Here is a 92602-nt window from a genome sequence, read left to right as displayed (position 1 = left end):
CTCCGGACTCGGCGCCCGACGGTGGGTTGTCGAGCAGACGGTCGCCTTGCTGCACTGGTTCCGCCGCCTACGCATCCGCTGGGAGATCCGCGACGGCATCCACGAAGCCTTCCTCACCCTCGCTTGCGCCATCATCTGCTGGCGCCGACTCCAACGCTCAAAGAGTTAGGAGTTGTTAGGCCCTGTGTCGAAGTCGGTCACAGTCACTCGTTGCTGGCGGCGAGGTGGAGCGTGGCCTCGTAGCGGGCGGCCAGCTTGTCGAAGCGGGTGGCCACTGCCCGATTGCGTTCCAGCCGGTTGATACCGCACTCGACGGCGTGACGTTGCTGGTAGAGATGCGGGTCGAAGGCCGGTGGTCGGCCGCCTTTGGATCCCTTGGCCCGCCGGTGGGCGTCCTGGTCGGCCTTGCTCGGGATCGTCGCGGCGATCCCACGCCGGCAGAACCGGCACCGGCTCTCTCGAGGGTCGGGGAACCGGCGCATCAACCGGGCCCTGCACATCATGGCCATCGTCCAGCTGCGCCGGGACACCGAAGGACGCCGCTACTACCGGCGCAGACTGGCCGCGGGCAAGACCCCGATGGAGGCCCTACGAGCACTGAAACGGGCGTCTGTCCGACATCGTCTACCGGCAGATGGTCGCCGACGCGAGGCTGCTCAAGACGGGTCCGGGAGGACACGCGGGGGCGACTCTGCAATCCAGCGCGGCCGATCTGAACCCCGAGATCGACACTTCGGAAAAGTCACTTCCCGGACCCGCCACGCCCCAGCCTAGAACAACCCCGCCGCGACCACTTGACACAGTGGGGTGCCAGAAGCGGACACCGTCTTGCCGCAGGTCGTTCGGCAGCACGTCTGCGCTGGTGGCGGGACCGAGCCGGCCCGGCGACTCATCCGTTGACAACATCACTCGCGTCTCAATACGCTTAACGTGATGGTTAAGTGAAGGGAGCCTCCGATGGCTGGCACCGATCAGCTCAGCGCGGTGTTCTCGGCGCTCGCCGACCAGACTCGACGGGCGATCATCGCCGAGCTGGCCGAACGCGACGCCACGGTCACAGAGCTCACCGCTCCTCTGTCCATCTCGATGCCGGCGGTGTCACGGCACCTGAAGGTGCTCGAGCGCGCCGCGCTCATCTCGCGGTCACGGTCGGGCAAGTGGCGCGCGAGCCACCTCGAAGCTGCCCCGCTGCGCGAGGCGGCCGACTGGATCGAGCGCTACCGGCGGCTCTGGGACTCGTCCCTCACCCGCCTCGATGCCCACCTCGCCGCGGTGCAGGCCGCCGGACCGGCAACGGACCGGATGGTCGACGACCCCAGGGAGCTCGAATGAAAACGGAAACTCCGCAGCTCGTCATCTCGCGTGTGTTCGACGCGCCGCGGGAGCTCGTCTACCGAGCCTTCACCGATCCCGACCACTTGGCGGCATGGTGGGGCCCGATCGGCAACTCACTGCCGCGCGACGAGATCGAGTTCGACGTGCGCCCCGGCGGCTTTCAACGGTGGACGGAGGTCAATGCAGCCGACCCCGAGCTTCGCGTGCACATCCACATCGACCTCACCGACGTCGCCGACGGCGAACTACTCGAAGGCGTCATGCACGTCAGTGGCCGGCTGCAGGAGGACCTCGAGCCGTTCGAGACGAGACTGCGGGTCGAGTTCTACGACGAGGCTGACGGACGGACGCGACTGGAGATCCGCCAGTGGCTCCCCGAACATCTGGCGCACCCCAGCGAGGAGGGTTGGCGCCAAGCGTTCACCACGCTGGACGCCACGCTGATGAATGTCCAGGCTGTTGCAGCTAACCATCGAGAGGCAGAGGCATGGCCAAGCTGATCTACGTGACGAACGTGTCGCTTGACGGCTACATCGAGGACGAACGCGGCGCCTTCGACTGGTTCCCACCCGACGACGAGGTATTCGCGTTCCACACCGACCTCCTGCGGTCTGTGGGCACGTTTCTCTACGGGCGGCGCCTGTACGAGGCGATGGCCGTCTGGGAGACCGACGCCGCCCTGGCCGCGCAGTCCGACCTCACGGCCGAGTTCGCGAGCGCCTGGCAGGCGGCGAGCAAAGTCGTGTACTCCACGACCCTCGCCGCGGTGTCAACTGCCGACACCCGACTCGAACGCCGTTTCGACCCGCCGCAGTACACGAACTGAAGGCCACGGCCAGCAGCGATCTCACCGTAGGAGGTGCCAACCTCGCGACGCATGCTTTCAAGGCCGGGCTGGTCGACGAGTGCCAGCTGTTCATCCTGCCCATTGTCGTCGGCGGGGGCAAACCAGGGCTGCCGACCGGCATGCGCGCCGGCCTTGAGCTCCTCGATGAGCGCCGATTCCGAAACGGCGTCGTGCACCTCCGCTACCGCCCTCTCGGGCAGTGAACGACAGCCCTGTCCGATCGCCGGCGGCGCTTGCATGACAGGCGGAGCGCTGACGACCGATTCGGCCGGATGAGGTCGCCCATCACGAACTCGGGTTGCGTCAAGTCGCAGTGTGCGGAGACGTCAACCGCCGCGTCGGGACAACGGTGGCGACGGCGAAAACTCAGTCCGGGGAACGCCCCGAGAACTGCCCCCTTCGTCTATCCGTCGGGCATGCCAGCCGCACGCTGGTCGACCGCTCCCGACGCACCCGCTCATCGGCTACAGAAGCGGACACCGCACCGGTGTCGCAGAGCGGTCGGTAGCAACCCACGGTGGTACCGGTCAAGGCACGTGGGTCGGCATGGTCGGGTTGACTGCGGCGACGCCTCGCCCTTGAGACATCTCGAAATCTCTGGAGAACCGTCCCACTTTCGGCTCATGCAACAAGGCCCGGACTCTCGGGCACCACGTCGACCGGCGCCGCGAGCATCGGCGCGACCGGCCGACGCAGCACCGCCTCCGCTCCGGCGCCCCGACCACACCGTGGCTGGGGCGCGGAGGGAGCGGCGCCGGAGGGTGTCCAGCAGGACCGGCCAGAGGTTGCCGTCGCGGCCCCAGTCGGTCACCGGCGGTCTACACGTACACCGGGCCGGCCGCCTTCACCGCGGCCATCCGCTCGACGAGGTCGGTCACGGCCACGTCTGCCCGGGGAGCCGCTCGGCGGTGGCGACGATCCGGCGCGGTGCGGCCAGCAGGCGGTGGCATGGCTACGGCTCCTCCCCGGTGGCGAAGCGCCTCGACCTCGTCGGTGAATGCGTTCAGATCCACCGGGCAGCCTGCGGTCCACCGTCGGCTGGAGACCGGAGCCGTGTTGCGGCCCACCTTCATAATGAGCGGATGCCCGTCGTCGCAGGTGGTACCACGACAGCTGTACGCCCGCGTGGCCGTGTCGTCGCCGGGTGGGTGGTCGGGGTCGTGGCGGCATGGGGAGTCGTCGCCGGGCTGCATCTCTTCGGCCTTCGGCTGGCCAACCTGTGGTTGCTCGGCCTGATCATCACCGGGCTGGGCTGGCTGCTGGCGATGGCCGTCACCGGGATCGCCCTGGTGGCCCTGTGGCGCAGGGTCGGGCCGGTCAAGGCGCTGACGCTGGTGCTGGTTCCTGGGTTGCTGGCCCCGGTGGCGATCGTGGCCGTCGACTGGACGTCCGTCTTCGTCCACAACTTCTACCGCCTCCACCGGGACGACTTCCGCACTGCGGCCGGGATCGCCGACAAGGTCACGGCCGAGTACGGCGACCGGTACGGCCAGGTTCTGCCGAAGGATCTGCGGCACCTGTCGTCCATGGGGCGGGCGGTGCGGATCGGCACCGAGGGCAGCGGGCCGACGGGCATCCTCCTGCCGGTCTGGGTCGGCACGCCAGACGGCGCGGCCGGCTACGCGTACCTCACCGGGACGCCGGGTGACACGAGCTTCGACTGCTTCGCGGACCCCTGCCGGATGCGCTGGTCGCTCGGCGACGGCTGGTACTGGCTGGACTGACACCGGGGCGGGACACGGGTGCCGTCGGTGGCGGATCCCGTAGGCGGCGGGTGGTCGGGCCTCATGGCGGAAACCGGGCTGGTCAGCCGCAGCTACTGCCTCGGTGGATTCGTGCCGGTGCAGGGCGAGGGCACGTTCACCGAAACACTGGTGCCGATTGACGGCGAGGCGACCCTGCGCGTCGACACGCCTGAGCCTGGCTCGACGTAGCCGCGCTACGCAGGGCGGTCCACGGGCCGAGGGCAAGCGATGGTCCGGGGCGGCGTTCGGCCTGCCCGACAAGCTGAACGTGAGGAGGGGTGAGCAGCCACCGTGGATCGTCTCGGACGAACTCTGGGCGAGATCGCACCGCTGCTGCCACCCCGTCCGCCCCGGCGTTCTCGGCTGTCGTGATCTGTCCGGTACGCCTGGTCAGCGACGGTGCCGCGCTGCCCGATCACGACCGCTGGTGCCCCTCTGGGACACCGGCCACTGGCACGGCGGCGTGGTGGGCGCGCGGCTGTCCGGCGGCGTACGGCTACCGTCCCCGGCCTTCGATCGGGGGCGGTAAGCCGTGCCGCTGGCTCTCCGCGCGCATGGACGTTTGTGTACCCGGTGGCAAGCCGCGGAGCGGCGCGGCAGCCGAGCGCCCTGACATCGACGACGGCCAGCCACGCTGGCGCTCGTCATGGCCCAAATTGCTGCTCACGACCAATCCGACGCCTGGCGCGATACTCAAGGACCCCGTAGGTGACCGTTAGGGCCAACCCGGCCAGTAGAAGCACAGCACTGATCCACCGGCTCGGAGCGCGCCAAGTGCTGGGCGTGACCTCCGTGAGGTTTCCTAGCCCCAGCAGAGCGTAGAAGCCCATGCACGCTGCCCCTGCGGCCCACAGCTGGGGGTGATGCACGGCCCGCCCGAACAGCCGAACCGTTGACGCGCGTCGGCTACGGATGACCACCCAGGCAGCACGCCCGACCAGAGCGACAGCGGCGCTGGCGAGCAGGATGTCCACGGCCGTTGCGCCCGCCTCGTAGGTCGTCACAGGCATCACGGTAGCGGCAGCACACAGCTGCCGGCCTCGGGCATATGGACAGCCGTCGTCTTGTGTGGCGCGCTGCGGCGTGTGATGCCGCCCGGAGGCCGCCAGCGGGCGCCCGGTGCGCCGCGCTCGCGCGGCGCCTTGATCCTGAAGAGACAGTTTGGCAACCTCGCGCGGATCACACGCGCGTAGTGCCTGCCATGATCTGCGCACTACGAGTCGGTCCACGGCGCTGGTCCACCGACTGGCCCTCGTGCCCAGCATGCTGACCGCGTTCGCGGTCGTCCGCTCCTGCTCGCCGGTTTGGCTGCTCGCCCGTTGGCAGCTTTTGGTTCGCTCTCTCTCGGAGGCCTCCACGCTGGGCGACGCAAGAGGGCGCACAGTGAGAGACAATGCGCCGATGGATGATCACCGACGCTGCCGTCTCTCCGTCAGCGACGACGAGCTGGAGCTTGCCGGTCCGCCGGCTGCGCTCCGCGCCCTCAGCCGGCTGCTACGCCAACCTACTGAGCCCATTGAGGCGGCGGTCACCGGCGGGGTCGTCGGTCAAGAGGAGACCGCAGGCCCGCTGCTTGTCGGTCTGCAAGGCGGGACCACGCTGCATTTCTCCGGCGGGCGTGAATATCTCGGCATCATCTGGGACGCGCTCGATGGTGTGGCTGAGCAAGCCGAGACCGCCGATGACCGGGCAGTCCACCGGCATCTGCACATCGAGTATTTTCCTGGTGACGACTACCGGTCGCCGGACTCAGTCCCTTTGGTCATCGTGGCTGACTGGCCAGAGGCGTAGGTGCACGACTGCCCGCGCGGTGACACAAATTTAGCGGACGTCTGATCCACGTATTTTGCGAGTGGTAACCATCGTGCCCGGCATCAGCGATGGCGGTCCTGCCTCCTCGCCAGCAGGACGGCGTTGGCCGGGCTCCGGCGCCCATCGACATCTTGGAAGGATGGGCGCCAGAGCCACCGGTGTCAGTAGATGATCAGGTACGGCTGCCGGTCGCTCTCCCGACTGTCGATGGCGACCAGTCGCCCAGCGGTCGTGTCGTCGGAGAGTCGAAGCGTCAGGGCTCCGTCAGCCAGGTTGGCGTTGACCGCGCCGGTGACGTCGACCGAGTACCAGCCGGGGCGATCCACCCGGACGGTCCCGAGCACGCTTCCGCCCGCGCTGGACGGGCGGCTGTTCCAGCTCACGCCGCTCTCCGACCATGAGTCGTCGGCCAGCGCCCGCACCGTCACCGGTGCGGAGCCAACGCCCGGCGACACCGAACCGACATGGAAGTACAGCCGGGCGGAGACAGTCGCAGTGCCCGGATAGCCGCCGAGTCCGGCCTTCAGGTAGGCCATCCGGTCGCCGTCCGGACTCTGCGTGTCGGGGAGGTCGGCGATCTCCAACTCGCTCGTTGAGCCGTAGGCGGTGTCCGCGTACGCACCGGCGCGTACGAAGGTGTCGGCGACCACCGGCGTCGTGGTCTGCCACCTGGTCTCCACGTTCCGGGCCCGGTCGTGAGCGGATGCCCAGTAGTAGCCGGGTGCGGTGATCCGCAGTGGTTGGAAGCCCACCTCACCGGCCCGGAAGCCGATCGTCTCCGAGACGCCCGACGCCTGGCCGTCCGAGTTCGCGTTCATCGTCAGGTACCGGCCCGCCATCTTGGTGAACCGGCCGTGTACGGCCGCCGCCACCGGCTCCCCGGTGACCAGATCGGTCACCCGGAGCCGCACGGTTGCCGGGCCGCCCGCGGCGGTCACCGTCAGCTCGGAGACGATCAGTGGCCGCAGGTGGGTGCCGGCGGTGGTGGCGGAGACAGTCGGCGAGGCCGGCCCGACGTTGCCGTGTACGTCCACGGCGGCGACCCGGTAGTGGTGGGTGGTGTCCGGCAGCAGGCCGGAGTCGGTGAAGGTCAGGCCGCGCGACTGCCCGGCGAGGTTCTTCGGGTCGGGCGTGAAGCCCGGATCGGTGGACCGGTAGATGTTGTAGTGCTCCACCTCGGTGTCGTCGAAGGCCCGGCCGTAGACGAGATCGATGCTCTGGTGGTCGAAGGCGTTCGCCGTCGGCGGCGAGCTCACCACGCCGGGCGGGCCGGTGTCGGCCGGCAGCGGCGCGTACACGGCGTTGGGTCCCCACACCGACGGGAGCCAGCGGATGGAGTCGTAGTGGTGCATTGCGATGCCGCCGAATGCCGGACTGCCGGCGAAAGCGTCGTACACCTTCCGCAGTTCGCGCTCGGTGACGGCGCGCCCCTCCTCGCGGAAGGTGATGGTCTCCGGGTCGCCGCTCCAGGCGATGTCCAGCGTTTCCACCCCGATCACCACCGAGTTCGGCTTGCCGATCGCCTCGGCGTACGCGATCTCGGACTGGGCCTGGGCGATGATGCCGACGGACCCCTCCGCGGTGTCCCGGTAGTCCATGATCGAGATGTAGTCGCTCATGTCCTGGATGTGTTCGCTGAGCGGTTTGGTGGCGCCCTTCCAGGTGATGCCGGTGCAGCACGGGTTGACGTCCAGCCAGCGCGGGATCGCCGGGCCGAACGCCATCGGCGAACCCGCCGCGTTCCTGCGCTGGATCAGCTTCTCCAGAATCTCGAGCCACCGCAGTTGCAGCGCCGGCTTCTCGGCCGCGAACCCGGGATAGATGTAGGGCTCGATGTCCACGTTGACCCCGTCGAACCGCTCCGCCGGCCGTGAGGCGAGGTTGTAGTTGAGGATCTTCTCCATCTCCCGGACCGCGCGGGGGTGGTAGCGCTCCAGCCCGCCGAGGAACGGCGGTTGGGTCCCGCCGGCGATCGTGGCGTACACCGTGAAGCCCTGCGCGTGGGCCCAGCTCACGAAGTCCCGCACCTCGGCGCGCTTGTCGTAGAGCATGTCCAGGTCGCCGTACCGGTCCACGCCGACATAGAGCGTGGTGATCGGCCGCGAGCCGAAGGTGTCGGCGTCGCGCGCCGTCGTCGCGAGCAGTCGGCGGGATCCGGGGTTCAGGATCAGGCCGTACGACGCCCGCTCCCAGATCCACATCGCCCGGTCCTGCGGGCCGACCCGTACCGGCTCGGCAGCGCCCGCGCCGACCGCGACGTAGACGGTCGGGCTGTACCCGGTGTTGCCGTACGCGTCGACCGCTCTGGCCTCGATGCTCACCATGGCGTCACCGAGTTCGCGGGGATCCCACAGATGGGTGTAGGTGCCCTTCTCCCCGAGCGCCCGCAGCCAGGCTCCGCCGTTGAGGCGTACCGACACCTCACGCACGGTGTTGTGCGCGGCGACCGAGACGCGGACCGGTGTCGGCTGCCGCACCGTACCGCCGTCATCGGGACTGGTCACCGTCACAACCGGGACGTTGGCGGCCGGGTTGTCCACCCGCAGGGTGACGAACGGGGACCAGACACCGTAACGGTTGTCGGTTCGCTTGGCACGCACCGCGACCTCGATCTCACCGTCCACGCGGGTCGTGTCCAGGTCGTAGTACCAGGTTCCGGTGTCGTCGCCGTCCGGGTCCACGGTGTGTACGCGGGGAGTGCTGCGGCCGTCGAACACGACGGTCAGGTCGTACGCGTCGGTGTAGCTGCCCGACAGGCGGACGGTCCCGGCCGGCACCGCGTCACCGCTGGTGTGCGAATCGATGGTGACCGAGGGCGCGGCGGCGGAGGCGGGCTGCCCGGGCGGCAGCAGCAGAGCGGCCAGCACGGCGGCAGACAGCGTCAGCCGCGAGCGCCAGGACGTGCTTCGGATCAGGGACACGGGGGTGCTCCTCTCGGGGGGGTCAGGAGATGAGGAGGTACGGCTCGGTGCCCGCGCCGTACTCGCGGGAATCGATGACCACCAGCCGGTCGGCGACCGAGTCGTCGGCGAGTCGGAAGGTGATCTGGCCGTCGTTGAGATTGCTGTTCACGGCGCTGGTGACGTCGATCGCGTACCACCCGGGTGTCGTCACCTGCAGGGTGCCCAGCAGGGTCGCTCCCGCGGTGGGCCGGTTGTTCCACGTGATCGTCGACTCCGACCAACTGTCGGCGGTGAGGACGCGGACGGCGATCGGGACCGGACCGGTCCCCGGGGCGACCGAACCGACGTGCAGCCAGAGCCGGGCGGAACTGGCCTGCGTGTCGGGAAGGTTGGCCTTCAGGTAGGTCAGCCGATCCACGTTCGGGTCTGCGGCGTTGGGGGCGTCCTTGACCTCCAGCCGGGTCGTCGACCCGAGATTCGTGTCGCTGTACGTGCCGCTGCGTACGTGTGCGTCGGCGGCGACCACGGTCCGCGGCACCAGGGTGTCCCGGCGCGGGATGCCGCCCGCGCGGAACCCGGCGACGGCGGACTCCACCTCGGTAGTGGTGAGGGAGGCGTCCCGGGCGTGGTAGACCCAGTCGACGTCGAGGACGTACCTGCGGGACGTCGGCGAGGAGACCAGGCCGCCGTTGGCGAACCACACGGCGTACTTCAGGAACATGAACGCCTCGGGGGCGTAGTCACCGCCGTGACTGGCGACGAGCACGCCGTCGACGTAGTACCGCGCCTCGCCGCCGGTCACGTCGAGTGTGAGCAGGTGCCATCCGTCGTGGCTGCGGGACAGGACGGTTTCCAGCGCGCGGGGATCCCAGGGGCTGTCCTGATAGGTCTCCCAGGTCACCGTCTGCAACGCGGTGCCGGCCGACCCGAGGCCCCCGTTGGGGACGTATTCGTAGTCCAGTTCGCTGTAGCTCGGGTCGAGGGGGTGGTTGAGCTGCGAGATGGTGTAGAAGGTCTGGACCACCTGATCGCCGTCCGGCCCGCTCTCCGGTGCGTCGGTGAACCGGATCCGGGTCGCGTAGGTGCCCTCGAAGAACCGTTGCCCCTGGGAGACCGACGCCTGAGTGGTCGTCTGGCCGGTGCCCTGGCTGGTGGCGGCGAGCCGCATCACCCGGTCGGCGCCGGATCCCGCCATGGAGACGTTGTCGGCGCTCCAGGTGGCACCCGACACCCCGGGCCCGCCACCGCCGGTGCGCACCGTCCAACCGAACGCGGCGAACGCCGGATCCGCGGGACCGGCGTAGCTGAAGTCGTCGAAGAACTCCTGGGGCACTGCGGCGGTGCGCGCCGGCGCGTGCACCCTGGACGGTGTCACCGCCAGCGGGACCGACGCCACCGCCAGCGCGGCGGCCAGGACGGCGTGGGGGACGTTCATGGCTCCTCCTGCTATGTGTCGAGCCAGCGGTCCAGGTGCGCGGCGACGAACGCGTCGTCCTGCAGGTCGGGGTACGCCCGGATCACCCGGTCGAGCTCCGCCGCCTGCCCGGGCGAGAGCCGCTCCTGCTCGTCGAGCAGCCGTACGTTGTCCAGCAGGCCCTGGCGCCGCAGCACCTCGTGGATTCCGGCGACGCAGCCGGCGAAGCCGTTGGCGACGTCGAAGACGGCCGCGTTGGCGTCGGTCAAGCTCGCGGCCGTCGTGAGCAGCTCCTCGTCGAGCTGTCCGGTCCGTGCCGCCTCGCGGGCCCGCTCGAACAGTTCCACGGCGCGGCGGGTCCACACGGCGTACTGGCCGAGCAACCCGCCCACGATTCGCTTGCTGACCTGGCCGCCGTTCACCGGGAAGCGGTACGTGGTGAGCAGGTCGACGATGATGTTGTCGTCGTTGCCGGTGTAGAGCGCGATCTCCGCCGCCCGTGAGGACTCGCAGACCGCCCGGACCACGTCGAGGGTGCGGTACCGGTCGAACGGCGCGATCTTGATCGCCGCCAGGCAGGGCAGTTCGGCGAGCCGGGCCCAGAAGTCGAACCCGAGCGTCCGACCGCCGACCGCGGGCTGGAGGTAGAAGCCGAACACCGGGAGCACCTCGCCGACCGCCGCGATGTGCGCGATGAGCTCGTCGTCCGTCAGCTCCGCCAACCCGCGCAGGATCACCATGGCGAGGTGGTAGCCGAGGTCGGCGGCGAGCTTGGCCTCGGCGACCGCCTGGTCGGTGGTGCCGGAGACTCCGGCGACCAGCACCACCGACCGGTCGCGCGGCGCCTCCCGCACCGTGTCGACGGCGATCCGTAGCACCGGTTCGAGCAGCCCGGCCTCCCGGATCGCGAACTGGGTGGTGTGCACCCCGACCGCCAGGCCGCCCGCCCCGGCGTCCAGGTAGTACCGGCTCAGTGCACGCTGTCGGCGCTCGTCGAGCCGCCCGGTGGCGTCGAGCGCGAGCGGGTGAGCCGGGATCACGACGCCTTCGCGCAGCGCGGCGCCGACATCCAACGGTAGTGCTGCCGACATCAGAAACGCCCCTCTCGCTCCTGAAAGTGGGTGTCCTTGCCGTGGGTTTCGCCGCCGCCAGCACCCATTCGGCGGTCCACTCGATCAGCGTGCGCAGCGGCACGGCGGGGTAGCCGAACAGCTCGTTCGCCCGCGCGGCGTTGGAGAGCAGCGCGGTGGGCTCCGCCGCCCCGGTGAATGTCGCGGGCACCCCGAAGATCTCGCCGAACCGCTGTGCGATCCAGCGCACGGAGGCGGTCTCGGGGCCGGCCAGGTTGAGCACCAGCGGCGGTGCCGCGCAGTGCTCGAAGAGCCGGAGTGCGGCGGCGTTGACGTCTCCCTGCCAGATCACGTTGACGTTGCCCATCCGCAGGTCGACGGGCTCGCCCCGGTGCACGGCACGCGCGATCTCCAGCAGCACCCCGTACCGGAGTTCCACCGCGTAGTTCAGCCGTACGATCGCCATCCGGGTGCCGTACCGGTGTGCGAAGTGCTCGAACACCCGCTCCCGGCCCAGACACGACTGTGCGTACTCGCCGACCGGGCCCGGTGGCGTCGCCTCGTCGGCGCCGCCGCTCACCACCGGTACCAGGGGATAGACGTTGCCGGTGGAGAAGGCGACGATCCGCGAGTCGCGGAACCGTTCGGCGACCCGCCCGGGAAGGTAGGTGTTGAGGGCCCAGTTCTGGTGCTCGGCGCCGTCGGTGCCGAACTTCCGGCCGGCCAGGTACACGATGTTCGCCACGTCGGGCAGGCCGGCGAGCGCCGCGTCGTCGAGCAGGTCGGCACGGAGCAGCTCCACGCCCCCGCCGCGCAACCGCTCCACCAGCCCGGGCCCGGGATCGCGGGCCACCCCGATGATCCGGGCCTGCCGGCCGGCCCGGTCCAGGGCGCGTCGCGCCATCAGGGCCAGCCGCGCCGTCGCCCCGCCACGGCATCGCGATCGCGTTCGGCACCCGCAGCGCGGTTTCGGTGTCGTACCAGAAGACGGGGCGGCGGCCGCGATCGGTGACGAAGCGGGCGAGCTCTCCCACGTACCAGCCGAGCAGGGCTCGCTCGTCGGGCAGTCCCAGCTCGGCCAGGCGTGCCGTGACGGCCGGGTTGGCCCGCCACTGCCCGGTGGGGCACTCGTCGCCGCCGAGGTGCAGGTACTTCCCGGGGAAGAGCGCCATCACCTCATCGAGCACGTCGCGGTAGAACCCGAGCGTCGTCTCGGAGACGTCGAGCACGTGCTCGCTGATCCCCCAGTCGGTCCAGACGTCGAGCTGCCGGCCGGTGTTGCCGAGCTGCGGGTACGCCGCTATCGCCGCCTGTGAGTGGCCAGGGCTGTCGATCTCGGGCACGACGGTGACGAACCGTGTCGCGGCGTACGTCACGATCTCCCGGATGTCCTGCCGCGTGTAGTAGCCGCCGTGCCGCACCCCGTCGTACCGGCGGGGGGTCTGGCGGGCGTGTCCGACCAGGGTCTCGGCGCGCCACGCCCCGATCTCGGTCAACCGCGGGTAGCGCGGGATCTCCAGCCGCCAGCCCTGGTCGTCGGTGAGGTGCAGGTGCAGCACGTTGAGCTTGTGCAGCGCGAGCAGGTCGATGAAGCGCAGCACGAACTCCTTGGGCATGAAGTGCCGCGCCACGTCGAGCATCACGCCGCGCCAGCCGAACCGGGGGGCGTCGGCCACCTCGAGGTACGGAAGGCTGACGGTCCGGCCGGACGCGCCGTCCGGCAGCAGCTGGCGCAGCGTCTGGGCGCCGTAGAACACCCCGGCAGGCGCGCCTCCGGTGATCTCCACACCGCGCTCGTCGACGGTGAGCCGGTAGCCCTCCGGCGCCAGGCGATCGTCGAGGGCCAGGCGCACCGGGGCGTCGGACAGCACGGCGCGGGTGAACCCGGGCACCTCCGCGAGCCAGTCGGCGACCCCCTCGGCCTCGGGCACGGCCACGACCGGCACCGGCCCGGCGACATGCAGCGCACCGGAGTGCCGGCGAATCGCCGCGGGATACGGGATCAACGAGGTCATCACGCCGGCCGGTGCGCAGCGAGTACCGCCCGGAACGCGTCGAGCGCGTCGGCCAGCGGCGGCGCCTCGGGGAACCAGGCCCGTTCCCACTCCAGGGACAGCCAGGCCCGGTAGTCGAGGCGGTCCAGCTCGCTGAGGATCTGGCCCAGCGGGACCGCGCCGTGCCCCGGCAGCACCGGAGCCAGGTCGTCGGTCGCCCGGACGTCCTTGAGCTGTACGTGTCGCAGCCACGGCGCCAGCGCGTCGGCCGCCTCGCGGGCGCTCTCCCCCACCCGCCACGGGTTCACCGCGTCCCACAGGGCGGCCACCGCCGGCGAGTCGACCTCGGCGAGCACCGCCGCGACGGCGCGTGCCGAGCAGAACACGTCGTGGGTCTCCAGCAGGATCGTCACCGGCCCGCCCTCGATCCTCCGGGCCACCTCGCCGAGCCGCTGCACCGCCACCGGATGCGGGTCGGCCTGGCCGTCCCGGCCGCCGAAGACCCGCACGTAGCGGGCGCCCAGGTGCTCGGCGATCTCGACGTGGTGCAGCAGGTCGGTGACCGGGTCACCGTCCGGTGCTGCGATACGCACGTACGAGGCGACGCAGATCGGCTCGACACCCGCGTCGGCGAACCGCTTCCCGGTCTCGCGCAGCGTGCCGGCCGGGGTGTCGGGCGCGACCGGCTCACCCTCGGCGCAGCGAAGCTCCACGCCGTGGCAGCCGGTACGCCGGGCCAGCTCCAGCACCGATTCGACCGGCTCCGTCGAGCAGCCGAGGGTGCTGAACGCGAGTCGGCCCGCTGCCCACGCCGGTACCGTGTCGACGCCGCTCACGCCGCCACCTCGCTCCGCTCCGCGGCGGCGCGAGGCGCCACGCTGCCGAGCCGAATGGTTCGCTCGTTCCGCTCGCTCACGCCGCCACCTCCATGGTCAGACCGGGGATCCGGACGGTGTCGGCACGCTCGGCCGACTCGTACAGCGCGAGCGCGGTGGCCACGACCGACTGCCCGTACGCGGCGTCGACCGCCGGCACCCGCCCGTCGCGGCAGCTCGCGACGAAGTCCGCCAACTGCTCCCGGAACGCCGCCACGATGTCGTCCTGCTCGGGCGTGACCACCTGCACCGCGTCGTCCCCCTGGTACGTCCACAGCCCGTCGCGCCGGGACAACCGCAGCGCGCCGTGCTCGCACACCACCTCGGTCTCGTCGTGGAACGGCAGGCCGGTCCCGGTGACCGAGAGCATGACCCGTACCCCGTTCGCCAGTTCCAGCAGGCCGACCGACTCGGTTTCGACCTCGACGCCCGGCTGGTGCCAGACGTACCCGTGCACGCTGACGGCGGGCGCGTCGCCGAGCCAGTGAGCCTTGTCGATACTGTGTGTGCCGACGTTCATCACGATGCCGCCGCCGGCGAGCGTCGGGTCGAAGAACCAGTCCGGCCGGGAACCCCGCTCGTACCGCGCGGTGCGCCGCTCGGTGATCACCACGGGCCGGCCGAGGCTTCCCGACCGCAGGGTCCGCCACGCCTCGCGGACCGTCGGCAGGAAGTGCAGCACGTGGCCCACGGCAAGGCGTACCCCGTGGGTCGCGCAGGCGTCGATCATCCGCTGGGTGTCCTCGACGCTGGTGGCCATCGGCTTCTCCACCAGGACGTGCAGTCCGGCCGCGGCGGCGTCCACGGTGATCGGTGCGTGCAGCGTGTGCGGCGCGGTGATCAGCACTCCGTCCAGCTCGCCGGCGGCGAACATCACGGCGTGGTCGGCATACGCGCGGGCGCCGAACCGGGCCGCGAGCTGCTCGGCGGCCGGCAGCCGTACGTCGCAGACCGCGGCGACCTCGACCTCGGGCAGGCCGGCGGCCGCGTCGAGGTGCAGGGCGGCGACGCTGCCCGCCCCGATCACGCCGACGCGGAATGGTCGATTCCCCCATGTTTCGGTCACTGCACGTTCCTTTCGATCAGGACAGGTGTGTCGGTAGGGCGAGGGTGGTCAGGGGCGCTCGGGGGCGGCCCCTCCCCACGCTCGTGGCGGCGGGGCGGCAGGCGAACGCTGATCAGCCCTTGAGACCGCTGGCCATCGCGCCGCGAACGAAGTAGCGCTGGGCGAGCAGGAACAACAGCAGCATGGGCAGGAGCGACATCAGCGCGGCGGCGGTGACGAGCTGGTCGTTGCCCATGAACTGCCCCTGCAGGCTCATCACCCCGATGGGCAGGGTGTAGTTCTCCGGCGAGGTGAGGTAGATCGTGGGCTCGAGCACGGCGCCCCAGGACGCCATGAAGGTGAAGACGCCGAGTGTCGCCAGTGCCGGCTTGGCGAGCGGCATGTGGACCCGCCAGAACACCTGCCACGGGTTGGCTCCGTCGAGCGCCGCCGCCTCCTCGAAGTCGCGGGGGATCGCGAGGAACGTCTGGCGCATCAGGAAGATCCCAAACGGCGTCGCCAGCCAGTACGGCACCACCAGCGGCAGCATGGTGTCGAGCCAACCGAGGTGCTTGTACAGGATGAAGTTGGGGATGATCGTCACGACGGTGGGCAGCATCAGGGTGCCGAGTGCCGCGGCGAGCAGCACATCCTTGCCCGGCAGTTTCATCCGGGCCAGCGCGTGGCCCACCATCGCGCTGGTGACCACGTTGCCGACCACGGAAAGGCTCGCGATGAGGAGGCTGTTCCAGGCGTACAGGCCGAAGGGGGCGCGTTCCCACACCTGCGTGTAGTTGGACCACTCCGGCGGGTCCGGGATCCAGATCGGCGGCACCGCGACGTACTGCGCGAAGCTCTTCAGCGAGTTGGCCACGGAGGCGACGAACGGAACGACCATGATCGCCGCACCGAGGCCGACGAACAGGTACGCGGCCGGATGTCCACGTCGATCTTGGCGGCGCCGGACCCGGCCGCGCTGACCGGTCTCAGGCATAGTGCACCCACTTCTTCTGCAGGCGGAGCTGGACCAGCGTCAGGAGGAAGATCAGCGCGAACAGCACCCACGCGACTGCCGACGCGTAGCCCATGTTGAAGAACTCGAAGCCCTGCTGGTACATGAAGAGCACCGTCATCTCGCTCGCCCCGTTCGGCTGGCCGGCCGGTTGGCCCCGCATCAGTCCGGTCATCACGTAGACCTGCTCGAAGGCCTGCAGGGTGGTGATCGTCGAGAGGACCAGGACGAGGAACGTCGTCCCCGATATCCCGGGGAGGGTCACGCGGCGGAACCGTTGCCAGGCCGATGCGCCGTCGATCTTGGCGGCCTCGTACAGCTCCTCCGGGATGTTCTGCAGCCCGGCGAGGAAGAGCACCATCATGTAGCCGACGCCCTTCCAGACCGCGACCAGCGCGAGCGTCGGGATGACGAGCACCGGACTCTGCAGCCAGGTCGCCTGGGGCAGGCCGAGCCACCCCAGTACGGTGTTGGCCATCCCGAACTGCGGGTTGAAGACCGCGTCGGCGACGTACGCCACGACGACCCACGACGAGATGACCGGCACGAAGTACGCACTGCGCAGTAGCGAGATCCATCGCAGGCGTTGGTTCAGCGCGACCGCGAGCAGCAGCGCGAGGATCGTCTGGGTGGGTACGAACAGCACCGCGAAGTAGGCGGTGTTGAGCAGGCTCCGCCAGAACGCCTCGTCACCGAGCAGGCGGCGGAAGTTGTCCAGCCCGACCCACCTCGGTGCGGAGAGCGTGTCGTAGTCGGTGAGGCTGAAGTAGAGCAGGGCGAGTACGGGCCACGCGGTCAGCACCACCAGGTGTGCCAGGTACGGGAAGGCGAACACGGTCGCCCACGCCCGCTGACCGAAGCCCGGCCGTTCATCCCCGGTTCTCCTCCCGTCCCGGGGGGAGGGGCGACGCCCCTGTTCCACCCGGTCCTCGATGGTCGTCACAGCGCCACCTCCTCCCTCCGTCTGGCGGGGCTGACTCATTTCTTCGCGTAGAAGCGGTCGATGATCTGTTGCGCCTCCCGTTGCGCCTCGGTCAGCGCGTCACCGACGGGCCTCTCCTTGGCGAGCGCCCGGTCGACCTGGTTCGCCACGGCCGTGGTGTACTCGGTCCACACCGGGTTGAGGCCGAGGTCGTCGGCGTCGGCGAGGGCGTCGAGGAACGCCTGCCGGTCGGCCGGCGGGGTACCCGGCTTCAGGAACACGTCGGACGCGGCCACCTTCTTGTTGATCGGGATCGCCTCGCCGATCCCGGCCCAGGTGGTCTGTGGTTTCTCGGAGGCAAAGTACGTGATCCACTTCCAGGCGGCCTCGGCCTTCCGCTGGTTCGCGGCCTTGTTGATCACCCAGGAGTTCGCGATCGCCACGTGGCCGCGGCCCGCCGGGCCCTTCGGCATCGGTGCCACGCCGAGGTCGATCTTCGCCGCGTTCGCCGGGATGGTGCGGGCGTAGATGCCGAACTGCATCGCCACCCGGTTGCTGGCGAACATCGTGTGCGGGCTGCCCAGCGCCTTGGTCGTGACCACGTCGGGGCCGGCCTTCTCGGTGTACATCGCGTTCAGCATCCAGTCCAGCGCCGCGCGGCTCTGCGGGCTGTCGACGACGACCTTCCGCCCCCCGTCGGCGACGACGTCCCCACCGAACGCCTTGACCATCGGCCACCAGCTCTCGGTGAAGCCGGGCGAGTAGACGCGCATCCCCCACACGTCGGGCTTGCCGTCACCGTTGGTGTCCCGGGTCAGCTTCTTCGCGGCCGCGGTGAGGTCGTCGTACGTCCAGTCTCCGGTCGGCTCGGCGACGCCCGCGTCGGCGAACATCTTCTTGTTGTAGAAGAGCACCGGGGTCTGCGCGCCCTGCGGAAAGCCGTAGATGTGGCCGTCGGAGTCGCGGTTGAGGTCCACGCCGTAGTAGTCGTCGGTGTTGACGGTCTTCACGAAGTCGCTGAGGTCACGCAGGCTGTTGCGGCCGGCGTACTCCTGCACCAGCACCCCGTCGGAGAGCCACACGTCAGGCCCCTTGCCGCCGGCGAGTTGGGTGCGCAGCCGCTTGAAGAAGTCCGTGTACGGCGCCGATTCCAGCTCCAGCTTGACGCCGGAGTTCGCCTTCATGAACTCGTCGGCGAGCGAGCGCATCGTCTTGTCGGCCGGGCCGCCCGCTTCCGCGTAGTAGCCCAGCCTGATGGTCACCCGGCCGCCGCTCTCCTCGTCGCTCGCGCCGCAGCCGATCATTGTCGCGGCGAGCGCCGCGACGCCTGCCAGGGCGACGAGACGCCGGCCTGGCGAGAAGCGTTGCATCCTCATCGTGGATCTCCTTGTGTTGGTCGCCCGGCGGGCAGCGGTCTCGGGTCACCGCCTCGACGGTGCGCCTGGCCCTCGGCCGGTCACGGACTACCGGTCGCGGGCGGCGCCGCACGAGGCCCGGATCGCCAGGCGTGGTTGCAGTTGGGTCTGGTGCACGGGGGCCGAGGCGCCCTGCTCGATGCGTCGCAGCAGGACCTCGGCCGCGAGCCTGCCCACCTCGGTCTTCGGAGGGGAGATAGCGGTGAGCGGCACCTCGCCGAGGTCGGCGACCTCGTCGTCGTAGGCGATCACCGCCATCCGGTCCGGCACGGTCAGCCCGAGCCGGCGCGCGTGGGGCAGCAGTCCCGCGGCGTCCCGGTCGCCGAGGCAGAACACCGCGGTGATCTCGTTGTCCCTGCAGATCTGTGCGTACGCCGCGAGCTGGTCGGACGTCCATTCCTCACGTCGGACCGCGGCCGCCGGGAGACGAGGCAGGCCGAAGTCTGCGACCGCGCGGTCGAAGCCCTCCGCCACCATGTCGGCCGTCGCGGTCCGGATCCGGCCGAGGTGGCCGATCCGCTTGTGCCCGAGCTCGACGAAGTGCCGTACCGCGGCGTAGCCCCCGCCGAGATGGTTGGTGCAGACGTACGGCGTCGCGTCGTCCGGCGCGGGAGCCGGCGGCCGCCGTTCCACGAGCACGTACGGGACCGGTAGCCGGTGCAGTTGGTCGACGTACTGCTGGGGTTTCTCGATCAGGTGCAGGTTGGGCACGAGCAGCAGGCCGTCGACGTCTGCGGCGAGCAGTTGGTTGATCTGCTGCGCCTCCAGATCCGGGTCGTACTCGGAGCTGGAAAGGATGATCCGGACGCCGGCGGTGGTCATCACCCGCTCGATGCCCTCGATCACCCGTGGATAGAAGTACGAGGTGGACGGTACGAGCACCCCGACGAAGCGGGCGCTACGCCCGACCTGCGCCGGTATCGCCACCACGTAGGTGCCGGAGCCCTGGCGACGACGTACCAGCCCCTCGTCCACCAGCAGGTTGATCGCGCGGCGGACCGTGTTGATCCCCACCTCGTGAGTGTGGGCGAACTCCTGCTCGGTGGGCAGGCGTGCGTCGACCGACCACCGACCTTCGGCGATCTGTTGCCGAAGGTGGGCCGCCAGGGCTCGGAATTTCGTCCCGTGAGGGAATGAATCCAAACCATCAATGCCGGTCATGGCTGAGGATTCTTGAGCAGCAGACACACCTCCGTCAATCCCTCCCGGCAAGAATTTTCCCTGCTTTACGCGGCTCGCCGGGCAGGTATGCTCCGGATTGCCATCGACTAAAGGGAATGAATTCATTCCCAAATAGATGCCACGGAAGGTGGGTACGGCATGCCGACTCCTGGGCCCGAGCGCACCGGGGCACTGAACGGTCTCGTCGTGGAGCGGGTGGAGACCTTCGTGGTCGAACTCCCGACGATCCGTTCGTTCGAGATCGCCGGAGGGACCGTCGCGACCGTCGGGCAGCCCAGCCGGCGGGTGCTGGTGAAGGTGACCGCGGGCGGAGTCGTCGGCTGGGGCGAAGCCACCCCGACCCCGTCCTGGACCTACGAAACCACCGAGAGCATCGTCACCACCATCGATCGCTACCTCGCCCCCGCGGTCCTCGGCGCACCGGCGTGGAACCTCGACGCGATCACGGCAACCTTCGACCGGGTCATCAACCGCGGCTTCACGATCGGTGCGCCGATCGCGAAGTCCGCGATCGACATCGCGCTGCACGACCTCGCCGGACGGGCGATCGGCGTCCCACTCGGAGTGCTCTGGGGACAACGTCGCGTCGGGCGGATCCCACTCGGCTGGATCATCTCCGCCAAGACCCCCGAGGCGGTCGCCGACAGCGTCACGGAGGGCCACGCCCTCGGGTACACGGCCTTCAAAGTCAAGATCGGGCTGGCCGAGATCGACCAGGACCTCGCGTTCGTCGAGGCGGTACGGCGAGCGGCGCCGAAGGCGGCGATCTGGGTGGACGCCAACCAGGCGTACCAGGTCGACCAGGCACTACAGGTGGCCCGCCGGCTCGCCGAACTCGACGTCGCCGCGTTCGAGCAGCCGCTGCCGGCCAACCAGATCGCCGGGCTGCAACGGCTGCGGGACCACTCCCCCGTGCCGGTCGCGCTCGACGAGAGCCTGCGCCACCCCAGCGACCTCGCCACCTTCGTACGCCTGAACGCGGTCGATGTCGCGATCGCCAAGGTGCAGCGCAGCGGCGGCCTCACCCTGTCCCGGCGGATGTGCGCCCTCGCCGAGGACAGCGGGGTACGCCTGATGGGCTCCGGCCTCACCGACTCCGACCTCGGCTTCGCCGCCTCGCTACACCTGTTCTCGGCGTTCGGCATCGACACGCCCGTCGACCTCAACGGCCGGCAGTTCATCGAGTCCGCCTACGTCGGCGGGCACACGGTCGAGGTACGCGACGGGGAGGCGGCAGTACCCACCGGCCCCGGCCTGGGCGTCGACGTGGACGAAGCCGCGGTACGAGCCCTGGCCGTCGACGTGCTCCGCGCCGATCCGCCGGTCAGGATCCCACCGAAGTCGGGCAGGTGATGTCGAGTAGGTCCAGGCCGGGTCCGACGACTTGGGGTGCCGGTGCCCGCCGGCCACAGCGCCCACCTCGGGATAGAACTCGCCCACCCTGCCATGCCCGCCGGGACGCACGTCGACCAGCAGACAACCGCCGTCGCCCGCCGTCGCGAACGGCACGAAAGCCTGGTGCCACCAGTCATCGTCCGATGGTCCGCCTGCCAGGACGGAACAGGTCGCCTCCCAGTCGCCCCGGATCTCGTCGAGTGGCAGCGGTCGGTAGAACGGTGGCAGATCAAAGCCGTCAAGGGCCGCGACTCCGTCATGCCGCCGCAGCGACGCCACCAGATCAGCCGGGAAGGCGACCGACATCCGTGCCTGTAGCGCGGCGATCCGCTCCGGTAACGCGGGCGGCCGCAGCGAAGCCCGCGTGCGGGGCGCGTGCGTCGCTAGCCATTTCTCGATGCGTTTCCAGGCAGCGTTGACCCGGGCGGTGGTCGCCGCGTCGGGCTCGGCGGCGACCACGGTCCCGGCATTTTGCGGGCAGACCTGGGCGGCCGAAGGCCGGGACGGCACGTCCGCACGGCCCGTGCTGGGAACAACGCGCTCGGACGGCACCGGCACTCACGTCCCGAGGACACGCCCAACATCATTTAGTTAGGAGCTCATATTTGGGCTGACCAGTCCTGTTTGGTACGCGATGACAACCAGTTGCGCACGGTCGCGCGCACCCAGTTTCGCCATCGCGTGGCTGACATGGGTGCGCGCCGTGGCTGGGCTGAGAAACAACTCGGTACCGATCTCGTTGTTGCTCAGGCCCCGCCCCACCAGGGCTAGCACGTCACGCTCGCGCTGGGTCAGCACCGCGAGCCGGTCCTCCGCAACCTGGGTGGCAGCTCGTTGCGCGGTGAACTGGCCGATAAGGCGTCGGGTGATCCGCGGCGCGAGCAGCGCGTCTCCGGCGGCGACCACCCGGATGGCATGCAGGAGTTCCGCCGGTCCGGCGTCTTTGAGCAGGAAACCGCTGGCACCGGCTTGTAATGCCTCGAAGACGTACTCGTCGGTGTCGTAGGTGGTGAGGATGAGGACTCGGACCTGCTCCAACCCCTGCATCTCGGCGATCTGGGCGGTGGCTTGGATCCCGTCCAGCTTTGGCATTCGGATGTCCATGAGGACGACGTCGGGGCGGGTCGCGCGGGCCCGCTCGACGGCTTCGGTGCCGTTGGTGGCTTCTCCCACGACCGTGATGTCGTCCTCGAGGTCGAGCAGGACCTTGAACCCGGATCGTACGAGACCCTCGTCGTCGGCGAGCAGCACCTTGATGGGAGCGTTGGTCGACGGTGACTCGGCCGCGGCGTTCATGGGCGCGACCCTGTCGGCACGAGGGGCAGCCGGGCCGTCACTTCGAACCCTCCGGTCGGGGTCGGTTTGGCGTCGAGGTCTCCGCCCAGCAGTTGACAGCGCTCGCGCATTCCGAGGATCCCGTGGCCGGGCCTGGCCGAACTGCCGTTACTGGGCCGATGCTGGGCCGGAGGGTGAGGATCCGTGGGGGCGTCACCTGGGGCGGCACAGCGTCCCTCGTCCGTCACGCGGATCTCCAAGACGTCGATCCCTTGGCTTAGCGCTACCGTCACCCGCGTCGGGCCGACGTGACGAATCACGTTGGTGATCGACTCCTGAAGGATTCGGTAGACGGCAATGCCCACCGCGCTCGGCAGCGGTGCCGCGGGCAAGGACTGCTCGAGTTTGATGTCGAGTCCGGCGTCGCGTGCCTTGGCGGTGAGTTCGTCGATCTGCTCAAGCCCGGGATACGGCACGCGTCCGTTGTTGTCGTCACGGAGCACCCCGAGGATGGTTCGCATCTCTCGCAGCGCCCGGGAGCTGGTCTGCTCGATGGTTTGCAGCGCCTCGCGTGCCACTTCCGGCCTCTTGTCCAGCACGTGCGCGGTGACCCCGGACTGGACGTTGATGATTGCTATGGCGTGCGCAACGGTGTCGTGGACCTCGCGCGCGATCCGGAGCCGTTCTGCGTCGACCCGCGCTCGCGCTTCCTCCTCGCGAGTCCGTTCGGCCAGTTCAGCACGCACCTGAGCGTCGGCTGCGATGACCCGCCGAGATCGGACGGACTCACCGAGGGCTGCGCTCATGACCGACGCACCGATCCGGAAGAACACCCAGCCGATGGCGGCGCGTGGCTCGATGTCGGCCGCGGCGACCAGCCACCCGACGGCGAGCACCGCAATACCCACACCGGCGACCACCAATGACCGACGCCCGTCACCGTAGGCGGTGAGGGTGTACAGGGCGACGAAGAGCCCGAGCCAGCCGTAACCGTCCGGGAACTCGAAGACGTAATACACCAAGCTGGCGAGCGCGGCGGTGACGAACACCGGAACCGGCCACAAGCGGCGGACCGACACGACCAGGCCACCTACCACCAGCAGTGCGAGTCCGAGGTATCCGAATTCGGCGAGCGACCGCTGTTCTGTCCCCCTGGCGGCGGCGAGAACGACCGTGCCCTGCACCTGCATCACGGTGATGAAGAGCGCGAGCACCACGTCCTGCGCCAGCACAGGCAGGCGAAACGGCATCGCGCGATGTTCCATGCCGCGATCCTACGGTTCTCATGGCGAGAAACGTTCCGCGCAGACGCGCGACCTACTACGCCGACCGGAGTAGCGAGACAGTAGCCGTCTACGCCCAATTGCGTAGACGGAGCCGTCCGCTGTCGGATGCCGGGCCCGCCGCACCGGCGCGACGATCTCGGCCATGAACGATCACCGTCACCGACCTCGAGGAGCGCGCCGTGCGTAGAGCCTTCGCCGGCCTGGCTGCCCTGCTGATGCTGGCCGTTGTCGCACAGTTCTTCCTGGCTGCCAGCGGCGCCTTCGACACGGCACCCAACGATGAGTCCTTCCAGCCGCACCGCGCGTTGGGCGGCGGAATCGTCCTGATCGCGGTCCTGGTGACCGTCGTCGCCGCGATCGCCCGGATGCCCGGGCGGGTTATCGGGATGAGCGGCCTGGTCGCCGGGCTCGCGGTCGTCCAGTTCGTGATCAAGGGGATCGCCGCGGCGTTCGACGGCACCGGCGGCAACACGACCGCCGGCGAGCTGGTCTTCGGTCTGCACGCGATCAACGGTCTCGCCATCCTGGCGGTGACCGGGATGATCGGCCGCCAGGCGAGGCAGCTGTCCAGGCCGGCCGCAGCGACGCCGCAGGCGCCATGACCACCGGGCTGTGGATCGTCCTGGACCACCTCGTCGCGCTGCTGAACATCGCCACGTGGTTCGCGGCCGGCGTCACCCTGGCGCTCCGGCGCACCCGGCTGGCACTCGCCGGCCTCGTCGCGGCGGTGCTCGTGACGCTGGTCCGGGTGGTCTCGGTGGCGATGCTGGCCGGCCGGGGCTGGTGGTTCGTACAGGAAAAGGTGCTGCTCGGGCTCCCGATGCTGGGGGCCGCCGGGGCTGCCGCCGTGCTGCTCGCCGGCCCACGACTGCTCGCGGCGAGGCGGGGGCGAGGCGACGGTAGGTCGGCAGGCGCCGTGGTCTCGATGCTGACCGCGGGCTATGCGGCACTGGCCGGTCTTGTGGTGACCTTCCTGGTCGGGTACCCGCTCACCCTGAGCACGGCCTTGATCACGATCTCGCTGGTGTGCGCCGGCGCGTTGCTGACCGCGCGAGCGGTCACGGCTCCCGGTCGAAACACCGCTGATGAAGACCTCGCACAGGCGCCGAAGGCCCGACGCGCCATCTCGCGCCGCCGGCTCATCGCCTGGACCGGTGGCGCGTTCGTGGTGACCGCGACCGGCGCCGGCAGCGGGCTGTCGTTCCTCCCCGCCGCCGAATCGGTGACCTTGGGAGGGGGCCGCGGGCGCTCCTCCCGCGCGGCCCTGTCGGTGGCGGACCTGCGGGGCGCCCGCTCACCAGCACCGGGTGGCGCCGTGCGGCGGCACGTGCTGACCGCGAAGGAGGCCACCGTACGGCTACCGTCCGGACGAGAGATCGACGCGTGGACCTACAACGGCGAGGTCCCGGGCCCGGCGATCACGGCAACCCAGGGTGACCTGATCGAAGTGCGGCTGCGCAACGCCGACATCTCCGACGGCGTGACCCTGCACTGGCACGGCTACGACGTGCCGTGCGGGGAGGACGGCGCGCCGGGTGTCACCCAGATGACCGTGCGGCCCGGTGAGGACTTCGTCTACCGATTCCGCGCCGACCAGGTGGGCACCTACTGGTACCACACCCATCACGCGTCCCACCTCGGCGTACACAAGGGGCTGTACGGAACCCTCGTCGTCGGACCGCGCGACGCACGGCGAGCCGACGAGCACTCCGCGGCGGAGCATCTGGACCTGACCCTGCCCGTGCACACCTTCAACGGCACCGTCACGATCGCCGGCAGGGACGGCCAAACCGCACACCCCACACCACCCGGCACGCCCACGCGGCTACGACTGATCAACACCGACTCGGATCCACACCGGATCGTCCTCGCCGGAACCCCGTTCCGGGTGACGGCCGTCGACGGCCGGGACCTCAACCAGCCCGGCGAGGTCAGCAATGTCGGGCTGCACCTGCCCGCGGGCGGGCGTTACGACCTTGTGTTCCTCATGCCGGACACGCCCGTGGCACTCGTTGTCGACGACGACCGTGATGGTGGACTGCGCCTACGCCCGCATGGTGATGCCCCCGGTGACGCACACATCGAGGACACGTCTAACTTGCCGGAGCTCGACCTGCTGCGGTACGGAGCTCCGGCCGCCGTACCCTTCGACATCCGCGACGCCGATCGGCACTTCACCATGGTCCTCGACCGAGGAGTGGCCCTGGTCGACGGCCAACCGACGTATGCGCACACCGTGAACGGCCGAGGCCACCCCTCCATCCCCGACCAGTTGGTCGTCGACGGCGACCTCGTCCGGTTCACCGTCGTCAACCGAAGCCTGGAAACGCACCCCTGGCACCTGCACGGCCATCCCGTGCTGATCCTGTCCAGGGACGGGACGCCGTCGACGGGCAGTCCGCTGTGGGTGGACACCTTCGACGTCCGGCCAGGCGAGACCTGGGAGGTCGCCTTCCGCGCCACGAATCCCGGAATCTGGATGAACCATTGCCACAACCTGCCCCACGCGCATCAGGGCATGATGCTGCGACTCCACTACGACGGCGTCACCACGCCATTCGCCGGCGCGCATGGCGGAAGCGCGGGCCATGCCCACTGATCTGGCCCGGCCCGCCCGACAGTCCGCTGGGTGCGCGGACGATCTCACGTCGAACCTCCCTGCCCTGGTCCACCGGCACCCCTGGGCCATCATCGACGCCGAGCTGCATCGGCTGGCCGGTCGAGCCCCGTCCCTCTCCCCCGCCGACCTGGCCCTCATCAACGGCGTGCTGGAAGACCTCGCCGCGTCGGCGGTCCTCGTCCCCCGAGAAGCGCAAACACGAGGCAAGGCGCCACTGCTGACGCGCATTCTTCGTCGTGGCGCCGCAATGGACATCGATGAGTTCGGAACGGAAATTGACGGTTCGCGGCGAACGGTGGGGAAGACACCGGTCGCACGATCGAGCGCAACGCTCGACCACTTGAGGAGAAGATGATGACATCCGAGGCTCCCCGTACGGACGGAGCTCTGGCGGGACTGGCCCGGTTCTGTTACCGGCGCCGTCGCCTGGTCCTCGTGACCTGGATCGTGGGCGTGATCGCCGTGGCGATCGTCGGCTTCGGGTATGGCGCCGCCCCTGACAACAACTTCACCGGCGGAGACTCCGAATCCGCCAAGGCGCAGGCTCTGATCGAGAAGCACTTCCCCGAGCAGCAAGGGGACAGGCTGACCCTCGCGATCAAGGCAGGGAAGGGAATCGACGACCCCGCCGCCCGCCAGAAGATCGAGAAGGTCATCGCCGATCTGGACGCCTCACCCATCACCGGACCGGTGACCTCCCCTTACCAGGGCGAGAACCTGGTGACGGAGGACCGTCGTATCGCCCGTACGACCATCCCGCTGAGCGACAAGGACGTGACCAAGACCGAGGTCAAGCCCTTGGTGGACATGGTCAAGGACGCCTCCGACAACAGCGTCATGCTCGGGCTCGGCGGGTACATGGCGGAAAAGGCCGAGACACCTCCGCAGGGTCCGGCCGAGAGCGTGGGCATCCTGGCGGCAGCAGTGATCTTGTTCATCGCCTTCGGTTCACTGGTGGCAATGGGCTTGCCGATCGTGACCGCCCTCCTGGCAATTGTGAGCGGCCTCGCGCTGACAAAGGTGATAGGGCACCTGGTCCCCGCACCGGATTTCACTCTGGCCTTCGGCGCGATGATCGGGCTTGGCGTCGGCATCGACTACGCGCTGTTCATCGTGACCCGCTACAAGGACAGCCTCCGGGACGGCGACGAGCCCGAGCGCGCCACGGTCAAGGCCGTCACCACCGCCGGTCGCGCCGTGCTGTTCGCCGGGACGACCGTCGTGATCGCGTTGCTCGGCCTGGTCGTCATGGGACAGCGGCTGATGACCGGGGTGGCCGTCGCCACGTCGGTGATCGTGCTGGTGACGATGATCGCCGCGGTGACGCTGCTACCCGCGTTCCTGGGCTTCACCGGATACAGGATCAACTCGCTGCGCCTGCCTCGTCGCGCGTCCCGCCGGGCCCAGCCCGTCGGTGCCGATTCCCAGGAGCGCCGTACGCTCGCCGAGCGTTGGGCCGGCGTGGTGCAGCGCAGGCCACTGGTCGCCGCACTCCTCGCCGGCGTGAGCCTGCTGGTGCTGGCTGCCCCGACGCTGTCGATGCGGCTGAGCCAGCCCGATGCCAGCGTCCAGCCCCGCGACCGGAGCAGCTACATCTCGTACGAGATCCTCTCCGAGGGCTTCGGTCCCGGCTACGGAGCACCCCTGATCTTCGCCACCCAGGTCGACTCCAAGGACGCCGACCTGCGTCCCGTGGTCGCGGCGGTCAGCAAGGCCGAGGGCATCGCCTACGCCACGCCACCTCGAGTCAGCAACGACGGGCAGGCCGTCACCTTCACTGCCTTCCCCACGACCGGGTACCAGGAGGAGGCAACCGCAGACCTGGTGCACGAGCTCCGCGACAACGTGCTGCCCACCGCACCCGGCGGCCAACGGGTCCACGTCGGCGGACCGAACGCCAGCACCATCGACCTCGCCGAGGAGTCCGGCTCGCGCCTGCCCCTGATGATCGCGGTCGTCATCGCGATCTCCATGGTGCTGCTGATCGCGCTGGTCCGGTCGGTCACGATCGCCCTGCAGGCCGCCGTGATGAACCTGCTGTCGATCGGCGCCGCCTACGGCGTGATCGTCGCGGTCGTACAGTGGGGATGGCTCGGCCCGGCCCTCGGGTTCCCCACCGCCATGCCGGTCACGACCTGGGTCCCGATGATGATGTTCCCGGTCCTCTTCGGCCTGTCCATGGACTACCAGGTCTTCCTCTCCTCACGGGTCCGTGAGGAGTACGAGCGAACCGGCGACACCCGTACCGCCGTCGCCCAAGGGCTGGCGCGGACCGCCAAGGTCATCACGGCCGCGGCCGCCATCATGATCGCCGTCTTCACCACCTCCCTGCTCGGACCCGACATCGCGGTCAAGCAGGGGGGTCTCGGCATGGCCGTCGCCGTGCTCATCGACGCCACCATCGTCCGGCTGATCCTCGTCCCCGCGGTGATGGAACTGTGCGGCAAGGCCAACTGGTGGATGCCCGGACGCCGGACACCGAAGACGGCCTCGGCTTCACCGGCCAGGGTCGGGGAAGAGGCCAGAGTCTGACCCCTTGCTCAGGTCGAGTGCGGGGAGAACCCTCGGACGGGGTTACCCGCACTCGACCTGCTGCCCGCCACGAGGCGCCCGGGACGTTCTTCGGGGGTCGGCTCAGCAGGCGACGGGTCTGGAAACAGGCAACGCACCGACGAGGTGCTGCTCGACGTCGAGGACGTAGCAATGGGCCGCATCAGCGTCATGCGAAGGAACGCCCACGACGATGGAGGTCGTTACCGCCTCGACCTGCTCGCACCCTCCCACCAGGTCACTCGGACGGCGCTTGACGTCCGTTGGCGCCGTCGAGCACTCCGCGTGGAAGGAGGTCACCCTACTGGCTTGCTGCCCTGAGCAGCGACTCTGGGCCGGCTCAGGAGGCTGTCTCAGCTCACTGGGTCGTCGAGTCGCCCACATCGGGCAGCGCACCGCGCACGATGGCGCGGGCGAGGGCTCGACGAGCTGCCTGTTGATGCAGTCGACCGGCGTGGTGACCAGGACGAACAGCGTGCCGCCGTAGAGCGTGACCAGCGTCGGAATCGCCTCGGCGGGGATGGGCAGGCCGAGGGCCCCACGCCGAGTCGCTGCCGCAGATCACGCACGCGATCGACGCGGCCACCTCCGCAGGCATTCCCATCGTCGCGGTGCAGCACACGATGGGCGAGGACGCACCCGTGTTCAACCCCACCCAGCCCGGCTTCCAACTGCACGCCGAGGTCGAGAGCCGCCGCGCGGACGAGTGGAAGTCCGTCGTCAAGCAGTACAGCACCGTGTTCGCCGGCACCGACCTCATCGCCTGGCTACGCGAGCACGAGATCGACACCATCACCCTCGTCGGCTACGTGACCAACAACTGCGTGCTGGCCTCCGCCGCCGAGGCCGAGACCCACGGCCTGACCGCCGAAGTCCTCGCCGACGCCACCGGCGCAATCAACATCGCAAACGAGGCCGGCTTCGCCGACGCGAAGACAGTCCACACCACCCTGCTGACACTGCTCAACTCGAACTTCGCCGCCGTCGCCGACACCGCGACCTGGTCCGACGCCGTTGCCGCCGGCCGGCCGCTGCCCGAGTCCGACCTCGGCACTTCCGCCGTGACGGGTGCACAGCGCGCCGCGCAGGCGTAATCCCGCGCGGGCCCCACGTCGTCGCCCGCCCACGCGCCTACAAGATGTCCCGCGGGCGGCACCCACCTTGGTTGTTGTCTTTCCGGGACACCGTGGGTACACGTCACCCGTCGCTCCAGAGGGCCCGCTGGAGCGACGGCACCATGCACTCCTGGACCGGTCGCCGTATGCAGCCCAGGCTCGAACAGGGTGCCCGCGACCGATCTTCGACCAGGTGGTCGACTGCGGCGCTGGCTGACCGGCCGCGCGATCAGCCGCGAAGGCCGCGAACCCACCGAAACCCACCACGAGAGCAAGCCGGGAACTACGGGCCGACCGATCAACGCGTGGCGTCGGTTGTATCGCTCCATCGATCCTGAGGCGCCACCGGCGGGTCACGCGTCGGGGTGGACGAGCCGGTGCTCGTATGCCCAGATGACCAGGTGCACCCGGTCACGCAGGCCGAGCTTGGCCAGGATCCGACTCACGTGGATCTTCACTGTCCCCGCACTCAGGAACAGCCGGGCCGCGATCTCGGCGTTCGAGGATCCTCGCGCGACGTGGAGCAACACTTCACGCTCCCGCGGGGTGAGGGTCGCCGCCGGGTCCGGCCCGCCCGGCGCGGCGGGCAGGTGCACGCTGACGCGATCGAGCAACCGCCGGGTGGTCGAGGGCGCAATGACCGCGTCTCCGTTGTGGACTGCGCGGATGCCGGCGAGCGTCTCGTCCGCCGGAGCATCCTTGAGCAGGAAACCGCTGGCACCGGCGCGCAGCGCCGCGAAGGCGTACTCGTCCAGGTCGAACGTGGTGAGGACAATGACCTTGGGCCTCGGCCCGGGACCGGCGAGGAGTTGACGGGTTGCCGCCACGCCGTCGACGCGGGGCATCCGGACGTCCATCAGCACGATGTCGGCGGCGGTGACAGCGAGCGCCTGGAGCGCCTGCGCCCCGTCGGCAGCCTGGCCAGCCACGATCATGTCGTCCTGCGCGTCGATCATCATCGCTGCACCGGCGCGCACCAGGTCCTGGTCGTCGACGAGGAACACCCGGATGGTCATGTGGCTGCCTCGTCCGCCGGCACCGCATACGGCAGTCGGGCGGTCACCAGGAAGCCGCCGTCCGCCGGACCCGCCGAGAGCGACCCCCCTGCCGCGGCGATCCGTTCCCGCATCCCGATCAGGCCGTGGCCGGTCCCGGCCGGAGCGCCGTCCCGGTTGCCCCGGTCGCGGACCGTCACGGACAGGCCGTCCACGGCCCAACTCACGGTAACCACCGCCCGGCCGTCCGGGCCGGCGTGTTTGACGGTGTTGGTGAGCGCCTCCTGCACGGTACGGAAGATCGCCAGTTCGGCACCAGGGGTGACGGGCCGCGCGGCGCCGTGTTCGTGATGGCTGACCGGCAGGCCCGCGGCCCGTACGCGGTCAAGAAGCTGCGGCAGATCCCGCAGCCCCGGCTGGGGCTCTCGGCTCTCGCTGTCCGACTCGGCCGACCTCAGTACGCCGAGCAGCCCGCGCATGTCCGTCAGGGCGAGCCGGCCCGCGTTCTCGATGGTCGCCAGTATCTCCGCCGCCCGCTCTGGTTGGCTGCGGACCAGGAACTGTCCACCCTTCGCCTGACTCATAATGACCGAGAGTGAGTGCGCGACAACGTCGTGCATGTCCCGGCCGATCCGGTTCCGCTCCTCGATGACCGCCCGTCGGGCGCGCTCTTTCTGTTCGGCTGCGGCCTGCCGAGTCCGCTCCTCGAGCAACGCGAGGTAGGCCAGTTGGGTGCGGCGGTAAAGGCCGAGGATCCACGCCGCGACGACGACCGCGACCAACAAGCCGCATACCAGGAACGGGTTCGGTCGGAGCCCGGCCGCCGTCACGCTGGGATCGTTGACGAGGCGCAGAGCGGCCAGACCCGCAGCGACGGCCGCCACGGCCAGGCCAGCTGCGGCAAAGCGTCGACTCGCGTAAACAGCCAGGGAGTAGATGGCAAACGGGAAGACCAGCACCGAAGGCATGATCAGGAACAGTCCGCTGACGGCGGCCTGCACCGCCAACGCGACACACACGACACCGAATGCGGCCCGCGGCGCTGCCCGCCGGGCCAGCAGCGCCGTGTGCGCGCCCAGCACTCCCAACCCGAGCGGTACGGCCGGGCCGACCGGCAGCGACACGAACGCCATGACCAGCGACAAGGCCGCAACCGGGAAGCCGACCAGCACCGACAACAGCGGAGCACCTCGCCCCGTCCAGCGCGCCATGGCCCCCAGCCTAGGCAGCCGTCGGCAGGGGGGCGGACGGCGCGGGTGCCGGCTGGGCGCGCCACTGGTATTGGAGCGTGGCAGCGCCGAAAGCGAGACCGAGCAGCAGCCAGGATCCGTACACGAAGGCCACGATCCACCCGCCGCCGGTGAAACGTACCGGGCCGTTGACCACGCCCATCGCCTGCGCCAGGGTGCCGAGCCCGGCCAGTGCCCCCATGCTGAGCAGCACACCGGTCGCGGTCCAGCCGGCGACAAGTAGCATCCAGCGCGGCAGGAACCGACCCCACGGCTGCACCAACGCGAGGGCGATCCCGCCGGCTACCCCGAAGACGACCAACTCCATGACGGGGAAGCCCTCGAGAGAGGCCGGGCCGACCGCCCGCCGCGCCAACTCGCCACCCATCGCCCAGTAGACCTTCAGGGCCGGGTACGGCAGGACCAGTGCGGCTGCCGCATAGCCGGGCCAGACCTTCGGGGCGCGGCATGCACCGGTGGCCCTGGCATGGCGGAGGGCAGCTGCGGCCAGCAGCGCCCCGGCCGCAAGCGCCGCGGCGCGAGCCATGAACCCCGGCCAGTCGACGACCGGTGGCAGTCCTGGCACACCGAGTACTGCCAGCGCCCGCAGCGCGTCGAAGACAATGCCGCCGGCCGACCAGATCAGCAGGACGAGCGCCGACCACGCGGTGGCCAGCACCGCCAGGCGTGGTACCCGGACCGAACCGGGCCGCCGCCGCATGGCCAGCACGGCACCGACGCCGAACAGGGCGCCGACCGCAGGAACCCACCAGGGCGCGAATCCCTTCGTGTAGCCGTCAGCTGCCGGCAGGGCGGCCCGAGTGAGTGCGATCGCCAGCGCGGCGACGCAGGCAAGGCCAGCAGCGTCAGGCAGGCGGGGGCGGGCGTACGTGGGCATGGCGTCTCCGTCGGGTCGTCGAAACGGTCGGCTCCGACGATCGCCCACCAGTGGGCGAGTCGACATCTACCGCGGGGCCATGACATGTATGCCGCTGGTGATACGGCAGGTCCCCGCTCGTCCACGCCCCGCCCGGCTCAGCGAGTTTCCTCGGGCAGGTTCGCCCGCACCCACCGGCGCAACGACGCCACCGACGCATCGAGGCCGCGCTCGTCGCGCAGGCTGCATGCCTTGAGGGAGTGGGCGTCTAGGGCGCGTCCTGCCGATCTTGTAGGGGTGATCGTTGACGATGTGCCGGTGGTGCGTCGCGGCGAGTTGACCGATGAGGCGTGGGCGGTGATCGCGTCGCTGCTGCCCGAGCTGGGCGGTGCGCGGCGGCGGTGGCGGATTCACCGCCAGGTCAGCTCAACCCTGCTCCCAGCGGGATGGGCGCGCCGACGACGAGGACCGGCGTCCGCATAGCGCACCTGCGCCGACCCCAACGCGGCGGCCGGCACGGTTCGGCCACCTGATCCACGCTACGGATCTTGCCAGTCAGCCCACCACCCACTCCCCTCGTCGACATCCTCCCGGCCTTTCCTGTCCGACCACCCCACTGCTGGTCTGGACAGCACGCTCACAGATAGTCAGTCCGCTCAGCGGCGCGTAGATCACCCAGCAGCTCAGCCTGACTGGTCAACACCTCGGTGAGGATCCGCCGCGCCACCGCCAGCAACTCCGCCACCTGTGGGCTGACCAGCGAGTAGTACACGGTAGAACCATCCCGGCGGGTCACCACCAGGTTCGCCCGGCGCAGCACCGCCAACTGTTGCGACAGGTGCGCTGCTTCGATACCCACCTGCGGCAACAGCTCCGACACCGCATGCTCCCGCTCCGCAAGAAGTTCGAGGACCCGGATCCGCGCCGGGTGCCCCAACGTCTTGAAAAACTCGGCTTTGGCCTGATACAACGGCGTGCTCACGGGCCACCCCTTCCTGGGGAGACACCCTACGAGTTGCGTCTTGCCGGGGCACGCCGCCGGCCGCCGGAGGCGAGCTACGGCAAGTTCGGCCGCGACCACCGCCCCCGCCGCGGTGGGCACGATCCGGACGTAGCGCACCTGAGGCAGCAGCCGGGTGGCCGACGGTTCCTCCCGGGGCACCAGCCCGGCAAGCACATTCGTAGCGGCCAGCTTCATGGGCGTCGCGACCTCACGCGCCCGCGCATCCAACGCACCCCGAAACAGCCCGCGCCGACTCCACCCGCTTGCCCACTACCCGCGAAGCGTTGCGCAGCGCAGCCAGCACCGCTATCGCCGAACCGTGCTGGTCGTCGTGAAAGGCGGGATGTCCAGCGCCCCCTGCAGCCCTCGCTCCACCTCGAAACAGGCCGGCGCCGCGATCGCCTCCAGATCGATCGCATCGAACGAGGGGCCAGCGCCCGCGCCGCCGCCCACGAACTCGTCCAGGCCCGTGGGCGCCAGGCAGATCGGCACCGCCTCAATGGCGGCCAGCTGGGCAAACAGGACCGCCTTGCCACTCATCGGTGACCACGAATGCAGTGCGTCAGCCACCCGGACGGACGCGACGGATGCCAGCTCCCAGCATCGGCGATCTACAAGCACATCTTGTGACTTGCTAAAGTTAGCAAGTCACGAGGGCGTCGAGAACCCGATCCCACGTAATGCCATCACTGACAGTCCGGCAAATCGGCGCGGGCGGCCTGTCGGCGGAGATTCGGCGCGCTGGGCATCGCATCTCGCCGCGCCACGGCGGCACCCTGATCCGGCATGGCCCGCCGGCCCTTCTCTCGTACGGCGGGCCATGCTGCCTCCCGCAGCCGGAAACGATGCGCGGCCGGCAACCCCTGCCTATGCGGGATGCCAGCAGGAGGAGACGTCAACCCGTCGCATCGACCTCGCCGGCAACCTCGCCACTCGACGCTGGCCTCGCCAGCCGTGCCGGCCTGGCAGCCGCCGACACCCGGTCGCTACGACGCGACGATCCTCCGACGCTCCCCCGGTCAGCTACTGCCGGGTGCCGTGCCTGGGAGCCGGGCCGTACCCCGCGAGAGTCTGAACAGCCACACGAGCATGACTCGTAGCAGAGCGGTCAGGCCGCCGCGATCGCTGGCGCGCTGCAGCTCACGGGCGCGGCCGACCACGACGACGAGCTTGCCACCGTAGACGGGCCACAGCGGAGCGTGTTGACGGATGCGGATCGCGAGCCCGGCCAGGTTCGCGGCGATCCTGCCGTCCCTCACCGGCAGGGCGTCAAGGTCGGGTAGCAGGCCGACCCGGACAGCCACGTAGGCATCCCACGCCGCACGCCGGGCCGGGTTATCGCCGCATCCACCTTCCTGACGTAGTTCCGTCACGACTGCCCAGCGGCGTCGGACACGTCCTGCTCCTCGGGGGCCAAGACGCCGGTGCGGCGCAGGTGGGCTCGGGCCGCGCCGATCGCCTCTGTCGTGTCGGCAAAGACGCAGCCGGCAGCGCGGAGCCGGTCGAGCACGCCAACCGCGTCGAGGATCTTCTCCTGTCCCGCTCGCACACCGGAGACAAGGACAGCGATGCCGCGGTTTTCGAGACGCTCGATCGCGTCGCGTAACACGAGCGCGCCGGAACCATCGATCGTCGACACCCGCGACATCCGCAAGATGATCACCCGCACCTCCGCCACCTCGGTCAGTTCGAGCAGGAACCGGTGGGCGGCCGCGAAGAACAACGGCCCGTCGAAGCGATAGGCCACAATGTGCTCCCGGAGCAAGGCCGCCTCCTCAACGTGGTGATCAGCGATGTCGAGCGGCACCTCCTCCAACCGAGCTGCACGCGCGATCTTGCGGATAGCCAACGCGGCAGCGACGAGCAGGCCGATCCCGACGGCGGCAATCAGGTCCAGGGCAAGGGTGGCAATCGCGGTCAGCACCAGGATGAGCGCGTCGGAGCGGGTCGCGCGGGCCAGGGCGGCCAGCGAACCCACCTCGACCATGCGCACTGCCGTGCCTAGCAGCACCCCGGCCAGGGCGGCAACCGGGATGTACGCCACCAGTGGAGCGGCTACCAACATGATCGCCGCCAGCGTGACCGCGTGGGTTAACGAAGCGAGCCGCGACTGGGCACCGGAGCGGACGTTGACCGCGGTACGGGCGATCGCCGCGGTCGCCGGAACGCCACCGAACAGCGGAGTCACCAGGTTCGCCACCCCTTGGCCGAACAGTTCCCGATCCGGGTCGTGGCGCTGATTCACCGTCATGCCGTCGGCGACCGTCGCCGACAGCAGACTCTCCAGTGCGGCCAACGCGGCGACCGCCAACGCCGAGGTGAACAGCGCCGGCACGGCAGCCAGATCAAGGAAGCCCAGCGAGGGGGCGGGAAGAGTGGCGGGCAGGGCACCGATGCGGGCGACGTCGAGCGACAGCAGCTGCCCAATCACGGTGGCCGCAGCCACCATGATCAGCGAGAACGGCACCGTGGGCCGCCACCGCCCGCCAACCAGCATCACCGCCGCCACCACGAGCGCCACCATCACCGCGGGCCAGTTCGGATGGCCAGCGAACTCGACCAACGCCCGCCAGGCCACCACGCTGACGTTCTCGCCGTCCGGGCTCGGCACACCCAACGCGGCAGGCACCTGCTGCAGGAAAATCACCGCAGCGATACCCACGGTGAAACCTTCCACCACCGGCGCCGGCACGTAACGCACATACCGTCCAGCGCGAACCAGGGCCAGTGCCAGCAGAATCAGGCCCGCCAGCACTCCGACGGTGAGTACGCCGCCCGGCCCGTACCGCGCCACGATCGGCACCAGCACCACCGTCATCGCTCCGGTGGGCCCAGACACCTGCAGGTTCGACCCGCCGAACAACGCGGCGAGCGCACCAGCCACGATCGCGGTCACCAAACCGGCCGATGCCCCCAAACCGGACGATACGCCGAACCCCAGCGCCAACGGCAGTGCCACCACCGCGACGGTGAGCCCAGCGACCAGGTCACGGCGAGGCTGCCTCTGCATCGCCGCAACGTCTGCGGCCTGCGGCAGAAGACCAACCAACCGGCGCCAGGCCGCCCGGCCGAGCACGGCGGCAGTCACCGCGGAACCGGCAGCGGCTCGTCGTCAGCGCCGACCCGGTCTGCGCGGAGGCTCTCCAGCAGCTCCGCCTGGCCTGTCAACATCTCAGTCAGGAAGCGGCGGGCCGCTCGCATGAGATCCGCCACGTCCGGTCCCGCGAGGGCGTAGACAACCGCCGACCCGTCCCGCCTCGACGTGACGATCCCCGCTCGACGCAGCACCGCCAACTGCTGAGACAGGCTCGACGCCTCGACGTCCACATCAGCCAGCAGGTCCCGCACCGTCATCGGCCCATCACCAAGCAACTCCAGCACCCGGATACGAACCGGATGCCCCAGCGTGCGGAAGAACTCCGCCTTCCTCTCATACAGCGGCAGCACCACACGCCTCCTCCACCCAACTAACGATATAGGCAATTGAAGACCTCTTCATGTCGCCGAACCCGGCAACCCCGGCCAGAGTGATCCGCAACACCTTCGGCCACACCCCGGGCTCGGTCGTCGGCAGAGCGCTGGCCCACATCGCCTGACGCGGCAGCCACGCGTGGCGGCCCAATCATGCGGCCTCACCCAGGTCGCCTGACTGGCTGAGCATGCACCCCTGCCGCCGAATGCGACTGCCAGCGGCCGTCTGCTAAACCTAATCGGCGGACATCACTGTCACTTGGTGGCATCAGGATCGCGGAACGACCACGCTTCCCTACGACCTCATGCATGGTTGCGGAGTTCTGGGTATCGATGATCGTGGTCCCGTCATGGTGCTGCGATCATGATGAATCGTCGGATGACGGGGTTGTCCCGGCTGGTGATCGAGGCCCTGGTTGCGGAGCTGGCGCCGCGCTGGCAGGCCCGGCGCCGCAATCGGCTTGCCGCGCAGCCGCACGTCGGTGTGGGATTGACGCTGGGCGAAACACCGGTCCACGTTCAGAGGTGGTGGCGGACAATCCTGGACTGTCGGTGCAGCTTGAGGCGGTCTAGCTGGCTGCGAGTTCCGTCTCGGCCGCCAGGGTGCAGCGGACGCTCTCGGCGGTCTTCTCCAACTGCGGAGAGTCGGCCTTGACGGTGTAGACCTCCCAGGGCTCGTTGCCAGGGCCACGTACCCAGACCGTGTCCTGGAGGGCGTAGCAGCACTCGGTGTTGTTCTCCTTCAGGGTGATCAGACCCGCGTCCGTGAGGCGCGTGGTGGCGACGTTGACCTCGTCTGCGCTGAACACCTCGACGCCAGGTGGTGATGAAAGGATGGACTCATCGCCGTACACGGTTCGCTCGCCCGGCCGACGCCCGTGAGCGTCCCCACCTGCCCCGGCGTCCGGGGCGGCACCCTCACCCGCACGCCGGTATGCACGACGGGGAACATAGGGCATGCTCGAATGCCTTGATGACATCGAGTGGCGGCGGCTCGGCCACGCCTACGGGGCGGCCGACGACGTGCCCGGCCAGATCCGCGCCCTGCGATCGCCCGATCCGACTGAACGAGACAACGCCCTCGGCACCCTGTACACCAACATCTTCCACCAGGGCAGCCGGTACCAGGCGAGCGCCTACGCAGTGCCGTTCCTGCTGGAACTGCTCGCCGACCCCGCCACTCCGGACCCGGCGGCAATACTCGCCCTGCTGACCTCCCTGGCGATCGGCTACGACGAGAACTTCCTGCCGGACGGCTTCCCGGCGACCGACTACCGCCGGGCCGCCGAAGGCGGGCGAGAGCTGCTCGCCGCCAAGCCACCCCCCTGGACCGGCGATGACGAGGCGAAGAAGGAGTACGTCGAGTACGCGTACGTCCAGTCCCTGACCACCAAGGAGCAGAACCAGCTGTGGTCCTACATCGAACTGGCGGTGTACGACGCGGTACGGGCCGGGGTGCCACTGTTCCGTAGCCTGCTGGGCCACCCTGATCCGGGGGTGCGAATCGGGGCGGCGCACGCCCTCGCCTGGTTCCCGGAGGAGGCCACCGGTAGCCTGCCCACGCTGACCCACGCGATCGCGGCCAGACTGGAGCCCGACCTGGCAGAGGTCGTACCGGAGCCCGCGGCGGTGGCCACCATGCTGGTGGCCTCCGGGTTGCTTGGCGCCGCGCCAGACCTCCGGTTGCTGGCCGACCCGCACCCGCTGGTCCGCTGGGCTGCCGCGATCGGGCGGGCCCGGGTTCTGGGTGCGCAGGCCGACGACGCGACCGTTGACGAGCTGTTGGCCTGGACGGCCGTCCCGCCCGATGACACGGTGAACCCGCCGGCGGACGCGGGGTGGGTGCCGTTCCTCAATGGGGACCTGGGTGGGTACGCCGGACTCGCCCTGCGGCAGCTCGGCCCCCAGCACACGGACCGCGCCTTCGACGCGCTGCTCCGCCGGCTGCCCACCGTCTGCGGCGACCAGTCGTTGATAGTACTGGGAGAGGCGTTGCGCCTCGCGTTCCCGGATGGGCCGCTGCCGGCGACGACGCCCGCTGCGGCGTTGGCGCCGCGACAACGACGGCTCGTCGAGGTGCTGAGCCGGTCACCGAATCCCTGGTTGATCGACGGCCAGGACTTCGGCAACGTCGCCATGCTCGTTGACGAGTACGGGCTGCCGGACAGCCGCGCGGCGCTGCTCGCGTACCTCGCGCGTCTGCCGTGGACCACCGCGTGACGGTCGCAGAACAGGCTGGACACCTGCGCCTACTACGCGATGCGCTACTCACTGGCGGCGAAGTCGACCGCCGCGAGCGCTGTCCCGTACGGGTAGCGGAAGTCGAAGGCGACCACCGCCCCCGGCGCCGGTGTGTCGGAAAAGACATCGGCGAAAACAAGACGCCCGCCATCCGAGTTCGTCGCCCGTGTCCCAAGGACCGACAGAGCCCTGGTCCGCGAGTAACCCGGGATGTCCGCAAGAACGGCAACGGCGTGCCGCAGAGCAGGCGTCGCGGCGACCCAGGGCTCCTCGATCTCGAGCGTGAGCGCGCCGCCGTGAGCCACGAGGCGGGCACCCCCGCCGAACGTCGCCGTGTCGCCGTCGACGGTCAGGATCGGGAAACGGAAGCGGCCGTCGACGGTGGCCGTCGACGGCGCGATGACTGTCACGCTTCCATCCACTGCCCGGACGTAGTTGACGAAGGAATCGAGAGGACGCCCCATCCGAGATCTGACTCTGCGGCCGTGGTCGTCATGACTGCGTGGCCGCGTGGGCCTCGTCGTTCATGCCGTCGCTCGCCCAGTTTCCCGGCGGCCGCGGAAGTCGCTGAGGCCCGCGCGGACGTCCTGAGACAACGCGTCGCCGTGACGGTGGAGGTCACCGCCACGGCGAGGCTCTGGCGTCAGTCGCGGATCGACTCGCTCAGCACCCGACCCTGCGCGCCCGACGGCGGCTGGATGCCGAGCAGCGCGGCGATCGTCGGGGCGATGTCGACGTGGTTCGGGTCAACCGGGTGCAGACCGGGCAGGACGCCGGCGCCGGAGAGCACCAGCGGGATGCGCAGCTCGGTCGTGGCGCCGTGACGGCCGGCGACGCCACCCGCCGGGTCGCCGCCGATCGACCAGCCGGGCTCCGGCTCGATGACGAGCTCACCGAAGCGGGGGCTCATGTGCATCGCCTGCTGGGCGGCCTTGTCGAACACCTGGCTCACATGCGGGGTCGCCTCGAGCGCGGCCTTGATCTTCGCGACCGCCTGCGGGTCGTTCTTCGCGGCGCCGACCAGATGCAGGCTGCCGATGCCGCCGACAACGATGACGGCATCGGTGTCGGGCTTGGGCGTCCTGCCGGTCCCGAGAAGCTCGGCCTTGTAGCCGGCCTTGGCGATCGCGTCGATCATCTGCGTGCCGAAGCCCTTGGTGAACGTGGTCATGCCGTGGTCGCCGGTGATGACGAAGGTGGTGCGACCAAAGATGTCGGCGTCCTTGGTGGCCTGCACGATCCGGCCGATCTGGGCGTCGAGATCCGCCAGAGCGCTCGGGATCCGCGGGTCGTGGTCGCCACCCTCGTGGCCGATCGCGTCGAGCGCGTCGCAGTAGACCGCCATGAGGTCGGGGATCTTCGGGGCCGTGACCATGGTGGCGCCGCTCTTGACGGGCTCGCCCTTGATCACCTTCACGATGTCGTCGACGCGACGGGAGCAGTCACCGCCGGGCTGGGTGTAGATGCCCTCCGGGTCGCCGTACGCCGTCCCGTGGTTCTGCACGATGAACCACTGCGACGACATCACGGTGCCGCCCTGGGCGCGGACCGCCTCCGCGATGGTGGGCACCGCGAGATCGCGCTCCTGGCCGCGGGCGGTGTGCGACACCGGGTCGTAGACGTAGGCGGTGTTGAGGTGCCGCTCCGGCCAGGCGCCGGTCGCGATCGAGGACCAGGACGGGTTGGTGATCGACTGCATGACGCCGGTCGATTCGGTGACGCTGCCACGCTTGACGAGCTGGTCGATGTTGGGCGTCGGCACCTCGCCCAGGTAGTCGTAGTCGAAGCCGTCGAGGCCGATGAGGATCACGTGGTCGGCCGCCGGCGCCGCCTGCGCCGGTAGGGATTCCGGCACGGCGGCGTACGCCGGCAACGAGGTGAGCAGAGGGAGGGCGAGGGCCGCGGTGACGTGGCCCAGGGTGCGGAGAGTTCGGATCATGGAGTGCACTGAATCGGGTCGGGTTGGCGCCCCCGTGAGCCGAAGATGGCGACGTCGTAAACGTGCAACGTGGTTTCGCGTCGTTCACACCTCGTCGCCGGGGAGCCTCGCCGGGCGCCCGGTCGGCAGGCCGCGGGCCTGCTTGGCCGCGCGGGCGCCGGCGGCACGCTCCGGCCGGAGCCGCCCGGCGGATCAAGGACGGTGCGATCCCCGAGCACGTCGCCGCCTACCTCGGCATCAGCGGCTCCGACCGCCGCGGCTTGCTGCGCTCGGCGGGATATCTGGCAGGCGCCACCGCGTATGCGTGGTCGAATCTAGGTGAGCGCCGTCAGGCCCGCCGTTGGTGGCATACCGCCATCGACGCCGCAGACGATTCCGAGGATCCAGCCGCGCAGGTGTGGGTGCGCGCGTGGGCGGTGGCCAATGGGCCTTATGTCGGCCGCCGGCCGGACGAGGACCTCAGCCTGGCCCGTGAACGGCTTGGCAAGCACATCGCCCCGGACGGTGCGTCCTGCGCATTGCTGAGTGGGCTCGCCCAGACCCAAGCCGACCTCGGCGACCCTACGGCCGTGACGACGTTGCGGCAGCTGACCGAACTCACCGAGCGTGTCCCCTACGAGATTGCCGCCGATCGGGGGTCATTGTTCGGCTGGCCGGAGGTGCGGCTGCGGTATGCCGAGTCCCATGTGCACACCGCTCGCGGCGACACCGCAGCCGCCTATGCCGCCCAGGACCACGCATTGGAACTTCATGCTACCGACATGCCCCGCGACCGGGCCCGGATTTCAACATGCACCGGGTGGGTGATCGCCAACGAGGGGTTCATGACCCATTCCAGGACCGCAGCACCCTCGAACGTGAGGACAGCCTCATCGACGGCGTCGCCGGTCCGATCACCCACTGGCGTCCTCCGCTGTCGTGTTCAAGCTACCGAACCGGGCCAGTCGACGTCACCAGGGCGTCGACGTTCCCGGGCTGTACGTGGCAGAGAGCAATCACCTGTCGGGGCGGGTACGCGCCAGCCAGATCGCAAGCTTCTGGCTGGTGTCCTCGCCGAGCACCGTCGTCGCTCGGGCCGCCAACGCGACCAGTTCGGTGTGCTGCGTCGCGGTGACCGACAGCTGCGGCCGTGGGCCGCGGTGCCAGGTCGTTCGTTCGACGCCTCGAGCGAGGCGGGTTACGTCGGCTTTGCCACGTCCAGCCAGCCGGGGATCCGGGTCGAGGGCCAGCACCAGGGCAGCGCGCAACTCGACGCCGACACCGCGGCCACGCAGCAGCCGGTAGCCGGCCCGACGCAACTCCACCCGGCCATCCGCGAGCAGCTCCCACGGTAAGACCGGCGGCACGGCACCGGCCAACGGCCGCAGCGCGGCGGTCACCTCTCGGACCACCGCCGGCGACGGATCCCGCAACAGCGAAACCAACTCCCCGACAACGACAGCATCCAGCATCCGCAGACCCCTGACCGCTTGGGCGCGAACCTTGGCCAGCGGGTGACTCAGCAGCGGCCTCAGCAGCGGAGCATCCGCGGCCGAGCCGGACTCGGCGAGTCCGGCGATCGCCCCCAGGAGCGGCTCTGTGGCACGGACCGCGGTCCGGTACCGCTCCCGCGCGTCGATGCCGAGGCGGCGGGCCGCGTCCCGGGCCACCGCCCGCACAAGCGGCGCGTCATCGTCCAGGTGCACGGCAACGTCAGAGTCACGGCCGACCCGGACCAGCCCGGTCAACGCCACCACCCGCACCTCGGGCCGCCGCGACCCCGCTAAGCGGCGCAGGACATCGAGCCGGCGGGCCCAGACCGCCTCACGGCAGGCCGCCTCCGCCGCCCGGACCCGGATCCCCACATCCGGGTCAGTCTCGGCGCTGGTCACGTAGTCGGGCAGACGCAGCCATCCCTGCGACAGGGCGATGTCGAACACGAACCGCCGCTGCCGGCGGCCACCCGAGCCGAGCAGGCCGCGCCACACCTGCTCCCTCGTCGCCAACACCGCCGCCTGCACCTGGTTGACAGCGAAGCCAGCACGCAGGCGCGCCTGGAGACGCAGCGCCATCGGCAATACCGACGGCAGGTAGACAGCGGGGTCATCGGCGAGCAGCACCGCGAGCCCGGCCCGCGCCTGATCCCGCACCGGCCTGGCCCAGTCAGCGGTACGCAGCACCAGAAACGGCATTATCTCCATGCACGGACGGCTGACCATTGCCGCGACCGCACGCTTCCGGATCCGCCCGTCACCATGCATGCTCGCCAACGCCGTCGCCACTGGCCCCGACGACGCACCCGTGAACCACGTCGCGGCTTGCCGTAACGCGGGCTCGCGGTCGTGGCCGTACCACGGCGCTGACCGCGCGTGCTCATCCAGCCGGACCACCAACCGCGGCACACGAGCCACCAGCGCCAATGCCGACCGCGCCACCACCTCATCCCCTGCGGCGTCGACCTCGAACAGCACCTCGACCAGACGGTTCAACGCGTCCCACCGGCCTACCCCAGCCTCGTCGACCGCGATCCGCACCGCCCCAAGCAGCCCGCTCTCCCCCACCATCGAAGCCGGGAGGACCGGACTGTCGCGTCTGCCCCAGATCACCCCGACATCCTGCCTCAGCCGATGGACCCGACCGAACTCGATTTCCGGGCTTGTGGTCTGAGGTCCCCCGCCTGCAGCGCGGGGCCAGTGATCATCCGGTCGTCGAGACCTCTCCGCCGATTCCGGTCTCGTTGCCGTCGCTGTCGTGGAAGACGTACTTCCAGACCGAGTCGTGCTTCTCAACGTCGACCGGCTCCAGGCCCTGTCCGGAGATCCTCGCAACCTCGGCGACCGGGTCGTCGACCCAAATCATGCTGACAGCTCCGCCGGCCCGGTCGGGATCTTGGATGATGTACACGTACCGATCCTCGGCCAACTGCCAGACCGCCTCGATCTCGTTCGGATAGAAGGCCGGTTCAGCACCGAGCAGCCGCTTATACCACTCCAGGGCTTTGTCATAGTCGCGCACCGGGATGCCCGCAAACACTCCTACCGCCATGTCTGTCTCCTCCGTCGACGTCGAGCCCGACCGGCGCCGGACCCTGAAGGACAGACCGGACCTGGAAGCGAAACCAAACGGGCTCGACCCGATCGCCTTCGGACGGGTCCCCCGCCCAGGCTACCCCTTGCGGTGGCGGTGCGCGCGGTGCTGGCCGGCGCAGTCACGTTCGCCGCGACCGCGGACTGGGCACGGGATCTGGACCGGACCATCGGATACCACCACAGCAACGGTGAACTCCAACATCGCCAGAGCCACCAGACGCACCAACGCCGACCCAACGACCTCATCGACACCGTGACCAGGAGCAATCCGAATACGCAATGCCCCTGATGTCGCTGCAGAGGCGTGGGAGGAGCTGATCGCGGACAACATTCGACCATTCGGCACCCCTACGCCGCAGGCACTCATTGCCATGCCCAACTGTGCTATGTGGCTCGCGAGCGAGGATGACGCAGTCGACCCACTGGGTCCTCTGCCGAATCGAGGAGGTGGCGGCCACCCGGTCGGACGAGTTCGACGACCGCCTCCGCCTGGTCGACGACCCCGCCGACGTCCCGGTGTACGGCACCTCACTCGCGCGGCTGCTCGACGCCGCCCTCGACTCCGATGGCGACACCACCCACCTCGAAACCGGCCGGCTCGATCAACTGGACTGACCCACCGACCAATCCATGTTCGACTGGCGAGAGCTGTGGTCTACACGGCGGTGACGTTCCGAACCACGCGAGCCGGCTACGACAGAGAGATACGTGGCAGCCCGAGGTTGTCCAGGAGCGCGAAGAACATTTCCTCGACGAGGACATAGCGCTTCCACGGCAGGCGCGTCAGGGCGCTGACGCCTGGAGGGCGCCTACTGGCGAGGATCTGCCGGACCGGTCCGACGGGCACCGCGTAGCCGGCCTCCCTCGCCCACTGGGTTGCCCGCTCGGCCGCTGCGACGGGCGGCAGCCCGAACCCGGCGATCATCCGCAGAGCCTGTCGGTTGGCATCAGCCTTCGACACACCCTGCATGACCAGGTGATCACGCTCGAACAGGCGCGCCGTATCCGCGTCCAACCACGCCTCCCACCGACCGTGGAGCTGGCTGAGCCCTGCCATCTGGCCGTAATCGCTGTCGGCTATGAAGGCGGCCAAGACCGGAGCCTGGGACTCCTTCGCCAGCCGTGGAAGCACGTCGTCAGCGTCAGCGACGACCACGTTGTCGGGCAGGCTGTATACCTGCCAACCGTCGCCTCGTCGCGCGCTGTCGTGTACACGAAGCTCGGCGTTTCGGTCGGTCAGCGCAGCGAGATCCCGCCCATTGCGCTGCACAGCGATCAAGGTGCCCCAGTATCCCATGCAGCCGCCACCTTCAGTCCTCGCGTCTGCGGTCATCAAAGTGCCCAGCACTCTAGGCCGAACGTCGGGCATGTCCTGGGACGGATCCGTCAAGGATGTGGTGGGACTAATGGAAGCCAGCCGCCCGCCGTGGTAGACGGGTTGGGTCCGAGCCGCCAGGGGTCGAGCACTCTGCCGGCAGTTGGCGGAGTACGAGCGCAACGTCGCGGTGACCGACGAGATGACCGGTACAGAGTTCGAGCACAACTCAACAACCTATGGCGCCGCCGAGCGACATTCGGGGATGAGGCGTACTTGTAGAAGCGGGCTCGCTGCACCTCGAGGCGGCCCGCTGCGTCATGGATGACGCACTACCCGGGGTGCCCATCGTCGTTGGTGTCGAACGACTGCGTAGTGAACTTCGAGAGGAACAAGCAATACCGCCCGTCCGGTAGGTACACCACCGTGCCGCCGTCCTGCCACGTGCCGTTCTCGGCGTACCACTGGCTGCCCAACGGGTCGCCTTGGTTCTGGTGAATGTTGTGCATGCCCAGCCCGGCGGTGAATGGCTCGCCAAAGATCGCGATCCGGGCACCGATCGTGAGGATCGACTCCAGCGCCGTGGCCGCCTCCAGATTCGACCCGGTGCGCCAGGCTCGAACACCCGAGAGCCGCCCCAGAGAAGTCTGTACGGGACGAAACACCAAGCTGGAGATGCAGCCTGCACGGGTCCTCAGGGCGGGATGGCGCAGGTAGTCCAGCGCCCCCGAGGTGGGCGTCGTGGCGAGTGGGTGGTAGCCAGCAAAAAGATCGTGGAGCGCTGGAAGCTGTGCCCGGTCGAGTGTTAGCACCCGCCACTGCACGCCGGTCGCCGACTGCTTGCTGTCCACGTCTACCGCGCACCGATACCGGCCCGCCGGTGCAGTCACCTGAAGGTAGACGTGAAACCATCGCCCCTGATCGTCCGGGGTGTCCCGGTGATGCGATTCCAGCGTCCCGACGAGCACACCGTAGTTACCGAGCGCCATCACAGCAGTATCGGCTGCCAGGCGATCCAGCGTGGCTGAACGCGTCTTGAGCGGCAGCGGAATACACGACCCGGGGCTCCGGCCCTTGTCGCTGCCTACGCCCGAGGCGCCGAGCTGCCGCTGAACGGAGACCGCCGCGAGCTACTGGATCGCGCGATCACCCGGATGACGTTGGCAGTCTCGCCACCCAGGCGCGCCGCCAGCCTGGGTCTTGTTGACGTCGTCATCGGCGGCTACCCCGGCTGGGCCACATACCCGCGCGGCGGTGGTCGCGCAGAATCTTGAAGCACTTAACGTGGGCCGGGTTCTGGGCGGAGCCCCCGAGGTCTTCACGTGGTGGGACTGGGCCGACAGCGAGCGGCGAGCCAACCCCACCGGCTCGCGCCCGCTGCGCCGTGCGGGTCCGGCCTACCGCCCGGCGGCCGTCAGCTCGTCGACGCCAAGGAAGTCCCCCGACGATCTACCGCGCCGGCTCGTGATGCCGCCGCGTCATGTGCACGTAGACGTTCATACTCGTGGTCACGCTGGCGTGCCCGGCCATCGTCCCTAGCGCCGCAAGGCCTGGACGGTCCACCCGGCGTCGCACAGCATTCCGCGGAGGCTGCCCTATTCTGGTCGCTCTTACGCCCCTGTGGTGGTGTCGAACCGAATGCCGCTGGAGCCTTCGCCGCGGCCCGGGCCTTTGCGGCGTGCCCGCCACAGGTGACTCCGGCCATCCGCAGACCGACCCAATGTCCACAGTCGGGTCAGCCTCACCCCTGTCCGTGGCACCTCCTCGTCATAGATTTCCAACGGGGTACCAGGCTCCAGGAGTCTTCCGCGCGGTGGGATGACGGCGCCGCCGACTGGTTCACGCATGGCGCCCCGCGCCAGCCATCGCCCGGTGACGCTACCGGTCCCGTCGCGGTCGAACCTGGGCAGCAGCGGAACCCAGTTGCGGGGTACCGGCGTCTGTAGCAGGTACCGCCGAAGGCCGTCGCCGTCGGCTTGTTGCCCCGCCCGCCGGGTCACCTCGTCCTCGTGCAGATCCAGCGGGCGGCCGGTACGGCTCTGGACGGTCTTCTCCACCGCCCAGGCCATGTTCGCCATCTCGTCGCGTAGCAGCAGGACATCCTCCAGCGGACGGGATTCCTGGGTTGTCGGCAGCGCGTCGAGCAGCAGCATGGCATTGCCGGCGTCCGCTGTGCCGTCGTCGCTCGCGAGCTCGAACATCCGCCAATCGGTGCCTGCTCCGTCGCCGAACGGGCTGATCGTGATCGACACCCCGAACGCGTCGGTCACGGTCGCCGACGTCAGTTCACACAGTGTTCCCACGGCCACTGCGTCCAGGGGCACAGTGAACCAGTCGTTGCCGTACACGGTGGCGAACTCGACGAGGACGAGAGTCAGCAGGTCGCTCGGCGCGGCCGCGATCGAGCCGAAGTCCACGCGGCCGTCTTCCAGTTCCCACCATCGAGGCATCGGCATTCCGGGGTAGCTGACCGGATTCGGTATGGCTACGCGGGTGAATTCCTCTGGTTCCCGCCCCGCTGCAGGTGCGCCCAGGGATGTCGCGGGTGTGGGGATTCGTCGTGAAAAGGAATACCAGTCGAGGTGCCCACCGTCGTGTTCTGGTGCGGTCAGCAGCAGATCGCCGGAGCCCGCGGCGAATGCGTACTCCATGCGCTGCCGGTCCCAGGCGGAGGTGTCCGCCACCGGTTCGCTGAACAGCTCGGCGCACCAGGCGTACCACTGCCGTACGGCGGTGAGGACGGCGGCGCGGTCGTTACCGTTGATCGGTGGCTGGTTCGGCAGGGTCGGGTTCGCGCCCAGCGCACCCTGGTAGGCGGCATAGATCCGTCCACTGTCGGGCGCTCGACCGGCGGTGACGGCGAGGAAGCGGCGGCTGCGCGTGTCCAGTGCCGCCGGATCGGCCGGTGGCTGCAGCGGGAAAGCGCGAAGGAACCGGGCGCGATAGTCGTCGCTCTTGCGGGCGTCACGTAGGTTCGCGGTGATCAGACGCAGCAGGTGCAGACCGGCCTCAGCGGCCAGCCGCAGGTCGTCGAACGGGGCGGAGGCGGACCCCGTCGGGGGGATGACCCGCTCGCGTTCCACGACGGCTTCCAGGGGTACACCCGTTGGTGCGTCCTCGGGCTGGCCGTTGGCGGGCCGCCACCGGGCCAGGGGGGTCGAGATGCCCTCCACCCGCACCGCGACCGGGGAGCCGGCGTCGCTACCGCGCAGTTCCCTCATCTGCCATTGCCTACCGAGCAGCCACAGGGCGTCGTACACCTGCGCTTGCAGCCCGAGCTGCAGCCCTTGTTGCAGGTCAGAGGTTCGGGCGTGCGGCTCGAGCCGGGTCCAGGAGGTGATCGAGGCACGGCTCTCGATCAGGATACGGCTGGGCTGGTTCGGGAGGCTTGGTCCCCATTCGCTGGTGACGATGACGTCGCGGGAACCAGTGGTGCGCAGACCGTGCAGGTCGGGCAGTTCCGCCCGGATCTCGGTGTCGGTCCAGGACAGGATCGTCGGGGCGGTGGCATGTGGCGGTCGGGGATCAGGCGTGGCGTAGACGGCGACCAGGTCGAGGCTGCCGGCGTCGGCAGTTCCGAACGCCCGACCCTGCACGGTGATCGTGGCGCCAGGTGCCGGGATGGACGGAACCACGCCGGTCACCTGGGGCAGTTCGCCGAGCAGGAAGGAGGCTGGTTCGGTACGCCCCCACGGGGTGGTCATCACCAGGGGTCGCTCACCGGCGCCGTCGAGTGCGTCGAGGGCGGGCACCCGCACGGTCACCGACGTCGGCGTCCACGCCTCGATGGGTGCCGGCACGTCTCGGGGGCCCGGCGCCCGGAACACGACCGCCGAGCCGGCGCTGCGCCGGCCGAAGCGTTCGCCGGTGACGGTGATGGTGGTGTGCTCGAGTCCGCGTGCCGGGTCGATGGTGGTGATCGCCGGTGGAGCCGTCTCCTCGATGAGAAACGGTGCGGGTGCGCTGTCGCCGGTGTCGGTGTGCACGACGACCTCGAGGGGTCCGCCGGATCCGAACGACACCAGCGACGGGACGCGGACGACGATGCTGGTGGCGGACCAACTGTCGACAGTTGCGATCACCGGCGCGGCGGTGTCGCCGGGGACGCGGAACCGTACGGCTGAGGCTTCCGTACGGTCGCCGAACGCGGCCCCGGCCAGGGTGAGTGGGGCCCCGGCCGCTGCCGAGGCCGGGGTGACGGTGTCCAGCCGCGGCGCGTCAGGCATGTTGTGGTCCCTTTCAGGCATCGTGCGGGTGAGCGGATGGGAGGTTGCCGAGGCTCGACGCGCGGTCAGGCCAGCGGCACTCCCCTGCCGGCCAGGAAGTCGGTGGCAACGGTGACCCCCTTGCCGTTGTAGGCCAGGTATGTCGCCGGCAGGAACTGGCCCACGTCCTGCAGCGAGTCCAGGTCGACCATCCGCAGCTTCGCCAGGTCGAGGGTGTCGTCGACCGTCGCGCCCAGGGTCTGCAAGGTCCACTCCTCGCCGGGCCGTGGCGGCACGGCGACGACGATCGCCTGTGGGGGCGTGGCGTTGGGCTGGTCGTAGTGCAGCGCCAGACCGGTGGTCTTCGCCCGCGCGGGCAGCACCTCGCTGTACTGCTCGATGATCAGACCGGTCATCGTCGTGGCCGGTCGCAGCTTGCCGGCGGGTAGCAGCGCCACGAGCGAGACCCGCCCCGCCGGTGGTGTGCTGCCGAACGGCAGACCCAGCCAGCGGTCTCCCGGCGTGGCGGGAAGCTGGGCGACCGCGAAGGCGAGCGGGTCGACGCCGCCGAGCGCGTCGGCGTAGAGCATCAGATCGCCCAGACGCTGGGCACCGTCTCGAACCCTGGCGAGTTGCTGGAACCAGCGGGTGGCGGCGAACGGGTCGCCCGCCAGCAGCGTCTCGGTGGTGGGGAACCCGACGTCGACCTGGGCCGGGTGTCCGGCTGGCGGCGCGGTGTAACGGGGCAGGGCCCGGAAGTCGCTGCCGAGAACCGCACGCAGCCGGGCGAGCGCGTCGGCGACGCGGCCGGCTGTGTCGTCGGGTGCCGGTGTGGGCAACCCGTCGAGCTGGTTGAGCCGGCGGCGCACCTCCGTGGCGACGACCGCGGCCTGCGTCAGCAGATCCGCGCGGGCCGAGGGCGTGTCACCGGACGCGGACACCGGCACTGCGCCCGGCACGCCCAGCGCGCTGGCCGCCAGCAGCGCCGCCCGCATCGGCTCGCCGGCGGGCGTGGCCATCGCGCTGGCCAAGGCGGCCTCCGCGGTGTGCAACGCGGCCACGGCCGCGTCGGCTCGGGCCCGGACCTCGGCGAGGTCGACGACGGCGGTGCCGGGCACCTCGGGCAGGGACAGGTCGTCCGGGGTCATCGGACGCGCGCCGGCGATGGTTTCCCGCACCGCCTGGGCCAGCTCCATGAGTTCGAGCAAGCCGATCTTGTGGGGGAGCTCGGGTTGCCGGCTTGCCGTCACCTGGATCCTGGCGTCCGCCGATACGGTGGCGGGTCGCGTGCGAGCCGCGTCGTAGACGATGCGCTGCTCCAGTTCGGAGAGCTGGTGTTGTTCGGCGGCCACGGCGGCGTACACCACGTCCAGCGGGGACAGCGCCGGCACGAGCTGGTCGAGCCGGCGTTCCTCTTCGTCGAGGACCTCGCCGCTGGCGGGGTCGAGGTAACGCACGCGGTAATGGACCCGCTTCGGGTCGCCGAGCAGCCGGCCGGCCCATGCGTCCAGCCGCGGCTCTGCGGCCGCTCGTCGGGCGTACCCGGCGTCGGGGGTCCAGCCCGGCGTGGCGGGGAGATCGCCGGGCAGCAGCACGGCGAGTCGGTGGGTGGTGGCGGTCCCGGAGTGCGGCGTGTAGATGGCTTCCAGTTCCGGCAGCGCACCATCGGGGTGGGCGGCGGCGCGCAGGGCGGCGGCGGAACGGTCGGCGTTGCCCCGGCCCAGCTGGAACACGCCCTCGGTGAGAAGGATGTCGCCCAGGGCGTCCACGGCGTCGTCGATTTGCTCGAACACCGGCTGGAGGGCGTCGCTGGCCGGCCAGCCGGGGGCGGGGACGCGCCCGGCGGCCACCCACCGGCGGTGCAGGTCGAGGCCGTCGGCGACGTTGCGTGTCGCCACGGCCTCCGCGGCCGTTCCGGGCGGGGCGGTGCCGGTGACCGGCAGCGGGGCCAGGGTCCGGAAGTCGTCGATGAATCGGGCCAGGCCCCTGTCCTGCAGCAGCCGTTCGAAACGGTAGCCGAGCAGGGCGCCGAGTTGTTGGCCGGCGCGGACCCCGTCGAGAAGCGACAGGGCTGCCCGTACCCGTTCGGATGACAGGTCGATCCCGAAGGGGTGGCGGTGGCCGCTGCCGTCGGGGTGGGAAAGGTAGCCGCTGGCGAGGATCGCCGCTGCGGTGGCGTGTGCCGGCGAGGGGGTGTGGACGTAGCCGGCGCTGGTGCCGCCGTCGCCGCGGCGGATGTCCTCGACGATGCCGTACGCGCCCAGGTGCACTCCCCCGGCGCCGTGGTCGCCTCGGATCGTGTGCAGCCGGCGCTGCGCGAACGACGTGATCCAGGCGTCCAGGCGGTACGCGCACAGGTCGAGGGTCTCCGCGGCGACCTGTTCCAGGAGGTGCACGGGCGCGCCGGCGAGCCTCCTGATCGCTGCCCGGACGGTGGCCAGCGGCGGTTGCGGGTCGGCGTCGAGCAGGTCACCTTTCGCGACGCCGGTCGTGGTGGTGGCGGTGAGCCGCTCCCAGACCATGCGGGGACGGGGTGCGGCGAGGTTGTCGTCGATCTCGTCGATGCCGTACATGCTCGGTTCGCCGCCGTGCCACGGTTCGGCCGGGTCGAGTTGCGCGGCGGCGAAGAGGTAGGCCACCAGCAGCGAGTGGCGCAGCAGCAGGTACAGCAGGGGCCGCTCGTCCAGCGGGAACGCGTCCTGGCGCAGGTCCCGCCAGTGGGCCTCGGCCAGGAGGGTGAGCCAGTCGGTGCTCGGCGGCTGGGCCCGGTCGCCACCGGATTGCACTAGCGGGAAGGGCACCGGGAAGTAGTTCGCGGCGAACACCGTCTGCTCGAGGTTCGGCTGGGCGTCGGGCAGGCCGTGGGTGTCGAGGGCGGCGCGGGCCAGCGACGCCTGTTCGGTGCGCCATTGGGTGGACAGGCGGTTGCCGATGAACCGCCATGCGGCGTCGACGAAGGGCATGGCGAGTACGCTGCGGCCGCGGATGCTCACCGAGGTGGGCTGCATCGACAGCACCGTGAGCAGTGGGTTCTCGCTGGATGTTTCGCCGGGCGGCTGGTCGCCGATGCGGGGCACCGACGCCGCGGAGGCTCGCCAGACCGGACGCAGCGAGTCGCGCAGGAACGTGGCGAGGGTGGCGACGGGGCGCTCGTCGTCGCCTGGTGCCCACTGGTCCAGTGGCAGGACCGGCAGCACACCGTACGGCTGCTCGCCGATGCGCAGCACCGGCTGGGGGCCGGCGCCGCGTACCCAGTCGGTGAAGTGCTCGCGCACGGGTTCGACGGCGTCGGGTGGGACGACCGGCGCGAACATGTGCGCCAGGAAGTAGCCCAGGGTCGCCGGCCACAGGGCGGTGTTCATGTCGTGGCGGGCACGACGCAGGGCGGCGCCGTCGGCGGCGGACGGCGTCGCGGCGAGCACTCCGACGTCGTCCGCGGCGAGTCCGAGGGTCCACGCGGTGGCGGCGGCGTTGCCGAGATCCGCCACCGGTGTCTGGGTGTCCGGTGGGCGGGGGGCGCCGGCGGGGCCGGTGCCGGCGTCGGGGGTGAGGTTCGTCGGGGTGCCGTCGTTGAGGAACCCGATGCCTCGGGTGTACCGGTGGGCGGCGAGGGTGTCGGCGAGTTCACGGGCGCCCTGCTCGGGGGTGAGTGACGTTTCGGCGCCCACGACGACGAGTCGGGCGATCCGCTGCGGTGGCGGGTCGGGCAGCCGCAGCTTCATCGCCATGCCGCAGGCATGGGCCTCTTCGAAGTCCACCATCCAGCGCATTCCCGGGTCGCGGCTGGGGTCGCCTGCGGTGGCGGCCAGGTCCGGACCGATGGGCAGTTCGAACGGAATCGGCTGGCCGTGCTGCTGCGCGATGACGTTGCCCACGTCGTCGTATGCCGTCGCGTACAGCCGTCGGGGCAGGAGTCGGGTGCGGGCCGCCCGTGCCCACGGGCTGTTTCGCACCACGACCGTCCCGGACAGGGTGGCTCGCACGATCCATTCGGCGCGCGGCGCGCCGAAGCGGGTGGTCAGGTCCAGCCAGATGTCGTCGCGGTCGCCGGCGGCGTCGCGGTAGCGGCGTCCGAGTTCGGCCTCCTCCGCGGTGAGCCGTTCGTCGTGGCTGTTCACGTGCACGGTGTCGGGCAGGACCCGTACCCACAGTTCCTGCCCGTCGGCCATGAACCGGGTCTGCACGCCCAGCGGCAGCAACGCCACCGGCGCGGCGGAGAGCCGCGGGGTGTCCTCCAGCATCACGCTGATCGCGGTGCTCGTGCCGATGCTGGTGCGTACCCTCACCTGCTTGGGCCCTGGGGCGCCGGTGGCGTCGGGGAACGCGAACCGGATCTGCCCGTCGGTCCAGGTGATGATCCGTGCCGGCAGCGTCGGGCCGCTGTCGGTGCTGACGAGCACGGCCGCCGCGGTGTCGGTGCCGGAGCCGAATCCGGTTCCGGTGGCGATGAGATGGTCGCCGGGCAGTGCCCGGGCGGGGTCGGTGGGACGGGCCGGCGCGCTGATCCCGGTGAGCGCCGGCGGTGGCGACGGCATGGGTTTGGGTGCCGGCGTCGGCTTCTGCGGCGGCCTGGTCACGGTGTCCTCGGCTTCTGCTGGCGGGCGTCGGCGGGCCGGGTCTCCCAGGAGTTGGCTGCCCCGGTGAGACGCGGCCCGACAGGCTCGATGATCATGGGTTGGGCAGGGCGGTACGGGCGTGGATCGCGACCCGCATGGGCCGCTGGTAGGTGATGGCGGCCATCTGTGCGGCGTCGGCGCCCCAGGTGGCGGTGGGCAGGGCGCGGCCGGACAGGACGGGCAGGGTCGTCGGTGTGGCCGCCAGCGGCCCGGCCACCGCAGCGTGGGTGCCGGTGGAGCCGGCGGGGCTCACGTGGGACCAGTCCAGGTCGGACCAGCTGTGCGGTGTCGTCGGCGACGGGCCGGGTGGTTCGTCGAGCCCGAACCGCGGGGCGGTGGGCTGTTCCTGGATGACGAAGAACCAGCCGAGGTCGCCGTCACCGCCGCGTGCGGCCTCGATAGTGAGGTCGAAGCCCAGGTAGGTGACGTCGGGATCGATGGTGCCGCGGAACTGGGGATAGCGCTGCAGCGGGCCCGGGGTGGGTATGGGACTGCCGTCAGGGCCGGGCACCGGCGCGCCGGTGGCGTCGGTTTTCGGCACCGCCTTGGCGGCGTACACGACGGTGTGGGGGTAGCGCAGCAGCAGCCGGCCTCTGATCATCAGCACGAGCATGCCGGGACCGCCGACGGCGGTGGCGTTGTCGCCAAGGTCGGCGGTCCAGCTTCCGATCGGTGGCAGTTGCGACGGCGGGTCGCCGGCCTGGTCGGGGTTTCCCCGAGCGTCCCAGAACCGGTCGGCGAAGGTTGCGCCCGGGTCGGTGGGCAGTCCTCGCCACAGCAGTTCGCGGCTCAGTTCGTGGTTGAGCCCGGTCATGTACGCCTCGATGAAGCGGGCGTTGCCGACCAGCACCGCCACGCTGTCGTCGGCGATGCCGTCGATGCCGGGCAGCATCATCTGGCGGTCCACGGCGGAGAGTGGGCCGCTCATCGGCTGCGGGAACCGGGGCGCCGCCGCGCGGGGTCGCAGCGGGTCGCCGGTGGGCGGCGCCGCCGGTACGAGAGCGACCACCTCGCGGGCGACGCTCGTGTCCGGTTCCAGTTGTCCGCCGGCATCCACCATCGCCGAGGCGACCGCGGGGAGGCTGAGCTCGGGGCCTGCCGCTGCCAGTGTCTCGACGGTGGCGGGCAGGTGCTGCAGGAGGAACTCGGCGGCGGCCTGGAACCGGTTGTTGATGCCGCGGAGCCGGTCTCCACGCCGCCCCGGTTCGTCGATCTGCCACCGGTCGTCGACCGGCAGCAGCCCGGCCGCCGGCTCTGCCGCCTCGGCGGCCAGGAGTGCGGGCGGCCGTTCGATGTCCCCTGCGCCGTCGGTCGGGTCGGTGGCGGGTGGCGGGGGCGGCGGGTTGGGGTCACCGCCGACGTAGAAGCCGCCGGCGTCGGGGTCGTCTCCGGCGATCTTCCGCCAGCCACCGGCGTGCGGCACGTTCTCGCGCAGGTGCAGCATCCGTGGCCGGTTCTGGCCGCCGACCCGGTCGCCCACCTCGTCGAAGTCGGCGCCGCCGCGGGGCGGGCGGATCGGCACCCGCAGTCGGCCCCGCGACAATCCTGTGGCGAGTTCGGCGGTGGCAGCCTGGGCTGATCCGGGCAGCCGGCGGCCGAGCGGGCCCGCCGGACGGACCGCGCGACGAAACGGCGCGGAGAGTGCCGCCGACGGGAAGACGCTGGCCTTCACGCTGGCTCGCAGGGTGTGTCGGGCGTCCGGGCCGGGCGGGGAGCCGTCAGGAGTGAGGCGAACCCGGCTGTGCACCGGCGCGGTGACCCGCACGGCCGCGTCGGGGGGCAGCCCGTCCAGGTGCTTGTCCCGGACCGCCGCGGCCGTCGCCCGGGCCAGCTGCGCCTGCCGCAGCAGGCTGTTGGCCCGTTCCAGTTCGCCGGCCTGTTCCCACGCCGAGGCCATCAGCTGTTCCTGGTTGTCCTGCACCACCCGGGCTCCCAGGGCCGCTGCCGCCCGCCAGCCAGGGTCGAGGTTCAGCTCCCGCAGCCAAGGCCGGCCGGTCTCCGGCAGCGTGTCCGGGGTTGCGGCCTGGTACGCGCCGTAGATGGGTGGGCGCAGCACGGTGAGGTCGACGCCGGGCGGCGCCTCGATCAGGTCCTCCAGCCGCTGCGCGACCGGCTGCTGCACACCGGGCGGCCATTGCCGGGCCGGCAGGTCGGGCGAGGTGAGCGCGCCTTCGAACGGCAGCACGGTCGGTTCGGTCAATGCCAGGTCGGCGAAGTCGGGGCCGGCGGCGGAGATGTCGACCGGCATCGCGCCGACGTCCGCGCCGACCGGCCGGGGACGCAACCGGCGTACCAGGGTCTCGAAGTCGCCGGCTTCGGCCGTGGTGAACTCCCAGTGGTCGTACACCGGCAGTTCGATGGTCCCCGTCGCGTCCTGCCAGCCGCCCGGTGGCGGCCAGGCCAGTTCGGCGCTGGGGGTGACCGGCTGGCCGAGGCCCGCCTGGACACCGGCCCGGTACACCGGCACGAGGCAGGCCACGTACGCCGTGTGTGGCTGTAGCCGGCGGGGACACACCAGTCGGGACAGGGTCAACTCGGGTGAGCGCCCGTCCAGCGCCTGCTGTGGCGTGACGGCGCCCCCGGTGATCTGGGCGTGGGCCCACGCCCACGACTCGGTCAGGTCCGGCAGTTCGTCTCGGGCGTCGCCGGCGGTCAGGCGCAGCGACGGCAGCGGCCGGCGCGGGTCCGCCACGATCTGCGTGACCTGCCGCCGCAGCACCACCAGCGCCAGCCAGGGGCGCAGTCGGTCGCCGCCGGGCTGCGGGCTGAGCAGCCACGGCAGCTCCGGGGCGTCGAACTCCACCAGCGGAAAGTAGTTGGGCTCGAAGTCGGTGGTTCCCGGTCGGGGTTCCCGGCGGATGATCTGGCTGGTGTCCAGTCCGACCACGTCGCCCGGGCCGTACAGGCGCACCGTTCGGCTGATGTCTTCGGTGCCGGACTGTCCTTGGGCGACGGTGAGGGTCACGGGCAGCCGCACCGCCGCGTCATCGGCCGGCGGAGCGTTGTGGGTGGGGATGGCTGCGGCGAGCCCTTGCCGGGACCAGGCGAGGAATCGGTAACTGCCCGCGGGGTCCGTCATGCCAACTCCAGTTCCTCGGCCCGTACGATCTGCAACTCGTCCCGGTCGGTCCGGCCGCGCACGCATTCCGCAGCGGCGGTGTAGCTGCCGTCGAGCCCGTCCAGCGGGACCGGGGTGAGCGTGTCCCGGTCGACCACCACGTAGGTCGGGTCGGCCACGGCCGGTCCCGGTACCGGGGGTGCGAACTTCGCCCGCCCCTGCTCGCGGGACGGCGCCGTGCCGGCGGGTCCGTGCTGGGCCAGAGCGGCCACCTCCCCGTCACCGGGCGCGTAGCGCTCGTCGAGCCGTTCTGCGCTGGGCTGGTCGACGTCGAGGATGACCGACTGTTCGTAGTCCAGCGGCATGTCCTGGACGTATCCGACGGCGATTGCGGTGTCGGGGGCGAGGTGGACACCGGAGATCATCCGCTCGTACGCGGGGCTTGCCAGTTTCTCGGCGTCACTCATCTGCCGGAACTGCGCGGGTGCGAAGTACTCGGTGGCGACGCCGACGATGTCCAGTCCGTCGGCGGCCACGATCGCGAAGCGGTCGTGGTCCTTCGGGGGAACCGAGCCGAACAGGCCGAGGGTGCGCTGCAGCGGCACCAGCTGCTGGGAGACCGTCAGGGTGCCCAACGGATGCGCGGTCAGTTCGCCGTCACCGGCACCGTCGCGCAGGACCACCAGCCGGCCGCCCTGTGGTGGCAACTGCGCGCTCCAGTTGGCGTCGGCGGTGAGGCTGTCGCGCAGGATCGGCCACACCTGCTGCCGTGCGATGGCCGGTACGTCCTGTGTCCTGCCGAACTGTGCCCGGAACGGCAGCGAGAAGCTCACGAAGAAGATCTTGAAGGTGGCCTCGCCCCAGATCACCCAGGGTGATGGTCCGGTGAGGTGCACGTGGATGTTCAGGCCCATCAGGGTGGTCGCGCCGCGCTTGAGGGCGAGTTGCGCGTAGATCTCCGCGAGCAGCCGGAACGGCGTGAACTGGATGAGGGTGTCGAATCCGAGGTTGCCTTCGAGGCTGAACCCGCCGACCTCCACAGCCAACTCGAGCCGGGCGCCCACCTGGACCGTGTTGGACGTCAGCGCGAAGTACGTCTCCATGCGCAGCCGCGGGTTCTGACCCGTCGAGAGGGCCAGGGTCAGCCGGCGCAGCGCCGGGAAGCCGGGCGGGGGCGTGTACGCGGGATGGAACCCGCCCAGCGCCATGGCGAAATCCGGGTTGGTGCCCCAGTTCGCTCGCGCCGCCATGTCACCGGTCAGCGCGAACGGGCCGACCATCGAGTCGTACAGGGTAGCGTCGACGGAGAGTTCACCGCGGTCGAAGTCGACGACACCGACCACGTCGAGGTTGATGGCCACGATGGGGTGGTCGGGGTCGGGCAGCGCGGCCCGGATCCGGCCGAGGACGATCAGCCGCACCGGCGACGGCAGCTCCAGGATCAGCGCGAGTTCGATCGTGACCAGCGTGACCGGGGCGCCCCACCCGATCTGCGCCATCGGGCCGAACACGTGCTGGCCGCCTGCGGGCGGGAACACCGACTGGAGGGCGGTGACGATCTGGGGGGCGCGCGGTGTCGGGTCGTCCGGGGAGAACAGGATCGCGTCGAGGGTGCGGTTGCGAACCCCGGCGCGCAGGACGTCCACGGCCACGGTGCGGTTGATGCCCAGCAGGCCACCGACCCCGTTGAGGCTGAACCCGAAACCCAACTGGATCGGGGTGAAACCGGACGCCTGGACGATGACCAGCAGCGAGACGCCCGGCGATCCGTCCGGCAGGCGGGTGGTCAGCAGTCCGACCGCGTTGAGGGTGATCTTCTCGAACTGCAGGCGCAGTCCACCGGCGTACTGCTGCTTCACCGGGTCGAAGAAGAGGAAGCCGCCGCCGGAGACGGCGGGAGCGTCGATCGCCACCACGATCTCGGTGGGCGGGACGAACACCAGCGCGCCGTCGGCGCCCACGGCGAGGCCGAAGCGGCCGGCCCCCAACGTCACCGGCCCGAGTCTCGCGACCAGCGTGTCCCGCACCCGGACGCCCCCGGCCGGCATGATCAGTGAGCCGTCCGAGCCGATGCCGAACTCGTCGAACTCGACCGTCGGCCAGATGATCGCGGGTTCACCGAACCGTACGCTCACGACTCCGGAGAACAGGAAACGCACGACGCCGTCGGCGACCTCGATGCGCAGGGCCCGGAGTCCGAGCCTGGCCACGTCGGCCAACTCGACGGAGACGAGGTCGCGCGGATCGTCGGAGGCGCCGGGCGGCTGGGCGGCGGACAACGCGCCGCTCAGCCGCCGGCCGGCGGCGAACCCCACGTCGACGGCGACCCACTTCTCCTCGCCGGCCTGCTCCAACGGCGTCAGCCGCAGGTCGACACCGAACCGCGCGGTCCGCGCCGTGTTGCGGTGGATGTCGAGTTCGAAGGTACGGAAGCGGTACCGGAATCCAAACAGAGTGCCGGTAACAGGGTGCTGCGCGTCGGAGCTGGCGCTGAGCCGGCCGGTGAACCCGTCGGCGTCGATGGCGGCCTCGCTCAGCTCCAGGCGCAGTTCCGCCCCCGGGTCGCTGTGCAGGTACTCGTTGGGCAGGGTGACGGAGAGCACGTCGATCGCCAGGCCGTGGAAGTCCGGGCGGTCGCTCAGCCAGCCCGGCGGGTCGATCCCACCGAAGACGGGCCGCACGTCGTGGGCCTCGACCACGATGTCGGTGTCGGCGACGTACGCCGGTGCCAGTGAGGCGCCCTCGAAGCGCTCGAGAGTGAAGCCGTCGGCGGACACCCGCAGATCGGCGGTGATGGTGATCGAGGCGGGGTCGCCGGTTGCCACGTCACGCAGGATGTCGCCGCGCAGCCGCAGCCCCAGGGTCACCTCCTCGAGCAGGATCGACGGCTCGGCGCCGATGGTCACGGTGGCCCGCACCCCGGTCCAGCCGACTCCGGCCGAGCCCAGCACCAGGGCGATCGCGTCGGTGCCCGGCGGGGTGAGCGCCAACTCGCCCTCGAAGGCCAGCTCGAAGGCCACCACCAGCGCGGTGTCGTCGAACGCGGCGTCGGCGCTGAGGTAGTAGATGCCGTCGAAGGCGTCGGCCGGCAGCATCGAGACCAGCGGGAAGTCCGTGGCGGCGAGCGCCTCGCCGAGCGGGTACAGCGCCCGACCGTCCACCGATATGGCCATGCTCATTCCGTCCAGTTCGCGGTGGTCCAGATGGCCTGTTCGTCGCCGTGCCACTCGATCCGTCGGCTGCCGGCAGGTCCTTGGATGGCGCAGTTGCGTTCGCCACCCTGATCGATGATCCGGATGGCGGTGACAACACCGCCGGTGCGTACGTAGCGAAGGAAGACCGGCGAATGGCCGTATTCGTTCATGGCGTGGGCGGTGGCACTGGTCTGGGTGGCCTTGATGCCCTCGAAGTCGGCGTCGTCGTACCAGAACTGCAGCACCGCTCCCGGCTCCAGCCCGGTCAGCATGTCGCCGACGATCCGGTCGAAGTAGGCGTCGTCGGTCTCTCCGGCGTTGCGGGTCGGGTCGAGGTGATAGCCGGCGGCCAGGCCGGTGGCCACCAGCGCGCCCGCGCCACCGCGTCCGACGTGGACGGTGGGGAAGTTGCGCTTGGCGCCGGCGGCGTGGAACAGGTCGATTCGGCTCTGCCACAGGTGGTAGGCCATTTCGCCGCCGTCGAAGACGGTGGTGCGGTTGGTGCTGCCGCCGATGGTCTGCGCCGGCACCGGGTCGGGGAAGAACGCCTGCAGCACCGGGATCATCCGCGGCGCCCCGACAGCTGGGTCGCTGTTCGGCAAGGGCTGGTTGTTGCGCAGGATATTGGCTCGGGCGGGCACCGCAGCCCAGGCGTCGTTGATCAGCCGGACCGTGTCCGCGTTGGTGGCGCTGCGCCCGAAGTTCAACCGGCCACCACAGATGCGGTTGTCCACGAGCGCCCGCACGGAGCGCCGCATCGACATGAACGTGCAGCGGTAACCGCCGGGTCGATCGCGGGGCTCGACCAGCATCGCCTCCCGCATCCGCAGCCGAAGCTGTACGTGCGGGGTGGGCGTGGCGGCGAGGTCCACGGCGATCGGCGTGTTCCCCGCCGGCAACCGCCATACGTCGGGGGCGGCGCCGTCGATCCATCTCATACCGCCGACGATCGAGAGGCGGATGTCGGTCACCGGCGCGTCGGCGGGGTAGCTCCAGAAGAACATGCCGTGCGCCGGCAGCCGTTGGGTCGCCAGCTCGGTGTCCGCGGCGTCGGCCACGCGTACCCGTTGGGCGGGAAAGTGGACCGAGCAGTCGGCGACCGGTTTCCAGACCCGGGTGAAGCGAACCGCACGATAGACCGGTGTGGTGCCGCCGGTCGCCAGGACCGCATCCGGCACGGCCGCGCCCACGGCGCCGTCGGTGAGCTGCGGGCGCAGCACCCGTAGCACGTGGCGGGCGGGGATGACGCCATTGGCGGCATGGGCGGGGTCGTCGAGTTCGGCGCCCGGGGTGAGCGCGTCGAACTCGCTCGACGAACCGTCCTTCGGGGCGGGCCGACTCGCCATCGTGATCCGCAGCGCGACGTTCGACTGCGCGTCAACGGGATGCACGGTCGGCATCGCGTTGGCGATCCGGTCGTCGGCCGCAGCCGAGGCCCCGGGACGCAGGACCGGCTCGTAGCGTCCCTCGAGGAATCGCGCGACGGCGTGCTGCGCCCAGTTGGCGTGGGTCGGTGGGATGGACGGCGTGCCTCCGACGCGACCCCGGCGCAGCGCCGTCCGTAGCGTGTTGAAGAGGAATTCCTCGGAGATGCGGACCGGCCCGTACCACACGACGGCCGGCAGGATCTCAAGGCCGCCACGCACGGCGGGGTCGTTCATCGCCTTGGCGGCCTCGAGATCCACCGCGACCCGGATCGTGCCGACGGTACGCCACTTGGCGTACTCGGCGGAGGTGAACTGCACGGCGCTGGGCTCCGGGGTGATCCCCGGTGCCGCCGGATCGGGGATGAAGCGCAGACGCCCCGGAAACAGCGGCCGAACCTGCGGCAGTGGTGACCCGGCCGTCAGCCGGAACGCCAACTGCATCGCCTGCGGAAATGGGCCGCCGGCGACCGGGGCGGCGGCGAAGGCGACATCGGAGGCAGTGAGTGACGGCGCAGTGATCCGTCCCTGATCGGCTGCGGAGAACGGGAACAGAAGGAAGCCGCCCCTGATCGGCATGTATGCCCCTTCCGTGCCACGCTGGCGTGAGGTGATCCCGTTCTGTGATCGTTCAGGTGGCCGTGATCAGCTGTCAAGACAGCCGATCGTTCCGCAGATATCCGACGCAACGATGTGCTTGCGGAGCCTAAGATGCGGCTCCGTCTCTCCATCGTCGACGCCTCGGACCTAAGCGGTCAGTCGCTCCCTCCGTCGAATAGCCATCTTGGAGGGAAGCCGAGTTCCGGCGAATTCTGGGCATCTTTCCTGACCACTGCGTGTTTTCCGAGCGCCGAGGTCTCCCTCGAACCCACGGAGTGCGGATCCAGGTACAGCGACGACCAAGGCGGCACGACAAGCAACTGCGCAACTTTTAGGGGCTACGATCCACGTCAATCAACGGCGTGCAGATGGAACGGTCCGTCCAAAATCGCCAGGGCAAAGCTCCGAAACCGATGAGCCATTTCCAACCTGATGGTGCAGGTCAGTGGCGCGCGAACTCAACGACCAACTGTCCGACCGGCAGCGGTTCCTGCTGTTCAGCAAGGGCGACCGGCTCCTGGCCCGGTGCGACGAGATCCTGACCGAGCACGAGATCCTCGTCGAGCGCCTGCACGCCGGTGACGCCGACGGGTTCACCGACGTGCTCCGCCAGCACCTGGCCGAGACCTTCATCCCGCAGTCCGCCAGCGGTTACCAGCGTGGATCGCACACGACGAGGTATCCATCGCGTTCGGTGATCAGGTCGGACTTCGGGCGGTCCGGCAGCGCATGCCCCAGATCGCCGGACCGAACCTCTCCGATCCACTGATCATGCTGGTACTCGTGGTTGATCAGCGCGGTCAGCAGCGTCTTGGCCACGATGGTGAGCTGCTGGGGCGCGCCGACGCGGCCGTCGCGGATGGCGCCGACGCGGCAGTGGACGCTGTCGGCCACATCGGCGCGGAACGCGGCCAGCCGGCTCAGGTCCGGCAGCCGGCCACGGCCCGGTTCCGGGTTCGCGGAGTCCATCACCGGGTCGAGTTCCGGGTCGGGGCTCGGCTCGGCGGCGGTCAGGTTGCGGATCATGAAGTGGGCGACGTGCGCCTGGTGGCCCAGGTGCCAGCCGATCGCGCTGAAGTTCTCGTGCGGACGCCATGCCACCTCGTCGGCGCTCAGGTCGGTCCAGAGCCGGTCGGTGTAGGCGCGGGCGCGATCGTACTCGCGCAGCAGATCCGGAATCTCGAACATGTCGTGGTCATCCAATGCTGGCTTGGAGGGCGGTCAGCACGGCGCGGGCGGCCTGTTCGCCGGCGTGGAGCGCGCCTTCGATGTGGCCGGCGTGATCGGGAGCGGTCTCGGTGGAGGCCCAGTGCAGCCGTCCGCTCAGGGCTGGACGCCGGTAGCGGGGGTGCCCGAAGAGCCCGTAGTCCATCCGCTGCTCCGCCCCGGGTGGGGAGGTCCACCGCTCGGCATTCCAGTCCTGGACGTGCAGCGTCTCGGGCCGGACGGCTTCCGGGCCGAACATGCGGGTGAGCTGAGCGGTCACCGCGGCCTCGAAGCCGGGGTGCAAGACGGCGGCGGGGGCAAAGCCGAACAGCGCGGCGCGGGAGCCGTCCGGGCCGGACATATCGTGGATCTCGCGCAACGGTCCGGTCCGGCTGATCGCCGCGCCGGCAAGTCCCTTCGTACGCCAGAACGGGGTGCGATAGCAGGCGACGACCTTGGCGACGGCACCCATCCACACCGGAGTGGCTTCGGCTATGCGGAGCAGATCGGCGTCAAGTCCGTCGTGGAAGTCGATGCGGGCCACAGCAAGCGCGGGCGGGACCGCGAGAACGACCTGCCGGGCGCGCAGGGTCTCGGACGCCGCGCGCAGTTCGACGGTATCGCCGTCGAGGCGGATGCCGGTGACCGGGATCGACAGACGCAGCGCCGTTTCCGGAAGCTGGGCGGCAAGACCCGCGGCCAGGGCGTTGGCGCCGGGACCGAAACGGTAGGCGACCACGTCGATCGGGTTGCCGGCAAGGCGCCGGGTCCCGGTGTGGTCCTGCACGATCGCGTCGCCGAAGCGATGCTGGTCGAAGACCGGGACGCCGAGCCGGGCGACGAGGTCGGCGACCCGGTGTTCGCCGTCCCAGAACCAGGTGGCGCCCAGGTCGTACCCCTCAGTCGTGGCCAACCGGCCACCCACCCGGTCGCGAGCCTCCACGCAGATCGCGTCGAGACCGGCCGCGCGCAGCGCGGTCGTCGCGGTGAGCCCTGCTGCGCCGGCACCGATGACAACGACGTCGTTCATGGGGTCAGCACCATCCGGAATCGGGCGTCGCCCGCCTGCTGGACCTGGAGGGCCCGCTCGGCCTCGGCCAGCGGCAGCGTCTGCACCAGCGGGCGGACCCCAGTGGCGACCGCAAAGCGCATCGCCTGTTCGGTGTCGGCCGGGCTGCCGGTCAGGTGGCCGGTGAGGCTACGGGCGTGCATGACCAGCTTGACCATCGGCAACTGCACGGCGGTCGTGTCGAACCCGGCGACGGTGAGCCGGCCGTGCGGGGTCAGCCCATCGATCAGGCTCGTGAGCTGGCTGCTGCTGGCGGCGGCGGAGACGATCAACCGAGCCCCACCGAGGTCACGCACCGCGGTGCCAGGATCCTGGGCACGGGCGTCGATGTAATGGTGGGCGCCCAGGTCCTGGGCCGCCTGCCGCTTGTCCTCGCCGCGGCCGATCGCGATGGTCTCATAGCCCATGGCCGCGGCGAACTGCACGGCGAGATGTCCGAGCCCGCCGATCCCGGCCACCGCGACCCGGTCACCGGGCCGGGCGCCGCCGTGCCGCAGTGCGTTGAAGACGGTCACCCCGGCGCAGCCGAACGGCGCCGCCTCGACAGCGGTCAGCCCGTCCGGGATCCGCGCGAGGGCTGCGGCCGGGACGGTAATCGTGCTGGCCCACCCGCCCGGGTAGGACAAGCCGGGCACCTGCCGGTCCGGGCAGTGCACCACATCGCCGGTGCGGCAGGCCGTGCAGTGCCCACAGCTGCCACCGAACCAGCCGACGGCCACCCGCTCCCCCACCTGCCAGCCGGCCACCTGCGGGCCGACCTCGGCGATCACCCCGGCGACCTCGTGCCCCGGAATGATCGGGAAACCTCCCCCGGGCGTACGGTCGGCAATCGTGCCGGCGTCCGCGCCGCAGATGCCGGTCGCCTCGACGTCGATCCGCACCTCGCCGGACGCCGGCGTACGCGGACGCACCGGGGCGATTTCCGGCCGGGCGCCCGGTTCCGTCACCTGGACGGCCACATGTGCATTTCTGGAATCAGGCACAGCATTAAAGTAGAAACGAGCCGCGGTCGCCGGAAGAACAGAATGATGAATGGGGCTATAAGCGATCGCTATAGGTTCGCACGCTATAAAGTCTGCTCATGAGTGACCGGCTGAGTGTCGAAGGGCTGCGCTACGCGCAGGCGGTGGCGGAGACGGGGTCGTTCAGCGCGGCCGCCCGGGCGTACGGCGTGAGCCAGCCGGCCCTGTCCAACGGCGTCGCGAAGCTGGAGGAGAGTCTCGGCGAGCGCCTGTTCGAGCGATCCCCGCGCGGCGTGACGCCGACTGCCTTCGGCGCGCACATCCTGCCGCTGGTGGAGCGGGCCCTCGCCGGGCTCGACACGGTCACCGCCGAGGCACGCCGGTGGAACACCCCGCCCGACGACGTCCTGCGCATCGGGGTGTCCCCGCTGATCAACCCGAAGGTGGTCGCCGCCGCCTACAGCGCGGTGTGCGGCCTCGACACCTCGCCGAGCTCGCGTCAACTGGTGCTGCGCGAGACCGACATGGCCGACCTGCGCGACGGCCTGACCGCCGGCGAGCTGGACCTGATCCTCATCCCGTCGGTCGCGCCGTTGCCCCGCTACCAGCAGCGGATCATCGGATCCGAGCCGATGGTGCTGGTCGACTCCCGCGCCGCCGACGACGCCCCGCTCGAGCTGACCGAGATCGGCGGCAAGCAGCTGATCATGGTGCCTGACACCTGCGGCCTGACCTCGTTCACCCGTGCCCTGTTCGCCTCGCATGAGCTGCCGATACGCGTCTACCCGGGTGAGGCGGCCAGCTACCGGGTCCTGGAGGAATGGGCGCAACTCGGGCTCGGGTCCGCGGTGCTGCCGGAGTCGAAGCTGGCCGACCCGAACGCGAAACGCCGACCGCTGCACGACGAGGGCCACGAGGTGGAGATTTTCTATGCCGCGGTGTGGGATCCCCGCTCGCCGCAGGCACTCGAGCTGCAGACCCTCGCCGACCGCCTCGCCGACGCCGTGTAGCCATACGAGTTCGGTATACCGGCATTCGCCATCGAGCTCTACCGGCCGCCGTGGTCACGCCATAACGTCGGTCCCAGCAGAAAACGGCCGACGAAATAGCAGTGAGGGAATTGGCATGGCTTTCCTGGAGATCACTCTGACCATCAACGAGGCCGACCGCCCGGTGGCGGCAGGCATCTACCAGCAGTACAAGCAGCCGTTCCTCGACACCGTGCCAGGGGCGACCAGCAAGCAGCTGCTGGTACGCGCCGAGGACGTCCAAGTACTGCACGGCTTCCAGACCACGGCCGCCGCGCAGGCGTACCTGTCCAGCGACCTGTTCACCAAGGACGTGGTCGCCGGACTGTCGCCGCTGCTCAAGGCCGAGCCGGAGATCCGGATCTACGAGACCGCCTGATCCGGCCTCAGGTCGCCTTCGTGGGAGCCTCGATCGCGATCCCACGACCACTGCCGCCGCTGGTGCTGGCTCTCTGCTCCTCGGTGTTGTATGCGTCAACGCCGTGGCTCGGTACCGCGCGGAGAAACTGGACGAACGGTTAGCGCAGATCACGGGAGCCAGCAGGAGAAACCGGATCAGCCCTTCGGTGCCGCGCTGTGACGATCGGGTCCTCGGCCCCATCCGTTACTCGCCACGATCTCGCGAGTCCGGGCAGGCAGGTCGACGGGCGCGTCGCCGTCGTCGCTACGGTTGAAGACGGTTCGCCTTGAGCATCTGATCAGCGGCATCGACATGACCGTCGGCTTCCAGCACTTCGGCCAGGTCCAGTCGTCCGACTTCGTCGTACGGCGAGGCCTTGCATGCTGTCTCTGCAGCCCGTATGGGACGCCCAGCAGCCACCCGGTTCAGGTGCGATGGGCACTCCGTTACGGGGAACGGCCTCCTCGGCCGGCATGGTCGTCGGCCGTGTCATCGGATCACCACCTTCGCCGCTGTTCGCCGACAGCGTGGTGCTGCCCGACCGGTGACCGGACCGGGTACACCCGCTGAAGCTGGGCGGATCGCCGACGCCCTACTGGTGGACCTCAACGGAGCCACCCATCACGACGCCGCGTCACTGCCGACCCAGGCGGCACAGAAGGAGCCGCACCGGGCGGCCGTCAGGAAAGGACGGCGTTCACGACCTCGGTGGCCCGCCACTCATGCTGGGCGTACAGCCACCCGAACGCAGACACCTGCACCGTCTGCGCGGCGACGGTCAGCGGGAGGTCCTGCCAGCCGGGGACCTCCAACAGGGCGGTGAGGAACTGCCGGGTGGCGTACTCGGGCTTCATCAGGTCCGAAACAGCGCCCCAGCCGGTGCTCGGCCGCTGCTGGAAGAGCCCGACCGAGTCGTGGTCCCAGCCGATCGCCTGGTGCGGATAGTTCTGCGACTCCGGCAGCACGCCGCTGGCGTAGTTGTACAGGTTGCTCTCCTGCATCGCCGTGGCCACCGCGATGACGAGCGCCTGGCGGGGGACGCCCATCTTCTGCCCGGTGCGGACGATCGTGGTCGCGTTGTCCATCTGCGCCTTGTCCAGCCCGGCGACCGGGGTGATCGGCTTCGGCTTCGACTTGGGCTTCGCGGTCGCCGTGGCCGAGGGGGTGGGCTCGGCCGTCGGTGACGGGGAGCTTGAGGGGGCCGGGCTTTCGGTGACCGGGGTGGCGGACTCGCGGGCCATTCCGCGGGAGGCGGCGTCGGCTTCCGCCCGCTGGGCGATCTCGGCGCGCTGGTCGGGGGCTGGTGACTGGTCGGCGGGATTGGCGGGAATCAGGGTGAAGCCGACCAGGCCGAGGCAGCAGGCCGCACCGCTGACGATCGCCATCCGGTTCCGGCGCCGCCGGCCGGCCCGGTTATCGAGACCGGCGAGGCCCGCGAGCCGCGACACGGTATTGGAGAGTCGGGGCCTGAATCCGCTGGCTGCCTGATCGGTGTAGGTGCCATCGTCCGAACGGTCAGCCGGTCCGCCGAGGCCGTGATGGTCGTCGAGGTTGCCGTCGTTACGCATCCGACGAGGCTAGGCATGAGCTACGGCAATTACACACGGTGATCATGTGGCTCTGGCCACACTTTGCCCGGCGACAACCGGAGCCTCGTGGCCGCTCCGGCGGCGAGGAGGAGCATACGGGCTATCCAGGCAAACCGGCTATGCCCCTGGCGCGTCGCATGATGGGGCAGGAACCACCGCAGGAGGCGAAGCGCCTCCAGATGATCGACTAACTCATCCTTTCGGCTGATATCAGGGTTCGACCGGTCACGACAAGACCGACACGGTGTCTTGCGTCGGACGCCGGTGAGGACGAGTCGACCAGTGACGGACAGGACGCCGAGCAAGCCGGCGGCGATGGCGGCGAAGGTGGCGGAGTAGCCGCGGCTGATGAGGTAGCTGACCAGGTGGACGCCGATGGTGCTGGTGGCGGCGCCCGTGGGCGATGAGAGCGGCGGCGAGGGTCCATAGCCGGGGGGTCGCACGTCGCGGCGAGTGCCGCGACGCGTCGCAGGGTGTGTCCGGTCGCGCGCGAAGCTGGGTGTCCTGACATGCGACGGTTTACGGATGGTGAAGCATGTTCGACTGAGCCGCAGGCGCGCATGGCGTCGCGCTCATCGCAAGAACAGGGCAGGCGTGCAGGACCACGGGAATCGGTACCGTCGCGGACTCCGCGCTCGTGGAAGATCCAGTCGTGCTCGGCGAAATCACCTGTCCGTCCGGCGAGCTCATCCTGGTGGACGGCCGCTACCTCGGGCTCTGATCGGGCGACCGTTCCCCGGAGGAAACTCGCGGACCGGGTGCCGTCGCCGCGGTTGATTTCCAAGTCGTTGGCCGCGACGCGGAGACCGCGGCTAGTGTGCCGCACTGGGGCGGGTGGCAGCTCGGGAAGATCGACCATCTTGCCGTGCAGGAGTGGGTGACCGAATTGGGAAAGCGGGTCGCGCCCGCCACCGTCGCCTCGTGCTTCGGCCTGTTCTCCATCGATGCGGTTGAGGCTCAGCCACGGTTACGGGATCGGCGGACCGCCCAGACCCCGCCAACGATCGCCGCAGCAGTCGGCAAGAGGCAGCAAAGCGTCAGGACGAACAGATGCCACGGCTTGAGAGCTCCCATGGCTGAGAGGTTAGGCACCCCTTGCCAACACCGCTGTCCCTGCGAGCCTCAGTTTGGAAGAGCGCGCTCAACGGGCCGTGATGCCCGAAACGCCTGCGGGCGGTGGCAGAGCCCCATGCCGCTCGTGCCCGCTCATGACCGCTGCGCGCCACGGTTACTGGCCCGTGGATGGCCCGCGTCGGCACGAGCGGGCTACCTGCCCATCGGATAACTTGCCCTATGCCCGTCATCGATCTGAGTGCGCCGGCCCGCCCCCCGACGCCCCGCAGGACGACAAACCCGCGGCTCGTGGCGGCGCTGGCAGTCTTGGGGCTCGGGTGCCTCAGCGGGGAGCCGGTGAACCCGCCGCAGCTTGCCCCTGAGATACGGTGCGAGTCATGGCAGGAATCCATTGCGGGTGAGGCTCCGGTAGGAGGTGCCCCACCAGGGGCGCCCTCGAGAGTGCGCGTAGTGGCCGTTGTGGATGGTCAAACCGGATGTGTCGTTTCGGTGCACCAGTGGAGTGAACCGAAGTTGCTGGTCCAGCCCGGGGATCACGGCCTGATCGCCATCGTCAAGATGGACGGCGAACACGAACGGGGGCGCTGGTCGGTGCTGGTGTCGGGCAAGCCACTGGGCGAGGAACTCGTGCGGTGGGACGGTGACGACCTGGACGCCGGGCTGTCGCGGGTGATGGCCAGGCTTCGGGAGCGGGTTCCGGGACTGCTCGACTGAGCGAGGGCCTCGGCGTCGCTGCCCCTGCCTGAAGCCCATCTCCGTCGATCGTCAGGTCTGCGCACGCGTTCGCCACGTTCCTCCTCGACCAGGGCGAGGAGCTGTGGACGGTGATGGAGTTGCTCGGGCACTCCACGATTCGAATGAGGGCCGACACCTACGGGCACGTCCTGCCGGCTCGGGCTCGCCAGGCTGCCTCGGCCATCGACCGGGTCCTGGGCGAGGGAACGGCGTGACCACTCGGCTGTACGAATGGCTGTACTCGGGGCCGAGATCAACCAAGGAAAGTGCTGGTGGAGCCCAGGGTGCTCGAACCCCTAACCCCTGCCTTGCAAAGGCGGGTGACGGACGCTGAGCGTCATCGGCAAGCGGCAACGCCAGTCGTCTTTCACTCAGCGCCCGTCGTCCTCTGTCAACACTTACCAACGGATGTCACCGCTTCTGCTGACTTCCCGCTGACGCTCCGGCGAGTTTGACCCCTTCGTCCCGAAACCATCGCGATGGGTTGACCTGCCTAAGCGCCGGGGTTGAGCTGCTGCGATAGTCCACTGACGTCCATGGCCGTCCGTGCTGTGGCGTCGTGGTTGTCACTCACCCGGCAGGCCTCACGTGTAGACGCCGCGTCCATAGTCGTCGGCCGAGACCGTGAAGTCGTCGGGCCTCGTCGCCGCAGTAGCTCGTACCCGCTCCTGGAAGATGTCGATGGCGCGAGCATGGGTGGTCTCCTCAGCTTCGCGTATCGCCTCAGTAGATCGCTACCTGCGGGACAGCGTCATCTCTGTCGGCCTTTAGTGCCGTCCGAGGACCTCGGCGATCCGCATGAACCCGTCTGTGCCGTGGCCCAGTCCGATGACCCGGCGGGCCATGCCTTCGGCCGCACGCATTACGCCGGCGTCAATGCCGTGAGCCTCGGACGTGTGGACGATATGGGCCATGGACGACACTGCGGAGGTGATCGGGTTTCCCTCGCCGGAGAAGCTGTCCCTGTCCACTTCCTCCGCGGCCTCCTCGAAGATGGGTGGGAGGATCGCGCCGATGCCCTTGGCGAAGGGTGCCAGGTCCCGAGCCGTGACACCCTCCGCCTTCGCCACCGCTAGTGCGTGCGCGTAGCCCGCCATCGCGGTCCAGAAGATGTCGAGCAGTGCGATGTCGTACGCCGCCGCGCGGCCGATCTCCTCGCCGAGGTGGGTGTGGGTGCCGCCCAGCGCGTTCAGCACCGGCTGATGCTCCCGGTAAAGGTCATCGGGACCGCTGTAGATGACCACCGCGTCCGCGGTTCCAATGGTGGTGATCGGCGTCATGATCGCACCGTCTAGGTACCGGATGCCGTGTCCAGTCGCCCACCGCTCGGTGTCGCGGGCCCGGTCCGGGGTGTCGGCCGTCAGACTGACGAGTGTGCGCCCCTTGAGGGCATCGGTGACCTCGTCGCGTCGCAGGATGGCGTCCGACGCGTCGTAGTTCACCACGCAGACCAGGGTCAGCCTGCTTGCGGCGACCGCCTCTTCGGCCGATCGGGCGCTGATTGCGCCCCGCTCGACCAGCTCCCGATCCCTGCCCGGCGTCCGGTTCCATACGGTCGCCTGCAGGCCGGCGTTTAGAAACGCGCCGGCCAGGGTCCGGCCCATCGGTCCCAGACCGAGCACTGTGACAGACTTTTCGGCGTATGAGGTCATGACTCAACTCCCGTGAACATGTAAAAATAGAACGAATGGGATGAAGATGACGCGCAATCGTGCCCAGGACTTGAACGTCTGCGGAGTGACGGCCGCGATCGCCGTGATCGATGGCAAGTGGAAGACGGCGCTGCTCTGGCTGCTGGAATCCGGTCCGTGCCGTCCCGGAGAGCTGCGCCGGCAGCTGCCGGGCCTCACGGAGAAGGTGCTGACTCAGGCGCTCCGAGAGATGGAGGCCGACGGGCTGGTGCACCGGGAGGCGTACGAGGTGCTGCCGTTGAAGACCGAGTACTCCCTGACCACGTTCGGCCGCGAACTCTCCGAGGCATTGGCCCCCGTTTCTGACTGGGGCCACCGCCGCCTAGCCAAACTTGCCCAGGCCCACCCGGCCTCCTGATACATCTGCCAACTCCTCACCACCCAGATCTGACAGCCTCGCGACCGCCCATAACCAGATTCGCCGCGGCGCTACCTGGCGACAAGTACCCACAAAAAAGTGGCTAGGGCCGGCGGTGACTCGCCCTACGGCGCGGCGGTGCGACGGTCTCCGCACCCCTCCCTGCCGACTACCGGCCCACGCACCTCGACCACACTCGGCGCTAGCGTGCGCGGCGGCCCCCGGCTCCCCGCTATCCGCGTCGCTGCCGGGCGCGTTGCATTGCGGCGTGGGAGCGACAGGAAAGCGACCGGCGCGCGCCCAAGCGGCGGCGCAGCAAAGCCGTTTCGACCAAGCGTGACGAGAGTGCCGACGCAGCTGACAACTCGTAGCCATCCCTGGGGTGCAGGGCGGCGTGGGGCCGGAGAGGGTGTGCTCGGCCGCCGTCGGCCACCCGGCGACGGCGAGGGCATCAGCGAGCACCTGGCGGCGAGCCTCGTCCCAGGTCGCCGAGCAGGTCAGCACCGCCGGGCACTGAAAGTTAACGGGGGACACTGCTTCGGCGCGACCCTCGCGCTGTACGCATTGGCGCATGTGCCCGAGTTGGCAGCCGCCGTCGCGCACGGTCCGACCGCCTCGCTTGGATCACCACCGCCACCGCCCCGGCGAGCACCGGTGGCTGCTCATCCGCCGCAACCGCACCACCACAGAGTTGGCCTTCCACCTGTGCTGGTCACCGACACCGGTGCGGCTCGCTACCACTTGCGGCCGGATCTCGCTCCGCCCGCGACTGTCGCCGCAGTAGACCGGGATCACCAAGCGTCCTCGTCCCGGTCGCGCCGCAGATTCTGGTCCCGGCACCGAAGGTGGCCTTTTGGACCTTGTTCATTTGTGACGACGCATCTTGCATATTGATTGATGCACTCCGATACTGACGAAAGCGTGTCAGGAGGACGACATCGACTGACCAGCCGATGCGTCACCTAACGGCGTCTCACAGGGGCCACCACCCATCTGGTCCTATCACTCCGAGGAGGAGACAGTGAGCCTCACACCCGCGCCATCCCGCCGCCACATCCTCCGATCCAAGCTGCTCGCCGTAAGTGTCGGTCTGCTCGCCACCGCCGCTTTCGCGCCGGCGACGACCGCAGCGGCCTCCCCCCAGGTCTACAGCGCCAGTCAGCTCGCCACCGTGAACGACGCGGTGCAGCGATCGGGCGTCGAAGGCATCGCCTGGCATGTGGACGCGACGTCCGGCCGCGTCGTCGTGACCGCCGACAGCACCGTCTCTCGTACCGAGATCGCGAAGATCAAGCAGAGCGCCGGAGACAAGGCTGGCGCGATCCGGATCGAGCGCGCCCCAGGCGTCTTCACCCCCCTGCTGTCCGCCGGTAACGCCATCTACGGCGGCGGGTACCGGTGCTCGCTCGGCTTCAACGTCGTCAGCGGCAGCACCTACTACTTCCTGACCGCCGGGCACTGCGGGGACGTGGCCGACACCTGGTACACCAACTCCAGCCAAACCACGCTCATCGGCCCGACCATCGGCTCCAGCTTCCCGGGCAACGACTACGCGCTGGTGCGCTACGACAACACCTCGCTCACCCACCCCGGCGGGTTCACCGTCGCGGACGCCTTCGTCGGTGAGTCCGTCACGCGCACCGGGTCGACCACCGGCACCCACAGGGGTACCGTCACCGCGTTGAACGTCTCGGTCCGCTACGTCGGCAAGGGCGGCGGCACCGTCAGCGGCATGATCCAAACCACCGTCTGCGCCGAGCCGGGCGACTCCGGCGGCCCGCTCTACGACGGCACCAAGGCGCTCGGCATCACCTCTGGCGGCAGCGGCGACTGCCGCTCCGGCGGCACCACCTTCTACCAGCCTGTACGCGAGGCAGCCAACGCGTATGGCGTGACCGTCTACTGATCCACCAGCGACGCGAACAGAAGTGGGGGCGGGCCCCCGCCGGGGGCCGACGAACCGCCCCCCCGCTCACTAGTAAACAACACACCACCCCCACCCGCGCCCCCACCCCCCCCGCCGCGCCCCCCGCCGCCCCCCACTTCTACCCGGACGACACCAGAGTGACGGTAAGGGTCGACTACAACTGCGGGACCGTATCCGCCGCCGGGCGCCATCCGGCAGGTCGGCCAAATGAAGACGCTGTTGGGGATCTGGCCCGAGTGGGCTGTCAAGACATACCGCACCCCGGCACCGATTCCAAGCAGCCCATTGATCCGCTCCGGCACGGGCAACTAACGGGGCGGACCCCTTGCCTGCCGTGGTGACTTGAGGCGAGCGGCTGGTAGCCCCAGCCCGCCCTCGGCGTTGGCACCCGCACGAACGACCTCTCCCCCGCGCCCCAGCGCCCCAGCATGACCTCGTTGCTGGATGCGGAGGGCCGGTCATGCCTCTTGCGCCTCGTGCTTCTGTTCAGTGGACGCGGTGGTGGCGTCGTTGCGGGTACTGGTGCGTTTGTGGCGCACCTGCATGAGGCTCCATGCGGCCAGGGCGGCGGCGATGACGATGACGACGACGAGGAGGTCGGGGACCCTGTTGGCGCTCTGCAGAACGGCGCCCTCGAGGCGGGCCTGGTCGGATGCGCCGAGAATGCCGCCGAGGAAGGTGGTGCCGCCGGTGGCCAGCAGCAGAATTCCGACGGCGACCGTGAGCGCGCCGCCGATGATGCCGGTCCAGGTGTTCCACCACCGGCCGATGGTGACGGCGCGCGGGCGGACGAGGCGTTTCACGAACGGCAGCCGCCCCCACAGCAGGGCGAGAACAAGCAGGGGCAGCGCCATGCCCGCGGCGAAGATCAGCAGGACGATTCCGCCGGACAGCGCGTTGCCGGCAACGGCCGCGAAGGTCAGCACAGCGCCCAGCAGCGGACCGGCGCACACCCCGGCCAGGCCGTAGACGGTTCCGAGCGCATACACGGCGGCAACCGACGTGCCCTCAGCGGCCTTGGGACCGGACAGGAACGGCATCGGAATATTCATCAGCATGATCACTCCGAGGGCGATCACGACGATCGCGGCGACGGTGACCAGGACGAAGCGGTGCTGGTTCACGAACGCTCCGAGGGTCCCGGCGAGCACCCCGAGCGGGACCAGGGTGGTGATCAGCCCGAGATAGAACACACCGGTGCGGGCGACAAGCGCGGCGGGACTGCTGAACGCATAGGAGAAGAACGCCGGCAGCAACATCGCCGAGCACGGACTCAGCAGCGTGAGCACGCCGCCGAGGAACGCACCCAGAAGACCGAGCTCCATGGAGATCTACTCCGCCTGCGCCAGCGCCGTGTCGAGGAACTCGCGGAACGTGCCGAGTGGCTGCGCACCCGACAGCGCGGTGGTCCCGGCGACGAAGAACGGCACGCTGTTGACGCCGAGCTGCTGTGCCGAACGGGTGCTCTCCTGCGCGGCGGCGCGAAGCTCCGGGTCGTCGAGGTCGGCCGTGTACCGGTCGATGTCGGGCACGCCCGCCTGCCTGGCGAACGCGATCAGCGTCTTCCTGGGCAGATCCGGGTGCGATCCCTTCGGTGCGGCGTCGTACACGGCGGTCACGAACTCCATGAACTTGCCTTGCTTCGCCGCCGCCCGCGCAGCGACCGCAGCATCCTCGGACTGCTCGCCGAAGAACGCCACGTCGTGGATCTCGATACGCACCTTGCCCGTGTCGACGTACTCCTTGATCAACGTGGGCAGGGTGTCCCTACTGAACACTGCGCAGTACGGGCATCGCAGGTCCGTCCACTGCGTGAGCACGATCGGTGCGTCGACATCGCCGATCGCCATCGGATCGCCGGCGTCGCGGCGTACGAAAACTGGGTCGCCTGTCGCTTCCTCGGACCGTCCCGATGACACCGACGTCGAAGGTGCCGATGCGCTGGTCGGGCTCTGCCCGGGCAGCGACTGAGCTGTCACCACTACCCCGAGGAACGCGGCGATCACGCCCAGCACGATGTTCAGCCGTCGCGAACGGCGATACTTCGCCTCCATCACGTGCAGCGAGGCCTTTGTCGAAGAGGTCACCCCGCTAGGATACAAGATGGATCCAAAGGGTGCCTGGCGCCCCGTGACCGGCGGCAGGGCGTGAGCGCCGCGCTCACGACGCCTTCGGGATGAGCGCGCGGGTGGCCATGAGGACGGTGAGTGGGATGAGCGTGATGATCGCGAGGATGGACAGCGCCGAGAAGCTGGTGAGAGCGAGCAGGGGGCCGGCGGCGAATGCCGCGGTTGCGCCGCAGAGGTTCGAGAGCGCGTCGACGCCTCCTTGGGATGCGGCACGCGTCTGGGTGGCGACGGCGGTGCTGAACAGTGCGGATCCGGCGACGTTGACGAACGACCAGCCGACCCCGAGCAGAATCAGCGACACGATGATCCACGCGGTGTCGTCGGGCTTCGCGGCGCCGATCACGAGCGAGGCGAGGAAGATGACGATGCCGGCGCTGATCGTGAACCGGTGACCGCGCCGGTCGGCGATCAGGCCCACGAGCGGCGAGAGGCCATACATTCCGGCGATGTGCAGGCTGATCGTGATCCCGATGATGCTGATCGATCCGCCTTGGTGGGCGACGTGAACCGGGGTCATGGTCATGATCGAGACCATCACCACCTGGGCGGTGAGAATCGCGATCATCGCCACTCGGGCCCGCCGGTTCGTGCGGAGCTCGATGAGTACCTGGCGGATGCGGCCGGGATGCTTGCCCGCGGGAGCGCTTCGTGGTGTCTGCGCAGACTGTTCGAGCAGGAGGAGAGGGTCTGGGCGCAGCCACACGAACACGACGAGGCCGGCGAGTGCGAGGCAGATCGCCGCGATGAGGAACGCGCTGGCGAAGATGGTGAGCCCGGTGGCGGCACCGAAGAGTTCGCCGGGCACGCCGAGGTTCGGGCCGAGGACGGAACCGAGTGTTCCCACCCAGACGACCAGGGCGAGTGAGCGGGCTTTGTGTCGGGGTTCGGCGAGATCTGTCGCAGCGAATCGTGACTGGAGGCTCACCGCGGAGCCGGCACCGATCAGAAGGAGGCCGATGAAGAGCGGGACGACCATGCTCCACTGTGCTGCGGCGACCAACAGTGCTCCGCCGGCAGCGGCAATCCACCATCCGCCGCTGAGGGCGACGCGACGTCCGCGGCGCGCGGCGAGGTTCCCCAGTGGCAGGCCCAGGAGCGCCGCACCGAGTGTGCTGGCGGTGCGGGCCAGTCCTGCCCAGGCTTCGCTGTCGGTAACCTCTCCTGCCAGCAGCACGCCGATCGAGGGTGCGACGCCGACGCCGACGGTGCCGATGATCTGCGCAATGACGAGCACGGTCATCGTGCGTCGTTGGACGGCGTCGATGGTCGGACCCGCCTGGGTGAGGGAGGCGCTGTCGGCGCGGGCCGAGCATTGGGGTTCTAGCACGTGCTTCCTTGTCTGCGCGACGTTCTGGATTCCTGACGGGGCAGCAGCTGGATGCGGTGCCCGCAGGTGAGACGCGGTGCCGGTCTGGTGCACGACGTCGCTGAGGTCGGCGATTAAATCGTCGACATGCTCGAGTCCGACACCGAGCCGGATCAGGCCGAGGGTGATACCGGCGTCGAGGAGCTGATCCGGGTGAGCTGCGAGTGGGCGGTCGATGCCGGATGGATCACGAGGGATCGCACACTTCCGATGTCGGGAGGCGGCTGAGGGCGTGAGCTTCGACTGCTGCTCGGCCGGCGATGCCGCCGGTGATCTCAGAGAGGAACGCGGCACCGACGGCGACACCGTGCGGCGCGTAGACCGCAGCGGTGTAGCCGGCCGACCCTGAACCGATGATGATGAGCTGCCTCACGGGCACTCCTTCCTCTCGCGCCCGCCCGATGGGTGCTTCCCGAACAACGCCTGCCACCAGCCTTGGATTCTGATCGGACGCAACTTGTATCCTAGATGTCGATGCTCGTTCCCGCCAGTCGGGCGGCAGCCCGGTATGCTGCCGGTTGAATGCCTGTTGTACTGAATCGGGAACAAGATGTTCCGAGAGGAGGAGGGCCACGAGTGACGTCCGCTACCGGCGAGTCGGCCACCGACCAGGCGTACCGCAGGATCCGCGATGACATTCTCGGCGGCGTGTTCCCCAGCGGAACCATGCTCGGGGAAGCGGCACTCGCCGCACAGATCGGCGTGAGTCGTACCCCCGTCCGCACCGCCCTGGCCCGATTGCAGGACGAAGGGTGGATCACGATCTACCCCAAACGCGGTGCCCTGGTCAAAGGCCTCAGCGACCGCGCGATCCAAGACCTGGCCGACACCCGTCTCATCCTCGAGGTCACCTCCGTGCGACGCGCCTCAAGCCAAGCGCGTGAGATGCTCGCGGACCGTCTCGAGCAGGCGGTCGTCGAACAGGAACGCGCGTTCCGGGAACGCGATCTGGGCCGCTTCATCGAACTGACGATCGCGTTCCATCGATCGTTCGTGGAGTCCAGCCGCAACGAGGTCCTGCTGGAACTCAACGACCGCCTCGCCGATCGACAACGGTTCCTCCTGTTCAGCCACGGAGAACGCCTACTCGCACGGTGTGAGGCCATCATCGCCGAACACCAACACCTGCTCGCATCCCTGCGCACCGGCGACATCACCGGGTTCGGCGACGCGCTCCGCTCCCACCTCAGCGACAACTACGGCAAACCACTCGACCCCGTATGCCCGCCACCGTGACGACTCCGGTGCGGCCCACCAGCGGTTGACACACCCGGTCGCAGCCGCCAGCGACGCCCTTCAGAATGTGGCGATCGGGTTGACCGGGCTGCCGGACGTTCCGGCGAAGCGGACCGGCGCGACTGCGAGGTGGAAGTCCCACTGGCCGAGCTCGGCAGCCGTCGTCGCGCACGCCTCCAGGTCGCAGTTGTCGAGCAGCCACAGACCCATCGCGACGAGGCTCACGGCGTGAACCGGCATCAACACGCCTTCGTACCCCGACGGCTGGACGTCCTGAGGGGAGTCAGCGCCGATCAGCGCGACCTCCCGTTCATGCAGCCACGGCAGGCAGGACGCGTGCCAGCCTGCCTGCGTGAAACCGTTGGCCGCACCGGTCTCGTGTCGGACGCGGCCATAGCCGGTCCGCAGGAGCACCGCATCGCCGGATCGCACCCGCACACCCTGGCGACGCTCGGCCTCCTCGAGATCGTCGGGAAACACCCCCTGCCCCGGTTCCAACCACGACACATCGCGGACCCTCGCGATGTCCAGCAAGACACCACGCGTGACGATCCCGTTCGCCGCCGCCGTGACGGCCGCCCACCCCGATCCCGTCGCGGCGTCGACCAACGAGTGCGACCGCCCGTTGTACATCATGCCGTCCCAGAAGATGTGGCACGGCGAGTCGACGTGGGTGACGGTGTTGCCGTGGAAGGTGATGCCCAGCCGCTCGGACGAAAAGCCCCAGCGCCGGTCGGCGTGGAATCCGGGCACCGGCATGTCCTCGGCACCCGGCATGTCGGCGGCGCACGGGCACGTCGTCGTCGACCGCTCCATCTCTTCCGGTACGGCAACCTCCCATGCGCACGACACGCTCCTGCCGTGGCGCACGGCCCGCGCCGCCGCCAGACGGACGTCGTCGGTGATGTGGTTCAGGGTCCCCAACTGGTCGTCGTCGCCCCACCGTCCCCAGTTCGACAGCGTGTGGAAATATTCGAGCACATCGTCCTGTGTGGGAATCGGTCGCCCTGCCGTCATCCCAGCATCGACTCCTCCGGTCACGCGGTTCAGGCACCGCAGGCAGCGTATCCCGCCCTCTCCCGGGTCTTTCCTCCCTGCCGGCCCACGGCACCAGCTGCTGTCGTCGGTGAGCCGGCGGTCGCGCCCGTCGCAGTCGGCGGGTGAGGACCGCCCGTCATGACCGCATGCCAGCCGTCATGACATCATGACGAGCCGCACGGCGGCCAGGCCGGCGGCGGACCACCGACCCCGACAGCATCGGGCTGCGGCACCGCGGGAGTCAGAGGTGCCTGCACGAGGCCGGCATGGGTGCGGCGGAGCAACTCCAGGGCCATTGCCTCGCCCGAAGTGTCCGTCCCGAGGAGGCGGTTCACGTGCAGGTGTACGTAGCTGTGGCACAGTGCCTCTCGGGACCGCCACAGATTGCCGTCGCGGTGCAGTGCGGTGAGCTGGGCGATGGCGGACTCGAGTGCCGGCCGCCGGGCGTTGAGCAGCCGGGACACTTCGTCGTCGGTGGACGGGGCGGCTCCTATCGCCTGGCGCAGGGCACGTTGCCGTTTGCGGTACTCGAAGCCGCCGAGGCGGGAAGAAGGTGGACCGCCATAGGAGAAGGCGGCTCGTTCTTCCCGGGACAGGCCCAAGCAGGCCAGGAGGTCGTCGATGCTGGCCACGGCCAGCTCAAGCAGGTCTGTGCCGAGCCGGCCTTCGACACGGGCCTGCAGCATCTCGGCGACGCCCGGGCTGTCGGCCATGAACAGACGCTCTGCCGCCGCCATCCCTGCCTCGCCTCCGTACCTCTCGATTTCACGCTCGTACGTCTCGAACGAGAACTTCCCGCAGAGGCCATCCGCGTTCAGCCCGCCGGCCCAGGCACAGACCTGCTCCATCAGCGGGCCGGTGAGCGCAGCTGGATCTCCATGGAAGCGGAGGCGGACGTGGCACTCCGGATCCGCGTAGCGGACGAAGAACCAGCCGTCCGCGAGGCCGGACCGGGTGGCGTGCTCGGCGAAGGTGCGTAGGGGTCCACCGATCAGGTCCTCTTCTCGATGCCGGTCGCAGTAGAGCTTCAGGTACAGCCAGTCGCTGCCCGGTGGGCGCAGCCGTTCCACCGGGTCGACGACCTGAATGACGGACAGTGTGTCGCCACCTGGGCGCTCCCCGCCACGGCGGACGAGAGGGGCCACCACCTCGCACATGTGGCCGCCGTCGGTTCCCGGCAGCCAGGCGTGCTCCGGTCCGGGCAGCGCTTCCTGGAGCATCGCGGACCCACCGGGGACACCCGCCCTGAGTTCCTCTCGAAGCAGCTCGACGTCCCGTACGTCGTCGAGGTCGAGAAGCAGCCGGTTGTCGGCGACCGTCAGGTAGACGTGGCGGGGTACATCCCATGTGGTCCGCCACGCCGAGAGCGCTGGCCCGAAGCCGTCGTCGGGGCCGGACCCACTGGCGGTGGCCGGGTCGAGCCGCCACTGGGCGGGAGCCAGGACGATCCGGTGGCGCTGGACCCTTGGCAGGTAGGCCAGTCCAGCCGCCGGTCCCCAGGAGAAGGCGGTCAACTGGCAGCGGCCGTCGTGGGCGACATCGACCAAGAACCGGACCGCGGCCGACGCCCTCCGGGTGTTGAGCATGTGCCCTTGGACCCCGACTACTTCGGCTCCCCCCGCGGGCCAACTGACCACGAAGCGCCCGTCCCTGAGGCCGACGACCAGCTCGCGCACCGGTATCACGCCCTCGGCCGGAACGCCGGGCCATGCATCGACGAGGATCTCGTGTCGCCGGACAGCGGGCCTCAGCGCCACGTTCGCGGAGCGTGGGGGGTCGGGCGAATAGACGACCTCAGCAATGAGCGTGCTGGGGTCGTACGCCTGCTCGATGCGTGCGAGTTCAGCCAGCGCCTCCCCAGCGGGGCGCCCGAGAAGACCGGCGAACCTGCCCAGGCTGCGGCCAGCGGTGGACGCGCCGAGGCTGGGGCCGACGACGATCTGGAAGTCCCCACGGTCGATGGCGGCCGACGAGGCGGCGGCGACGAAGAAGGACAACTCAAGTGACGGCGGAATGTGCTCGGGGACAGGATCAGACGTGGCCAGACGGGCAAGAAGCTCGTCGTCCAGCTCCACCACTCGGCGGCCCTCCCGGTTGGCCGACACGGCGAGGTCGAGGAGGAGTTGGTCACGCGGAGCGCGCCTGGGCCTGCCCGCGCCGCCGTGGGAGGACGGCGGTCCGAGCCCGGTCGCGGGGTCGAGAAGCTCTAGCAGCGGGACTCGGCGGTGCGGCCCGTACCGGCCCTCGAACCTTCGCCGGTACTCCCCCAGGTGTGGCAATCCCTCCGGCAGGTGGCCCAGGCGTAGGAGCAGGTCAGCGGCCTCGGCCGCTTCGGCTGCCACCGAGGCGTGCAGTCCGGTGGACTGGAACGAGAGGGCGGTGTCGGTCTGCAGGAGCTTCCGCGCCCCACCACCGTTGGCGCCGCCCCTTCCCGTGCCGGCGCCCACAGCGGTCACGGCAGGACCCACATCGACCATCCGGTGCTGCAGAGGCCTCAGATGGTCCGCCTTCCGGTCGAGGGGCAGCTCGTCCCACCTGGCCAGCTCGTCGACCAGCCCGGCCAGTTGCCGGGCGACGGCGTGTGCGCGTTCCGAGGGGGTTGCCTCCAGGGACTTGCGCAGTCGCGTCATCGGATCGCCGCCGGTCGGTGCCGGGCTCAACTCGGAGATGAGGAATCCCTGCTCCAGCAAGTCTTCGACCAACCGACTGGCCTTGTCCGGCGTAGCACCGGGTATCTCCCGGACCGCCTGCACCAGGTCGGTTCTCGAGGTGGCCACCCGTGCCGCACCCAGCACGAGGCGTACGGCCGCTGTAGCGCGTACGGAGCTGCCTGCCCCGGGCCCCTCTGCGAGGATGGCGCGGCCACCGTGCAGCAGCACGGCGGGACTGGCCATCAGGCGCAGGTGCGGACGGATGTCCGGGTCGTCGCGTAGCCGCTCGGTCAGCTTCTGCAGCCAACCCATGTCGGCCCGCGTGTGGGTGCGTGATGCGGCCGGGACAATCGCGATGTTCGTGGTCTGGGCCCACCGCACCAGGCCGACTCCTGCGAACAGGCCGAAAGGCGTCGGCCTGGTGGTCATCCTGATGAGGTAGCGCCTGAGCTTGCGGGCCAGGCGGGGAGCCCGCCTGTCCTGGGGGCCGGTCCGCTCCAGTGCGGCGGCCAGATCGGGACTGGCCACCCGTATCGCAAGGGGCAGCAGCGGATCAGGGGGGAGCAGCGACGAGCCGGACCGGGCCGGGAGAGTGAGGTTGCGGGAGCCCGCTGGGAGGAGAGGGGCCCGTAGAACGGCCCATCCGAGCGGCTCGTACAGCACGGACCGGTGGCCCTGGCGTGCCCGTTGCACGCGGTGGGTTCCGGTCATGAGAGCAGGAAGCTCCGGTCCCAGACCGGCTCGATCCCGGTAGCTGCGGCCAGGAGGGTCATGGCGACACCGGCGGCACCGTCCAGCAGGCCGGCCCGGTCCACGGCGACGTCCGCCGTCTCCAAGGAGGCGTAGCCGAACGGCCGCTCGGGATCGTACGCCGCCAGAAGCTGATCGACGAGCTCAGTCGACGCGTCCGCGAGGGTGTCCGATGGGGTGTCTCGCGCGAAGCGCAGGACGATCTGGAGTAGCCCGGCCACACCGTGGCAGAAAGTGGGTGAGGGGAGGTAGCGCAATTCGACAGGGCGTCGCAGGATGCTGGTCATTCCCTCGACCGCCGCGCTGCGCAGCCCGCCGTCGTTCAGGGCGCAGCCTGCCAGCCACAGGGAACGCGCGACCCCTGGAGTGCCGTAACACCAGGCACCTCGCGTCGGGCCGGACCCTCCACCAGAGGTTGGCCGGCCCGCTGGCGTCAACGGCACGGCGTCGGGCCAGCCGCCTCCCCATACGTCGTCGACCCGCTGCGAGAGCAACCATCGGGCGAGGGCGCGCACCGCCTCGCGCTGACCGGGTACCTCGTAACCGCCGAGCAGGGCGAGGGAGAGCAGCGCCAGGGGGCCGGGTATGCCGTGTGCGAGCCCGCAGTTGAGCTGTCCCGAGGGATAGACACGGCGCGTCGACTCGGAGAGCAGCAGTTCCGGCGGGGTGGCCCAGCGGGGTATGTCTCGGGAGGGTTCGGCAAGGCGTACCAGAGCGGTGAGAACGTCCGGCAGCACGCCGAGCGAGTCGCGCCTCAAGAGGTAGGCCCCCACACCACTCACCCCGGAGACGAGATCGAAGGCGCTCACCGGCAGGCCGGTGTCGATGGCGTTCAGTCGCGCGGCGAGTTCCGACGCCTGCGGGGCCAGCAGCTCGTCGGCGGCCGCGAGCGCCCGCTGGTAGCGGTCGCCGTTCCGGCTCAGCGATTCCAGTGCGAAGGCGAAGCCGCCAAGTCCGGCGAACAGCCCGGCGTGCTCCGGGCCACCGTTCTCCAGAGCGGTTACCCCTTCAGCGAGGAAACCGTGGCCGACCGAGTCCCACCCCTCCCCCGGGAAGCACTGATCGAAATAGGAGCACATCACAGCGATCCCCGCATGCCCTCCAGCGAGTCCGCATGGGTTCCAGTGAACCGATTCGGGATAGAGCGTCTGGCGGCGTGCCAATGGAAGCGACCGAGCGATGCGTTCGCGATCAGTGACACGGATAGCGACATCCCGTGCCGCGAAAAGCGCCGCGCTCTGCCGGGTCGCGTCGAGGGCGCCGGTCCAGACCGGCGAAAGCACAATGTCAGGCGTTGCGGACTCAGGCACTGGACTCCCTTGGGTTTTGAGGTCGGTGAGGGGTGCACGCGCTGCGAGGCATCCCGGTGGTGATCGTCAACCAGGGGGCCGACGCGCTCAACAGCGAGGAGTGCAGGCCGTCTCAATGCAGCTGATCGTTTTGTCCCAATCCTCATCCGGAAGGCAGCCCGTGCAGGTCGACTCACAGGAGGGCCAGATGTCGCACGTGTTGGTGCATCCCCAGTCCCCACACGTGCACGTCCAGAACGCTTCGGTCCACGGAATTGGCCGACAATTCCCCTCTGGGTCCGTCATCGGTTGGGTGTACTCGTCGATCGGGTTCGTGTTCTCGTCATACAGGGCGGCACGGAACTCCGGCCGACGCCGTGCCCGCTGGGGGCCGCGGCGCACGGGTCCGCCGGCAGATGTTGTTCGCCTTCGCCGAAGGTCCAAGTCGAACTCATCCGGCGGCCGGGCCGATGCCGTGCGCGTGTAGGCGATGTGGGCACCCTTCTTCAACGTGATCTGGGTTGCCTCAGTGCCGAGGAACGGCGCTTTCTCAGATGGAATCCGCGAACTGTCGAGGACGTCACTGACGGAGAACTCGATGAAGTAGTCGAGCCCTTTCGTGAGGTAGAGACGCCTGTGGCCGGGTCGGTCACTGTCTCCCAGCAGCCCGCTCACGGTGAGACCGACCTCCGGCGGTCGCGAGGGGTCCGGGCGCAGCCGTTCGACCAGTGGGTCTTGGTGGCCTTCGACGTCCCTGAAAGGGCTGTTGTCCGTGGAGTCAGGCATAACGTTCTCTCAAAATGATTCGGGCGGCCCGAAACGCGAGTAGCTGCAGGCCTTCACACCTGGCATGATTCTCCTACGTCCCTGAGACCCATGTGAGCGAATCCCTGAGTCTTCCACCCTGGATGATCAGCGGACGACAACGGTCGATACCGCAGCTGATCATGGACCCGACGCCAGCCGGCGTCTCAGATAGGGGTCCCTCGTCGCACAGCCGTAAGGCGCACTGAGATCTGGCCGGGGCGTCGACCAGCCCATTCTCAATAGACCTGCACCGAGACGGTTCTCGCCCTCGCCGGCCGTAGCGGCCGATGAGCGGGGTTGTCCGGCTGGCGCATCGGCGAGCGGCGGCAGCGGATCGCCTCGGATCGCCCGACTTCGCCAAAGCCCTATGTGCGGCGGACGGCTACGCCTCGGTCGGCGCGGGCGGTTATCACGGCGAGGGGTACCTACCGGCGCAGATCGATCGGCGCCAGTCTCAGGTTGTGGCCCGCTCAGACGAGCCGCACGGGAACTCGCCCTGAGTCGTCGCTCAGCCGGCTGGGTTGGGGTGTTCGGGGGGCCGCTGTCTGGCGTGACGTTTGTCGAGTACGGCGACGAGCAGGAGGACGAGGGCGGAGAGGCTGGCGGCCGCCAGCGGTGAGGTGTGGGACAGCAGTGGGGTGAGAGCCAGCAGCAGGGTGACCCCGATGATCCGGCGGCCGGACACGCGGGCGAAGACGAGGTATTCCAGGCGGGCTCGGCCGGCCAGGAAGATCACCGGCCCACCCGCGATCATCGCCAGCCAGGGCGGGTAGGTGTAGTGGCTGTGGTGGTGCTGCACCAGATCAAAACCGATCGCGGTGACCACGATCCCCAGCACCATCAGGGCATGGGAGAAGCCGACGTGCCGCCCCCAACTGGCAGGGTCACGGCACTTGTCGAGGGCCTCACCGAGAAGTGCCCCGGCGCGGAAGAAGTAGATGCGCCACAGCAGCACTGTCGTGGCGAACGCCACCAGCAGCCCGAGCGTCTCGTAGCGGGCGCGCGGCCCAGAGGTGTAGACGATCCCGACGGCGAGGATGCTCTCCCCGAGCGCGATGAGCAGGAATTGGGGATACCGGTCCGCGAGATGACGACCACCAGCCTGCCACACGGTGGCCCGCCCACGTCCCAGGCCGGGCACCGGCCACCCCAACCGGGCGGCACCCAGATCGAGCACCACCGCCGCCGTCCACAGCGCCACCCGAGCCCCGTCCTCGGTGAGCGCGCCGGCGATCCAGCCCACGGCGGCAATGCAGAACCAGACCAGAATTCGCGAGTACAGGCGGCGCAGGGTGTGCGAACCGAGACTAAAGGCTATGACAGCGACCCGGGTGACCTGCACCGTCACGAACGGCAGCGCGAAAGCCAGGCCGTCGCGTCCGAACGCCTGCGGAATCGCCGTGCCCATGATCAGCAACCCGAGGGCGCTGCCCAGCACCACCAGCTGCGTGCCCGCGCGTCTCGGTTCGAAACGGCTGGTGATGTAGGCCGTCATGGTCCACAACCACAACAGCGACGCGAAAAGCAGCAGCGTACGGCCGATACTCGCCCACCGCTCGCTGATGCTCTCACTGTCGAACCCAGGCACCGCCTGCTCGACCAGCCGGGTCAACGCGAAAACCATGACGAGGTCGAAGAACAACTCAACGAAGGTCGCCTGCTGCCCGCTGCCCTCCTCCCGCAGCATCCCTACCGCCCGACCACCGCGGCGTCCCCGCCAGCCCTCCCGTCCCCACACACGAACATCACACCGCAGATGCGGGAGTAGGCACCCAGGGTTTCCCGGCTCAGAGCGCGAACCCACCGGTCGAGGCTCGCCCCCGCGGGGTACGGCGAGTGGTCCGGCGACGGGTGGCGTAGGCGGTGGTGCCGTAGCGGGCGGCGGGGAGGGCTGGGCTGGCGAGGACGGTGGCGGCCTGGATTGTGAAGACCGCGGGGCACCTGTGGCTCGGCGAGGTCGTTGCCGCCACCGGGCTGATCCTGCTGATCTTCGCGCCCTCGCCCGCTCCGGCCGCGCCCCGGTAGCTCCCGCCGCCGTCGGCGCCTACATCGCGGCGTACTGGCTCACCTCGTCCACCTTGTTCGCCAACCCGGCGGTCACCATCGGCCGCGCCTTCACCGACACCTTCGCCGGGGTCGCCCCCACCTCGGTGCCCGGCGGGCGCCCGGGCCTACTACGACGACCGGGCCAGCGTCGGTTGCACGGCCCCGCCGCCGTACTGTTGCAGGGTGACCGTGCCTGCCGATCACATGTCCACCGTCCTGGCGCCGTTCGTGGTGACGCTGGAGGCCTACGATCTTGGGCCGGGTCCGGTCGGTGTTCATCGCGGGCTGCCATCGTCGACGGTGTCGATCACGATTCCCGAGGAGGACTCGCTCGAGATCGCGTGGATCAGACGGCCCGGCTCGCGCCAGAGGCTACGGGCCGTGGTCGCCGGACTCCACTTGGATGCGGCCGAGCTGAGGCAAGAGCGGTGCACGCGCGGGGTGTACGTGACGCTCAGCCCACTGGGTGCCAGCACACTGCTGGGGCTTCCGGCATCGGTTCTGGCCGGGCAGGTCGCCGACCTCGCCGATGTCGTCCCGGCGATGGCCGACCTGCCGGAGCGCCTGATGGCCTGCCGATCCTGGCCACGCCGTCGCGCACTTGTCGAGCACTGCCTGGTCAGTGGCCTGTTTCGTCATGGCGAGCGCGCGAACCACGACGAACTGCGGGCCACGCTGGCGGCCCTGTCCGAGGCCAGCCGGGTGCAGGAGGCCGCTGAGCTACTCGGACGCTCCCGACGGCACCTGAGCAGTACGGTCCGTGCCGAGTTCGGGGTGACGCCGAAGGAGTACCAACGGCTCGTCCGCTTCGAGACTGCCCGGGGCCGGCTCGTGGCCGCCGCCAATGCCGGAAAGATCAGTCTGGCGGCGGTGGCCGCCGCCTCGGGTTTCGCCGATCAGGCCCATCTCACCCGCGAGTGGCGGGCCATGGCCGCGTGCACCCCGACGGAGTGGCTACGCGCCGAGGGCCTGGCCCCGCGGTGTGTGCCAGCCGACGATCGGCCACCCGGCAAGGAGCGCGCGGGCGGTTGACGACCGGTGTTCCTTCCGAACCGGCCGGCGATCATCCGCCGGGTTCGTTCCCAGATGTTCAAGACTCTGCCGCCGCCCGATCCAATGATGGGGGCATGAAGTCGTTCACCCCTCGTCTGATCGTCTCGAATCCGGACTCTGCGTCGGTGTTCTACCAGGTTGCCCTCGGCGCCGAGGAAGTGTTCCGGGCCCCCGCGGGCGACGACGGCCGACCCACCGTCGTCGATCACCGTATCGGCCGTTGGTCCTTCCGGGTCTCGCCTGCCGTCTCGTCGTGGGGGTGGCTCTCACCGGGTGATCTCGGTGGATCCGCAGTCCTCCTCGAGATCGAGGTCGATGACCCGGACGGAGTAGGCGACCGCATGGTCGCCCACGGCGCCGAGGTGATCGTGCCTATCGAGAACCGGCCCTACGGCAAGCGCTCGGGTCGCATCCGTGACCCGTTCGGCCATCTCTGGATCATCACAGGCGAGCTACGCTGAGGCCCGACCGGCGACCCGTTGAGCACAGGCCGTGACCACTCCTCGCCGTGCGCTCAACCTCATGGACGTGCAGGAGGACTACTCCGGCGGCAGCCCGCCGGAGATCCAGTACCGGCCCCCACGCCGAGTCTGCCGCAGATCACGCACGCGATCGATGCGGCCACCTCCGCGGGTATTCCTGTCGTAGCCGGAGCCGCGGTGCCGGGGCAGCGCGGGGTGGAGCGGCGCCGCATCTCACCGATTAGGAGCCGCCCGGCGCTCTCCCGCGATCCACGTCTGAATTTCGGTCCGTTCCTCTTCCGTGAGGTCCATCTGCGCGTTCGCGGCCAACCGGAGGACGTTGTCTGCGAAAGCGTCAGCCAACTCCGACGCAACAACACTGGCAGACCGCCACTCGACCCGGGCGTAATGGAAGCCCACCAGGACGAAGTGCACCGCATGGCGCGGTACGGCATGGCCCAACTGGCCACAGGCGACGCGGATCGCGCGTTCGGAATCGGTCTCAGTCCGGTCCTTGTCTACCTGGCCCTCCTCCACGATTGCTTCGAACAACGCCGCGTAGGCCTGCGTGCTCAGCAGCGGGACGCCGACAACCCGGTGGACCCGCTCGGCGACCTCGGGAACATCGACTGGTGCGACCGGTTGGTGCCGGGCGGGGTCTCGTAGCCAGCCAGGCTGAGTTTCGTCCATCACCAGACGCTCGTCCTGGATTGAGACGATGAACTGCTTGAAGGTCCCGAGTCCAGCCCACCCCGTGGTGGCGGCGGTGCCCACGGCGTTCCGAACGGCGTGAGCGGCGGTCGCCATGTCGATCGGCGCGGGAGATTCGCGGACGAGGTTGCGAACGATCTGTTCCATACGGGCCCGTAGAGCCATGTTGGGTTGGCCGTCGGTGGTGGTCGGAGTGATCCGGGAGCCCGTTGACGGCTGCGCCGGGATTCGCAGCTGATCGGGCTCGTCGTCCGCGGATCCGTCCACGCCGAGCGCCTCTTCGATGAACATCGTGTCCGGGATCGCAAAGTCACATGCGGCTTGGAGCGCCGCCGCTGTCGGACCGTTGACCAGCATTGCGGTGCGCCGGTCGTGTTCCCGTAGTCGCAGCAGAACGGGTGTAAAGTCGGCGTCGGCCGAGAGGACGATGAACTCATCGAACCGGGTAGGATGCGCAAGGGTATCCACAATGTCGAGGACCATGTGAATGTCAGCGCTGTTCTTGCCCATCGCAGTCAAAGCGGGACAGTCGACGACCCGAAAACCGGCACGGGTGAAGTAGGCGCGGTATTGCCGCGACGCCGCCGGGTCGAGGTAGCAGATCCTGCGCAGCAGCGCACGTGGGCCCTCATCCTCCTCCACCACCCGAAAGGGCCCGAGGTCCTGCTCCATCCATCGCACCCACCGTCCGGGGTCGGTGGCAAAGATGCGAGCAGCTTCCGGACTGGAGTTGCGCAATCCAATATGAACATTTTCGAAATCAACAAACAGCGCGGTACGCCGAAGCCGCGAGGCGGCCTGCTCATCCATGCCGTTCACGATTCCGCACTCTGAAGTGCTCGTCAACGTACCGAGGATGTCGAAGTCGATTGGCGATCGCCGGATGTCTGGCTCCTGGGCCGAGAAGCACGCCCGGACGCGTTCCTGCCCAACCTGGCCAGCGCGTTGCACAACCTCTCGATCCCGGTTGGCTGGTCTGGGCCACTACGAGGACGGGCTGGCAGCCAGCGAGGAAGCCGTCACCATCCGCCGGGAGTGGGCCGCCAAGTGGCCCGATGCCCACAAAGACGATCTTGAGAAGTCGGTGAAAATTCGGGCCTTGCTCAAGAGCTTCGGTGGCGAACCTGCTCCACTGCCTGAGACGTGATAGCGGCCCGTTATCGCTCCCAATGGCTGACAGCGGGTGAGCCCGACGACGAGCGGGTGTCATGACGGCCCCGGAGCAGCCTGGCGGCCTGGTCCCGGTTGAGGCCGCTGAGCGCGTCGACATGGTCCGTGACCGGGCGGCGGCCTTGGCGCTGCGGGCGGCGTCGCTGCACGCCCAGGTCGCGCCCCGGCCCACGACGCAGCCCCGGCCGCCCTCAGCGGAGCAGCACCGCCTGTTGGCCGCGCAGCAGGTGGCGACCGCTCACCCAGGCCCTGGCCGACCTCGGCAACCCGAAGATGGCCGTCACGGTGATGCTCAGGTGCGGCGACCCGGCGCGGCGCCAGGCCCTCTACCCCGCAGCCGGGCAGGCCGTGCACCAGGCAGTCCGCGACGCGCCGCCTCCACCGTCGCCGTCAGCGGCGCCGAACGCGCAGCCCACCGCTTCGGCCGAACAGCCCCAGGCGGCCGACCATTGGCGCCTGCCGAGATCGTCGCCGCCACCACCCAGGAGGACCGGGCGTTGCTGGACGCCTGCAGCATGCAGGCCTTCCGCGTCGACGACGTCCAGGCCGCCATCCACGCCCGCGACCGGGTCGCGTTTCCACCGCGTACGCCACCGCGATGACCACCGCGATCAGTGAGGTCGACAACCCGGACGCCGTGGTGCGGCTTGCCGAACTGCACGGCGATGAGGCGTTCCGCACCGGCCTGACCAACCTGCTCTGGGACAAGCTCGCGCCGCTCCTGCGAGCCGAGCGCCAGGGCGCGACCGGCTCGGCGGTCGACTCGGCCTCGGTCGCCGCCGAGGCGTTCCTCCTTGCTTCCCGTCGAC

At 69.7% G+C, this 92602-nt stretch carries 70 protein-coding genes and 8 pseudogenes; 28 read left to right on the top strand and 50 right to left on the bottom strand.

The window, feature by feature from the left end; translation table 11 throughout:
* Window positions 1-169, top strand: a 169-nt coding sequence (locus tag AB0L34_RS03845) for a transposase (protein WP_363701649.1), incomplete at its 5' end; no start/stop codon positions are given.
* 34 nt (window positions 170-203) lie between these two features.
* Here the strand turns inward: AB0L34_RS03845 and AB0L34_RS03840 are convergent.
* A pseudogene (locus AB0L34_RS03840) lies at window positions 204-437 on the bottom strand (IS5/IS1182 family transposase); the annotation flags it as partial.
* A 520-nt stretch (window positions 438-957) separates the two neighbouring features.
* On the opposite strand from AB0L34_RS03840, the gene AB0L34_RS03835 reads away from it, so the two are divergent.
* The 6 genes and pseudogenes from AB0L34_RS03835 to AB0L34_RS03810 all read left to right on the top strand — a co-directional run bounded on the left by AB0L34_RS03835 (window position 958) and on the right by AB0L34_RS03810 (window position 5718).
* Window positions 958-1332, top strand: coding sequence for a metalloregulator ArsR/SmtB family transcription factor (locus AB0L34_RS03835; RefSeq protein ID WP_363701637.1), 375 nt, complete (start codon window positions 958-960; stop codon window positions 1330-1332).
* Complete coding sequence (locus tag AB0L34_RS03830) at window positions 1329-1835, top strand: SRPBCC domain-containing protein (protein ID WP_363701635.1); 507 nt, start codon at window positions 1329-1331, stop codon at window positions 1833-1835. Before AB0L34_RS03835 ends, AB0L34_RS03830 begins: the two co-directional genes overlap by 4 nt.
* Window positions 1823-2385, top strand: a pseudogene (locus tag AB0L34_RS03825) (dihydrofolate reductase family protein). The gene AB0L34_RS03830 and the pseudogene AB0L34_RS03825 overlap by 13 nt, the downstream one beginning before the upstream one ends.
* Before the next feature lie 879 nt (window positions 2386-3264).
* Complete coding sequence (locus AB0L34_RS03820; protein WP_363701633.1) at window positions 3265-3906, top strand: hypothetical protein; 642 nt, start codon at window positions 3265-3267, stop codon at window positions 3904-3906.
* 27 nt (window positions 3907-3933) lie between these two features.
* Window positions 3934-4116 carry a hypothetical protein gene (locus tag AB0L34_RS03815; RefSeq protein ID WP_363701631.1) on the top strand — a complete coding sequence of 61 codons (183 nt, stop codon included), beginning with the start codon at window positions 3934-3936 and terminating at the stop codon, window positions 4114-4116.
* A gap of 1074 nt (window positions 4117-5190) precedes the next feature.
* The gene (locus tag AB0L34_RS03810; RefSeq protein WP_363701629.1) at window positions 5191-5718 is read left to right on the top strand and encodes a hypothetical protein; all 528 of its coding nucleotides are present in this window, start codon (window positions 5191-5193) and stop codon (window positions 5716-5718) included.
* 182 nt (window positions 5719-5900) lie between these two features.
* Here AB0L34_RS03810 and AB0L34_RS03805 read toward each other — a convergent pair whose 3' ends face one another.
* From AB0L34_RS03805 to AB0L34_RS03755, 11 genes and pseudogenes are all read right to left on the bottom strand, one after another.
* Window positions 5901-8660, bottom strand: coding sequence for a DNRLRE domain-containing protein (locus AB0L34_RS03805; protein WP_363701627.1), 2760 nt, complete (start codon window positions 8658-8660; stop codon window positions 5901-5903).
* A gap of 22 nt (window positions 8661-8682) precedes the next feature.
* Window positions 8683-10077, bottom strand: a complete 1395-nt coding sequence (locus AB0L34_RS03800; RefSeq protein WP_363701647.1) for a DNRLRE domain-containing protein — start codon at window positions 10075-10077, stop codon at window positions 8683-8685.
* An 11-nt stretch (window positions 10078-10088) separates the two neighbouring features.
* On the bottom strand, window positions 10089-11147 hold the full coding sequence (locus AB0L34_RS03795) for a dihydrodipicolinate synthase family protein (protein ID WP_363701625.1): 1059 nt from the start codon (window positions 11145-11147) through the stop codon (window positions 10089-10091).
* A 421-nt stretch (window positions 11148-11568) separates the two neighbouring features.
* A pseudogene (locus AB0L34_RS03790) lies at window positions 11569-12030 on the bottom strand (NAD-dependent epimerase/dehydratase family protein); the annotation flags it as partial.
* A gap of 25 nt (window positions 12031-12055) precedes the next feature.
* Window positions 12056-13141, bottom strand: a pseudogene (locus AB0L34_RS03785) (family 20 glycosylhydrolase); the annotation flags it as partial.
* The gene (locus tag AB0L34_RS03780) at window positions 13141-13956 is read right to left on the bottom strand and encodes a sugar phosphate isomerase/epimerase family protein (RefSeq protein WP_363701623.1); all 816 of its coding nucleotides are present in this window, start codon (window positions 13954-13956) and stop codon (window positions 13141-13143) included. The gene AB0L34_RS03780 and the pseudogene AB0L34_RS03785, both read right to left, overlap by 1 nt.
* Window positions 13957-14032: 76 nt before the next feature.
* Window positions 14033-15061: a Gfo/Idh/MocA family oxidoreductase gene (locus AB0L34_RS03775; protein ID WP_363701621.1), complete on the bottom strand. Its 1029-nt coding sequence runs from the start codon at window positions 15059-15061 to the stop codon at window positions 14033-14035.
* A 112-nt stretch (window positions 15062-15173) separates the two neighbouring features.
* Entirely contained in the window at window positions 15174-16034 is an 861-nt protein-coding gene (locus tag AB0L34_RS03770; RefSeq protein WP_363701619.1) for a carbohydrate ABC transporter permease, read from the bottom strand.
* Complete coding sequence (locus tag AB0L34_RS03765; RefSeq protein ID WP_363701617.1) at window positions 16027-16995, bottom strand: sugar ABC transporter permease; 969 nt, start codon at window positions 16993-16995, stop codon at window positions 16027-16029. Before AB0L34_RS03765 ends, AB0L34_RS03770 begins: the two co-directional genes overlap by 8 nt.
* 35 nt (window positions 16996-17030) lie before the next feature.
* Window positions 17031-18350 carry a sugar ABC transporter substrate-binding protein gene (locus AB0L34_RS03760; RefSeq protein WP_357459746.1) on the bottom strand — a complete coding sequence of 440 codons (1320 nt, stop codon included), beginning with the start codon at window positions 18348-18350 and terminating at the stop codon, window positions 17031-17033.
* An 87-nt stretch (window positions 18351-18437) separates the two neighbouring features.
* Window positions 18438-19550 carry a GntR family transcriptional regulator gene (locus AB0L34_RS03755; RefSeq protein WP_363701615.1) on the bottom strand — a complete coding sequence of 371 codons (1113 nt, stop codon included), beginning with the start codon at window positions 19548-19550 and terminating at the stop codon, window positions 18438-18440.
* A 159-nt stretch (window positions 19551-19709) separates the two neighbouring features.
* Here AB0L34_RS03755 and AB0L34_RS03750 point away from each other — a divergent pair, with 159 nt between their 5' ends.
* On the top strand, window positions 19710-20924 hold the full coding sequence (locus tag AB0L34_RS03750) for an enolase C-terminal domain-like protein (protein ID WP_363701613.1): 1215 nt from the start codon (window positions 19710-19712) through the stop codon (window positions 20922-20924).
* Between the two features lie 87 nt (window positions 20925-21011).
* On the opposite strand, the pseudogene AB0L34_RS03745 reads toward AB0L34_RS03750, so the two are convergent.
* The 3 genes and pseudogenes from AB0L34_RS03745 to AB0L34_RS03735 all read right to left on the bottom strand — a co-directional run.
* Window positions 21012-21425, bottom strand: a pseudogene (locus tag AB0L34_RS03745) (SMI1/KNR4 family protein); the annotation flags it as partial.
* Between the two features lie 132 nt (window positions 21426-21557).
* On the bottom strand, window positions 21558-22262 hold the full coding sequence (locus AB0L34_RS03740; protein ID WP_363701611.1) for a response regulator transcription factor: 705 nt from the start codon (window positions 22260-22262) through the stop codon (window positions 21558-21560).
* Window positions 22259-23506, bottom strand: coding sequence for a sensor histidine kinase (locus AB0L34_RS03735; protein WP_363701609.1), 1248 nt, complete (start codon window positions 23504-23506; stop codon window positions 22259-22261). The genes AB0L34_RS03740 and AB0L34_RS03735 overlap by 4 nt, the downstream gene beginning before the upstream one ends.
* A gap of 200 nt (window positions 23507-23706) precedes the next feature.
* Between AB0L34_RS03735 and AB0L34_RS03730 the strand changes: the two genes are divergently transcribed.
* The 5 genes from AB0L34_RS03730 to AB0L34_RS03710 all read left to right on the top strand — a co-directional run bounded on the left by AB0L34_RS03730 (window position 23707) and on the right by AB0L34_RS03710 (window position 29791).
* Window positions 23707-24129 (top strand): DUF6220 domain-containing protein, encoded by a 423-nt coding sequence (locus AB0L34_RS03730; RefSeq protein ID WP_363701607.1) that lies wholly within the window; start codon window positions 23707-23709, stop codon window positions 24127-24129.
* Window positions 24130-24290: 161 nt separating this feature from the next.
* The gene (locus tag AB0L34_RS03725; protein ID WP_363701645.1) at window positions 24291-26126 is read left to right on the top strand and encodes a multicopper oxidase family protein; all 1836 of its coding nucleotides are present in this window, start codon (window positions 24291-24293) and stop codon (window positions 26124-26126) included.
* The gene (locus tag AB0L34_RS03720) at window positions 26116-26502 is read left to right on the top strand and encodes a hypothetical protein (protein WP_363701605.1); all 387 of its coding nucleotides are present in this window, start codon (window positions 26116-26118) and stop codon (window positions 26500-26502) included. Before AB0L34_RS03725 ends, AB0L34_RS03720 begins: the two co-directional genes overlap by 11 nt.
* A 107-nt stretch (window positions 26503-26609) precedes the next feature.
* Window positions 26610-28679, top strand: coding sequence for an MMPL family transporter (locus AB0L34_RS03715; protein WP_363701603.1), 2070 nt, complete (start codon window positions 26610-26612; stop codon window positions 28677-28679).
* A 569-nt stretch (window positions 28680-29248) separates the two neighbouring features.
* On the top strand, window positions 29249-29791 hold the full coding sequence (locus AB0L34_RS03710) for an isochorismatase family protein (RefSeq protein ID WP_363701643.1): 543 nt from the start codon (window positions 29249-29251) through the stop codon (window positions 29789-29791).
* Window positions 29792-30165: 374 nt separating this feature from the next.
* Here AB0L34_RS03710 and AB0L34_RS03705 read toward each other — a convergent pair whose 3' ends face one another.
* The 3 genes from AB0L34_RS03705 to AB0L34_RS03695 are packed head-to-tail and all read right to left on the bottom strand — an operon-like array spanning window position 30166 to window position 32934.
* Window positions 30166-30828, bottom strand: a complete 663-nt coding sequence (locus AB0L34_RS03705) for a response regulator transcription factor (RefSeq protein ID WP_363701601.1) — start codon at window positions 30826-30828, stop codon at window positions 30166-30168.
* The gene (locus tag AB0L34_RS03700; RefSeq protein ID WP_363701599.1) at window positions 30825-32018 is read right to left on the bottom strand and encodes a histidine kinase; all 1194 of its coding nucleotides are present in this window, start codon (window positions 32016-32018) and stop codon (window positions 30825-30827) included. The genes AB0L34_RS03705 and AB0L34_RS03700 overlap by 4 nt, the downstream gene beginning before the upstream one ends.
* Window positions 32019-32028: 10 nt before the next feature.
* A complete protein-coding gene (locus tag AB0L34_RS03695; RefSeq protein WP_363701597.1) occupies window positions 32029-32934 on the bottom strand; it encodes a hypothetical protein in 906 nt (301 codons plus the stop codon).
* A 300-nt stretch (window positions 32935-33234) separates the two neighbouring features.
* Between AB0L34_RS03695 and AB0L34_RS03690 the strand changes: the two are divergent.
* Window positions 33235-33351 (top strand): annotated as a pseudogene (locus tag AB0L34_RS03690) (IS5/IS1182 family transposase); the annotation flags it as partial.
* 199 nt (window positions 33352-33550) lie between these two features.
* Here AB0L34_RS03690 and AB0L34_RS03685 read toward each other — a convergent pair.
* The 6 genes and pseudogenes from AB0L34_RS03685 to AB0L34_RS03660 form a co-directional block, all read right to left on the bottom strand.
* Complete coding sequence (locus AB0L34_RS03685; RefSeq protein ID WP_363701595.1) at window positions 33551-33895, bottom strand: metalloregulator ArsR/SmtB family transcription factor; 345 nt, start codon at window positions 33893-33895, stop codon at window positions 33551-33553.
* Window positions 33896-34222: 327 nt separating this feature from the next.
* A complete protein-coding gene (locus AB0L34_RS03680) occupies window positions 34223-34486 on the bottom strand; it encodes a hypothetical protein (protein WP_363701593.1) in 264 nt (87 codons plus the stop codon).
* A gap of 449 nt (window positions 34487-34935) precedes the next feature.
* Window positions 34936-35220, bottom strand: coding sequence for a hypothetical protein (locus tag AB0L34_RS03675; protein WP_363701591.1), 285 nt, complete (start codon window positions 35218-35220; stop codon window positions 34936-34938).
* Window positions 35221-35285: 65 nt separating this feature from the next.
* Window positions 35286-36926, bottom strand: a complete 1641-nt coding sequence (locus tag AB0L34_RS03670) for a SulP family inorganic anion transporter (RefSeq protein WP_363701641.1) — start codon at window positions 36924-36926, stop codon at window positions 35286-35288.
* Between the two features lie 74 nt (window positions 36927-37000).
* Entirely contained in the window at window positions 37001-37366 is a 366-nt protein-coding gene (locus tag AB0L34_RS03665) for a metalloregulator ArsR/SmtB family transcription factor (protein ID WP_363701589.1), read from the bottom strand.
* 590 nt (window positions 37367-37956) lie between these two features.
* Window positions 37957-38205, bottom strand: a pseudogene (locus tag AB0L34_RS03660) (glyoxalase/bleomycin resistance/dioxygenase family protein); the annotation flags it as partial.
* Window positions 38206-38344: 139 nt separating this feature from the next.
* Between AB0L34_RS03660 and AB0L34_RS03655 the strand changes: the two are divergent.
* Window positions 38345-39607, top strand: coding sequence for a HEAT repeat domain-containing protein (locus AB0L34_RS03655; RefSeq protein WP_363701587.1), 1263 nt, complete (start codon window positions 38345-38347; stop codon window positions 39605-39607).
* Window positions 39608-39651: 44 nt separating this feature from the next.
* On the opposite strand, the gene AB0L34_RS03650 is transcribed toward AB0L34_RS03655, so the two are convergent.
* The 4 genes from AB0L34_RS03650 to AB0L34_RS03635 all read right to left on the bottom strand — a co-directional run bounded on the left by AB0L34_RS03650 (window position 39652) and on the right by AB0L34_RS03635 (window position 44591).
* Window positions 39652-40092: an HtaA domain-containing protein gene (locus AB0L34_RS03650; protein ID WP_363701585.1), complete on the bottom strand. Its 441-nt coding sequence runs from the start codon at window positions 40090-40092 to the stop codon at window positions 39652-39654.
* Between the two features lie 179 nt (window positions 40093-40271).
* Complete coding sequence (locus AB0L34_RS03645) at window positions 40272-41567, bottom strand: alkaline phosphatase family protein (protein ID WP_363701583.1); 1296 nt, start codon at window positions 41565-41567, stop codon at window positions 40272-40274.
* A gap of 995 nt (window positions 41568-42562) precedes the next feature.
* Window positions 42563-44152 (bottom strand): hypothetical protein, encoded by a 1590-nt coding sequence (locus tag AB0L34_RS03640; protein WP_363701581.1) that lies wholly within the window; start codon window positions 44150-44152, stop codon window positions 42563-42565.
* Between the two features lie 91 nt (window positions 44153-44243).
* Window positions 44244-44591, bottom strand: coding sequence for a VOC family protein (locus AB0L34_RS03635; RefSeq protein WP_357459837.1), 348 nt, complete (start codon window positions 44589-44591; stop codon window positions 44244-44246).
* Window positions 44592-45040: 449 nt separating this feature from the next.
* Between AB0L34_RS03635 and AB0L34_RS03630 the strand changes: the two genes are divergently transcribed.
* Window positions 45041-45250, top strand: a complete 210-nt coding sequence (locus AB0L34_RS03630; protein ID WP_363701579.1) for a hypothetical protein — start codon at window positions 45041-45043, stop codon at window positions 45248-45250.
* Between the two features lie 76 nt (window positions 45251-45326).
* On the opposite strand, the gene AB0L34_RS03625 is transcribed toward AB0L34_RS03630, so the two are convergent.
* From AB0L34_RS03625 to AB0L34_RS03575, 11 genes are all read right to left on the bottom strand, one after another.
* Complete coding sequence (locus AB0L34_RS03625; RefSeq protein WP_363701577.1) at window positions 45327-45932, bottom strand: hypothetical protein; 606 nt, start codon at window positions 45930-45932, stop codon at window positions 45327-45329.
* Between the two features lie 350 nt (window positions 45933-46282).
* On the bottom strand, window positions 46283-46939 hold the full coding sequence (locus AB0L34_RS03620) for a DUF2278 family protein (protein WP_363701575.1): 657 nt from the start codon (window positions 46937-46939) through the stop codon (window positions 46283-46285).
* A 621-nt stretch (window positions 46940-47560) separates the two neighbouring features.
* Window positions 47561-50176 carry an IPT/TIG domain-containing protein gene (locus tag AB0L34_RS03615; RefSeq protein WP_363701573.1) on the bottom strand — a complete coding sequence of 872 codons (2616 nt, stop codon included), beginning with the start codon at window positions 50174-50176 and terminating at the stop codon, window positions 47561-47563.
* Between the two features lie 65 nt (window positions 50177-50241).
* The gene (locus AB0L34_RS03610) at window positions 50242-54690 is read right to left on the bottom strand and encodes a hypothetical protein (protein WP_363701571.1); all 4449 of its coding nucleotides are present in this window, start codon (window positions 54688-54690) and stop codon (window positions 50242-50244) included.
* 133 nt (window positions 54691-54823) lie between these two features.
* The gene (locus AB0L34_RS03605) at window positions 54824-57850 is read right to left on the bottom strand and encodes a hypothetical protein (protein ID WP_363701569.1); all 3027 of its coding nucleotides are present in this window, start codon (window positions 57848-57850) and stop codon (window positions 54824-54826) included.
* Window positions 57847-61002 carry a DUF6603 domain-containing protein gene (locus AB0L34_RS03600; protein ID WP_363701568.1) on the bottom strand — a complete coding sequence of 1052 codons (3156 nt, stop codon included), beginning with the start codon at window positions 61000-61002 and terminating at the stop codon, window positions 57847-57849. The genes AB0L34_RS03605 and AB0L34_RS03600 overlap by 4 nt, the downstream gene beginning before the upstream one ends.
* 2 nt (window positions 61003-61004) lie before the next feature.
* Window positions 61005-63026, bottom strand: coding sequence for a hypothetical protein (locus tag AB0L34_RS03595; protein WP_363701567.1), 2022 nt, complete (start codon window positions 63024-63026; stop codon window positions 61005-61007).
* A gap of 463 nt (window positions 63027-63489) precedes the next feature.
* The gene (locus AB0L34_RS03590) at window positions 63490-63663 is read right to left on the bottom strand and encodes a hypothetical protein (protein ID WP_363701566.1); all 174 of its coding nucleotides are present in this window, start codon (window positions 63661-63663) and stop codon (window positions 63490-63492) included.
* Window positions 63664-63698: 35 nt separating this feature from the next.
* Complete coding sequence (locus tag AB0L34_RS03585; RefSeq protein ID WP_363701564.1) at window positions 63699-64235, bottom strand: DinB family protein; 537 nt, start codon at window positions 64233-64235, stop codon at window positions 63699-63701.
* A gap of 7 nt (window positions 64236-64242) precedes the next feature.
* Complete coding sequence (locus tag AB0L34_RS03580; RefSeq protein WP_363701562.1) at window positions 64243-65283, bottom strand: FAD-dependent oxidoreductase; 1041 nt, start codon at window positions 65281-65283, stop codon at window positions 64243-64245.
* The gene (locus AB0L34_RS03575; RefSeq protein WP_363701561.1) at window positions 65280-66305 is read right to left on the bottom strand and encodes an alcohol dehydrogenase catalytic domain-containing protein; all 1026 of its coding nucleotides are present in this window, start codon (window positions 66303-66305) and stop codon (window positions 65280-65282) included. Before AB0L34_RS03575 ends, AB0L34_RS03580 begins: the two co-directional genes overlap by 4 nt.
* A gap of 98 nt (window positions 66306-66403) precedes the next feature.
* On the opposite strand from AB0L34_RS03575, the gene AB0L34_RS03570 reads away from it, so the two are divergent.
* Both AB0L34_RS03570 and AB0L34_RS03565 read left to right on the top strand, forming a co-directional pair.
* Complete coding sequence (locus AB0L34_RS03570) at window positions 66404-67294, top strand: LysR family transcriptional regulator (protein ID WP_363701559.1); 891 nt, start codon at window positions 66404-66406, stop codon at window positions 67292-67294.
* Between the two features lie 115 nt (window positions 67295-67409).
* Complete coding sequence (locus tag AB0L34_RS03565) at window positions 67410-67691, top strand: hypothetical protein (RefSeq protein WP_363701557.1); 282 nt, start codon at window positions 67410-67412, stop codon at window positions 67689-67691.
* A 701-nt stretch (window positions 67692-68392) separates the two neighbouring features.
* Here AB0L34_RS03565 and AB0L34_RS03560 read toward each other — a convergent pair.
* A complete protein-coding gene (locus tag AB0L34_RS03560) occupies window positions 68393-69097 on the bottom strand; it encodes a peptidase M23 (RefSeq protein WP_363701555.1) in 705 nt (234 codons plus the stop codon).
* A 1728-nt stretch (window positions 69098-70825) separates the two neighbouring features.
* Between AB0L34_RS03560 and AB0L34_RS03555 the strand changes: the two genes are divergently transcribed.
* Window positions 70826-71089 (top strand): hypothetical protein, encoded by a 264-nt coding sequence (locus tag AB0L34_RS03555; protein ID WP_363701553.1) that lies wholly within the window; start codon window positions 70826-70828, stop codon window positions 71087-71089.
* Window positions 71090-71877: 788 nt separating this feature from the next.
* Here AB0L34_RS03555 and AB0L34_RS03550 read toward each other — a convergent pair.
* Window positions 71878-72762, bottom strand: a complete 885-nt coding sequence (locus AB0L34_RS03550) for an NAD(P)-binding domain-containing protein (RefSeq protein ID WP_363701551.1) — start codon at window positions 72760-72762, stop codon at window positions 71878-71880.
* 40 nt (window positions 72763-72802) lie between these two features.
* Here AB0L34_RS03550 and AB0L34_RS03545 point away from each other — a divergent pair, with 40 nt between their 5' ends.
* Window positions 72803-73159 (top strand): helix-turn-helix domain-containing protein, encoded by a 357-nt coding sequence (locus AB0L34_RS03545; protein WP_363701549.1) that lies wholly within the window; start codon window positions 72803-72805, stop codon window positions 73157-73159.
* A 1021-nt stretch (window positions 73160-74180) separates the two neighbouring features.
* A complete protein-coding gene (locus AB0L34_RS03540) occupies window positions 74181-75065 on the top strand; it encodes a S1 family peptidase (protein ID WP_363701547.1) in 885 nt (294 codons plus the stop codon).
* A 479-nt stretch (window positions 75066-75544) separates the two neighbouring features.
* Here the strand turns inward: AB0L34_RS03540 and AB0L34_RS03535 are convergent, their stop codons facing one another.
* The 4 genes from AB0L34_RS03535 to AB0L34_RS03520 all read right to left on the bottom strand — a co-directional run bounded on the left by AB0L34_RS03535 (window position 75545) and on the right by AB0L34_RS03520 (window position 78954).
* A complete protein-coding gene (locus tag AB0L34_RS03535) occupies window positions 75545-76411 on the bottom strand; it encodes a cytochrome c biogenesis CcdA family protein (protein ID WP_363701545.1) in 867 nt (288 codons plus the stop codon).
* Window positions 76412-76417: 6 nt separating this feature from the next.
* Entirely contained in the window at window positions 76418-77173 is a 756-nt protein-coding gene (locus tag AB0L34_RS03530; protein ID WP_363701543.1) for a thioredoxin domain-containing protein, read from the bottom strand.
* Between the two features lie 73 nt (window positions 77174-77246).
* Complete coding sequence (locus AB0L34_RS03525; RefSeq protein WP_363701541.1) at window positions 77247-78455, bottom strand: MFS transporter; 1209 nt, start codon at window positions 78453-78455, stop codon at window positions 77247-77249.
* Window positions 78456-78768: 313 nt separating this feature from the next.
* Window positions 78769-78954 carry a hypothetical protein gene (locus tag AB0L34_RS03520; RefSeq protein ID WP_363701539.1) on the bottom strand — a complete coding sequence of 62 codons (186 nt, stop codon included), beginning with the start codon at window positions 78952-78954 and terminating at the stop codon, window positions 78769-78771.
* 203 nt (window positions 78955-79157) lie between these two features.
* Here AB0L34_RS03520 and AB0L34_RS03515 point away from each other — a divergent pair, with 203 nt between their 5' ends.
* Complete coding sequence (locus AB0L34_RS03515; RefSeq protein ID WP_363701537.1) at window positions 79158-79817, top strand: GntR family transcriptional regulator; 660 nt, start codon at window positions 79158-79160, stop codon at window positions 79815-79817.
* A gap of 60 nt (window positions 79818-79877) precedes the next feature.
* Here AB0L34_RS03515 and AB0L34_RS03510 read toward each other — a convergent pair whose 3' ends face one another.
* The 4 genes from AB0L34_RS03510 to AB0L34_RS03495 all read right to left on the bottom strand — a co-directional run bounded on the left by AB0L34_RS03510 (window position 79878) and on the right by AB0L34_RS03495 (window position 88039).
* Window positions 79878-80834 carry a cyclase family protein gene (locus AB0L34_RS03510; protein WP_363701535.1) on the bottom strand — a complete coding sequence of 319 codons (957 nt, stop codon included), beginning with the start codon at window positions 80832-80834 and terminating at the stop codon, window positions 79878-79880.
* A 185-nt stretch (window positions 80835-81019) separates the two neighbouring features.
* On the bottom strand, window positions 81020-84217 hold the full coding sequence (locus tag AB0L34_RS03505) for a lantibiotic dehydratase (protein WP_363701533.1): 3198 nt from the start codon (window positions 84215-84217) through the stop codon (window positions 81020-81022).
* Window positions 84214-85566 carry a lanthionine synthetase C family protein gene (locus AB0L34_RS03500; RefSeq protein WP_363701531.1) on the bottom strand — a complete coding sequence of 451 codons (1353 nt, stop codon included), beginning with the start codon at window positions 85564-85566 and terminating at the stop codon, window positions 84214-84216. The genes AB0L34_RS03505 and AB0L34_RS03500 overlap by 4 nt, the downstream gene beginning before the upstream one ends.
* Window positions 85567-86860: 1294 nt before the next feature.
* Window positions 86861-88039, bottom strand: a complete 1179-nt coding sequence (locus AB0L34_RS03495; protein WP_363701529.1) for a low temperature requirement protein A — start codon at window positions 88037-88039, stop codon at window positions 86861-86863.
* Between the two features lie 251 nt (window positions 88040-88290).
* Between AB0L34_RS03495 and AB0L34_RS03490 the strand changes: the two are divergent.
* From AB0L34_RS03490 to AB0L34_RS03480, 3 genes and pseudogenes are all read left to right on the top strand, one after another.
* Window positions 88291-88511 (top strand): annotated as a pseudogene (locus tag AB0L34_RS03490) (aquaporin family protein); the annotation flags it as partial.
* Between the two features lie 70 nt (window positions 88512-88581).
* Entirely contained in the window at window positions 88582-89430 is an 849-nt protein-coding gene (locus AB0L34_RS03485; RefSeq protein WP_363701527.1) for a helix-turn-helix domain-containing protein, read from the top strand.
* Window positions 89431-89525: 95 nt separating this feature from the next.
* A complete protein-coding gene (locus tag AB0L34_RS03480) occupies window positions 89526-89912 on the top strand; it encodes a VOC family protein (RefSeq protein WP_363701525.1) in 387 nt (128 codons plus the stop codon).
* A 234-nt stretch (window positions 89913-90146) separates the two neighbouring features.
* Here the strand turns inward: AB0L34_RS03480 and AB0L34_RS03475 are convergent, their stop codons facing one another.
* Window positions 90147-91433, bottom strand: coding sequence for an NYN domain-containing protein (locus AB0L34_RS03475; protein WP_363701639.1), 1287 nt, complete (start codon window positions 91431-91433; stop codon window positions 90147-90149).
* Between the two features lie 157 nt (window positions 91434-91590).
* Between AB0L34_RS03475 and AB0L34_RS03470 the strand changes: the two genes are divergently transcribed.
* From AB0L34_RS03470 to AB0L34_RS03460, 3 genes are all read left to right on the top strand, one after another.
* Window positions 91591-91770: a hypothetical protein gene (locus AB0L34_RS03470; protein ID WP_363701523.1), complete on the top strand. Its 180-nt coding sequence runs from the start codon at window positions 91591-91593 to the stop codon at window positions 91768-91770.
* 472 nt (window positions 91771-92242) lie between these two features.
* Window positions 92243-92395 carry a hypothetical protein gene (locus AB0L34_RS03465; RefSeq protein ID WP_363701521.1) on the top strand — a complete coding sequence of 51 codons (153 nt, stop codon included), beginning with the start codon at window positions 92243-92245 and terminating at the stop codon, window positions 92393-92395.
* On the top strand, window positions 92392-92602 hold a 211-nt coding region (locus tag AB0L34_RS03460; protein ID WP_363701519.1), incomplete at its 3' end, for a hypothetical protein. The genes AB0L34_RS03465 and AB0L34_RS03460, both read left to right, overlap by 4 nt.

The sequence above is a fragment of the Micromonospora sp. NPDC052213 genome (assembly GCF_040679695.1).
Taxonomy (GTDB): domain Bacteria; phylum Actinomycetota; class Actinomycetes; order Mycobacteriales; family Micromonosporaceae; genus Micromonospora.
Note: the sequence above shows the minus strand (reverse complement) of the source record. Positions and strands in the feature narration are given on the sequence as shown.

Bases quoted from the DNA above. Each gene is read 5' to 3' on its own strand.
- AB0L34_RS03835 (WP_363701637.1), top strand. From the start codon at position 958: ATGGCTGGCACCGATCAGCTCAGCGCGGTGTTCTCGGCGCTCGCCGAC.
- AB0L34_RS03830 (WP_363701635.1), top strand. From the start codon at position 1,329: ATGAAAACGGAAACTCCGCAGCTCGTCATCTCGCGTGTGTTCGACGCG.
- AB0L34_RS03820 (WP_363701633.1), top strand. From the start codon at position 3,265: ATGCCCGTCGTCGCAGGTGGTACCACGACAGCTGTACGCCCGCGTGGC.
- AB0L34_RS03810 (WP_363701629.1), top strand. From the start codon at position 5,191: ATGCTGACCGCGTTCGCGGTCGTCCGCTCCTGCTCGCCGGTTTGGCTG.
- AB0L34_RS03800 (WP_363701647.1), bottom strand. From the start codon at position 10,077: ATGAACGTCCCCCACGCCGTCCTGGCCGCCGCGCTGGCGGTGGCGTCG.
- AB0L34_RS03795 (WP_363701625.1), bottom strand. From the start codon at position 11,147: ATGTCGGCAGCACTACCGTTGGATGTCGGCGCCGCGCTGCGCGAAGGC.
- AB0L34_RS03770 (WP_363701619.1), bottom strand. From the start codon at position 16,034: ATGCCTGAGACCGGTCAGCGCGGCCGGGTCCGGCGCCGCCAAGATCGA.
- AB0L34_RS03760 (WP_357459746.1), bottom strand. From the start codon at position 18,350: ATGAGGATGCAACGCTTCTCGCCAGGCCGGCGTCTCGTCGCCCTGGCA.
- AB0L34_RS03755 (WP_363701615.1), bottom strand. From the start codon at position 19,550: ATGACCGGCATTGATGGTTTGGATTCATTCCCTCACGGGACGAAATTC.
- AB0L34_RS03750 (WP_363701613.1), top strand. From the start codon at position 19,710: ATGCCGACTCCTGGGCCCGAGCGCACCGGGGCACTGAACGGTCTCGTC.
- AB0L34_RS03740 (WP_363701611.1), bottom strand. From the start codon at position 22,262: ATGAACGCCGCGGCCGAGTCACCGTCGACCAACGCTCCCATCAAGGTG.
- AB0L34_RS03735 (WP_363701609.1), bottom strand. From the start codon at position 23,506: ATGGAACATCGCGCGATGCCGTTTCGCCTGCCTGTGCTGGCGCAGGAC.
- AB0L34_RS03725 (WP_363701645.1), top strand. From the start codon at position 24,291: ATGCTGGCCGGCCGGGGCTGGTGGTTCGTACAGGAAAAGGTGCTGCTC.
- AB0L34_RS03720 (WP_363701605.1), top strand. From the start codon at position 26,116: ATGCCCACTGATCTGGCCCGGCCCGCCCGACAGTCCGCTGGGTGCGCG.
- AB0L34_RS03705 (WP_363701601.1), bottom strand. From the start codon at position 30,828: ATGACCATCCGGGTGTTCCTCGTCGACGACCAGGACCTGGTGCGCGCC.
- AB0L34_RS03700 (WP_363701599.1), bottom strand. From the start codon at position 32,018: ATGGCGCGCTGGACGGGGCGAGGTGCTCCGCTGTTGTCGGTGCTGGTC.
- AB0L34_RS03695 (WP_363701597.1), bottom strand. From the start codon at position 32,934: ATGCCCACGTACGCCCGCCCCCGCCTGCCTGACGCTGCTGGCCTTGCC.
- AB0L34_RS03670 (WP_363701641.1), bottom strand. From the start codon at position 36,926: ATGCAGAGGCAGCCTCGCCGTGACCTGGTCGCTGGGCTCACCGTCGCG.
- AB0L34_RS03655 (WP_363701587.1), top strand. From the start codon at position 38,345: ATGCTCGAATGCCTTGATGACATCGAGTGGCGGCGGCTCGGCCACGCC.
- AB0L34_RS03650 (WP_363701585.1), bottom strand. From the start codon at position 40,092: ATGGGGCGTCCTCTCGATTCCTTCGTCAACTACGTCCGGGCAGTGGAT.
- AB0L34_RS03645 (WP_363701583.1), bottom strand. From the start codon at position 41,567: ATGATCCGAACTCTCCGCACCCTGGGCCACGTCACCGCGGCCCTCGCC.
- AB0L34_RS03635 (WP_357459837.1), bottom strand. From the start codon at position 44,591: ATGGCGGTAGGAGTGTTTGCGGGCATCCCGGTGCGCGACTATGACAAA.
- AB0L34_RS03630 (WP_363701579.1), top strand. From the start codon at position 45,041: ATGACGCAGTCGACCCACTGGGTCCTCTGCCGAATCGAGGAGGTGGCG.
- AB0L34_RS03625 (WP_363701577.1), bottom strand. From the start codon at position 45,932: ATGGGATACTGGGGCACCTTGATCGCTGTGCAGCGCAATGGGCGGGAT.
- AB0L34_RS03620 (WP_363701575.1), bottom strand. From the start codon at position 46,939: ATGGCGCTCGGTAACTACGGTGTGCTCGTCGGGACGCTGGAATCGCAT.
- AB0L34_RS03615 (WP_363701573.1), bottom strand. From the start codon at position 50,176: ATGCCTGACGCGCCGCGGCTGGACACCGTCACCCCGGCCTCGGCAGCG.
- AB0L34_RS03610 (WP_363701571.1), bottom strand. From the start codon at position 54,690: ATGCCGTCGCCACCGCCGGCGCTCACCGGGATCAGCGCGCCGGCCCGT.
- AB0L34_RS03605 (WP_363701569.1), bottom strand. From the start codon at position 57,850: ATGACGGACCCCGCGGGCAGTTACCGATTCCTCGCCTGGTCCCGGCAA.
- AB0L34_RS03600 (WP_363701568.1), bottom strand. From the start codon at position 61,002: ATGGCCATATCGGTGGACGGTCGGGCGCTGTACCCGCTCGGCGAGGCG.
- AB0L34_RS03595 (WP_363701567.1), bottom strand. From the start codon at position 63,026: ATGCCGATCAGGGGCGGCTTCCTTCTGTTCCCGTTCTCCGCAGCCGAT.
- AB0L34_RS03585 (WP_363701564.1), bottom strand. From the start codon at position 64,235: ATGTTCGAGATTCCGGATCTGCTGCGCGAGTACGATCGCGCCCGCGCC.
- AB0L34_RS03580 (WP_363701562.1), bottom strand. From the start codon at position 65,283: ATGAACGACGTCGTTGTCATCGGTGCCGGCGCAGCAGGGCTCACCGCG.
- AB0L34_RS03570 (WP_363701559.1), top strand. From the start codon at position 66,404: ATGAGTGACCGGCTGAGTGTCGAAGGGCTGCGCTACGCGCAGGCGGTG.
- AB0L34_RS03565 (WP_363701557.1), top strand. From the start codon at position 67,410: ATGGCTTTCCTGGAGATCACTCTGACCATCAACGAGGCCGACCGCCCG.
- AB0L34_RS03560 (WP_363701555.1), bottom strand. From the start codon at position 69,097: ATGGCGATCGTCAGCGGTGCGGCCTGCTGCCTCGGCCTGGTCGGCTTC.
- AB0L34_RS03550 (WP_363701551.1), bottom strand. From the start codon at position 72,762: ATGACCTCATACGCCGAAAAGTCTGTCACAGTGCTCGGTCTGGGACCG.
- AB0L34_RS03545 (WP_363701549.1), top strand. From the start codon at position 72,803: ATGAAGATGACGCGCAATCGTGCCCAGGACTTGAACGTCTGCGGAGTG.
- AB0L34_RS03535 (WP_363701545.1), bottom strand. From the start codon at position 76,411: ATGGAGCTCGGTCTTCTGGGTGCGTTCCTCGGCGGCGTGCTCACGCTG.
- AB0L34_RS03525 (WP_363701541.1), bottom strand. From the start codon at position 78,455: ATGACCGTGCTCGTCATTGCGCAGATCATCGGCACCGTCGGCGTCGGC.
- AB0L34_RS03510 (WP_363701535.1), bottom strand. From the start codon at position 80,834: ATGACGGCAGGGCGACCGATTCCCACACAGGACGATGTGCTCGAATAT.
- AB0L34_RS03505 (WP_363701533.1), bottom strand. From the start codon at position 84,217: ATGACCGGAACCCACCGCGTGCAACGGGCACGCCAGGGCCACCGGTCC.
- AB0L34_RS03495 (WP_363701529.1), bottom strand. From the start codon at position 88,039: ATGCTGCGGGAGGAGGGCAGCGGGCAGCAGGCGACCTTCGTTGAGTTG.
- AB0L34_RS03480 (WP_363701525.1), top strand. From the start codon at position 89,526: ATGAAGTCGTTCACCCCTCGTCTGATCGTCTCGAATCCGGACTCTGCG.
- AB0L34_RS03475 (WP_363701639.1), bottom strand. From the start codon at position 91,433: ATGGATGAGCAGGCCGCCTCGCGGCTTCGGCGTACCGCGCTGTTTGTT.